Raw genomic sequence first — 104809 nt, 5'->3', positions numbered from 1 at the left:
GCGATCTTAGAAAGCTTCGAGCGTAACAAGCATCGCTACGGCTACCGACGAGTGCTACTTGACCTGCGCAACCAGGGGTGGGTGGTCAATCACAAGCTCGTCTACAAGCTCATGCGCGAGATGGGGCTTCGAGCCAAGGTCCGCCGGCGCAGGCCATATGTTTCTTATAACGGGACGATCAGCCACATTGTCGACAACACGCTTGACCGCAAGTTCACTCCAGATAAGCCAAATACCGTCTTTGTTAGCGACGTCACCGAGTTCAGGGTCGCAGGCCGCAAGGTCTACCTGTCACCGGTGATGGATCTGTTCGACCGTTCAATCGTTGCCCACACCGTGGCTACATCGCCGTCGACAGCGTTTACCGCCGATTCTTTAACTAAGACGATTAAAACGTGTGCGCCTGAGCCTGGGTGGATGATGCATACCGATCAAGGTTTCCAGTACCAGCATTCGTCCTGGCGCAACCTGATTCATGACAACGGTGGTGTTCAGTCAATGTCGCGTAAAGCCAACTGTTACGACAACGCGGTCATGGAGAATTTCTTCGGGCACTTAAAAACCGAGATGTACCACGGAGAAGTCTTCGACACCGTCGCAGAGTTCAACCAGGCCATCGACGAGTACATCCAGTGGTACAACACCGAACGCATCCAACAACGACTCAAGGGCCTGACCCCGATGCAATATCGAAATCAGACCCTTGAAGCCCTAACCGCCTAGAATTAAACCAGTCCAACTTTCGGGGGCCAGTTCACACGCGTTGATGCGGGGTTCCTCTGTCGCTATAGGTGTCAGCGTTTCTTTATTCCGCTGCTTCCTCCGGCTTCGGCGGAATGCGGAGCAAATCATCACTCGGGGTAACCTGGCCGGCTTCACCGGAGACCGCGCCGAACTTGGTGGCGTTAGTGACCACAACCGGAGTAATCAGGTTATAGCCCTTGGAACGGATGAAGTCTGGGTCAAAGCTAATCAACTTATCGCCCGCGGCAATACGTTGCTTCTTTTCCACATGAACTTCGAAGCCTTCGCCGCCCAGTTCCACGGTATCGAGGCCCACGTGGATGAGCAGTTGCACGCCATTGTCGAGGCTAAGGCCTACCGCATGGCCGGATTTTTGAACGGTGAGCACCTTGCCGTCGGCAGGCGCATAGACGGTAGTGCCAGTTGGCTGGACTGCCATGCCAGGCCCCAGCTTCGCGCCTGCGAAGATAGGATCTGGGACCTCTGAGAGGTCCACTGCCTCGCCCTCTAGAGGGGAATCCAACACGATGGCGTCCTTGCCAGCCTGCTTGGCGGCTACACCAGTAGCAGCAGCGCCCGCAGCGCTGGCAGCAACGGCGCCACCCGCATTCGGGGACTCTCCCTTGTCGGCCTTGGCGGGCTTAAACTCCGAACGAGCAGCTACGTCATCCACAGATTCGCCCTGTTCGCGGGCGATGCGCTCCAAGTCTGCCTGCTTTTCTTCTGCTGTGCGGTAACCGAAGAACAGGGTCAGGAAGAAAGAGGTAAGGAATGCAGCCGTGATACCAAGGACGTAGCCCAGCTGCGGCGTCATAGCGCCGGTGGTCAATGCAGAGGTAAAGACGAAGGCCTCAGCGCGGACATCAAAGATACCGATGATTGCGCCGCCTACCGCACAACCTGGCAGCAACCGGTAGTAGCTGCGGCGGAAGCGCAACAAGATGCCATAGAGGGAAGGCTCCGACACGCCACCAAGCATGCCCGCGGCGAAGGCACCAATAGAGACCTGGCGCATGGCATTGTTCTTCTCCCTGAAGGAGATAACCATGACCGCGCCCACGACGCCGAAGCAGGCGAAATTCCATGCGCCCATCGGACCTTGGATGAAGTCGTAGCCGTAGGTTGCGATGTTCTGAATCATGATGACATTCAGCGGCCAGTGCAGGCCCATCGGAACGAGGAACGGGTACAGCAGCGGAATAACGATAGCCAGGATGAACGGCGAGAAATCATTGATCTGGTAAAGCACCCAAGAAATGCCATTGCCTACGCCAATGCCGAACGGGCCGAGCAGGAAGGCCGTTGCCGGAATCATGATGAGCAAGGAGAAAAACGGCACGAAGACCATATGAACTGCACTCGGGATGATCTTCTTTAGGCCCTTTTCCACCCAGTACAGGCCGATTGCGGCCAAAATGGGCGGGAATACCTGGGAGCCGTAGGAGTTGATGACCAACGGCAGGCCAAACACGTTGACGGTATCGCCTTGCTCACCCAGCGACATAAATTCGGGGGTCAAAAGTGCTGCGGGAATAGCCGCGGAGACCCACATATTCGCACCTAGCTTCTGGGCCGCGGTGGCACCGACCATTACCGGCAGGAAGTAAAAGACCGACTGGTACATGGCGTGAGCCAAACGGAAGCCTTCCGGCTGCTCCTCCAGCGGTGCACGGAAATCCTGGATGTGTGCCGTGTCCGCCAGGATGAGCAGCATGATGATGAGCGAGGCGCCGAGCAATGCCCACAGGACGGGGCGGAAAGTATCAGAAAGAAACTCGAAGCAGTAATCTACCCAGTCATACTTACCGCGAACACCGTCATACTCCTTCTTGGAGGACGCCTCCTTGTCACCAGAAGCATGCACACCGGGTTGCTTGATGATCTCGTTGTAGTAGTCAGCGACGCCGCCGCCCATGACTACCTGGTAGCCGTGAGCGCCCTGGGGCACGGTACCAAGCACCGCTGGGTCGCTATCGAGCTTTTCTTGGTCAACTTTCCCCGCATCGGCAAGTTGGAAGCGCAGGCGCGTCGCGCAGTGCGTCAGCGACGTGATGTTGTCGGCGCCGCCGATACTCTCAACGATGTGGGTGGAAGTGTCCTTAATAGATGCCACTTCTTACTCCTCAGTTCAAATACCACTTATAACCAGTACTGCACTGGCTATAACGTCAGGTTTGAGTATAAGAGGATTCCCACATGAACAAAAGCCCGTTTTGTGGACTTGCCAGGGATTTTTTCCACTTGTCACTGCTTGTCCGCTGGTCAACCACCTAAAGGCGACGAACATCCCGGCAAACGATTGCACAAACTGTCTAAAAGATCACAAAAGCCGCGCCCACCCCATCTAGGTGATGAAGTGGGCGCGGCCGTAAGCCAAGCCCTCAGGCTTAGCGGAAACTAAGCGGAAGCTTTAGTTGCCAGCGAGCTTGTCGCGCAGTGCAGCGAGCTGCTCGTCGGAAGCCAGGGAGCCGCCAACCTCTGCCTGAGTCTCGGATGCCGGAGCTGCATCGGAGGAATCAGAGGAGTAGTTGGAGGACTCTGCAGACTCAGCAGCCTCAGCGGCTGCAGCGCGGTTGCGCTCGATCTGAGCGGTGTGCAAGTTGAAGCGACGCTCGGACTCTGCGTAGCGTGCCTCCCAAGCCTGACGCTGCTCGTCGAAGCCTTCCTTCCACTCGTTGGTCTCAGGGTCGAAGCCCTCAGGGAAGACGTAGTTGCCCTGCTCGTCGTAGGAGTCAGCCATGCCGTACTTGGACGGATCGAACTCTTCGGTGTAGTCCTCGTCTGCCTGCTTAACGGACAGGGAGATACGACGACGCTCGAGATCGATGTCGATGACCTTGACCATAACTTCCTGGCCAACGGTGACAACCTGGTCCGGAACCTCGACGTGGCGCTGAGCCAGCTCGGAGATGTGAACCAGGCCCTCGATACCCTCCTCGACGCGAACGAAGGCGCCGAACGGAACGAGCTTGGTGACCTTGCCCGGAACGATCTGGCCCACAGCGTGGGTGCGGGCGAATACGCGCCACGGATCTTCCTGGGTAGCCTTCAGGGACAGGGAAACGCGCTCGCGGTCCAGATCAACGTCCAGAACCTCAACGGTTACCTCGTCACCAACGGTGACAACCTCGGATGGGTGGTCGATGTGCTTCCAGGACAGCTCGGAAACGTGAACCAGGCCGTCGACACCGCCGAGATCGACGAAGGCGCCGAAGTTGACGATGGAGGAAACAACGCCCTTGCGGACCTGGCCCTTCTGCAGCTGGTGCAGGAACTCGGAGCGAACCTCGGACTGGGTCTGCTCGAGGTATGCACGGCGGGACAGGACAACGTTGTTGCGCTGCTTGTCCAGCTCGATGATCTTTGCTTCCAGCTCCTGGCCGATGTACGGCTCCAGGTCACGGACGCGACGCATCTCAACGAGGGATGCAGGCAGGAAGCCACGCAGGCCGATATCCAGGATGAGGCCGCCCTTGACAACCTCGATAACGGTACCGGTAACAGGCTCTTCCTTGGCCTGCAGCTCCTCGATGGCGCCCCATGCGCGCTCGTACTGTGCACGCTTCTTGGACAGGATCAGGCGACCTTCCTTGTCCTCCTTGGTGAGAACAAGTGCGTCAACCTCATCGCCGACCTCAACAACCTCGTCCGGGTTGACGTCGTGCTTGATGGACAGCTCGCGGGAAGGGATAACGCCTTCGGTCTTGTATCCAATGTCCAGCAGTACCTCGTCGTGGTCAACCTTGACGACGGTACCCTCGACAATGTCACCATCGTTGAAGTACTTGATGGTGGCGTCTACAGCTGCGAGGAAGTCCTCTGCGGTTCCGATATCGTTAATCGCAACCTGCGGGGTGTTAGAAGATGGCATATTGAAAAAATGCTCCGAATAAATGTAGGAAATCGAAATTGGACAACTGCGCGTCTCTCGAAAAAAGCTTGCTAAGCTGCGCAAATGCAGCTAAAACGAGAAATATTCGATCCCGCCTCGTGATTACTTAAAGCCTTCCTACAGGGACTTAGAACAACCCGTGGCATAGACACGCCCGTCCAACACTACATCTGTCCAGCTTAAAGGGCAAATACACGGACCAACTATTTCGCAAAGGAATTTCTCCCACCGTGACTTCCCCCTCGCACGCGAACCAAGCCTACTGGGATAGCGACGCCACCAACTACCACGCCGAGCACCCCGACTACCTTTCCTCCTTTTATTGGTGCCCAGAAATGCTCCACGAGGACCAAGCACACTTGCTAGGCGACGTCTCGGCTTCTTCCGTCCTCGAAATTGGCTGCGGCTCCGCCCCGTGTACCCAATGGCTCCAGACACGCGCGCACTTCGCCACCGGCTTCGATATCTCCCGCGGCATGCTCAACCACGCTGCACCCGGACTCCCCTTAACCCAAGCCGATGCGCTTTCACTCCCCTACGCCACCGACTCCTTCGACGCCGCATTCTCGGCTTTCGGCGCCTTTCCCTTCCTTGCCAACCTTGACTTAGCCCTAAGCGAAGTCTCCCGCGTTCTTAAACCAACTGGTCGCTTTGTCCTTTCGGCCAACCACCCGATGCGCTGGATATTCCCTGATGACCCCGCCGATCTGACGGCCGATATCAGCTATTTCGATCGTGCTTATCTGGAGCAAGACCACGATGGCAACCTGACCTATGCGGAGTTCCACCGCACTATCGCCGATTGGTTTCAGGCTTTACAGGGCGAAGGCCCGTTCCTAATCGAGGACATTATCGAGCCCGAATGGCCTAAGGATCTCACCACCACTTGGGGCCAATGGTCGCCAAAGCGAGGCGAAATCTTCCCCGGCACGATTATTTTCGTCTGCCAGAATTGCCGCTAACCTATGGGCATGTTTCTGGATCGAATTGGCCTACTTTTGCGCCGTGGCCTCGCATGGTGGATCGACGCCTTCCTGGCAGCGGCCGTCATCGTTGTGGCGCGCTGGGCAATCAATGCACTTGCCGACGCCCCCTTAACCGGCCACACCCTCGAGATTTACAACGCTGTGGCCCTCGCCCTAGTCTTCTACGCCTACCGCGTATGGGCCGAGGCCACGAAGACAACCTCGCTGGGAAAATGGTCACTCAAGCTGGAGATCCTCGCTACCCACCCCGGATGGCGCGCAGCCTGCCTCCGCAATTCCTGGCTGTTACTTTCTATGCTCACGCTGACGGGAGTACCGTTTATTGTGCCGTTGCTACTCGGCGTCCTAAGCGTGAGTGTCCTCGCCTTCGGCCAAACCCCTTTTGACATGCTGGCCAATTGCCTAGTCGAGCGCCGGCCTCAGATGGACACGCCTTCTTTTCGCGGCACCAAATAATACAGGAGCGCAAGGACTACCAGGACAGCGAACATCCAGGAAGATGGGAAAAGGAATGCTAGTGCCGTAGCTACCACCATCACCGCGGCGGCCGTTAGTCTTCTGACCTTCGGGTTGGCTGCCACGCGGGCGATGGTCATGGCGGCCACAACATAAGACACCGCAATAATTCCGTACCCAATGGCATAGGCCTTATGTTCTGCAAGAAACCGTTCAAGCCCGAGGCCAGCAATATCGATGGCTAGAAAGTTTACCTGAATGGCCCAAAGGCTTTCAAAGACGCGGAGGATCCACTTATTCGTCTTCTCTTCTAACGTCACTGCTCGGCAATTCCCTTCTTGACTTTTCGACTTACACTCATAACTTTTTCCGCACAGAAAAGGCTACCTAAAAACTTAGTGCGCATCGCGCGACAACTTTTGAACTTTCCGTATTGCATAGCCGGGCATGCCCAAGTCCTCAATGGCTTGCTTATTCCACGTCCCACGAACCTGTCCATCCACCACGATGGCGCGGCGAAATACTCCACGATTTCCCGGTACCAGTACTTCATGGACCTCGTTTGTCATCGCAAATAGACGGTCTTGATAACCCAAGATGTACTCGTCAAATGCTCCCAGCAGCAATACCGATTGCTTCTTTCGCGCTTCGGCCATTCCCACTATCTCAGCCGAAACAAGGTCCTGGGAATCATCGCCGCAGCGCACGATGTCCGGCGGGAGGCATTCGGCTGCGGGCCGTATCAGTTTTTGTGGGAGCTTTGCCCACCAGGCAAAGTCCCGCAACGTTGCGGGACCGTGAGTGCGGAAGTACCGAGTCATCAGCTCCGCAGTCGCCGCAACTTTATCACCGTTGAAGGTCTCCTCTAGCCCCGGCAGATCCACCGGCGAGATGAGCTGTTCCGCTCCGGAATAGACGGCGTGACCGCCTTCCATTGCTACACGCACAACATGCCAAAAGGGTACGTCGGGCAACGCTGTTGCAGCCCGGTCCTTGAGTTCGGCGCGCGAAAGCGGACGATCAATGAGCTTGTTTACCTCTGCCCGCAGCTCGGTATCACCCTTGCGCCCTTTGGCGCAGAGTTCAGTTATCCAGCCTATGTCCTTGATAGAAGCCGCGAAAAGCGTATTCCGCATGGGATACCCACGCACAATGTTTCCAGCATCCGAATGGTCTTTCGCCCGCAAAGCCAGTGACCGGCGAACCGAATGCAGGTCCTGGCCTTGCATGACACCGAAGGCGCGGGCCGCCTCCTCAACACTCTCCCACCGCCGCATGGTTAGGCCTTGCGAGGCGAGCCTCAGGCGCGCCTTTTCCCGGCGAGAGAAAGTAACCGAGCTAGTGGGCTGCGGCATCCCAATCCTTGCCAGCACCGGCGGAGACCTCCAGCGGCACGTTCAGCTCAATCGCTGAGTCCATCTCGCGCTCGAGAATCTCTCGAACTTTGTCCGCCTCACCGGAGGCGACTTCAACTACCAATTCATCGTGCACCTGAAGCAGCACACGGGACTTCAACCCTTGCAGTGCGCGGTCCACGCGAATCATCGCCACCTTAATAATGTCAGCGGCAGTGCCCTGAATCGGCGCATTAAGTGCTGCGCGCTCCGCGTTCTCGCGTGCTAGGCGGTTATCGGAGTTGAGCTCTGGCAAGTAGCGGCGACGGCCAAAGAGCGTTGCCGTGTAGCCATCCCTGCGGGCTTGGACCACGACTTCATCGAGGTACTTCTTCACGCCGCCAAAGCGCTCAAAGTAGCTTTCCATGATGGACTTTGCCTCGCCCGCCGGAATGCCCAATTGCTGGGATAGACCGAAAGCGGAAAGACCGTAAACCAACCCATAGGACATGGCCTTGACCCGGCGGCGCAGCTCGGGTGTCACCTGGTCAACTGGAACGTCAAAGACTCGAGAGCCAACATAGTTGTGCAGGTCTTCGCCTTCCTTGTAGGCCTCGATGAGGCCCGGGTCAGCGGAGAGGTGCGCCATGACACGCATCTCAATCTGGGAGTAGTCCGCAGTCATGAGTTCATCGAAGCCATCGCCCACGATGAAGGCAGAACGAATCTGGCGGCCTGCTTCGGTGCGCACGGGGATGTTTTGCAGGTTGGGTTCGGTGGATGACAAGCGGCCAGTAGAGGCCACGGTTTGGTTAAACGTGGTGTGAATGCGGCCGTCAGGCTGCACGGTTTTGATGAGACCTTCCAAGGTGGTCTTCATCTTCTGGTACTCGCGGTGTGCCAAGAGATGATCGAGGAAAGGGTGAGGGTTCTTAGCCGCGAGCTGTTCAATCTCCTTGGCCGCGGTGGAATAGCCCGTCTTCGTCTTCTTGGTCTTGGGCAGCTCAAATGTCTCAAAGAGCACGGTTTGCAACTGCTTTGGCGAGTTGAGGTTGAGCTTGTCATCGCCGGCAAGCTCGCGGGCGGCGCGCTCTTGTTCGGCAACCTGCTCTACAAAGGCGTCCTTTTGCGTTTCGAGAATGTCAACGTCAACGGCAATTCCGGTAGCCTCCATGCGCGCCAGAATGGTTACCAGCGGCAGCTCCAGGTCGGTATAGAGCTCGAAAGAGTCAATCTCCTGCAGCTCCGCAGTGAGCCGTTCTGCCAGCTCCATAATTGCCGCGGCCTGGTCCACTAGAGAGGAATTATCCAAAAGGGACAGCTGCTCCGTGGCGGCGCCGAGGGTCTTTTGGAGGTGGCGCTGGTAGACGTCGGCAAGCGCATAAGTGCGCTGACCAGGGCGAAGCAGGTAGGCAGCAAGGGCCGTGTCATGAGCGATGCCGGCAAGCTCAATACCGCGGCCGGCAAGCATATGGAAAGCGGCCTTCGCTTCGTGGAAATACTTCGGCGCATCGGAGGCCAACCACTGTGCAAGGGCCTTATCGTCCTCGGCAGTAAGATCGCCCAGCTCCACTTGCAGGCCGTGGCGTTCTTGGTCCACGAAAGCAATCGCCGAAGCATCACCCTGCCCCGGGTTTCCCTCGCCTTGGACATAAACTGCAACGTGCTTACGGCCAGGCAGCCACTGAGACAATGGCTCATCGTCGATGACTGTTTCTAGCTCTTGGACTTCCTCGGCTTGCTGCGCTGCCTCAGCACCATCATTGGGAATGGCGGCGAGTACGCGATCGCGCAGGTTGGTACCGAACTCTAGGTCATCGAACTTGGCGGCAACGTCGGCGACCTTGGCTTCCTTAAACGCCAAATCGTCGGGACCGACTTCTAAGTCCATGTCCGTGATCATCTGGGTTAGTTTCCGGTTCATCTGCACCTGCTCGATGCGCTCGCGGAAGTTATTGCCCACCACGCCCTTAATTTCCTCGGCGTGCTCTACCAAGGATGCCAAGTCTCCATACTTGACTATCCACTTGGTGGCAGTCTTCTCGCCCACCTTTGGGATGCCCGGCAAATTATCGGAAGGATCGCCACGCAGCGCGGCAAAGTCTGGGTACTGCGCGGGGGTGAGACCGTACTTTTCTTCTACCGCGGATGGGGTAAAGCGGTGGAGCGTGGATACGCCCTTCATGGGATAGAGCACCGTCGTGGACTCATTAACCAACTGCAGGTAGTCACGGTCTCCGGTGACGATGAGAGTCTCATAGTCCTGTGCCTCGGTTGCGAGAGTAGCCAAAATGTCATCGGCCTCGTAGTTCTCACGAGAGAGGGTGGTAATTCCCAGTACCTCGAGCACCTCGCGAATGAGGTCTACCTGACCCTTGAATTCCTCCGGTGCAGCCTCGCGCTGGGCCTTATAGTCCGGAAACATCTCGGTGCGGAAGGTTTTGCGCCCCACGTCGAATGCCACCGCAATGGCGTCGGGGGCCTCTTCCGCCACGATATTAGAGAGCATCGATAAGAAGCCATACACGGCATTAGTGTGCTGACCTCCTGAGGTGGAGAAATTATCCACCGGCAGGGCATAGAAGGCACGAAAGGCCATAGAGTGGCCGTCAATGAGCAGAAGTCGAGGCTGATTAGTAGTCACCTGCCCCATCCTAGAGAAGCGCACGGACATCCGAACACCCCGGTGCAGATTTTGTGGATGACGTGCGCATTCCCCCGCTGCCCCTACCCAATTAGGAATTCGCCTAGTGCCTGCGCTACTATTTTCACAGTCAAAGGCAATCCGCCTTTACACTGTGCGCCCCTGTAGCCCAATTGGCAGAGGCAACGGATTCAAAACCCGTCCAGTGTGAGTTCGAGTCTCACCAGGGGCACATTTCGTAACAACCCTCTGACCGGGAACTTCCTGGTAGGGGGTTGTTTTTCATGTTACGAAACAGGATGCATTGCGATCATTACGAGCATTACGAGCAGAAAATGTTGTCAATTGTTGTCACGGAATTAGGCCCACAAATCCGCCATTTTCGCAGACACAGACCCCAGATCATCGTCAAAGAGGTCGGCATACGTGTTTAGTGTCATGGCGGCGTCCTCGTGCCCCAGCTGCCTGCTCACCACCAGAACGGTTGCCCCAGCACTGATCAGCAGAGACGCCGCGGTGTGCCGGAGTCCGTGTGGGGTGATGTGCGGGAATGTGGGGTCTTCGGACTGTAGACGCGCCACAGCTTCTGTGAACCACGATCCCGAGCTGGGCAAACGCATAGGGGTAGTTGGGTCTCCGGGGCTGTGGAATAGGTATTCTCCTGGCCCTACTGCTGCTACACGTGCTTGAAGATCGTCAGCCACAACGTCAGAGAACGCTACTGTTCTGGTTTTGCGTGTTTTGGTGGGCCTACGACGATTTTCCCACCCACGGTAGTGGCAGAACGCCGTACGACAAGACGTCGGGTGGAAAAACTAACATCCTCGGGGGTAAGGCCAGCCAGCTCCCCGAAACGCAACCCTGTGGTCGCCAGTACCCGCACCGCGTCCCCATGCCGAGAACACTCGTCAGCGAGGCGTCTAACCTGGTCAACAGTCAAATACACTTTTCGGGGAGGGTTTTTCTTGGGAAGCACAATCCCCTGACACGGTAATTTAGGGATTTACCACACTGACACACCCTCACCACGTAAGCTATGACTATGGGAAAGCTGATTGGGGAGCGACATGTTTCCGTCATCCTTTTTGAAGGATTCGAGGTGTTAGACGTCTTTGGGCCGGTGGAGCTTTTGAGTCAGGTTCCGGACATACGTATAAGTTTTTTAGGAAAGGAAAAAGAGCCCGTCCAGAGCACCCAGGGCGTACGTGTCTTGACAGATCTGCCTTACACAAACCTCGAGAATCCGGATATTCTCCTAATCCCCGGGGGTGCGGGGACGCGAACCCTAGTTCAAGACACCGCCTTCCTGTCCTGGTTAAAGGAAACGGGACAGCGCGCCGAGATAGTGGCATCGGTCTGTACTGGTTCAGCCCTACTGGCAGCCGCGGGTCTCCTTAAAGGGCGCCGAGCAACGAGCAACAAGAGGGCATTCGGTTGGGTTTCTTCCTTGGATGATGATGTTGAATGGCAATCTCAAGCCCGCTGGGTGGAGGATGGAAAAATATGGACATCCTCGGGCGTTGCGGCGGGTTTGGACATGACTGCCTCGCTGATCCAGCACCTCTTCGGCGCAGAAGCTTTTGAAGAAGCGACCACGCTAGCGGAATATCAGCCACAAACAGACAGCACTGTCGACCCCTTCGCCCATATTTATGGCCTCATCTAGTTCACCTTATAAAAAGCCCCAGCTGGTCTACCCGACCCCCGCAGACGCACCTCATCCCAAACCAGACAGTCGACGACACCCAAGATAGACCACGGACTACGGGCAGTTGCACGAAAAACGCCCGGGCAGTGGTGTTGTTGTGCATCGTGGGAGTCATCGGTGCCGCCATCGACTTCGGCACCATGCACTTCCTTGAAACCTCCGGGGCAAACGCCCTGATCAGCCGGGCAAACAGTTACATCCTGGGCAGCCTGTTCGCCTACTACGCCAATAGCGTTGTCACTTTCTCCGGCAACCGGTCCACCACCGAGAAGCTGAGGGCCTTCATCGTCTACACCGCGTGTTTGATCAAGGCGGTGCTGGGCAACAAGCTCGCCCGTATCCCGCTGGCGGATTTCGAACACACGGTTTTACTCTCGTGGGTGATTTCGCAGGCAACAGCCACCACCCTCAACTTCATCCTGCAGAGCAAGTGGGTGTTCACCAGCGAAAACACCTCGCGGTGAGCGCATTCCGCTCCGCCAAGCCCCTGCCGAGTAAGCGATAACCCGGCAATCAACCCTCATCCTGCCCAGCAGGGCAAGGTGGGAGAAGGACTGTCGGGTTAGACGTCCATCTCGATCGAGGTGGGAGTTCCATCCCTCTTCGTCTTCACCGTCACGGGGTGCCCACCGAACATGTACCCGTCGTCGAACTCGACGCCAATGTTTCCCCTGTGGGGAATGTTCACCGCAGTCGGAGTCAGCTTGGCGTAGACGTCCTCCACCCCAAGCTTCGGGGCGGGTGTCGGCCTCCCTTCCGCCTCGGCCACATCGTGGCGCCACCGGTTCGCGGCCGGAAGGGTGTTGTTGCAAAGTTCGGGCGACAGGAAGACCTGCGCGAAATAATCACAGCCATGGGTATCTTCTCTGGTCGTCATTTCCCCCGTGACATCATTCTGTCGGCAGTGCGGTGGTACTGCCGCTACGGGGTGAGCTACCGCGATCTGGAGGAAATGATGATCGAGCGGGGCGTGCCAGTCGATCACACCACGATCTACCGCTGGGTCCAGAAATACGCCCCTGAGCTGGACAAGCAGACCCGGTGGTACCGACAAGTCCCGGATTGGCAGGCCCGGTCCTGGCGGGTGGACGAGACCTATATCCGGGTCGGCGGCAGGTGGTGCTACCTCTATCGGGCGATCACCGCCGGTGGCCAGACCCTGGACTTTTACCTCTCTTCGAAGCGGAACGTGGCGGCAGCGAAGCGTTTCCTGGCCAAGACCCTCAGATCCAATGCATCAGCCGGGTATCCCAAAGTGATCAACACCGATAAAGCACCCTCCCTAGCCAGGGCAATCGCCGAGTTGAAGTCAGAGGGAATCTGCCCGCCAACAGTGGAACACCGGCAGGTAAAATACCTCAACAACATCCTGGAAGGCGACCATGGTCGGCTGAAGCAGATCCTCGGGCCGAAAGGCGCGTTTAAGAACCGGACATCTACATATCGGACGTTGAAAGGGATGGAAGCGATGCACTCATTACGGAAAGGACAAGGCACGATGTATGCCTACGAGCAACCGAACCCGGACGCGGTGATCGTCAGCCGGGTGTTCGAGGCTGCCTGAGAACGCCGACCCGCAGCGAGCATCAGAGGATGAAGACTGGGTCGTCACGGCTCTCCGCCTGAAGTTTGCAACAACACCATGCGGGTTAGGTACCCACACACAAACCATCAGACACTCTCATCATAGTTGTCAAATCGTTGTCACAAACCGGGTCATCGTAAATTATCCCCTGGTCAGACTATTAAGTTACGACAGGCCGTGTGAGTTCGAGTCTCACAAGGGGCACAACGAGATAAGACCTCGGTTTCCACTAAGTCAGGGAAACCGAGGTCTTTGCTTTAGCCCAGTTCAGGCAGAGTTGGCAGGTGGTACTTGCGCAGGAGCGCGTTTATCTGCGGGATCGAGGCCTTCAGTTGCGGCAAGGCTAGGCCGATAAGTCCGGCCACGCCTGCGATACCGAGGATTGCTCCCAAGATGGCGGGCTTCGAGCTCGTACTGGAGCTCAACTCGGAGCTACCCGCGGCCGGCTGCGTAGTATCGACCGGTTTGCCGTCCCCGTGTGCACGGGCGGTAAGCCATTCCTCCTTGCCCAGAACACCCTGGGTCAGGCGGGTCTCGCCGATCCAGCCGTACCACGGGTCCTGCGGGCGCTGGTTATCAAAACCACCGCCCATAACCCACTGCAGGTCACGCGGGAGAAGACCTTCGGCACCTACCGCGTTGCGCAAGATAGGCGCACCGTTGATGAACATCTCCACGCTATCGCGCTCCGGATCATTGACCACGGCAATGTGCATCCACTCATCCTTGGGCACTTCGTGGGACCATACGGTAGAACCGCTTCCCTGCTTCGGCTCCGCCCACCAGCGCAGCTCGCGGAGATTGGAGATACCAAACATGACGGTGGGGTCCGTGTCATCAGAGCCGTCCACCAGCTTATTAATGGCAGAGTCGCGGCTGAGCGCGCTTCCCCAACCATGCTGGGCACCATTGAAGTCCTTCGGAATCTTGACGAAGGATTCGAAGGTGTACCCCTTGGTAGTATCCACGCTATTGGCCGGCGCGCCCTTGTCGGTGCGGAACTCGGCGTTGCCGACCTTGCCGGCAGGGTCGGACCAGAAGAGGGAGCCAGAATCAGAAGACAGCGGGTGGTGATCGGAGCTATAGGTCACCCGATCACCTAGCATGACGCCAGAGCGATGCAGGTCGCTGCCGGAATCGCTGGAAACGTCGGGGATGGTGGTGCCACGGCCGGCAGGGGCGCCGTCGGCAAGCGCATGCCCGTCCTTGTCTTGGGCCTGGCCCGGACGCCAGTGGAATACGGTGTGGTCGTTCTTGGCAAAGTCATCCGCACCCTTGGGCAGCTCATCCTCCGCGATGGTATAGGGCCTATAGCCTTCCGCGGCGATGTCGCGCGCACGCTGTGCCAGGTCCGGCTGGTGGCCCTCGCCCACGGTGAAATCCGGGGAAAAGGAGGAAAAGCGCTGCTCAAAGTCGAACGGGATGGCGTAGCTATCGCCCTTGTCATCTAGGGTGAGCTTGTCGAACTGCGTCAGTTCCTCGTGCGGCTTCTGCGCCACCCACGGCGAGAGCGCGGTCATCTCCAGCTGCTTGCCAGAAAGGTCGAACTCGAGCACGCCCAGCAGACCATTTCCGCCCTGGTAGGCCATCTGATAGTCCTGCAAAATGGAAACGACGTCGTGCCCGGCATCGTTCTTATCCACTCGGTAGCCCGCACCGTGGTGGTGGCCACCCATCACCAGGAAGATCTGGTCGTTGCTCTTGATGAACGTATCCCACAGGCCCTTGCCATAGTCATCGGAATAGAAAACGTTGCCCTCCCCGTCGATGTTGAGGGCCTCATGGGTGGTCACAATGACCGGAAGGTCTGGATGCTGATCAATGATGCCTTGCGCCCATGCAATGGCCTTCTCGTCGGCGCGCCACCCCAAGGCTAGGTTCAGGTATTTCTGGCCTTCTGCTTCAAAGATGTGGGCCTCGGAGTCATTATTGATGGCCGAGTAGCGCTCTTGGAAGGTCTCCGGATTAGCGCTCTTGGCACGATCGATACCAAACCACTTGTCATATGGGTGAGCCGACGCGCCCTCCACGTCCATGTCGTGATTGCCGGGCAGAATGGAGTAGTTCAGGTCCGAATCGTCGAGGACCTGCATAGCCTTATCAGCTACCTGCCATTCGCCTTCCACGTTCCACTGGTCGACGACATCGCCTAAGTGGGTGACAAAGTCCATGTTCAGCTCGTCTTGGTGGTCTACCAACCATTGAGTTTGGGCCAAGTAGGGTTCGCTTCCGTAGCGAGCTTGGGCCAAATTGCCGGTCTCCGGGGTGGAATAGCGCGAATAGAACTGGGTATCCGGTAGGACGCCGATGCTAAAGCGAGAACCCTCGCTGGGCGACGCCCCCTCAGCCCCAACCTCCGCAGCGCCTGCTGCCGGTACAACAACGAGGTTGCCCACCACCGCGGTTGCAGTTAGCGCTGGCAGGACAAATCGATTTTTCATAGAGAGTCCTTTAAGACTGGAAAGGAATGCTTGCACAGGGGAAATGGCGGGAATACGCGAGGGATTCTAGGGGGCGAACCTTTCAGTTAGTTGACACCCGCGTAAACAGGAGACTGAATAATGGGAAACTTATGGTTGCCTCTGAAAAAGACATCTTCTCGTGTGAGATTCCGTATAACCTGCCCCAAACTGCATAGTTGCATTGGGGTGCATTAAACTGACAGAATATTCATGAATACGGTTTTACCTCTACGGTTAGGGAGAAGATCTTCCCCTTCCGCGGTAGGTAGTCCACCGCCCTCTAATGAAAGATATGCATTACGCTTCACGGCGGTTCGCCTAGCCTCTCCCTTCGGCACTTTTCTCCCGGCTCGCTAGGCCAGTCGCCCTCCGCACCAGTCCCCTCCCAGGTAGATTTTTAATTTATGCAATACATTTTGAACGCAATCCGCGGCGCCCTCATCGGCATGGCCGAGCTTGTACCGGGCATCTCCGGTGGCACCGTGGCGCTCATCGTGGGCATTTATGAACGCGCAGTCCACAACGCCAACGATCTCATCTCCGGCCGCTTCAAAAAGGTCGAATGGAGCTTCCTCATCTCCGTAGCAATCGGCATGTTCATCGCCGTCTTCGGAATGTCCACCGTGCTATCTAACTTCGTAGATAATCACGTATCGGCGTCCGGGGCGCTCTTTTTGGGCATGGTGGCTGTGTCCATTTTTGTACCGCTATCCATGCTCTCCAAGCAGGAACGGCTACGCCCCTCGTCCATCATCGCGTTCGTCGTTGCCACGATTGCCATCTTCTTTATCACCGGATTCACCTCCGAACCGCACGAGAACCCCAGCCTCATCGTGGTCTTCTTCGCCGCCGCCATCGCGGTATGCGCACTTATCCTGCCTGGCATCTCCGGTTCGCTCATCCTGCTGACCATGGGCCTCTACCAGCCCATCATCGGCGCCGTTTCGGATCGTGACCTGGGCACTATCGCCGTCTTCGCGCTGGGTGCCCTGTGCGGTCTTGCGGCATTTATCAAGGTGTTGAACTTCCTGCTGGATCACCACCGTGCCCCCACGCTGATGGCCATGGCAGGCTTCATGCTCGGTTCTCTGCGCGCACTGTGGCCCTGGGGAGCTGACCAGGATGCCTCTAGCGGCATCATCATCGGCATGTTCATCCTCGGTGCGCTTATCGTCTCCGCGTTCATCTTCGTAGATATGAAGAAAGCCCGCGCTATAGATGAAAGGACGGCGCAAAAATAATGCCGCGCTCGTTTTCTCGCCGCGCAACTATCGCCGCGGTCCTCGTCCCCACGCTGAGCCTGGGCGCCTGCGTCACCAACGAGGAAGATTCCACACCGGACGGCTGGGAAGAACCCCATTCCGCAATGGTGCCGGAAATTGCCGCCATGTATAACGACAACGATGGCGTCCTCACTGCCGGAACTAACCCACCCTATGCCCCATTTCAGCTTAAGGATTCCCACGGCGCACTCCAAGGCGTCGAACTCGATCTTGCTCGCGCCGTTGCCGGCGTCTTAGGACTTGATTTCCAGCCCGTGGAACAGGACTTCTCCATGATCCTGCCCGCCGTGCAATCGGGCCAGATTGATATGGGCGCATCCGGGTTCACGGATAACCCCGAGCGCCGCAATGAATTCGACTTTGTAGATCACCTCTACGCTGGCATCCAGTGGGCCGAGCGAGTAGATGGCCCCAAGAAGGTTGACCCGGATAATCCTTGCGGCTTGACCGTTGCGGTGCAGCGCACCACGGTATCTGAAACCGACGATGTGCGCCCTAAGAAGGATGCGTGCAACGGCGATCTCACAGTCTTGTCTTATGACACCGGTGACAACGCCGCGCTGGCGGTCCTCATGGGACGCGCAGATGCCCTGTCCGCAGACTCCCCAGTAACGGCGTGGGCTGTCAATCGCTCCGAAGGAAAGATGCGGCAGGTAGGCGATATGTTCCAAGCATCGCCCTATGGCTTTGCTGTACCCAAGGATTCCGATTTGGGCAAGGCCTCGGCTGCAGCACTGCAACACCTCATCGAGACCGGAGAGTATGCAGAAATTTTGTCCCGTTGGGGCATCGAGGATGGCTTAATAGACCAGGCAATGATTAATGAAAGGCCGATCAATGGTTAATGAAAATGCGGCGACGCCAGCTACGGCAGAGCCTAAGGAAAAGCCCGCCAAGATCGAGGCGCGACCTCTACGCCACCCGTGGCGCTGGGTATTCGCCGGCCTGCTTATCGTGCTCGCCGTGTGGTTCATCATCGCCTCCGCCCGCAACGAGGCTTTTGGCTGGGACACCTACTTCCAGTATCTCTTTGATAAGCGCATTGCGCTTGCCTCCCTGCACACCATTGCCATCACCATTTTGTCAATGATCATCGGCGTTGTGGGTGGTGCCATCCTTGCGGTTATGCGCATGTCCCCCAACCCGGTGCTGCGCAGCGTCTCCTGGATATTCCTCTGGGTCTTCCGCGGAACACCGATCTATGTGCAGCTGGTGTTCTGGGGACTGCTCTCCGCCATCTACCAATCCATCAACTTGGGCTTTACCGAGGTGTCTTTGCAGACGATCCTCACCAACGCCTTCTTCCTTGCGGTGATGGGACTGGGCCTTAATGAAGCTGCCTATATGGCCGAGATCGTGCGCTCCGGTATCACCTCCGTTCCCGAGGGCCAGAAGGAAGCTTCCAAGGCACTGGGCATGTCCTGGTGGATGACCATGCGCCGCACCGTCCTTCCGCAGGCCATGCGCATTATCATTCCGCCCACAGGCAATGAGTTCATTTCTCTGCTCAAGACCTCTTCCCTCGTGGTGGCCATTCCTTATACCGAGGAAATCTTCGGCCGTTCCACGGATATTTCCGCCGCCCTCTTCCAGCCCATCCCGCTGTTGCTGGTCGCAGCGTCCTGGTACCTCGTAGTTACGTCCCTGCTGATGGTGGGTCAGTACTTCCTGGAGCGCCGCTTTGAGCGCGGTGCGACCCGCGAACTTACTGGCCGCCAACTTGCTGCGCTGGCAGACGCTGAAGGCACTATTCCCCGCAACGTATCCGTGATTTCGGAGGCTAAAAACTAATGGCTACTCCCATGATTTCCGCCCAGAACGTCCATAAGTCCTTCGGACAACTCGAGGTCCTCAAAGGCATTGACCTTGAGGTCCAGCCCGGCGAAGTGGCCTGCCTGTTGGGCCCCTCGGGCTCCGGCAAGTCCACCTTCCTGCGCTGCGTCAACCACCTTGATAAGGCAACTGCGGGCCGACTCTACGTCGACGGCGAGCTGATTGGCTACCGCGAAAAGAACGGCACCCTTTATGAGATCAGCGAAAAGGAAGCCGCAGAGCAGCGCTCCGATATCGGCATGGTCTTTCAGTCTTTCAACCTCTTCCCCCACCGCACGGTGATTGAAAACATCATCGAGGCACCGGTGCAGGTGAAAAAGATTCCGGAAGAAACCGCCCGCGCCCGCGCTATGGAGCTGCTGGAAGACGTTGGCTTGGCGTCCAAGGCCAATAACTACCCGGTGCAGCTCTCTGGCGGCCAGCAACAGCGCGTTGCCATCGCTCGTGCGGTGGCCATGGACCCTAAGCTCATGCTTTTCGACGAACCTACGTCCGCCCTCGATCCAGAGCTCGTCGGCGAAGTGCTGCGCGTTATGAAGGACCTCGCGGCCGAAGGCATGACCATGCTCGTAGTCACCCACGAGATGGGTTTTGCGCGCGAGGTAGCCGACAAGGTCTTCTTCATGGACGGCGGCGTGGTCATTGAGTCCGGCAGCCCAGCTGAAGTTTTGGATAACCCGCAACAACCACGCACCAAGGACTTTTTGGCTTCGTTGCTATAACCCCCACTACACTCCAAAGAGTACCTTCAGCCCGCCCGTCTTCCGCGAAGAGGACCGGCGGGCTTTGCCGTGGCTCACTCGCCTACGAAAGCGTCAAAATGCCCCGAATCAGTGCGCTGGCCGCGCCCAACCCGGCAACGCTGAGCGAGAGCACGCGGGCCTTTTCTCGTGGAACACGCCGAGCAATGCGGGTGCCGGCCCAAATGCCGACGAACATACCTAAGACTCCGGCGGGCCACATCACCCAAGGCAGACCATCAAAGTGGGCCGCACCAGTTAGCGTCTTGGTCATCACGGAAAAGAATCCGCCTACGACAAAAATCGGCTGCAGCGTAGCTGCGTAGACATGTTGGGGCCACTTTGCCGCCTGGGCGTAGACGGTAATAACCGGGCCGGCCACGCCCGCCAAGGTATTGGTAAAGCCGCCGAGAATACCCGCGGAGATGGCAGGGCCTTTGCCCTCCATCGGCGGGACAAACTTCTTTCCAAATGTCACTACGGCTAATGCAGCCAGAAGCGCAGCGCCCACCACGATCATGAGCCCTGCCGTGTCCATGCGCCTAATGAGCAGCGCCGCGGCCAAGGAGCCAATCACCATAACTGGGGCGATCAGGCCGAACTTTTTCCAGCTCACATTTTCACGCACGGAATAGGTGGTCAGAATCGCATTTATACAGGCCAGAACGTTGATCACCAGGATACCTTCGACCGGCCCCATAATGAGCATGAGGATGGGACCGCCGATGAGACCGAGCCCCATTCCGGATACCCGTTGCAGAGTCGAACCAACGACAACGACGAGGAAAATAATCAGCGCGAGGCTCACTGACGGTATTTCTCCTTTACGGCACGACCTACAGGCTCGGGGAACATCCCCGTCACGTCGCCGCCAAACTTGGCTACCTGCTTACACAGCGAAGAGCTGATATAGCCGTACTTCTCGTCCGTGAGTAGGAAGACAGTATCGATACCGGAAAGGCGCCGGTTCATCTGCGCCATGGGCAGCTCATATTCATAATCCAGTGAGCTACGCAGTCCCTTCACTAGGACGTCTGCCCCATGCTTCGTGGTGTAATCCACCAACAGCCCGGAACAATAATCCACTTTGATGGAAGAATCCACGCTCTGGCGGATAAGTTCCATACGCTCCTCCACGCTAAAGAGTCCTGAGGGCTTGTCGGGATTACCGGTTACCAACACGGTGACCTCATCAAACATCTGGTTAGCGCGATTGATGATATCGACGTGACCTAAGGTGACGGGGTCGAAGGATCCAGGGCAGACGGCCTTAGTCATGCTACTTTCGCTTTCTTTTCAGGGGTTTAGCTTTCGGCGTCTTCGCTGCCGGGACGGGTATAAACCGCCATATCCATGCGTGCGATGCCAAAGGTGCGCTTCTTAAGCTTTTGGCCGGTGGGCTCAAACCCGGCAGGCCACACAGTATCCGCGGAATCAACGTGGCGCTCAATTACTACCATTGCGCGGTCAGTAAGCACCGGTTCGATGGCAGCAATGAGTTCATCCACCTCATCAAAGGCATAGGGCGGGTCCGCCAGCACCAGATCGAAGTGCTTGCGCGGGGCACTGGCCAGGTAGGTGCCTACCTTCATCTCTTGTACTCGAACGCCGGGATGCTTGACGACGCCCATGTTATGCCGGATGATCTTTACCGCATCGGCCGAAGATTCCACCAGTACTGCTTCCTCTGCCCCTCGGCTCGCCGCCTCTAGGCCTAGGGCACCAGAGCCGGCAAAAAGGTCGAGCACCGAAGATCCAGCAAAGCCCCACCGTGCAGTGAGGGATGAAAACAGCCCTTCGCGGGCGCGATCTGCGGTAGGCCGAGTTCCTTCTGCGGGCACTTTAATGGTGCGGCCGCGGGCTTCGCCGGCAATAATGCGCGTCATTTATGCTTCTCCAATCTCCATCAAAAGGTCTCCGCCCACCACATCACTAAAGTCAGAGACCACAATACGGTGGACCTTTCCTGGTCCCGGGCTTTCTACGGGAGCCTCGAGCTTCGTGGCTTCGACAGTCGCAAGCGGGACTCCGGTATCAACAGTGTCTCCCACATTCACATGGCAGCGGACGATGCCCGCGAAGGGGGCGTAAATTTTCATGCTTCTAGGTTAACCCGTCTTAGTTCTTCTCCAAGTATTCCTGTTCGCTTTCGCTCAAATTGCGCGTGAGTTCCTCAGCCAACTCGGGATTGCGCATCACCATGGCACGCGCATCCGTGTGGGTGCGCTCCACAATGTCTTGGTCATCCGCCAAGTTCAGTAGCCGCAATGTGCGGTGCGTTCCGGACTGCATGGTGCCCAAAATGTCTCCCTCCTGGCGCTGGCGCAAGTCAAGCTCGGCTAGCTCAAAACCAGAGGAGGTTTGGGCAATTTGATTGATGCGGCGGAAAGACGGAGTGTTATCGGCTGCCGTGGTGTGCAAAAGGCAGATGGAGGCATTGCCGCCTCGTCCCACGCGCCCGCGCAACTGGTGCAACTGGGAAACGCCGAAATGCTCGGACTCGCGGATAAGCATCACCGTGGCATTGGGAACATCTACGCCCACCTCGATGACCGTGGTAGAGACCAAGATATCGATCTCTCCCCTGGCAAATGACGTCATTACCTCGTCTTTGTTGGGCATCTTTCCATGCAAGATGGCTACCCGCAGTCCCTTGAAGGGACCGTTTTCTAGCTGCTGTGCAAGCTCTAGCACTCCGCCTTTGCCTTCAATGCGCGGGCAGACGATATAGGCCTGATGGCCGTGGGCAACCTCCTCGCGTATCCGCTCGAGTGCGCGAAGCACCCAGGTCGGCCGCCACTCGGCCACCACTGCTGACTGAATAGGTTTGCGACCACCGGGCAGCTCTGTCAGCGTTGATACGGCGAGGTCACCAAAGACGGTCATCGCAATGGTGCGCGGAATCGGTGTTGCTGTCATCACCAGCACGTGGGGGCTGAGGCCTTCACGTGCCTTTAACCGCAGGCTATCGCGCTGCTCTACACCGAACCGGTGTTGCTCATCTACGACGACCAATCCAAGGTTAAAGAACTCCACGGTGTCTTGGATAATCGCATGGGTTCCAATGATGATGTCCGCGTCACCGGAGACAATATCCAATAAAGCCTGCCGCTTGTCCGCCGTTCGCATGGAGCCGGTCAGGAGTACGACCTTGACGCCTTCGGGAACCGAGGTCCCAATGGAGGCAGCGTGTTGGGAGGCGAGTACTTCCGTCGGCGCCAGCAGTGCTGCCTGCGTTCCTGCGTCGACAGCCTGCAGCATAGCGCAGGTAGCCACCATGGTTTTGCCTGAGCCAACCTCGCCTTGCAGCAACCTCATCATGGGCAGCGGACGAGCCAGATCGTCTTCGATCTCGCTAATGACGCGACGCTGCCCTTCGGTCAGATCAAAGGGCAGATGGCTCAGCAATTCTTCGCGATAGCCGCCTAGGGTGGCCGGCATGGTAGAAGCGGTCCGGGCTTCGGCATCTCGCTGGCGCAATGCCATCACCAAACCTATGGACAGCGCCTCGTTGTATTTTAGCCGCTGAATCGCACGGTACGGGCCCGCTTTCCCGGGCTCGTGGATTTCCCGCACTGCCTTATCGAGGCTGATGATCATCTGATAATCCAGCGGTTCCGCAATCGGCGGAGTCTTAGATAGGACGTAGTGGATGGCGCCCATGATGTACCACGAGGTCACCTTGGACGTGGCCGGGTACACCGGTATCCATTCACGTTCCAAGAGGAGCTGGTCGAGCCTGCCAAACTGCGACAGGTTCCGCAGCGAGCCGGTGGCTTTTGGGCGTTGCTTCTTGCCGGATTCGGCCGCTGGCTGGCGGTAATCATCCAGTTCGCCATCGGGGCGGCCAAACGCATCGATCTCTACAAAGTCCGGCTGCTGCAACTGCGGCTGGTTGCGAAAGAACTTAAGCTTGCCGCTCATCATGACGCGCTGTCCGCGGTGCAACATCCGCATCACGTAATTGGCATTGAAAAAAGTCGCAACGATGCTGCCATCGAGCTGCACATTGATGATGGTGGTCTTGCCCGAGTCATGGCGGGTGAATCCGGTAATGGTTCCGGTAACCGTGACGATATCGCCCTCCGCAGCGTCTCCTAGGCCGACGTCCTTGTTGTGGCGGATATAGTCTCGGGGATAGTGAGCTAAGAGCTCGCCGCAGGTCTCATACCCCAGCGCTTTGGTAATCTTCGCGGCGTCCTTCGCCGCAAGCACCTCTGTCAAAGGGCGGTTGTCCTGCCAGCCGAGCATTGCTATTCCACTCCGATTTCGGTTGCGATATCCGGTACTTTCAGTGCCATAACGTCCACGCGAAGCTGTTGAGCTAGGTCCTCCTGGTCCAGGTCAAGGGCGCTTAAGACTGTGACCTGCTCACCGCCTTCTGCTAAGAGATCGCGGCAGGTGGTAATGATTGACTGCGGGGTTTCCTGGCTTGGGTAAGCCACTCGCATGGACTTGGCAGCATCACGCATGGCAGCAACGACGGCACCAGTATCTGGGTTATCCGGTTCATAGACGGAAATCGCAGCCAGAGCTGCAGCCAAAGACTGCGCGGGCACTACTCGCCCGGCGCTGGTCTCCGAACTCAAACCGGTAGCAAGGACGATGTCCTCCTCTTCCGCCGCAATGGGATCATCCGGTGACACAACGCTCACCCCCGCAGATGCCAGAAGATCGCTGATAGGCCCGGCCGGTGCGGCAGCAATTACCCGGCGAGCGATCGGTGCTTCGGAGGCAGATTCGGTGTGAGCAGGCAACACCTCAAGGTGCAGGTTGGATACCTTTCCTATACCAAAGGCGGTTTCAATGACCCTGCCTGCCCGCCAGGAGTGGATATGTACATTAGCGCTGTCCTCGGTGGCCCGAGCGATAACGAGGCTGTCTCCCAACGGTTCAATTGCTACCTGCAGCGTGTCTAAATCTCCCTCGAAGAAAAAGACCACTTCCAGTTCAGTTTCCGGCTCCGTTTCGGGCAGGCCTGTGTGCCCGGTGGATCCTTCGATTTCTGCGAGCAGAGACTCTAAGAGGATAACGAGACCAGCGCCGCCAGCATCCACCACTCCTGCCTCGCGCAGGGCTGGCAATTGCGAAGGAGTGCGCTCGAGGGCCGTTTCCGCGGCAGCGATTGCGGCGCTGACAATACTGTGCAAGGTTGCGCCTGATTGCGCTGCAGCGTCGTCGGCAGCCTCGGCTGCTGCCTTCAAGACCGTAATAACTGTGCCTTCCACCGGCTCGGCGATAGCCTGGTCCACCAGCTCCACGGCATGCTGCAGGGAGCGGGCAAAGACAGCACCGTCGATAACTGAGTCCACAGTTGACTCGGCAATGCCGCGCAGAACCTGAGACAGCACCATTCCCGAGTTCCCGCGGGCACCACGCACCGCCCCGATCGCAAGGGAGTCAGCGACATCGCCGCCATTGTCGAGCTCCGCTACCGCTGCCTCCATCGTATGCGCCATATTTGAGCCCGTATCGGAATCCGGTACGGGAAAGACATTGAGCGCGTTGATCTCATCGCGGCGGTGGGCTAATTCCCCCACGGCGCGGGTGGCCCAATTGCGCATTCCGTGGGAATCCAGCGTGCTGGGGTAGGACATGCGCAATAGTTTACAAGCGCCAGTCTATTTCCTGTGCGCCTTGGTCCCGCAAAAGGGCGTTTGCCCGGGAAAAGGGCTGAGAACCAAAGAAGCCGCGGCTGGCAGAAAGCGGTGAGGGGTGTGGGGACTTGATACAGGGGACGTCGGGAAGAAAGCGCTCACACGCTTGCGCATCCCGGCCCCAGAGAATCGCGACCATGGGGCTGCGGTTGAGTGCGCGAATGGCAGCCTCTGTGATCTCTTCCCAACCGATGCGGCGGTGCGAACCGGCTTGGCCTGGGGCTACGGTAAGCACCCTGTTAAGCAGCAGCACTCCCTGGTCCGCCCAGGCGCTCAGGTCACCATCCTCCCGGCCGTTGATACCCAGATCATCGTGCAGCTCGCGGTAAATATTGACCAAGGAACGCGGTGGTTTCACGCCTGGGCGGGTGGAAAAGGCCATGCCCATGGCGTGTCCTGGGGTGGGATAAGGGTCTTGGCCGACGATGAGCACGCGGACATCGTCCAGCGGCATCTGCAACGCGCGGCAGACGTCCTCGGCCGGGGGCAAGTAGTCCTGCCCCTCAAGAGCGTGAGAAATCTGTGGCCATTGCTTTTCAACAACCGGCGCCAGCACCGGTTCCCAGGAAGGGTGGTAAGTGGGATGCATGGTTAAAAACTCAGCCAGCCTTTCTGATAGCTCGGTGTGGTGCCTCCCAGCGTAACTCCGCAGCCGCGGGTTACGGTGCCAATCTTTCGGAATCCGGAGGGGGCTTCCTTTGCGGTCGTGCCGATGAGGGTGTGGTCTTCGCCGCCGCTGAGTACCCATTCCCAGGGATCGCAGCCGAGTAGATCCGCGGCCTGGCACAGCAATTCTTCCGGTTGCAAGGCCTGCGGATCCAGGTCCATGTGCACACAGGAGTGCTCGGCCATCGTAGTGCAGTCTTGAATCAGCCCGTCTGAGTTATCGGTCATTGCGGTCACCCCCGCGGCACGGGCAATGACGCCGCGGCCGGGGTTGAGCCAGGGGGCACAGTGGGCGTCGATAAGCGGCTGCAGGTGCTCATGCCCTGCAGGCAAGTTCCGGCCGAAGCGCTCCAACAAGGCCAAGCCGGCGGCCGAGTGGCCGATCTTGCCGTGCGCTACTACCTGCTGGCCTGCCCGCGCCCCGTCCAAGGTCAAGGCAGGAAGGCTGCCACCGAGGAAGCCTACGGCCGTGATATTGATGACCAAGAGATCGGACTTCGTAAGGTCGCCGCCTACCAACTCGGCGTTATAGAAAGAGCTATGCTCCGCGATTCCCTCGGCAATGCCGCGCACGAAGGGCACCGGGGTATCACCTGGCGCGGCGATAGCAAGGAGGGCGGCCACCGGGCGAGCACCCATAGCTTCCACATCGGCAAAATTGCGCAAGATGGCCTTCTTGCCAATCTCGCGCGGGGTAGACCACTCGCGCAGGAAATGACGTCCCTCCACCATCAAATCAGTGGCCGTCACGGTGCGGGAATTCGGCGGCGCACTGGGCAGAACCGCGGCATCGTCTCCATTGAGCCCACTGGAGGCCACGGAGGTGATTTCCCGGATGGCGGCGCGTTCTCCCACATCTGCGAGAGTCTGAGTTAAGTTCACCAGCTTCCTTTCGATACTATGAACCCTTATGACATCCCAATTTAACCGCACCGCGATCTTCATTTCACTTGGGTTGTCCATAGTGATGGTTCTGGCGGTCCTTTTCGGCGCAAAATACGTATTCAATAACGTCGCCAAAGCCCCCGTGGCGGTCTCCCCCGTGGAGTCTAAGGAGGCAGACTCGCAAGCCTGCCGCAGCTTTATCGACGCCCTTCCGGATCAGGTCATGGATAAGCCACGTGCCGATATTGCCGAGCCCGTACCTTCCGGTGTCGCGGCTTGGGCCGCTACCTCAGACGATAAGGTCACCGTGCGCTGTGGCGTGGATATGCCTTTCCAGTACACCGAGTACTCCCAGACCCAGGACGTAGAGGGCGAACAGTGGTTCCAGGTGCACGATGCCACCCCTGGCTCCAACCTCACCACTTGGTATGCGCCGCAGCGCTTCCCCGTTGTCGCGGTCACTGCCTCCACTGACGCAGAGCCGGGCGAGCTTAACGACGCCCTCTCGTCCCTCGAAGAAAAGCCTGCCACCGCCCACGAGGCGCCGCTCAAGGCGCTCAAGGCGGGCAATGACCAGATGTGCGCAGAAGTAGACAAGGCCTTGCCCGATTCGGTGGCCGAGGGATACAGCCGCCGCAAGGTAGAGGAAAAGAATACCTACGTGTGGAGCGCCGAAGGCCGCGAAGACATCGTCGCGCGATGCGGCGTAGCCAAGCCGGAGAACTATCGCGCCGGAGTCAAGCTCCAGCAGGTTAACGATATTCCGTGGTTCGAGGACACCACCTTAGCCCACGGCACGACCGCAGGCACGTGGTTTGCCCTCGGCCGCGAGGACTACCTTGCGCTACACGCCCCACAAGATGCCGCGCAGGCGGCACTGGTGGAAATCGGCGATGTGCTCGCAGAGCACACGGCCGAGAAGTAGGCAGCACTTGGGCCTATTTGGCCAAGGCCTGCTCGATAAGCGCCTCGAGCAGCGCCGGGTACTCAACGCCCGAGGCCGCGAGCACCTGCGGGTACATGGAGATCGGGGTAAAGCCCGGCAGGGTATTGATCTCGTTGATGTACACGGAGTCCTCGGTGACGAAGAAGTCGACTCGGGACAGGCCCTCACAGTTGAGGGCCTCGAAGGCGCGGATCGCCATGCCTCGTAGTTTCTCGGTCAGCTCAGGTGCGAAAGGTGCAGGGATTTCGGCGGTGACCACATTGTCGAGGTACTTGGTGTCGAAGCCATAAAAGCCCTCATCGGAATCATCGATACCGGCGAGCAGCGCTGGGACGGAGGCCAGCAAGGTGCCATCGGCATAGTGAAGTACGCCGATTTCTACCTCTTTGCCTACGATTTCCGGCTCCACCAGGATCTTTTCGTCATCCTCGAGCGCCAAGTCGACGGCGGCGGGGAACTCCTCCCAGCTATTGACCTTGGATACGCCGATCGATGATCCGCCCCGGGCGGGCTTTACAAAGACGGGCAGGCCTAGTCGCTGCTTTTCGTCCTCGCTTAGCTCGGTGCGGCCTTTGAGGATAACCTCGGGTGCTACTGGCAGGTCTGCGGCCGCCAGCACCTTCTTGGTAAATTCCTTGTCCATACCCACCGAGGAAGCCAATACCCCTGGGCCTACATAGGGCAAGCCGGAAAGCTCAAAGAGTCCTTGGACCGTGCCGTCCTCACCAAAGGGGCCATGCAGAATGGGAAATACCACGTCGACCTCTGCGAAGAGCGTGCCGTCGGTGACGTTGTGGAATTGTCCCCTGGCATTGGGATCAAGAGAAAGGGTCAGTTCTACACCTGGGCTGACCTCCGGCATGACACCATCGACAATTTCTAACCCCTCAGTGGTGCCGGGCGTCCACGTGCCCTCACGGGTAATGCCGATGGGCACCACCTCGAATTTCTCTGGGTCGAGGTGGTTCATGATCGCGCCTGCGGATACGCAGGATACGGAGTGCTCGGTGCTACGGCCGCCATAGATAACGGCCACGCGGGTCTTTTCAGTCATGCCCGCAGATTTTACCCTCGACCTACTCCGACTTCTTGGACCGACCCATCAAAGCGATGATCATATCTTCCACCGCCATACCCTCGTAGCACACGCCATAAACCGCGTGCGTGATAGGCATCTCAACTCCGGCCTGCTGGGCGAGGCGATAGATGGAGTCACAGGAGTAGACGCCCTCCGCGACCTGGCCATTGGTCGCAGCCTTGGCCTCTTCAATCGTGCCGCCTTGACCCAAGCGGTAGCCAAAGGTGCGGTTGCGCGAGAGTGTCGAGGTGCATGTTGCCACCAAGTCGCCCATGCCTGCGAGGCCGGAGAAAGTAAATGGATCCGCCCCCAACTCCACGCCCAGGCGGGTAATTTCCGCCAAACCGCGGGTGATGATGGTGGCCATGGTGTTATTGCCCAGCCCTTTGCCGGAGGCGATACCACAGGCTAAGGCGATGACATTTTTACAGGCGCCACCGATTTCTGCGCCGATGACGTCGGTATTGGTGTAGGGCCGCAGGTACGGCGCGGCGACCGCTGCTTGCACGCGCTGAGCGCGGTCTTCATCGGAGCAGGCAATCACCGTTGCGGCCACTTGGCCGGCAGCAATCTCCTTGGCCAGGTTCGGGCCAGACAGTACCGCCACGCGGTCTTCTGGCACGCCCGCCGCATCCATAATGACCTCGCTCATGCGCTTGAGCGTGGCGGTCTCCACGCCTTTCGAGATAGACACCAGGGTCGCGTCCTCTGGCAGGTGCGGCGCCCACTTTTCCACGTTGGCGCGCAAGGTTTGGGAGGGAACGCCGAACACGACGACGTCGGCAAGCGCAAGCGCTTCCGCATCATTGTGGGTGGCCCGCACCGCGGCCGGCAGCCGGGTATCCGGCAAATAGTCCGGATTGATGTGCGTCTCGTTGATGGCCTGCACCAATTCCGTGCGGCGCGCCCACAAGCGAACGTCATTTCCGGCGTCCGCAAAGACCTTGGCCAAGGTAGTGCCCCAAGAACCAGCACCCATCACGGCAACATTAACCATGGTGTCTCCTCCAAACGTGCAAATCTATAACCCCAACCTTAAAGCATGCCCGACCCCCGTGGGGCGAGGATGCACAACGCGCCTTACCCGTGGGACAATGGGCGCTTAGACGTTGTTTTCAAACACCCAATTTCTGTGGAAAGGCCCCGTGGAGGCAGACGATGCCCAATATTAAAAAGATGCACGAAACCGACAAGGATCAGCAGCACGAGGAATTTATTTCCGGCCGCCATCAGGAAATCCCGGTGGACCCCGCCAAAGAATTCCACCGCACTACCCTTGCTGCCGGCGCCGTGATCTGGCGCGGCTCCCCGCAGGACCCAGAAATCGCGCTCATCCACCGCCCCCATTACGATGATTGGTCCCTGCCCAAGGGCAAGGTTGATCCGGGCGAGTCCCTACCTACCACCGCAGCCCGGGAAATCCTGGAGGAAACCGGCTTTAACGTGCGTCTAGGCAAGCTCATCGGCAAGGTAACGTACCCAGTCCAGGGCCGCACTAAGGTGGTCTACTACTGGGTAGCCAAGTACCTGAGCGGAACCTATTCCGCCAATAGTGAAACCGATGAGCTACGGTGGCTGCCCATCGACGAGGCGCAGGACCTCCTGTCCTACGACGTTGATACCGCGGTAGTGGCCAAGGCGGCTAAGCGCCTACGCATCGCGCCCGCTACCCGCGTGCTCTATGTGCGCCACGCACGCGCGCATGACAGCGGTAGCTGGGAAGGCGATGACAACCTTCGCCCACTGGATAAAAAGGGCCGCCGCCAAGCAGAGATGCTGGTGCCAATGCTGAGTGCCTTCCACCCCACCGCCATTTACTCGGCCTTGCCCCAACGCTGCCAGCAGACTGCTGCCCCGCTTGCCGACGAACTAGGCAAGGACATTTCCATCAACAGAAACTTTGGTGACGAGGCTTGGGAGAACGACCCAGAAGCAGCCAAGAAAGCTTTCCGCCGCGTGGTCAACGAAGGCGGCGTTCCCGTCATCGTAAGCCAGGGCGCCACCATTCCCGGCATCATTGAGGATCTTGCCCCGAAGTTCCTCAAGAAGCCCGTGGACAAGCTGAAGTTTAAGAAGGCTTCTGTATGGGTCTTGTCCTTTAACAACGGCGAGCTGACCGGCGCCGATTACCTGGCTAGCCCACTGCCGGTGCGCTAGTTTCCTAGTTCCTCCCCGACCAACAATTAAGGCCCTGCCTTCCATCTCATGCGGCGGACGAGCAGGGCCTTACTTGCGCAACTATCGTGCGGCTGCGGGGTTTTCTAACCGCGCAAGCCGAGCGTGCGACGGACGAAGAGGACCAAAATGAGGGTGTTCAGTGCTGGGTACACAAACATGCCGACTAGGGTAAAGCTCAACACTGCGTACAGGACGACACTCAGGACGACTACCAAGATGGTCACTCCGACATTCTTCTTCGCTACCTCGATGGAAGCCCCAAAGGTCTCGCCAACGGATAGCTCAGGACGTACGGCCTTAACAGCCGGCATCCAAGTAAAGAAGAAGGCGGCGAAGAGTCCCGGAATAATCAGGAGAACGAAGCCCAGGGAAATAACCAGCCACGAAAGCACATTCACCGCCATGAGACCGGCGACATTTTTAAAGCTCAGAAAGTCCTTTATCTCCAGCATCCCGGTATCAACCTGTTTATTAGCAGCCTTGTACCAGGTGCTAATGGACCAAATAAACACTAGGAACATGGCGATAATAGCTAAGAACATTACCGCAATTAACCCACCAGTAAGTGCGGCATCGGAACCCGAGCCACTATTGGCTAGGGCATCAATGGATGTACCGCTGCCTGCTAGGACGAGGGTCAACAGCAAATAGAGAATGGAGACAATTACGATCTGCACCAGTGGACCGAAAATCCACTGCGCCCAACCGCGGCCGAAGTAGCGGAAGCTATCCGCGAGTACCTGAATGGCGTCTACGTCGCGCCCAAACAGGGAATCGTCTCCCGGATACGAGCTTCCGGCATATCCGGGTTGGCCGTATTGCTGCTGTCCATACTGTTGCTGGCCAAACTGCTGTTGACCAAAGTGCTGTTGGCCGTAGCCAGGCTGACCATTCGCATCGTGCCCATGAGAAGCAGACTCATTGCCGGCTCCGGGATACTCTGCCCCGTTGTTTCCTGAATTGAAGGCATCATTATTCGAATAGGGATTGCTCATAAGTCTAAAGCTAGGGGGATACTTTGTTGCAGGAAACTGGAGCAAGCAATTGTTACCTATACGTTACGGAGTTGTACCCCCACCTCTACCCCAAGGCGGAAGCTTGAGGTTCACGTATGAACGCACGGCGCCCCTACAGCCGCTTCGCGTAGCAGGACTGTAGGGGCGCTGCTGACCCACCGATTTCAAGCGGTTTTTCTGTTATTGAGCGTGAACAGCGGGCTTGAAACTGGGGCGGCGCGATTCGTATGCAGCGATTGCATCTTCATTCCGGAGGGTAATGCCGATGTCATCCAGCCCTTCCATCAACCGCCAACGGGTGTAGTCATCAATATCGAAACGGTAAGTATTTTCTTCTACCGTGACCGTTCGAGCCTCCAGGTCCACGGTGACCTGAGTTTCTCCAGATTCGAGCTGCTTCCAGATGAGCTCGATATCTTCTTGCTCCATCAACCCAGTAAGCAGTCCAGACTTTCCAGCGTTACCGCGGAAAATATCTGCAAAGCGGGAAGAAAACACGGCGCGGAAGCCGTATTCACTCAACGCCCACACTGCGTGCTCACGGGAGGATCCGGTGCCAAAATCACTACCCGCAAAAAGCACCGAGCCATCCTTGAATTGCGCCTGGTTGAGCACAAAATTGTCATCGGAGCGCCAATTGGAAAATAGGCCTTCAGAAAAACCGGTCCGCTTAACCGACTTCAAGTAGCGCGCGGGGATGATCTGATCAGTATCCACATTGGAAGCGCGCAGGGGCACGCCCGTTCCCGTATGGGTAATAAATTTCTCCATTGTCAATGCCTTTCTAAGCCCTTAATCCAGGTCTGCAGGGCTAGACAGGTAGCCGGTCACGGCAGTTGCGGCAGCCACCTGCGGGGAGACAAGGTGCGTGCGCCCACCAGGACCTTGACGGCCCTCGAAGTTGCGGTTGGAGGTGGAGGCGGATCGCTCGCCCGGAGCCAATTGATCTGGGTTCATACCCAAGCACATCGAGCAGCCGGCGGTACGCCACTCCGCGCCGAACTCTCGGAAGACCTCGTCGAGGCCTTCCTCCTCCGCTTGGGCTTTGACCACGGCAGAGGACGGCACGACCATCATCCGCGTATCGGCAGCGATGGTGCGTCCCTTCACCACGTCGGCCGCAGCGCGCAGGTCTTCGATGCGGGCATTGGTACAGGACCCGACGAAGACGGTATCGATCTTGATATCACGCAGTGGAGTACCTGGCTGCAGGTCCATATACTGCAAGGCCTTTTCCACAGTGGCCTTTTCATTATCGTCACCACAGTCTTCCGGATCTGGGACCTTCTCCCCTAACGGAAGGCCCTGCCCAGGATTGGTTCCCCAGGTAACAAATGGGGTCAGCGAGGAGCCATCAATTTCCACGACGGTATCGAATTCTGCGCCTTCGTCCGTGGGAAGCGTCTTCCAATACTCAACTGCAGCATCCCAGTCTGCTCCTGTGGGAGCAAACTCGCGACCCTTGACATACTCGAAAGTCGTCTCATCGGGAGCGACCATCCCAGCGCGGGCCCCTGCCTCAATAGACATATTGCACATCGTCATACGCGCTTCCATGGACATCTTGCGAATGGCCTCACCGCGGTATTCAATGATGTGGCCTTGCCCGCCACCGGTACCGATTTTGGCGATAATGGCCAAAATGAGGTCCTTGGCAGATACGCCCTCTTGCAGCTCTCCAGTCACCTCAATAGCCATGGTCTTGAATGGCTTTAAAGAAAGCGTCTGCGTAGCCATGACGTGTTCTACCTCAGAGGTGCCAATACCCATGGCGATAGATCCAAAGGCGCCGTGCGTGGAAGTATGCGAGTCGCCACACACGATTGTCATACCTGGCTGGGTGATGCCCAGCTGCGGGCCAACCGTGTGCACGATGCCCTGCTGGGCATCACCCATCGAGTGCAAGCGCACTCCAAATTCCTCGCAGTTCTTGCGCAGGGTCGATACCTGGGTGCGTGAAACCTCATCCTTGATTTCCAAGAGGTTGCCGGACTTGATGCCTTGCGTGGGAACGTTATGGTCTTCGGTGGCCAAGTGCAGCTCAGGGTGACGCAACGTGCGGCCGGCCAGCCGCAGGCCATCAAATGCCTGCGGACTGGTAACTTCATGTAGTAGCTGAAAGTCAATAAAGATGAGGTCTGGTGCCCCAGCATCGCCGTGTTGGACGACGTGATCGCGCCACACTTTTTCTGCCAATGTCAGCTTCTGGTTCATAAACATCTCTCCACACTTGAAATCTCATGAGTTGGGACGTAGATTTCATTGTATGGGAGAGTATAGCGCAGTTTCCGGAATTAAGGTGTTGGATCGAGCAATGGCCATTATGATGGCCGCCGCCAACCACCCCTCCACCCTCAATGAATTATGCGAAACCACGGGGCTACCTCGGGCGACGGCACATAGATTGGCCACCGCGCTCGAGGCACACCGCATCCTCGTTCGCACCCCCGATGGAAAGTGGAAGGCCGGCCCTGCCCTTCCCGGCAACCGCGATCACCTCCTCGAGGCAGCGGGACCAATCATGGAGAAACTGCGCGAACACACCGGAGAATCCATCCAGCTCTACGAAGTCACTGGAAATACCCGCACCTGCATTGCCACTAAGGAGCCGGAATCCGGCCTCCACAACGTCGTACCAGTCGGGCGCCAGCTACCGCTTAGCTCCGGCTCTGCCGCGCGCATCATTGCCGCATTTGTAGACATTAATACCGATAACGCCTCGTTTACCCAAGCAGACATTGAGGCGGCCAGAAACCAAGGTTATTCCGAGTCTATTGAGGAACGCGAAGCCGGCTTAGCCTCCATCTCCGCGCCGGTTTTCGATGGTTCCGGCACCTTCCTCGCAGTATTGTCGATTTCCGGATCTGCCGAGCGCTTCCAACCTTCCCCGGCCCAGAAATACGCCGACATTCTCACTTCCGCCGCACGCGAATTGAGCAATCTCCTTTAAGGCCCTCCCTAGCTTTACGACGCCCGCCTCCACCTAACCCCAAGGAGGCGGGCCGATTTATTTCCCAAACCAGAAAAATCAGAGAAACGCGCCCACGCCTATTGAAACCGAAATGAAAATGCGGTTTAATGAAAACACACTGAAAACAACGGGGCTTCCCCCCACCAGAGAGGATCAGACATCATGACCCACACCACCCACGAAGACCATACCCACACCCATGGCGCCGATTGCGGCCACGTTTCCTTCCCACACGGCGACCACACCGACTACCTCCACGAAGGCCACATTCACCGTGAGCATGATGGCCACTGGGACGAGTGCGAGACCACCGAGCACGTTGAAGCCGAGGCGCACGCCGACCACACCCATGGTGAAGGCTGCGGCCACGTAGCGATCCCGCACGGCGACCACGTGGACTACCTGCACGACGGCCACCGCCACGCCGCCCACGGCGATCACTACGACGAGCACTAAGCGCTTATCGAGGCATAGCCCCATACCGCTTGCCGCCTGGACCCCTTCAACTGTGGGCCCAGGCGGCCTTCTCTATGCCCACCCCCTACTGCTGAAATCCTCCCCGAAATTCACACCAGAAACATATCTGCAAGCTCGGCGGGACGCGCTCTCTCATTTCTGTTTAAAATGACAGTCAGACTATTAGTTCTTTCCGGTTGGGTGCTACGGTTTTTCGAGTGATTACTAGTTGGAAGATTTTTCTTCAAGATTTTGTCCGCTTGTGGCGGACCCCGCAGGTCTGGGTGATCCTCATTGGTTTGATGATCACCCCAGCCCTGTATTCTTGGGTAAACATCTCCGGTTTCTGGGACCCATACGGAAACACAGAACACCTCAAGGTCGCCGTAGTTAATGAGGACAAAGGCGCATCCTCGGAGATGACTGGCCACTTAGACGTTGGCGGGCAGATGATTGACAAGCTGCATGACAATGACGAGCTGGGCTGGCAGTTCATGGACAGGCAGGAAGCCGAAGACGCCGTTAAGAAGGGTGACGTCTTCGCCTCGGTGATTGTCCCCGAAGACTTCTCGGCCGATTTCGTGAACCTTTTTAAAGGTACCTATTCTCAGCCCACGCTGGAATATCACGTCAATGAGAAGCTCAACGCCATTGCACCGAAGATTACTGATACTGGCGCTTCGACACTAGACACCACCATCAGCTCGACCTTCAAGGAGCAGGTAGCGGATTCGGTGGCTACGGAGCTAAAGAACTCCGGTGGCGATTTGAGCCAGAAGATTAACAGTACCGCAAGCAAGACCGCGGATTCTTTTTCAGAGACCGCAGATACGGTAGCTAACTCCCGCAGCCAACTTGCTGACGTGCATTCCACCATCGAGGATGCGCGCCCAACTATCGCGCAAGCCCGCGAGTCTTTGGGCACGGTGCAAAAGACCCTCGACGATGCCCAGACCGCCTTGGATGAGCTGAACGCTATAACCGCAGAGGTCCAGCGGGAAGTCACTTCTTTCTCGGACGATGCCACCGCTGCCTACGTAGAAGGCACGACCGCTATGGCGGACGGCACCGCCTCCGCCAATGCCACCGTGGGCTCGGTCTCCGGCAAACTGCGCGGCGCCCTCAACCGCGTTGCTGCCGCATCCGCTGGCGCGTCTGGAATCGTCGGTGAAGCTGATCGGGCTATCGATCAGCTCGATAAGCTTGCGGCTTCACCGGCCCTGCCCCCGCAGGTTTCCCAACAGATTAAGGATCAGGTAGGAGAACTCCGCGAACGCAATGACCAAAATAAGGCCGTTCTCGGTGACTTAGATACTCTCAACGGCGATACGAACGACACCATCGATTCGCTCAATAAGACCACGGGCATGTTGGAAAAGATGGCCGCCCAAACGCGCGATGATTCCCACGCGCTGCGCGATAATGTAGCCGAAGGCCTACCCAAGCTCAACGCTGCGCTTTCCGCCGTCACCGCTACCACCGGCAAGCTATCCGCCTCACTCGAAAGCCAGCAGGCACTGGTCGGGCAAACCGATGGGCTCTTGGGCGGCGTCGACGAGCAGCTAAGCCAGGCCCAGCAAGTAGTTGAGCGTTTTTCTGTGGACCTCGACGGTATTGAGGAGGGGCTTCGTGCCTCCCGCAGCGACGTGATTGCGCTGAGCAATACTGCCAATAACAATTCCATTTTGCAGTCTGTCAAGGGCCTTAACACCGATGAGGTGTCTTCCTTCCTTGCCTCCCCTGCGGAGATGGAAAGCCACGCCGTATTCCCTGTAAAGCACTATGGTTCCGGCATGTCCTCGCTCTTTATCAACCTCACGCTGTGGATCGGCGCGTTCATGCTGCTCATCATCTTCCGTGCTGAGGTAGACCCGCAGGGCCGCAAGGACCTCACCATTACCAAGGCTTACCTTGCCCGCTTCCTTTTGCTTTCCTTCTTTGCCATTGCCCAGGCACTCATCGTGTCCATCGGCAACCTGGCCATTGGTGTTGAACATGCCAATGCATTGGCCTACGTCGCTACCGCGGTCATCGTGGGCCTGTGCTACCTGAGCATTACCTATAGCTTGGTTTCTACGTTTGGACACGTAGGCCGCGGCATCGCGGTGGTCTTCGCCTTCATCCAGATTCCGGGCGCATCCGGCCTCTACCCCATTGAGATGACGCCGGACTTCTTCCGCGCGGTGCATCCATTCCTGCCCTTTACCTACGGCATCGATGCCATGCGCGAGACCGTCGGTGGTTTCTACGGCAACCACTATGCGCGCGACCTTGCCGCGCTCATCGGCATGGCCGCGATCGCTTACCTCATCGGTACTGTGATGCGCCGCGGCCTGTCCAACGTCAACATGCTGGTCAATGACGAACTGCATAAGGGCGGTCTCGTTATCAATGAGCAGGTCCACCTGGTCGGCAGCCGGTACCGCTTTACCGACCTCCTCTATGCCTTGAATGACCGCGAGGCGTACCAACAAAGCTTGGAGGATAAGTGGAGCATGGCCCGCAGGAATTACTCCCAGCTGATGAAGATTACCGTCGCGGTAGGCCTAGCGTTAGTCGTCGCTTTGGGCATCTACTCACGCATTAACCCTGAAGAAAAGGCCATCATCTTCGGCCTGGCCTGCCTGGTGACGCTCATTGCGGTGGGCGTTATCTGCTCCCTTGAGTACGTCAAGCAGAGCATCGCGCACGATAGCCGCCTGGCGGATCTCAGTGATGAGGAAATCCAGGAGCACCTCGAGCACCGACAGGAACACCCAAACCGCTACCTCCTAGAGGACTTAGACGAGGAATCCACATTTTCTAATGCCAGCGAGACCAAGGAAATGCCCGCCGTTGATGGCGATGGCTCCGGAAAGGGAGGCGAGTAAGTCATGAAAAACATCCTGACCATTCTCCGCGATGACCTCCACGCCATTCGCACCAATGTAATGACCGCGGTCATCATCTTTGGCCTTGCCATCATCCCGTTGCTTTTCACCTCCTTCAACGTGTTGGCCAGCTGGGATCCCTTTTCTAATACCGACCAACTCAAGATCGCTGTGGCCAGCGAGGATGAAGGCCACGAAAGCGACCTCGCCTCCCTGAAACTGAATTTGGGCGATAAGGTGCTCTCACAGCTCAGCCGCAATCAAGATATCGATTGGGTCATTACTGATAGCGCCGATGCCGTCGAAGGAACGAAGTCTGGCGAATACTATGCCGGCATTGTTCTGCCCAAGGACTTCAGCGCGGATTTGCTCACGTTTTATGTAGAAGGAACCGAGCCAAGCAAGCTCAACCTCTATACCAATGAGAAGAAGAATGCGCTGTCTACCATCATCACGCAAAAGAGTGCGGACGGCGTCATCCAGAAAATCAACGAGTCCTTCACCCGCGTGGTATCCAATGTCGGCCTTGGCGTCGTCTCGGATTTTGATAAATACCTTAATGAGGACGATACCCAGACTGCACTCAATAACCTGCACAACCGCGTCAATAACGTCAGCACTCGCCTCGATGCTGCGGCTGGCACCGTAGGTGCACTAAGCAATCTGGTCGACTCCACCCTGCCGCTTACGCAGGCTGCGGACAATATCCTCGCCGAGGCTGGCCGCCAGGCTACGGAGACCGACAATGACCAAGGCGAAAACCCCATCGACGTTCTGCGCTCTACCCTCAATGACTCGGCTGGCTCACTCGACGCTTCCTTGGCGGCTACAACGCAAAGCTACGATGCGCTCTCTGCCCAGGTTGATGAGTTGCTCGATAATGCAAGCACCACCAGCGCACAAACGGCGCAGACCTACCGCACCGCAGCTGAGCGTGTAGACGAGCAGACAAAGGCCTTTGAGGGAGTTCGCGCTTCCCTCAAGGACCAAGCCGATAAGGTAGCTCTACCAGCTCCAGTCGCGGGTGGATATAAGGCGATGATGGGCCAGATTGATGCCTCCATTGCGCAGAGCAACGCGCTGCATGATTCGCTGGTATCTACCGCCGATGACCTTGAGCAAGGCCGTGGCACGTCCCAAGACTCCCGACAGCGCACCAAGGGTGCCATCGCCAATGCCAAGCAGGCTGCTGAAAAGGCACGCAATTCCTATAACGAGAACCTCAAGCCGCAGCTAGACCAGCTCAACCAGAGCGTCTCGGTGGTCGCGGACGATATTGATGCTGTCAAGCAGGACATCGCAGGCATTCGCTCTTCGGTCTCCCAGAAGGAGGGGTCGCCACAGCAAAGCCTGGCGCGCGCCCGCGATACCACCGCCAGCCTTGCCAGCACCCTGCGGGAGCAAAGCGGCCGTTTTGCTGACATGGGCCGAAAAATCGACGAGGTGCGCCGTGGCGGCGATTTAGACAAGCTAGCGGATATCGTCGGCAACGATCCAGAACTGCTCGCCTCCCGCATTGCCGCTCCCGTGGCTGTAGACCGCCAGCCGGTCTACCCTGTCGCTGCCTTTGGCGTGGGTATGACGCCGTTCTACCTCGCTTTGTCGCTGTGGGTAGGGGCCCTTCTGGCATGCGTGCTGGTGCATACCAACGCCGAGCGTAAATACTTGCGCAAGGACGAGAACGGCAATTACGACGAGAGCGAATTCACCCGTGGTCAAGCGTTCTTCGGTCGCTTTGCCACACTCGGCCTAGTTGGCCTCGCGCAGGCCACCTTGGTGGTTCTCAGCCTTATCTTCTTCGTCCAGATCGAGCCCGCGCACCCATTCATGCTCATGTTCGCCGCATGGATAGTCTCCCTGGTGTTTATGTTGATCATCTATTCACTTGTCATCACACTCGATAGTGCCGGCAAGGCCTTGGCGGTGTTGTTGCTCGTGATACAAGTCTCTGGCTCCGGCGGCGCGTACCCGCTGCCCCTGCTGCCTGAGTGGTTCCAGAACGTGAGCCCGTGGCTGCCAGCGACGTACGCTATTGATGCTTTCCGCAGCGCCATTGCGGGCATCTACCACGGCGATATATGGCGCGAGTTGGGCATGCTACTGTTATTTACCATCCCCGCACTCATCGTCGGCCTCATTCTCCGCCGCGCTATGGATGCCTATCACAAGCGCCTCAAGAAGGCGATTAAGAAGACGAAGGTCATGGCGTAGCCGCGCTGGGCGACGTCTCCCCTTCCGCACTTCCTACACCGCCCACCAAGCCCTTTTCACGGCTTGGTGGGCTTCTTTCATGCCTTGGGTCAAAAGCTCACACTCCGAAGTCACTGTAGTGTGTGAGAGAGCCGTGTGCGCTTCAGCTAAGGAGGCGTGGTGATTGCTCTGCCCCTAACGATTGCTGCTGTGCTCGGCTTAAGCGTGGTCACAAATACCGCCGATACTGCGTCCATAGGATTCGTCCTCACAGCAACTCTCCTATCACTGGGACTAGCCCCCTTTGTGGGCGATTCCTTAGAGCGCTACATCCCAGCTGCAGCATGGCATCGTGTCTCCCTCTCACCTACCGCATACCGCCGGTTGGGAGCTCCCTTATATAATTCCGTGCTCTCGGCCTCAGGCTGGAATCGGCTCATCTACGACATTCGGGCGCGCGAACGTTCTACAGCATCCGGAAACACTTCTAAGCGACCGCTACGAGCATCAGCAGTAGGTCATACTTGGGGGCTTCTACTACACGGTGCCACAGCGGGGTGGTCCGCTGCATCCGGAGATTGGCAGGTGCCCTTAGCGCTCGTAGCCATAGGGGTGTTGGTACGTCTCTACCCAATTTTGATTCAGCTCTATGTACTGACCGCTAGGCGAAATTCCTAGCCTGCGGTTTCGAGCTGGCTCTACATAACGCCAGACCGAACGCCCTGCCTGAGGCAGGCAAAGAAAAAGCTGCGAACCAAGTGGTTCGCAGCTTTCCGTTGGTACCCCGTACGGGATTTGAACCCGTGTTACCGGCGTGAGAGGCCGGCGTCCTAGGCCGCTAGACGAACGGGGCGCGTTCGCAGCAATCGCATGCTGTGCGTTGCGGACTTGTTAAGAGTAAACGATGGGTTAATTCAGCACAAATCGCGCGGTCAACGACGGTTTTGAGGGCAGGCGAAGGGAAACGCAAAAATTCCCGAGTCCGGTACTGCAGTGAGGGTTCTTCGTGGCCGAGGTGCGGATCGAATCAGTGGTTATTCCGCAAGCAATCTGTGGATAGTCCGTGGCCGAGAACGCTGTGCTAGTAGGACTCGGGATGGCGCTGTGCGTCGAAGAGCATATGCAGCAGGCTCCTATACTTCGTACAAACGTTGGTGGGAAGGAAGTTGTGGATTATAGCGTTACTACCTGGCTATGCTTTCGGGCTGTGCGCCTTGGCTGTGGTGCGTTTCGCTTTCTGTCACCCGCTCTCCTTTCTGTTTGTTTTCTGCTGTACTTGCAGTTTATGCCTGCACGTGCAGGACAGGAAGGTTTTTGCACAACTTCGCGGTGGTCTTAACCCTGGTTTCATTGGCAGAACGCTGCTAACTGCGCGGACGAGCCCAATGGTCTGGGGGTAGGTTATAACCAGTTTTATTTGCGCCGTGGTCGCACCCCACGCTGGCGCTAGAAAAAGACATTTCCCCGGATATGAAAAATCCTCCAACCTAAAGGTTGGAGGTCTTTGTACCCCGTACGGGATTTGAACCCGTGTTACCGGCGTGAGAGGCCGGCGTCCTAGGCCGCTAGACGAACGGGGCATAGAACTAGTGAGCCTGCCGTTTAATGCATTTTCACTGCTGGCCTACCAGGACTCGAACCTAGAATGGCGGTACCAGAAACCGCTGTGTTGCCAATTACACCATAGGCCATTTGCTAACTTGCGTTGGAAGCTTAACGCCTTCCGGCTGTTCTCCCTTGCTCGCTGCAACGTGTAATAACTATAATGATCATCGCGTAAACTGCCAAATCGCCAGCACACAACGCATTTTCAGGCCAGTAGAATGGTTAATAAAAATGCGGCGAATGACAGCGCTGTAGTTCAGCTGTCATTCGCCGCATCGAAGGGCGGGGTTAGATATCTATCGCCGCCTTGCTGGAGGCACTCCTCCTACTGTGCTTCCGACACGTAGGGAGTCACTTCGCGCGCCGCACGAAGGCGGGCCAGGGTGGACTCCTTCCCCAGCAGCTCCATGGACTCAAAGAGCGGTGGGGAAACCTGGGCGCCGGAAATGGCTACGCGCAGTGCGCCATAGGCCTTACGGGGCTTCAGTTCAAGGTCTTCAATAAGGGCCTTGGATAGCGCCGCCTCAATATTCTCAGTCTTCCACTCCGCAATACCCTCGAGGGTCTCAATACCCACCTCGAGCGGCTGAATGGCCTCTTCCTTGAGATTCTTCTTCGCCGCCTTCTCATCGAGCTTTAGTTCGGCATCCGGGGTCACCAAAAAGCTCATGAGGCCATAGGCATCAGACAGAGTCTTGATACGGGTTTGGACAAGGTCTGCAGCGAAGGCGAACTTCTCGCCGTCATAGTCGGCCGGGAAGTCCGTGTACTCGGTCAAGTAGTTACGCAGACGGAAGGCAAACTCTTCTGGGTCCAGCTGGCGGATGTGATCCGCGTTGATGGCCTCGAGCTTCTTCTGGTCAAAGCGTGCTGGGTTACCCAACACGTCGTGGACGTCGAAGTTTTCTACCAAGTCATCCATGCTGAAGATGTCCTGGTCCGCGGACAGCGACCAACCCAGCAGGGACAGGTAGTTGAGCATGCCCTCAGGGATGATGCCGTTATCGCGGTGATTAAACAAGTTGGACTGCGGATCGCGCTTAGACAGCTTCTTATTACCCTCGCCCATCACGAAGGGTAGGTGGCCAAACTCTGGGGTGAACTCGGCAACGCCGATCTTCTTAAGGGCGTCGTAAAGCGCGAGCTGACGCGGAGTAGAAGAAAGCAGGTCCTCACCACGCAACACGTGGGTGATGCGCATCAGGGCGTCATCAACCGGGTTAACCAGGGTGTAGAGGGGCGCACCATTGGAGCGAGCCACCACATAGTCCGGCTGGGTCTCAGGCTTGAAGGTCATCTCCCCGCGCACCAGGTCGGTCCAGGTCCAATCCTGCTCCGGCATGCGCAGGCGCCAGACCGGCTTGCGGCCCTCAGCCTCGAAAGCGTCGATCTGCTCCTGGGTGAGATCACGGTCGAAGTTGTCATAGCCGAGCTTCGGGTCACGGCCAGCAGCCTTGTGGCGCTCCTCCACCTCTTCGGCGGTGGAGTATGCCGGGTAGACAAATCCGCCGTCGATAAGCTTGTCTAGGACCTCTTTGTAGATGTCCATGCGCTGGGACTGACGGTAAGGCTCGTGCGGGCCGCCAACATTGATGCCTTCATCCCAGCCCAGGCCAAGCCAGGTCAGGGAATCAATGATGGCCTGGTAGGACTCCTCGGAGTCACGGGCGGCATCGGTGTCTTCGATGCGGAATACCAGCTTGCCGCCGGTATGGCGGGCGTAGGCCCAGTTGAACAACGCGGTGCGCACCATGCCGACGTGCGGCGTACCGGTTGGGGACGGACAGAATCTAACGCGTACTTCAGTCATGCCCACCATCGTAGTGGAGGTCGCAACGCCAGTCCGCACCAGCCCAAAGCGGCCCCAGACCACCCCGGCGAGCGGGACTACTTTCCGTGTGCACCTACACACAAATAGGGGTAGATGGAAACGGGTTTCAGCAGAAATACACAGGTCAGTGAAAACCGCTTCCATTACCACTAACAGTTTATGAAATTCATTTTCTATAGTTTCTGGTGGACTTATGAGAACTGTAGAAAGGCCTCCCCAACAGTGGCTTCCCCACGTATCCGCTTCCTTGCCGCGCTCAGCACGCTAGCGCTTATCACGCCCGCCACGGCCGTCGCCGGCCCCGATGATGGCAAGCACATTGCCACCGATACCCACGTTGACTCCCCTAAGTCTTTCTGGGAGAACAACGACTTCGTGCTGAAGTCTGAATTTGGCGGCCAGGAACCGCCGATCGCAGACACCGTAGCCTGGGTGGGCAGGGGCTACAGCGCTATGGACGGACACAATCAGTACCTCTATACGCTGCCGGAGAATGGCACTCAGGACTATATTGGGGCGCCCGGAACCACGTACTACACCGCGCCGCACCAAGTGTCCGGCAATACTTCACCCATCTGGTTAGGCTTTGGCGCCGATACCTCCCTGCCCACTGACAAATTCCGGGATGGCATAGCCTTCCTTGACTTGCTCAGCGTCGATGGCCCCGGCGAGGTCGAGCTTTTCACCAATAAAGATGATGAGGACGGCACCCAGCTGCACCGTATGCTCGGCTCCTTCCCTGATTCACCGCATTCGGCCTATCTCGTTGCCGGCACGCACACCCACAACTACACGCTGTTTACCAAGCCCGGCCGTTACCGCCTGACCTACCGCACCAGTGCGCGCGGCAAGGACGGCCGGCTTATTGCCAATGAACCACAGACCACAACGATTCAAGTAGGCGGCCACAAGCCCAAAAACGAGAAGACTCCAAGCCTCAAGGAACGCTTTGCCCAGTCCGCGACTGGTGACGCCGCCGCTGCCGGCTACAGCCTGCGCATGGCCCCTAAGCACAATCCCGAAAAAGACGGCGATGACAAGCTCACCACTATTTCCTTCGACGCTAAAAATAAGGCGCAGGGTACCCTGACGCTGCTTATCGACGGCTACTTCCTCACCGACCTCCCCGTTAAGAATGGCCGCGCGCAGTGGGACGAGTACATGGGGCCAGAGCCTTCCCAGGTACAGGCTGTGTTTACCCCAGAGGGTGATGCCCCGCGCTGGATTTCTAATCCCCTTGATGTCCAGCCCGGCGCGTCCGTGCAGACAGATTCTTCTTCTGCCGCCGAGACGTGGCAGGAAGCCTCCCACCCGCGCCAGCTTGCCCCCACCCAGGAAACCGAGTTGCAGGAGCTGGGCTATACCATCCGCATGCGCAAGCAGGGCAAGGGCGGTACCAAAATCGTGGTCGATACCGAGGATAAAAGCTTCAACGGTCTTCTCACCGGCGGTCTTTATGATGCCAAGGAGTCCAAGTACCCCACCGTGGATCTTGAAACCCCCATTACCAATGGCCACGGCGAGGTTGCCTTTGACGAGGGCGAATACTTCACCGGCTCTTATGCAAAGGTCAATCTCTTTCCTCATTCCACCGTGAAGGCCGGGCATGCAAGCAGCGTGATTACGGAGTCCTTTGCCTTCGGCGAAAACTACGAAACCACGGGGCGGTTCTCCACTTCCAACGAGGAACCGGACACCACTCCCGGCAAGGAAGACTCGCCTTCCCAAGCGCCGAAGCCAGGCGCAAATGAAGCGGAAGCCGACACGCACCAGTGCAGCGAGAAATACCTACTGGACCGTGGGCACGTGGACATCAAGGCTCAACCTGCCGAGGGCGGCTTTACTACCGTTCTGCGCGATGACACGGCACAGGTGGATAAGAAGTCTGTCGACCGCAAACTTGATGACGTGGTGCTCGGCGTACACGATAATGCGCTCACCCGGCGCAACGAGAAGCTTGCGGGCAAGGAGTTCGACTTCCTCGGAAATCCCGGTGAGCGCTTCTATCACCTACCGCAGACACAGAATCAACACATTATCTGGCCCGGTTATAACACTCAGGACTTGGATTATTCCGCGACCAAAGACAATGCCGTCAACCTCAACCTGAAGCCCACCTCCACCCCAGACGGGGCCGAGTGGGGCGCCTTTATCGACGCCTCCCATGGCAAGGGCTTTTCGGTCTTGGCGAACTCCGCGGCCAAGGACTACACCATCGAGACCAACTTTCCGGCCCACACCCACACGCACTGGGCCTTTTCCAAGCCCGGTGTCTATACCTTCGAGGCCACCTATACGGCCACGGGGAAGGACGGCAAGGAACTTAAGTCCGAGCCGCAAACTCTGACCTTTGCCGTGGGCGATAAAACCCTAGATTCTTGTTCCTCCCGCAAGCCGAGCGACTCCGAGGGCGAGACACCCAGCGAAAAGCCGACCGAGAAGCCGGACGATGCCGCTAGGCCAGAAGAGCCAACGGGCTCCTCGTTTAGCCCGTGGAGCTTAGTCCTCCCAGCGGTCCTCGTGGTGGTCTTCAAGGCCTTCTATAACTTCTTCCGCGATAACGAAGACCTCATCCGCCGGCGCTTCGGCCTCAATTTCTAACCCACACCAGCCCACCTAACTAGACGGGACACCACAATGCATCAATCCCACTCTCCTGCCACCCGGCGCGCCCCACAGAGGCGCCGGTTCATGTCGGTACTTGCTGCCGTCTTTGCCGCAGTCTTAGCGTTCTTCTCCCCCGGCGCAGCGTTGGCCTTCGATGAGGTCTTTGATTCCGGGCACGTCGACGCCTTCTACGTCACGGCCCCTGATGGCACGCTGCACCTTTCGATGAAAGAAGACATCACTGGGTCAGCAGTTCCGCGCTCTGGCGATGATGTAGCGCTCAAGGTCGTTGAAGATGCCTGGTCCGATGCCACCGAAGCTGTGCCAGAAATCGGCCAACCCACCTACTTCTTGCCGCAGACCCAAGACCAGCGCATCATTTGGCCGGGCTGGGATACTCAACCCGCCCGCGATGGCGGTTTCGAAAGCGTTGATTTGGAGTTTGCTGAGGTCTCCGGCCCCGGTTCTGTGTATGTCTTTGAAACCAGCGGCTTTGGCGACGTCAAGGCTGTGACCGATTCTGGTTCCATGGAGCTCACCAGCGGTGAGGTCATCAATCAGCCCAATCCTGCCCACCGGCACGTCAATTGGGCTTTTAGTGAGGCCGGCACCTACACCATGACGGTGCGCGCCCATTCCAATGGTGAATCCAGCAATGCGGTGACCTACACCTGGGAGGTGGGCGACGGCGGCGATGCCTCCACCGCGGATCGCGCGGCTGATTCCGGCGACGCCACCACTGACCAGGAAGCTGCAAGCACAAAGCGACCTGCAGGCAAGAGCGACGCGGCAGGCTCGGAGACGTCCGGCGCCGCAACAGGCGAAGAATGCACCCCGGGCATGACCCCGCAAATCAAAGACGATACGGTCTCGCCCTCCGAGTGGCGCGATGCCGATGGTGCCACCTTCTACCTCTCCGATAAATCCAGCGTGGATCTCCCCCAAGAAGTAGGACCAGTGCCAGCAGGAAAGGCCTGGATGATTGGTTCTACCCAGGTCGAGGGTGTTCCGTGGTTAGGTGCGAATACCCAAAGCCCGTCGATGCGTGAAAATATCCCCGGCGATGTCACCTGGGAATTAGTGGGCTTCAAGGGCCCCGGCCCGATGATGGTCTACTCCCAGGGCGGGCTGGGCAAGGTCGTCGGCGAGGAGTGGTTCCGCGGCAACGCAGATGCAGCAGAAGGCACCCATTCCATCGCCCCGAATACTCACGTGCACCCCAACTGGGTCTTTGGCGCCCAGGGAACCTATGACGTCACCATCCGCCAAGTAGCTCAAACTGGTGAGGGAAAGCAAGTTGCCGGTGAGGCAACGCTCCATTTCGTCATCGGCGGGGATGCACCGGCCAAGGCATTTGACAACGGACACTTCGACTTGGGAGCTGCCGTGAATCCAGACGGCGGCGACTGTGGGAATGGCGCGGCGGCAGGTGGGGCGTCGGCAAGCTCAAGCAGCTCTGCCGCACCCACCGGATCGGGCAACGGGCAGTCGGTGCAGGCACAAGGCACGAGCGGTTCTTTAGCCAATACTGGGACCCCCATCGTGCCACTCGGCATCGGGGTATTGGGCCTGGGAATGCTCTTCCTCGGCCTGGGCATTGCGCGGCTGGCCGTAGCTAAGGCAGCGGACTAATGGGGCGTTCATTTTCCCACAATCGCCGGCGCCTTACCGTAGGGGCAATTCTGGGCTGTTGCCTGCTCACCGCTGGTTGTGCGTCCTCGGCCGCACATGATGCTGGGACCGGAGAAGGATTCAGCGTGGTGGCCACCACCCCAATCCTGGCAGACCTAGCGCGCAACGTGGCAGGTGAGGATGCCCAGGTCAAAAGCCTCATCCCCAGCGGCAAGGATCCGCATACCTTCGAGCCAACGCTGCGCACGGTGCGCGATATTGCCAATGCCAACCTGGCGCTAAGCAACGGTTACCTGCTGGAGCCGCAAGCTCTTATCGATACGCTGCACGAGTCCACCGACGCTCCCGTAGTGGAGGTCGCCGACGCTGCCTCCACCCGCGGTGCCACCCTGGTGCCGCTGGTCGAAGATGTCTCCTTGGATGCCATTTGGCTAGGACTGCGCATCAGCGGCGCCGCGCAACACTCCTCCGGAGTGGACTTTCGCATGGTCTCGGCCGACGGACCGGGCGACGTGGCGGCCTACGTGGTCTCCGCCTTCGGTACCCCGGAGGTCCTCTTTAACTCGGCCGATGGCGTCGATGGCAAGGAAGATGCAGTAACCCTTCCTGCCAACGCCCACACCCACGTCTCTTGGGGCTTTTCCCAACCTGGGATCTACCGCCTTGGGTTTCAGGCCGACGGGACCGAAGTCCAGCACCTCACTGTAGCCGTGGGCGTCAACCCACCCGCTGGAATGCGGGCCATTGATTCCGGGCACCTGGATATTGAGGCAAACCTGGCGCAGCACCGCATTGACCTGCGCGACCAAGACAAGCGCTTTGACCCTGCCACCACCGCGGTATCTATCCCCTCGTCAGTGCTGCAGCCCATTCCGCCGGATCCGGCCTACCGCTTCCTCGGCGCGCCGGGCTCGGATACCTACCTCTTGCCGCAGGCCGTGCTGGGCAAGCACATCCATGGCGAGGTGGATCCGCACTTGTGGCACAACGTAGACAACGCTATCGCCTACGTGGATGTCATTGCGGAGGAGATGGCGCAAGCAGATCCCTCCCACGGTGCCGCCTACCGGCAGCGGGCAGCGGCCTATACCAAGCGCCTGCGGGACACGGATGACTATGTAAGCCGCGCCATTGCCTCTATCCCTGCTGAAAACCGGCACCTAGTGACCACGCACCATGGCTACGCCTACCTCGAGCAGGGCTATGACATTTCGGTGGCGGGTTTTGTTACGCCCAACCCGGCCATCGAGCCTTCCCCGCGGGAGGTTATAGCCTTGCGCCGCACACTGGAGAACCTGCATCTACCGGCCGTCTTTGTCGAGCCCGTGCAACAGGCCAGCGCTGAGACCCTTACCCAGGCTGCCGCGGAACAAGGCGTGGCACTGTGCCCCATCTATGGCGACACGCTGGACGGCACTGTCGGCTCCTATATCGACCTCATGAAGTTCAACGCTGATTCACTCCAGCGTTGCCTGAACCCCAATTCCACTGATGGAGAAAACAATGCTTAAATTCGCTACCCGTACCGCTATCCGCACCGCCGCCTGCGCCCTTACTGCCGGCCTTGCTTTTTCTACGAGCCCTGCCTGGGCCGGCGACCTCGCACAAGTCGTCGGCGCCGAGGAACAGATCGCCCCACAGGGCGAGGACAAGGTCATCGACACCGGCCACGTTGACGTTGGCGCTTTGCTCGACGGCACCGATTCCGAACTCATGGCCCGCGATGATGCCGGCGACAAGCCCGTCTGGCGCCACCTAGATGATCTTGTCTTTGCCGTGGGCGATAAGGCGCAGCAAACCCTGCCGGAGACCGATGACTTTGGCTTTGTTGGCGCCGATTCCGGCGAAAAGGTCTGGGTAGTTCCCCAAACCGAGCAGGTCGGGGTTCCCTGGCTGGGTTGGAATACCCAGGCGCCCTCGCTTGTCGACGCCGCCGATCGCGGAGTCACCATGGAATTCCTCGGCCACTCCGGTCCTGGCGATTTCTCCCTTTTCCTGCAAAACGGCGGCTTTGAAGCACCACAGCTGCTGTGGTCTACCGCGCAAAAAAGCGACGAAGACTTCTGGGTGGACCTCAATACCCACACCCATGCCAATTGGACGTTTACAGAGCCAGGCACCCATCAGGTAGGCATCAGGGTCAAAGGTAAGACCAAGGATGGCGCCGATTTCAGCACCGATGGCGTGCTCACCTTTGCCGTGGGCGACGATGCCGACGTCCAAGCGGCCCAAGATACTACTTGGAATCCAGACGATGCCCAGACCGCAGGCTCTTCCATCCCCACTTGGATCTTTATCCTCGCGGGCGTGGGCGCCGTCGTACTCCTGCTGGCCCTTGGCCTAGTGCTGCGCTCTTCCAAGCGAGGCGATAGCCGTGGCTAAACCGCTCATTTCCGTTGCCGACTTGGAAGTATCGCTATCCCACCGGCGCGTAATCACCGGTGCGAGTCTAGAGGTCCACCCGGGCGAATTCATTGGGCTTCTCGGACCCAATGGCGCGGGCAAGACCACGCTCATGCGCGCCATTTTAGGACTCATCCCCTCCTCCGGTACCCGAGAGATCGGGGGAATCGTAGGCTACGTGCCCCAGCGGCACGAGGTGGAATGGGGCTTTCCCATCAATGTCTACCGCACCGTACTCAGCGGGCGCACCGGCATCATTGGCTGGCTCAAACGGCCACGCGCCGCGGACCACGCCGCGGCGGCAGAAGCTCTTCGCTTGGTAAACATGGAAGATTTTTCCACCCGCCCCATCGAAGAGCTCTCCGGCGGTCAGCGCCAACGCGTCCTCATCGCCCGAGCGCTCGCCACGCAACCAGACGTGCTGCTGCTCGACGAGCCCTTCACCGGCCTAGACGCCCCCAATACCGAATCACTGCTCGAACTATTCGAAGAGCTTTCCCAGCGCGGCAAGGCCATCCTCATGTCCACCCACAACTTGTCTGAAGCGGCGCACTCCTGCCACCGCTTGGTCCTCTTTAACGGCACCGTAGTGGCCGATGACTCCGCTCCGCGCCTACTTCACCAGACTGCTCCGTGGACGCAAACCTTTGGCGTACGCGCCGGCTCTCCCCTGCTTTCTGCCATTGGAGTCTCCGCATGATAGAAATTTCCTTCCTCGATTTCCTCCGCGACCTTGCTAACCCCCACCTCGACTTCCTTGCCCGCGCGGTAGGTATTTCTGTGCTTGCGGCCATCGTCTGCGGCGTCGTCGGCTGCTACGTGGTGCTGCGCGGCATGGCCTTTATCGGTGACGCCGTCTCCCACGCGGTTTTTCCCGGCTTGGCCATAGCCTTCGCTTTGCAAGCCTCCGTGCTCGTCGGTGGCGCGGTGGCCGGAGCGGTTGTGGCGTTGCTCATCGCCGCCTTTTCGCAGCGCCGCCACGTACGGGCAGATTCCATCATCGGCATTTTCTTCGCCGCTGCCTTTGCCTTAGGCATGGTGATCATCTCGCGCACCGATGGCTATAGTGCTTCGCTGACCAGCTTTCTCTTCGGCTCGCTCACCGGCGTATCCCGCAGCGATATCATCGTCGCGGCCAGCGTGTGCGCTTTGGTTATTGCCGTCGTCGTAGCTTTTGGCCCCCAGCTCAACGCCACCTGCTTGGACCGGGAAACCGCCCGCGCCATGGGGCTTCCCGTTGTTGTGCTCGACATCATGTTGTACCTGTGTGTCACCGCTGCCGTGGTCATTTCTGTGAGCACCATTGGCAATATTTTGGTCCTCGCGCTTCTCATCACCCCGGCCGCGACGGCACGCCTGCTTACCACACATCTTGCGACCATGATGTGGCTTTCCGCCCTCATCGGCGCGCTGTCCAGCTTCCTCGGCATCTACCTGGCATGGGCCATTGATCTTCCGGCCGGCGCCACCATCGTGCTCACGCTCACCGTTATTTTCTTAAGCGTTTGGGCCATCCATCCACTCCTCGGCGCCCGCAAGCACGCCGGTGCCTCGCTTTCCGACGCCCCACGTCCCGACACCCCACGAAAGGAATCCGTTACCTCATGAAACCAGTCTGCCGCACCACGGTGGCCCTAGGCGCTGCCAGTCTCATCGGCCTCGGCTCACTTTCAGGGACGGGCGTAGCCGGCATAGCCCCCACCTCCGCCCACGCAGAAGAGTCCGCCACGGCCTGCTCCGCCAGCGACTTCGATCTCATTACCAAGGGCCACCAAGACATGGCACTTAGCGGCGATTCCGGCAACCTCAGCTTCACGGTCAAAGACGATGCCAAAGGCATCAAGCATGACTCTGAGACCTTTGCTATTGAGGTTTCCGATGGCTTGAAACAGCCACTATCTGGGCTCGGCGATAGTTCCCTTCCTGAAGAAGGCTGGGTGCTGCCTCAAACCCAAGACCCCACCGCCCCCTGGCTGGGCTTTAACACCCAGGAGCTATCCCAAGACCTACTCGCCGCTGATGACACCGCAACCTTGAGCATGGCGATCGCACAGGGCCCGGAAGATGGGCGCATTGTGGCCTACCAGGCGGAGCTAGGCGCACCCACGGTACTCATGGACACTGAAGATGGCTCTGCCTGGGATTACCCAGGCAATTCACATTCCCACCCAGCATTTGCGTTTACCAAGCCCGGAACCTACGCGGTGAGCTTTACCTTTGAGCTTCCCGATGGCTCCCGCCACCACCTCCATGCCGGCTTCCTCGTAGGAAAGCAAGCTGAGGCGAAGGACCTGTGCGGCGTGGACTATTCCGAAGCGGATGCGGCCACTGGTTCTGGCAACAGCGCGGATAGCCGCCCCAAGCAACTGGAAAAGGACATCAAAGATGTAGACAAATCCATTGCCGGGTTGGACAAGGAACTGGAGAAGACCCTGCAGGAAGGCCAAAAATTCCTTGACGGCGGCGCACCTGACGATGCAGAAAAGGGCAAGCACTCAACACCCAAGAAGCCAGCGAATACTGAAAAGTCTGGAGCGCCACAAAAGTCCCACGCTCCGACATCAACCCGATCCACTGCCCCTGCGCAAAAGTCCAGTTCTGGTTCACGAACTACGACCCACCACTCGGCTAGCCGTGTCAACGACTCTGCCTCCACCGCAAAATCAGGCAAGAGCACGTCATCTGGCTCGCACTCCTCGGCTTCCACCAGCGGTTCTTCCCGCTCGACTGCCAAGAAGTCCGCCAAAAGGAAGGACACAAAACCCTCCTCCCGTACGAAAGCAAAGTCCGCCGACGCCCGCAGTGCACAGCATGTTCCAGATGCAACCGACACAGAGGACAAGGACAGCAAAAATGTGCTGACCGATGCCGCTGCCTATACCTCTACCCTCGCAAAAAGCAGCTTCTGGGCGGGGATCCTGGCCGGACTGGGCGCATTCGCCTTAGCACTCGGCATCGGGTTGTTGGTCTATGTCCAGTTCTTCCGCAAAAAGAAGACACCACACCAGCACCAGGCCAGTGATGCCACGGCGAACTTACCGGGCGTCGATTAGCGCAGGTCCGGCTTAAGAAAGCACAAAGCCCAGAGGATCTCTCCTCTGGGCTTTAGCGGTGGCTAAGAGCTACTGCTTTTATACCCGGGTCTTGGACGATAGGAAGTCCCAGACCACGTTCGGCGTATCTGGCTGCCAGAACCAGGTGTGGTCTTGCGGAACCTTTACCAGTTGCACATCCTTGTGGCAGCCGTTAAAGCTCAGGCGTTCCGAGCCGCCGGCTTCCGGAGTGGATTGGAAGGTCATATCGCAGCGATTGCGCTTCAGGTAGCCGCCGAGCACGGTGCGCACTGGCAAGTAACCAGCTTCGTGCCGGTCACCGCCTTCATAGGTCATCATCTTGTCATTGACACCATGCATGATGAGGGTATTCATCGGCGCATCGGCACAGTTGACCTCAACTGGGTTGTAGAAGGCACCCGAGACCATGGCTACAGCGGCGAAGGTATCTTGGGCGTGGCAGCCCAGCACAGAGGTAAACCCGCCGCCGTTGGACATGCCCATGGCATACACGCGGTTTCGATCAACGTGGTAGTCCTTGTCTACCGAATCAAGAATGCGCTTGATAAAACGGATATCCTCCCCATCGCGCGTCTTAGCATAAGGCGCCGCCTCCCAAGCGCGCTCAAATCCCTCTGGATAGACGATGATGGCCTCGTTATTGGCCTCAGTCGTCTGCATACGTGCGTAGTTGGAATAGTTCTCTGGGGAATCTCCCCAACCACCAAAGCCGAAGAGAACGGGCGCCGCCTTTTCGGGCGAGTAGTGGTTTGGAACACGCAACAAGTACCTGCGAGTCTTACCCTCATGCTCCATCTCTAGGGACTGCATGGAACCCGGCGCAAACGGCGGGTTCGGATTGATGCTGGTATCAACCATTGCCGGCCGCGGCGCTGGCTCGGGAAGAGATGATCCCTCCGGAACTGGCGCTGCACTGTTATCGCTGCTGCCATTTTCTGCTGGCGCCGGGGTGGACTCCTTAACACCTTCTGGAACTAGGTGGGACCCATCGGGCTGCGGAGTAACGGGCTTTGCGTTTTCGGGAGCAGGTACTGGAGCTGGGGCCGGTGCAGGAGCAGGGGTTGGCCCTTCTTGTGCATGGGCAGGCGCAGCACACACAAGCGCAGCGCTAGCCAGCGCAGCAGCGAGGATTAAGTAAAGGGAACGATAAAGAAACTTAGTAACATTAGCCACAAGGTTAAAATTAACCACATCATTCACTTGATTCACTGTTTACACGCCCAGTGCACACTCAATTCTGTAAGAAAAGCCCAAGGCACTAAGCTAGATCCCCATGCACGAAGACAGACCAAGCACCGCCCCCGATTTTTTGCTTTCGCGAGCAACGGGGTCTGTCCGTACCCAAGGTGCGCGCCACACTTTCAATGACACCGACGCGGCGATTTCTGCCCTGCGCAGCAAGGATGTTGACATGGTCGTCGGTGCGATTCCGTTCGACTCTGACACGCCCGCCGCGCTAACGGTGCCGGAGGCCATCATCCGCGAAGAGGGTCCGCTGGAACCGCACGCCTACTACCGCAATAAGAGTTTGAGCTCCCGCGTGGTTGGCTTCGATCCAGAGCCCGAGGAGCACCTGCGCCGAGTTGAAGCGGCCATCGGCACGATCGAAACCTCCAAACTGGAAAAGGTGGTTTTGGCCCGCGCCGTAGATATCGAATTCCCTGAGGCTATTGATCCGCGCCTCGTGGCGGCTCGCCTTATCGACCTTTCCGCCAACCGCGATGGCTTCATTGCCGATCTCTCCCCCGCTGGGCGGCCGAGCGCGATGCTGGTTGGTTCTTCTCCAGAAGTTTTGGTCAAGCGTCAGGGCTCGACCGTTTCTGCTTTCCCCTTGGCCGGATCGTCACCGCGCCGCAGCGCAGCGGCCGAGGATCACATCGCAGGACAAGATCTCTTGCATTCCGCCAAGGATCTCCATGAGCATTCCTTCGTAGTGGAACACCTGCGCCGGGTCCTGAGCCCACTGTGCGAAAGGCTAGACATTCCGGATACCCCGCAACTTATTAGCACCAATGAGATGTGGCACCTTGGCACGCCGATTTCCGGAACGCTCAAGGATAAAGGCTTGACCGCTCTTGAGCTTGCCCTGGCGACACACCCCACACCGGCCATCTGTGGCACCCCTGCAGAGGCCGCCCAAGCCCTCATCGAGACTGCAGAAACCGACCGTGGATTCTACGCCGGAGCGGTCGGTTGGTGTGATAGCTCCGGCGACGGCGAGTACATGGTCGCCATCCGCTGCGCAGAAGTGGCCGGCGATGGTCTTTCCGCGCGCGCGTGGGCGGGCGGCGGCATCGTAGGCGATTCCGACGCCCAGGCTGAACTGGAAGAAACCACGGCCAAGCTGCGCACCATTTTGAAGGCGCTTAGCCTCTAAGCTGCACACTTGGCGACGAGCACAACATCGCTTTGGTGGTGCGCCCCCGCGCCTTCAGTCAAGTGGCGTTCACGACGAGTTAGCTCGACCGTTTCCAGCTCGCGCAGGTTTTCCGCGAGCCATTCCGGCATCGCTGCCTCTGCCGACTCCATATCGTGATGGACATAGAGCAGTGTTCCGCCTGGAGCCACCAATCGCTCTAGCTTTTCCACCTCTTCTGGCGTGGCGCGTACCCCGCCATAGTGGACGCTGACCAAGTCAAAGGGCTCATGGCTAAAGTCACTAAACGTTGCGACCTGCGCCGCGACACCGCGGGCCCTAGTGCGTGCGACGGCAGTCGGGGCGAAATCAATGCCCAACACATCCCAGCCGTGGTTCTTTAGCCAGAGCGCATCCGCGCCTTCTCCACACCCGATATCAAGGGCAGTACCAGGGGTCAGCTTCGCAGCATAATCAACAAGGGTCTCATTGGGATTGCCCGACCACACCCGTTCAGAACTCTGGTAGCGTTCCTCCATTTCCTCGGAGGTGGGTACGCAGGCGCGGTGTTCTTGGTGGCTCGGGTTATGCACGGTGGATGGTATTGCGCAGGGTGCCGAGGCCCGGGATCTCGATTTCGATGGTGTCACCTGGGACCATAGGAGCGGTGCCAGCCGGGGAGCCGGTGGTGATGACATCGCCGGGCAGCAAGGTATAGGCAGCGGAGATCTCCTCCAAAATGCCGCCCATCTTCACAATCATCTGGTCAGTATTGGAATCCTGCTTTTGCTCGCGAGAACCCTCGTGCGTCAGATAAGCATTAATCTTCTGATCGTCTAGATTCAAGCTGTCCAGATCGGTTTCGATCCACGGGCCGAGCGGGCAGAAGGTGTCAATACCCTTGGCCCGAGCCCATTGACCATCCTTAAACTGCAGGTCGCGGGAGGAAACGTCGTTACAGATGGTGTATCCCAGCACGTGGTCTTTCCAGTTCTCGGCCTTGATGTTTTTCGACGGCTTAGAAATGACCACGGCAAGCTCGCCTTCAAACTCGACGTTGGTGGCGTAGTCCGGAATCTTGATTGCAGCATCCGGGCCAATGACCGCGGTAGATGGCTTGATGAAGATGGTGGGAGGAAGGCTATCAGCAGACTTTTTGAAAACCTCGGCAACGTGGTCCGCATAGTTGCGTCCAAGCGCTACCACCTTGGTGGGAAGGGTCGGCGCCAAGAGGCGAACCTCGTTAAGCTTCCACTCGCGGCCGGTTGGCTCCGGTGGGGTGAAGGGCGTGCCGGCAATTTCCTTTGCTACGAGCTCTTCCATTGGGGCAGCTTTTGGCCCATCGATAATGGCGAAACAGATTCCTTCGGGGTGTGCAATTCGTCCTAAACGCATAGCGGTAATCCTACTCAATAGCCACCTTCACATGTGTGCAAAGGATACGGTGTTAATTAGTTAATTTGAGTAAATTTCCTTTGCCCTTTACTCACCGTTACTAACCCCGGTGCCGACTACGCCAGGAAACGCTGGGCACTTGGGGCGTCGGCAAGCGCCCAGCGCAAGAAGCCCGCTCTATTCGACGAGAAGCTGGGCGATTCGGTCACCGACTTCGACGGTCTTTACCGGCCCGTCGCCGCGGTGCGCAACATCTTGTGCCACAGCATCCTCAATCCGCCGGGCGTTGGACTCATCTCCCACGTGGCGAAGCAGCATGGCGGCGGACAAGATTGCCGCTGTTGGGTCCGCAATCCCCTTACCCGCAATATCCGGCGCAGAACCATGCACCGGCTCAAACATCGAGGGATTCGCGCCAGAGGCATCGATGTTTCCGGAGGCAGCAAGGCCAATGCCGCCAGTTACCGCGCCCGCCAAATCGGTGAGAATGTCTCCAAAAAGGTTATCGGTGACAATGACGTCATAGCGCGCCGGATCGGTCACCATATAAATGGTCGCTGCATCAATATGCTGGTAATCTACACGAACCTCTGGAAACTCGGCGGCGACTTCATCAACAGTGCGTTGCCACAACCCACCAGCATTGACCAAGACATTAGTCTTGTGCACCAAGGTTAGAAGCTTGCGGCGCTGCGCTGCCCGCGCAAACGCATCGCGCACCACACGCTCCACACCGAAACGAGTATTTTGCGATACCTCGCTGGCCACCTCGTGCTCAGTTCCCTCTCGCAAGGTACCGCCGTTTCCGCAGTACAACCCCTCGGTACCTTCGCGCACCACAACGAAATCGATATCGCCCGGTTCAGCGAGCGGCGAGGAAGCGGTGGGATAGAGCTTGGACGGGCGCAGGTTCACGTGATGATCCAGCGCAAACCGCATCTTAAGCAACAGCCCTCGCTCCAGCACGCCTGGTGGCACCTCACCTGGGGCGCCGATCGCCCCCAACAGGATCGCATCGTGTTCGCGCAGACTCTTCAAGTCAGCGTCCGTGAGAAGCTCCCCATTGCGCAGATAACGGCGCGCGCCGAGATCATAATCAGTGGTCTCGATATCGGAGCGAACGGCTCGCAGCACCTTGAGCGCCTCGGCCGTCACTTCTGGCCCAATTCCGTCGCCGCCAATCACCGCAAGTTTCATTATGTAGGATTCCTTTCTCACAGAGTGGATATGGACTTACCCTACCAAAAGAAACCCGCGCGGCGCAGGAAGTTACCTAGCACCACGCGGGTTGAGACTCTGTTGCAGTCCGCAGCCTTATGCTTCCATGTCCAGCTGTTCGCATTCAGCTCCCAAGGCCGCATTAATGTCGGCGATGAGATGCTCTGGCACCTCGGCCTCCACGCGCAGAATCAGCACAGCATCAGATTCCTGTTTACCGTGCGTAAGAGCGGCTGCCACGATGTTGATTCCCGCAGCGCCCAACTTGGTACCTACCGTTCCCAGTGCACCAGGGGCGTCCGCGTAGCGGAAGAAGAGGTTGCGGCCGGCAGCACGCATATCTACGCCACGACCGTTGATGCGAATGAACTTTTCGGTTCCATCGATGCCGATAAGTGCGCCGGTAAGCGAGGACGTCTCGCCATCGGCACCGATAACCTTTACCCGCAGGGAAGAGCGGTGCCCCTTGGACTCCGTATCAGTAGATACCTCCACCTCTACGCCACGACTATTCGCGATCTGCATTGCATTGACAAAGGTCACCGGTTCCGAAGTCACAGCGCTAAACAGTCCCCGGACGGCAGAAAGTCCTAGCACTTCCACGTCTTCGGTAGACAACTCGCCACAGGCCTCCACCTCGACGGCAACGGGGGCTTGTCCCAAAAGGCGGCCAGCAGTGAGTCCTAGCTTGCGGGCGAGGTCCAACCAACCAGCAACCTCTTCTCTCACTGGCCCGCCGGAGACGTTGACCGCATCCGGGACGAACTCTCCTTCGAGCGCCTTCAAGACAGACTCCGCGACATCGGTTCCCGCACGGTCCTGGGCCTCTACAGTGGAGGCGCCTAGGTGCGGGGACACGGTGACTTGCGGCAGCTTAAAGAGCGGAGAATCAGTGCACGGTTCCGTGGCATAAACGTCAAAGCCCGCACCTCGATGATGTCCCGACTCGATAGACTCAGCCAGAGCCGCTTCATCTACCAAACCGCCTCGCGCTGCGTTAATGAGAATCTGTCCTGGCTTCGCCTTGGCCAAAAGTTCCCTATCAAACATTCCGACTGTCTCCGGAGTCTTTGGCAGGTGAATGGTCACGAAATCCGAACGCGACATCAGCTCTTCCAGCTCAACTAGTTCCACCCCCAACGCTGCCGCGCGAGCCGGGTTGGCGTACGGATCGTGCGCGATAATGGTCGTCTCAAAGGACTTCAGACGCTGGGCAAAGAGCTGGCCAATGTGCCCAAAGCCAACAATGCCGACGGTCTTTCCGTAGACCTCTACGCCCTTGAAAGAAGAGCGCTTCCACTCCCCTTCGCGCAGGGACTGGTCGGCCGCTGGTATCTGGCGCGCTGTCGCTAAGAGCAGTGCAATTGCCTGTTCACACGCAGAGTGGATATTGGATGTTGGCGCATTGACCACCATGACACCCTTGTCTGTGGCCGCCGGAATATCGACATTGTCCAGTCCCACCCCGGCACGGCCCACAACCTTGAGCTTTGTGGCCGCTTCCAATACCTCTGCGTCAACGGTTGTGGCAGAGCGCACGAGCAAAGCCTCTGCCTCCGGAACCGCGGCGAGGAGCTCGGCACGATTCGGCCCATCCACCCAACGGACCTCAACAGAGTCCCCCAAGGCCGTAACCGTGGACTGGGCCAATTTATCGGCAATAAGGACTACCGGCTTCGACATATCTTCCTTCGCTTAAATAAAATGCGGTGCACGCGGGTTGCCCGCGTGTCAAGGAAGTGTAGTTCAGTCAGGAGTGCCCTGCTTGATTTTTGCCTTAAATTCTTTCACTCGACCGAATTCCGGCCCCAAAGCTACTAAGGCGCCGTCCTCAAGGCCCGCAACAGCAGCCATGCTGTGCTTATCCGCTAGCGGATCGGCAGTCGGCATCACCAAAACCCTTCCACCGTAGGCCGCCGCCGTAATGACGTTCGCGATGGGACTATCCTTAGTGGCAACGATATTTGGCGCCATCTGGCCGTCCCTGCGGGACTGTGCTGGGATGGGTTGGCTCTTTTCCTCTCCGGCATCAAGTTCGCCTTCATACGGCACCCAGGCAGGACGCAGCTCCATATGGGGAGTCTTATCCAGCCGTGCAATATCCTTTACCATCTGCTCCGGCGAGGCTACCACCTTGGAACCATATTGGAATGCCGTGAACTCCCCCAGTGCTTTATGCGTTCCTGGATCCTTGATCACGCTGAATTCACCAGAGGTTTTCGTCCACGGCACGTCACCTACTACCACCAAGCGACTTACTCCCAAGTCCGTGAGCAACTTATGGATCTCCAAACGCCTAGCATCGTCATACTGCACCGCTGGCAAATGCTGGTTTACCGCCAAGGTTGCTGCACGAAGAATAGACTTATCGTCCGGGGCAAAAAGGACAAGCGAATCCGAATCTTCAAAAAATAGTCGGCTGGCTTCAATTCCAATGGGGTCATTAACAATGACCAACTTGCCATCAAATTTCGGATCAATAAGACGGTTTTGGTTTTCCGCCTTGGCCTTGCTGAGATCGATTTCGGACTCATCCAGATCGGACAGACCACGCCTGACCAGCTTGGATTCTGTGACCGGAGTGCCACAGGCTGCTAGCGCAAGAGAAGCAACAAGCACTGTAGCAGCCAAGCGCACAGATTTAGCGATCAAAAGCTTGCGGACCTTCCTCTCCACCACAAAGGTTTGCTTCATCCACATCGCGGATAACGGGTTTACCTAAAGCATATTCCACAATGCCCAAGAATCGGTGACGGCGGTCCGCAAGGAATTCACGCGGCTGCGATGCGCGCAGATATTCCAGGTTCATTTCGTGGGATGCTAGCACCTCATCAAATTGCGCATCTTCCATGATGGACTTGGACTGAACGCGAGGTAGGTAGCGGTTGGGAGCGAAACCGTCGAGCACTACCTCGGTTCGTTTGCCCATCGGGGTGTAGTTCATCACCGACTCAGCCAAGACGGGATCAACTCCGTGACGCTTGCACCAATTTAGCGGGAACACAGGGAAAAAGCCTGGCTTGAGCTCTTCAAAGGTATGCCGAGTGAAGGCCTTTCCAGTGCGCCAGTCCTTCGCGCCGCGCGCCATAAGGAGGGCATAGAGTCCGTGCCATACGCCATCTTTGCCATCTACGGAAAGCAGCCGGGATTCACGGAAGGTGGCATCAGCGACGGTCTTCGGCGTCTCGTCCGTTGCACCGGCTACCCATTCGGTGACCTCATCTACGTCGCGAGCTGCACGCAGCTGCACTGCAGAAGAGCCGTAGAGCTCGCCAAAGACGCCACACCAGAACCATTGGTTGATACGGTTCCAGGACTGCTCGGTAGAAAGCGCTCCCCCGCGCTTGGCCAGGCGGGCGATAATGACTGCCAGGGGAACAATCTGCTCATTAAACGGAACCTGATCCATGCTGAGGATGCACCGCTCCGCCAAGAACTCTGATACCTCACGGAAGGTAATGCGCAGATCGTTGGCTGCCGACTTGTACTCCGCCAATGACAACTTCAAAATATCCTCGCGCTGGCCACCTGCACAGCCCTTTTCACCGGAGACCAGAAGCGATACTGCAGAGAGGAACTCGGTGCGCCCAATTCCATCCAAGGCTGGGGACTTACGCAGGTCCTTTTCCACTTCTTGCCAATCAGCGGCCAAGTGGAAGCTGGGGTCCTCAGAGGCAAAGACGGCAGTGAGCAGATCGAACACGTCCATCTGCAGGCCGGCCGAGTTCGCTTGGGCAAAAATCGAGCCGATGCCGGCTCGCTCCGTCTCGCGGGAAAGTCGAATCATTGGCAGGTCATAACCGGACAATGGCCGAATGATGCGATTGTTAAAGGCGGCCAGTTCCGCGCTGTATTCCTGCTTATTCGCCGCAAGTTCAAAAAGCATGCCGACGCCGTCTTCACTCAGCAGAGAGGCCACGGGAATGCACATATTCTCTAGCGCATCTTCGCGCGTTAGGATTTCGCTCTCAATTGCCGGTGCGAAGTGCGAGCAAATCTTGCCGTCTTGATTGACCGCGAAGATGGCGTCATCCGGCATAAGATTGCCGCGTACGGCTGCGCGAATATCGATAAAGAAGCGGCGGTGAATCTTCTTTTTGCGGAAGTCAGTGGTATCTACAAAGCCCTCGCCGTTGAAGCAGTGATACAGGGTGGTCAGGCGCTGCTGCCCGTCTAAAAGGAGCAAGCCGGGGTCGACGCCAGTGTCAGGTGCGCCCGCAAGGGCACGGGGACGAAAGCGCATCTTTTCGTTTCGGGTGTCAAGAGCCATGAGCGCGCCGATGGGATAACCGCGCAGCACGGAAACAATAAGAGATCGAATACGATCTTCATCCCAGGCATAGCTGCGCTGGAAGTCAGGTAACTGGATATCCCCGCGATCAATTCGTGCAAAAAGGTCTTTGAGATCATAGCTTGGCGTCGTAAAACCCATGGCCCTCATCCTACTCCCCGCACCGGAGTTTTACCTGACACAAATAAGGCAAAACCCACGGTAAACATGCCTGTTCACCGTGGGTGTGCGCTACAGACGCCGCCTTTTATTCCTAGGCAGTAGCATCCAGCGGGTTCTTGACCCAGCTCATCAAATCGCGCAGCTTGGTGCCGGTCTTTTCAATTTCGTGCTGCGCAAATTCCTCACGCAGACTCTCCAGCTCCTTGTTGCCGCCTTCAATATTGGCAAGTAGGCGCTTGGTGAAGGTGCCATCCTGGATATCGGACAAGATATCCTTCATGCGCTGCTTTGCATCGGCATCGATTACGCGAGGGCCAGAAATGTAGCCGCCAAACTCGGCGGTATCAGATACCGAGTAGTTCATGTTGGCGATGCCGCCCTCAAACATCAGGTCCACGATGAGCTTCATCTCGTGCAGCACCTCAAAGTAGGCCATTTCTGGCTCGTAGCCAGCCTCAGTCAGGACCTCGAAGCCGGTGCGAATCAGGAACTCTACGCCACCACACAGGACAGCCTGCTCACCAAAGAGGTCAGTAACCGTCTCTGCTTCGAAGGTCGTCGGGATAACGCCGGCACGCGCACCACCGATGGCTGCGGCATAAGACAGAGTCAGATCGTGGCCTTCGCCCTTAGGATCCTGTTCGGTCGCAATCAGACACGGAACACCCTTGCCATCAACGAACTGACGGCGAACCAGATGGCCAGGCCCCTTTGGTGCAACCATGCCAACGGTGACATTGGCTTGCGGTTCAATCAGCTTAAAGTGGATATTCAAGCCGTGCCCAAACAGCAGCGCATTGCCGTCTTCCAAGTTGGGGGCAATTTCATCTTCAAAGATCTGCTTCTGAGAGGTATCTGGTGCCAACAGCATGATTACATCCGCCCACTTGGCAGCCTCTGCAACGGTCTTGACCGCAAAGCCTGCCTCCTCAGCCTTTTCGGCCGACTTGGAGCCTTCACGCAGGCCGATTACAACCTCGACGCCGGAATCGCGCAGGTTCTGCGAGTGCGCGTGCCCCTGGGAGCCGTAGCCAATAACGGCTACCTTGCGACCCTGAATGATAGACAGATCTGCATCATCGTCGTAGAAAGTTTCAATAGCCATGTCGTAGTCCTCAATTCTGTAGTGATTGTAAGTTCAATGAATCAACGTCCCACCTAACACTGTACCACCCTATGAGACGCTATGCCCATATTATGGGATTTAATTTCGTGGAGGAGCCATCGCCTTGGGACCACGCCCCAAGGCCACGTCACCAGACTGCACCAGCTCGAGCACACCGAATGGCTCCAGGACATCGAGAAGCGCCGCTAGCTTTCCAGGGGTGCCAGTAGCCTCCACCACCACTGATTCTTGTGCCACGTCTACCACGCGGGCACGGAAGATATTGACGGCATCGACCACCTGCGGCCGGTTGGCATTATTTGCAGCCACCTTAACCAGCATCAGGGCTCGCGCCACGGTCGAATCCGCTTCGAGCTCCACCACCTTGATGACCGGCACGATCTTGTTGAGCTGCTTGGTCACTTGCTCCATAATCCTTTCGGAAGCATCGACCACGATGGTCAGCCGGTTAATCCCCGGATTTTCCGTTTGGGCAGAAACCAGCGAAATGATGCTGTACCCACGCCGGGAAAACATGCCGGTCACGCGCGACAAAATTCCCTCTACGTCTTCTACCAGGACCGACAGGGTATGCCGGGAAACGTCACTGGGGGCCATGCCTATACCTCCTGGATAGTCTCGTCGATATCGGCAGGAGTTTCTGCTGCCGATTCATTTTCATCAAACAGCGGGCGCAAGCCGCGGGCATATTGAATTTCTTCGTTAGACGCCCCACCGCCGATCATGGGCCAGACTTGAGCATCCTCACCAACAATGAAGTCAATGACCACGGGGCGGTCAGTGATTGCGCGGGCCCGTTCAATGGCCGGCACCACTTCTTCCTCACAGGTGACACGGATGGCCTCGCATCCTAGCGCCTCTGCCAAGCGGACAAAGTCCGGGGTATAGACATCTCGTTCTCGCAGCTTGGTATTGGAATAGTTCTCGTTAAAGAACAGTGTCTGCCACTGACGGACCATGCCGAGGTTGCCGTTATTAATGACAGCAACCTTAAACGGAAAGCCCTCCAATGCCGCAGTGGTGAGCTCCTGGTTGGTCATCTGGAAGCAACCGTCACCGTCAATCGCCCACACCTCCTTATCCGGGCATGCTGCCTTGGCACCGAGGGCCGCCGGGACGGCATAGCCCATAGTTCCGGCACCACCGGAGTTGATCCAGGAGCGTGGGTGTTCAAAGTTAATGAACTGTGCCGACCACATCTGGTGCTGACCCACACCGGCACAGTAGATAGCCTCAGGACCGACGGTTTCACTCAGCTTTTCCAACACAAATTGGGGATTGAGCTGCCCATCCGGAGTGGGATCATAGCCACGAGGGAACCGTTCCTTAAGCCCATCGAGGTAGTCCCGCCATGGGCCTACTTCCGGAGAATTCACCGCAGAGTTCTTGCGGTACTCCTTTAAGAGGCCTGCCAATACCTTGCGCGCATCACCCACGATTGGCACGGCAACCTCGCGGATTTTCCCAATCTCAGCCGGGTCAATATCAGCATGAATTACCTGAGCCTCAGGGGCAAAGGTGGAGGTATCACCGGTTACTCGATCATCAAATCGCGCACCGATAGTAATCAGCAGGTCAGCTCGCTGCATGGCCGCAACCGCAGGGACGGTGCCATGCATGCCCGGCATGCCCATATGCAGCGGATGAGATTCCGGAAAGGCCCCCAAAGCCATGAGCGTAGTCACGACGGGGATTCCGGTACATTCCGCAAACTCGCGCAGTTCCTTTGCCGCCTCCGCCTTGATGACACCACCGCCGGCATAGATGACTGGCTTTTCTGCCTGCACAATGAGCTCAATCGCTTGCGCGATCTGGCGATGGTGGGGCTTGGTCGTCGGTTTATATCCAGGCAGATCAAACGTAGACGGGAAGGAATATTCCAATTCACCGTTTTGCACGTCCTTTGGGATATCCACCAAGACCGGGCCCGGACGGCCCGTAGAAGCCAGATGGAATGCGGCTGCAATGGCAGCTGGAATCTGGCTCGGCTCCGTCACGATGTAGTTGTGCTTGGTAATCGGCATCGTCACGCCGCGGATATCGGCCTCTTGGAAGGCATCGGTTCCCAAGAGATTGCTGCCCACCTGGCCGGTGATGGCAACGATGGGAACGGAGTCCAGGTTGGCGTCGGCTAGCGCTGTCACTAAGTTGGTCGCACCCGGCCCGGAGGTGGCAATGCATACGCCCACCTTGCCGGAAGCTTGGGCGTAGCCTTCGGCGGCGTGACCGGCACCCTGTTCATGGCGGGTGAGCACATGGCGCAGCTTGGTCGAGGTGTGCAAAGCATCGTAGAGAGGAAGCACAGCACCGCCTGGAATGCCGAAGACGAGATCGGTTCCCAAGTCTTCGAGAGTGCGGACAATGGCGTGGGCACCACTCATCCGCTCCGGAGCGTGGGCGCGTGAGGCTGCAGCCACCGAAGCGGGCGTGGGCGAAGTTGTCGTAACCACGGTTAATGTGCTCCTTGGAATGGTCTATTACGGGTCCTGATCATCATTGGCACCGGCTCCAGATATGAACAAAGCCCCCGCGGGCTTGTCTGTCTGCGGGGGCGAAATGCGTCGACGTCATCGGTCGTCGCGGTCACCACCGCGTTGGTACTACCTGAAGTCGAATAATGATCATGGGCATGACTATACACTGATAGGTATTGCGCACGTGCCGATTACCCCCTTTTGGGATCACATTCCCATGTGATGGGACACGCCTGAAAAATAGGTTCGCCCTTGCCCGCCTAAGTGAATTAGGCTTGCACACTATGACTCCACCACCTAAGGACAACAAACCTCGTCAGTCCACCACCCAGGCAGAGGTTTTCAAGCCATCCCGCGACCACATCTTGGGCATCCTCATCCTGTCCGCCATTGCTCTGCTCAGCATCGGATCGGCCCCCAAATACCTCGCATGGCTGTTCATTATCCCCATCCTCGGATTGTGGTGGGTCATAAAATCCCACACCAAAGTCTCCGAATCTGGAATCGCTATCTCTTACGCATTCCGGAAAAATATCCAGATCGCATGGGACGATTTTGCCGGAGTCGGCTTCCAACACGCCCGCGCCTTCGCTCGCACCACGGCCGGCGCGGAGCACAGCTTGCCCGGCGTTACCTTTAACTCGCTCCCGCGACTTTCGGAGGCCTCCCGCGGCCGCATCCCTGATGCCCTTACCCAGGGCCGTGAAGCGGCAGATGACAAGGTGGTCATTGTCCACCGTGACGGCCAACAAGTCCTCCTCAGCAAAGAAGAGTATGCGGACTACCTCGAGCGCCACCCCGAGCTCAAGCCTTCGGCCGAAAACTAAATACGCCGCCTACACTCTCCCACATCCCTTGAAGGAATGGTGACTGAAAACCATGTTCCCGCTGCGTTCAAAAGTAACTACCGTCGGCCGCCAAGCCTCTGGCGCCCGCGCCCTCTGGCGGGCCACCGGCACCAAGGAAAATGACTTTGGCAAACCGATCGTCGCCATCGCCAACTCCTACACCCAATTCGTCCCCGGCCACGTACACCTTAAAAACGTTGGCGATATCGTCGCCGACGCCGTGCGCGCGGCCGGCGGCGTACCCAAGGAATTCAATACCATCGCCGTCGATGATGGCATCGCCATGGGACACAGCGGCATGCTCTACTCGCTGCCTTCGCGCGAAATCATCTCCGATTCCATCGAGTACATGGCCAATGCCCACACTGCCGACGCCCTGGTATGTATCTCTAATTGCGATAAAATCACCCCGGGCATGCTCAATGCGGCGCTGCGCCTGAACATTCCCACTATCTTCGTCTCTGGTGGACCGATGGAGGCCGGCAAAGCCGTCGTGGTTGATGGCGTCGCCCACGCCCCCACCGACCTCATCACCGCCATTACCGCCTCGGCCAACGACGCGGTATCTGATGAAGACTTAACCCAGGTAGAGGAATCCGCCTGCCCCACCTGCGGCTCCTGTTCTGGCATGTTTACCGCCAATTCCATGAACTGCCTGACCGAGGCACTCGGCTTGGCACTGCCTGGCAACGGCACCACCCTGGCTACCCACACGGCCCGCCGCAGCCTATTTGAAAAGGCTGGCTCCACCATCGTCGATATGTGCCGCCGCTATTACGGCGAGGAGGACGAATCCGTTCTCCCCCGCAATATCGCCACCAAGGAAGCCTTCACCAACGCCATGGCGCTAGACATGGCCATGGGCGGATCCACCAACACCATCCTGCATACGCTCGCAGCCGCACAGGAGGGCGAGGTGGATTTCACCCTCGATGATATTAATGACATCTCCTACCGCGTGCCCTGCCTGTCCAAGGTCGCACCCAATGGCACCTACCACATTGAGGATGTCCACCGGGCCGGCGGTATCCCCGCTATCTTAGGAGAGCTTCGCCGCGCCGGGCACTTGAACCTGAAGGTGCATACGGCGCTATATGACAACGCCGAGCAGTGGCTCGATGACTGGGATATCCGCAACCCGCACGCCACCGATGAGGCTCGCGAACTGTACTACGCCGCGCCGGGCGGTGTGCGCACTACCGAACCATTTTCCCAATCCAACCGCTGGGACGAGCTCGATACTGACGCCGCTAATGGCTGCATTCACGACGCCGATCACGCCTTTTCTTCCGATGGCGGCCTGGTTGTCCTACGCGGAAACCTGGCCCCCGACGGGGCCATCGTGAAGGCAGCGGGCGTTGAAGAAGAGCTGTGGACCTTCTCTGGACCCGCCCGTGTGGTCGAATCCCAGGAGGAAGCCGTATCGATAATCCTGAATAAGGAAGTCCAACCCGGCGACGTAGTGGTCATTCGCTATGAGGGCCCGTCCGGCGGCCCGGGCATGCAGGAAATGCTCCACCCAACCTCCTTCCTGAAAGGCGCCGGATTGGGCAAGGCATGCGCCTTGATTACCGACGGCCGCTTTTCCGGCGGCACCTCCGGCCTTTCCATCGGCCACATCTCCCCCGAGGCGGCCCACCAGGGCCTTATCGGGCTCATCGAAAATGGCGACACCATCACCATCGACATCCACGAGCGCCAACTCACCCTGGATGTGGACGAGGACGTGCTGAAGCGCCGCCGCGCCGCCCAGGAACAGCGCGAGCAACCGTGGACTCCAGTGAACCGCAACCGCCCCATCACCAAGGCACTGCGTGCGTATGCAGCCATGGCCACCTCTGCCGATCGCGGCGCGGTGCGCGTGGTCGATGGCCATGTGAATTAGCCAGGATTAACTGCTAAATCCCTGTGAGCCTCGGTGGGGTGCACGCCCGTTTACCTGCAGATCGCATAAAGTGTACTGCGATGAAACTCGCGCGCACCCCATTTTTCCGTTATGCCTTAGCTCTGCTGGGCCTCATTTTTGGCGCCTGGAAGATTGTCCAAGACACCCGCATCACGGACTTTCCTATCGACATGGTGGTCTACCGCGAGGGTGTCAAGGCCTTCCTTGAACACCGATCCGTCTATAGCGAGCCCATGCTCGCCGGCGATATTGAACTTCCCTTCATTTATCCGCCCTTTGGCGCGCTGGTCATGGTTCCGCTCACGGCCTTTGACGGCATTGACCACGATTTGGCGGGCGACATCATGGTCGTCCTGTCCGATCTGCTCCTGCTCGTCTGCCTCTACTTTGTCTTCAAGGCGGTGCTGAAGAAGCCGGATTTTCTCTTGCCCATTACCGCCATTGCCTGGGCCATTGCCTTGCGCTTCGAGCCGGTTGACCTCAATAACGGCTTTGCACAGATAAATATCGTGGTCATGACGCTGGTTACCCTCGACCTCGTCCCACGCAAGCGCTTCCTGCCCCAAGGCATCTTGATTGGCCTGGCCGCGGCCATCAAAATTACTCCGCTAGCAATGCTGCTTTACTTCCTCGTGCGCAAGGAATGGAAACAGATTGCCACGGCTTTCCTCTCCGCAGTCGCTGCCACTCTCCTCGCCGCGGCCTTCCGCTGGGACGCGTTCGTGGAGTTCTTCAGCTCTAAATTGCTCGATATGGGCTCTGGCGGCGACTTCGGCGTGGCAACCGACTACCAGTCCAATAGTTCCATCAAGGGCGCTATTCAGCGCATGTATTCCTCTACGGAAGCCATGGACGCCAATGGACTGACCATCAACCTTGCGTGGCTCGCAGCTTCCCTAGTGGTTATTGCCTTTGCTGCGTGGCTTATCAAGCGACTGTGCGAGGAGCATCTGCTTGTCGACGCCCAATTGGTCACCGCCCTCACCCTCCTACTCATCTCCCCTGTTTCCTGGTCGCACCACTGGGTCTGGCTCACGCTCATCATCCCGGTCTTTGTCTACCGCGCCTGGACCTGGCTGCCGTCAGGTTGGGCCGCGGGCAGCCTCCTGACCGTCCTTATCGCCTGGGCAGCCATGCTACTGACAGTTCCACCTAAGTGGTGGTGGGGCGATCAAGTCGATGTCCACGCCATGGAGCGCTACCAGAAGTTCTGGGTGGATGACTTTGTCTGGCTCACCGTGCTTACCGTCGCACTGTACGCGGCCGCGTTCTACGCCGTCCAGCGCAACCGCCCTCCGAGTACCGCTACTCCTGCCCCGCTAGCGTCTTAAGCGCTGCAAGGTGCGAATCGAATGCGGCCTTACCTTTAGCCGTGAGCATCACCCATACCGTGTCCTTGCCACGCGAGGATCCATACTCACGAAAGCGGCTGATATACCCCTCTTTTTCCAGTGCGCTTAGCTGCTTAGACAGCGTGGCATCGGATTGATTCACTTTGTCCCGAATCGCGGCAAAGCGCATCTCTTTGTTGATGGCGCCTTCCACTGCCCCAGCCGCGTTGAGCACCGCACAAATTTTAAACCGATTTAGCGGGTGGATTACCGGATCAAGCTCACTCATCACCGCTCGCCTGCTTGCCACTTGCGTTGTCCCGTGTGGACAGATCCATCGCACCGGAATTGAAAACCCAAAATACAGCGATGCCCCACAGCGTGAATACCACGGCCGCAGTGACCAGGCGTCCTTCGAGGAAGGTTTGAAAGAACGGAGGGCAAAAGATCAGAATGTTTCCGAAATAGTATTTCTTATCCGGCTGCGGCTGGGCGAAGGGATCCTGCCTATAACCTGCGCGCACGTTGCGCTTCTGAGCGCTAACCCAGAGAGCTACTCCCCCGCAGACCACCACTAAACCAAGGGACAACCACCACGGTATGCCCTTCCCCCATTGGCTCAAGATAAACCAAGTTACTGCCAACGCTGCAGCAAACAAGGCATTAAGCGCAGTCTTCCGTCCGTCGCTTTGTTCCTTCTCCACTTCCTCGTTGAAGGACAGTGCCTCGTGCACGCTTTCATCCATGATCGCCGTTCCTTTCGCCTTCGACTTTTCGTTGTTTTCCACTTTAGAAAGTATCATACTTTCCGCCATGGAAAGCAAGAGCAAAAGAAAATCCGCCGCAATTGCGACGGACAGCTTTTGGCGATTAGTTCAACGGATTAACGCCTGCGCCAAAGAACCAGAGGGCGGCGAGGATGGCGATGCCGATGAGAACAAAGGCCCAGGAAGTACCCAGCGGGCGGCGCGCCCAGGAGCGCTTGAAGTCTAGGGAGATAAAGCCTGGGCCGGTAAACTGCAGGCCCACTGCGATGACAAAGAGGACCAAGGAAAGCCATACGGATTCCGGCCAGCTAAAGACGTCCAGGCCGGCATCGGTCTGGGCGAGCTCGTGGACGGCGGTAAAGCCGGTCACTACCAGACCAATCATGGCCGCCAACGGAGTAATGAGACCGAGCAGCAAGAACACACCAGCGATAAGCTGCATGGTTGGCACCGCGATAGACAGTGCGGTATCCCATGCATAGTTGGCAAAATCGCCTTCCAGGCCGGACAAACCCTCACTATCGCCAAGCGTGAAGAAAGTCTTTGCTCCCGCGACGATGAGGTAAGCGCTCAGCGCCAATCGGATGAAAAGCAGGCCGAAGTCGATGGTGCCGCGGCGACCATAGCGTTGGTAGCCTTCCTTTTCTTCTTGTTCCGCTTGTAGGCGTGCCTCGCGCTCCTCTGCGGTTTCGGTGCTGAGGGTGCTCTCCACGGGGGCGTCGGCAGTAGCAAGTTCCGTCTCCTGCTCCCCGCTAGCCGGCGTGGTGGACTCCGGTTGCGCGAAGGCTACGGTCTCCTCGCCGGCACCACTGTGCTGACGTGCGGCTTCATTTGCACTGGAATAGGACAGTACCTCGGTTTCCGGGTGGTCCTGCTGCGCCTGGGAAGGCTTGATCTCCTGCGGCTCGGCGCGGCCGGCGCGCTCGAAAAGGCCGGGCTTCGACTTTTTCTGGCCGGAGACAGAATCCTTACTAGCGGGCTTCGCGTTGTAGGTAGGCACGTCCATATCCTCATCAAACGGGGTGGCTTTATCCGGTTGCTGCTTATCGCTCATAGCTCCAACTTAGGGCACGTGCCTGCACTTTTGTGGTACCCACCACGGCGCGCCGCACGAGCTTGCGCGCTATGTGGCCACCAAGTCGCTCGCAGCTTCGATGACCGAACGCGTAAGTTCACCCAATACCTCCGATTCCAATCGCCAACGCTGCCAGTAAAGGTCGATATCGAGCGGGGAGTCGTCGAGAAGCACCAGCTCTTTTGCCGCCAGTAGGGGCAGCGCTTGAGCTTGGGGCAGCAATCCCCACCCCAGGCCAACGCGAACGGCCTCGAGGTAGCCCTCGGACGAAGGGATCTGTGACACCCGGGCACGCACCACGGACGAATCAATGAAGCGCTCCCGCATCGCATCGTCCAAAACCTGGTCGTTAGGCCCATATCCCACCAGCGGCATGGTTTCCCAGGTCAAGCAGCCACTATGAAAGCTTTCTGCAATATGCGGCGCCGCGACTGGGAAGTAACGCATCGTACCCAAAAAGCTAGACTCACACCCTGAGACCGGTGTGGCTTCCCTCGTTACCGCGCCAAGCACATCTCCACGCCGCAGCATGGCTAAGGTACGGGCCTCATCCTCAATCCGGATGCGCAGGGCGACATCACCCCGCCGCGCGGTATCGCTAAGCACCCTGCGGAACCATGTCGCAAGGGAGTCCGAGTTCACTGCAACAGAGAGCGGGACCCGGGCCAGGCGGTGGCCTAGGCGGGCATCCGTCTCTGCCTGTACCAACGCCATGCGGCGTGCGGATTGCACCAAGATCTCCCCCGCTTCTGTCGCGGTTACCGGGGTAGCACGGCGAAGGAGCACTCGACCGGTGCTCGACTCTAGGGCCTTAATTCTTTGGCTTACCGCAGACGGCGATATACCGAGTACGGCAGCGGCAACATCGAAGCTGCCTTCGTCCACGATGGCAAGCAAAGTTTCTAAGTGCACCGGGTTCATGAAGCTATTCTAAACCAACTGTAGATTCATTAACTGGACTAATTCAGGCCAGGAATTCACACTGGAAGGCATGTCCATCGTGCTTGCTGGTTTCTTCCTGGGATTATCACTCATCGTGGCCGTCGGCCCGCAAAATGCCATGCTGCTCAAGTACGGCATTCGCCGCGACCACATTGGCCTCATCATTGTCGTCTGCGCGCTTTCCGACGTCATCCTGATCACCTCCGGCACGGCCGGCGTGGGCTACTTGGTAGAAAAATTCCCCAACGCCCTGCAGGTTCTTAAATATGTTGGCGCCGCTTACCTGGCGTACTTCACCTTCACCTGCTTCCGCGATGCATTCAAAACCAAAGGCGAGGCCATCGAGGTGGAATCCACGCAGCCAAAGGTCCCGCAGGAAGTCGCTTCCTTCGATGGCTCTCGGGCGCGCAGCACGACCAAGACTGCAACTCGCGTCGAGATCAAGCGCTCCCCTTCATGGGTTAAGCCGCTATTGACCGCCCTGGCCTTAACATGGCTCAACCCAGGCGCCTACGTAGACGTAGTGGTCATGCTCGGCAGCATTGCTAATCAATATGGTGAATCGGGGCGCTGGCTTTTCGCCGTGGGTGCAATCTGCGCCAGCTTCACCTGGTTCCCCTTCATCGGCTTTGGCGCGGCGCGCTTCTCCCACGTGCTGTCCCGACCCACAGTGTGGCGCTGGATCAACTTCGGCATCGGCGTCCTCATGATTGGCCTAACGCTCAAGTTGCTCCTGCTCTAGGGCCGGGGTTCAGCCCGCCTAGTTTCCTCGCACGCGCGACGCAGTGGCGCCGGCCCAACGGTTGATGCCGGCGTCATGGGCGGCGTCGTCAATCGCAGCCAGCTCCTCCGCGCTGAAGTCAAGCTTGTCCAGCGCGCCCAGGTTGTGCTCGAGCTGATCCACCGAAGAAGCACCCAACAGCGCCGAGGTAAGCGTGCGATCGCCCTGATCACGCAGCACCCACGAGATGGCCATCTGAGCCAGAGACTGCCCGCGCTTGCCTGCAATATCGTTGAGCGAGCGGATCATGGAGAGGTTTTCTTCATTGAGCCAGTCCTTTTCCAGGGTCTTATTCTTCGCCGCGCGCGAATCTGCGGGGATGCCGTCGATATACCGGTCCGTCAGCATGCCCTGCGCCAACGGGCCGAAGCCGATGACGCCTAGGCCGCTGCGCGCTGTGACATCAAGCAGCGACTCACCGTCTTCGCCCGGGCGCTCAATCCAGCGGTTCAAAATGGAATAGCTGGGCTGATGAATCAGCAGCGGGCAGCCTTCATCTTCCATAAACTCCACGGCCTCTGCGGTGAGCTCCGGACCATAAGAGGAAATGCCCACATACAGGGCCTTGCCGGAGGCTACGATATCGCGCAGTGCATACAGGGTCTCCTCCAGCGGGGTATCCGGGTCCGGACGGTGGTGGTAGAAGATGTCCACATAGTCCAAGCCCATACGCTTCAGGGAAGCGTCCAAGGAGCTCACCAGGTACTTGCGGGAGCCACCGAAACCGTAGGGTGAATCATTCATTACCCAACCCGCCTTGGAAGAAATGATCATTTCATCGCGGAAGGGGCGGAAATCGCGGGCAAAGATGCGGCCGAAGTTGTCCTCCGCGGCGCCTGGTTCAGGGCCATAGTTATTGGCCAAATCGAAATGAGTAATCCCCCGGTCATACGCCGCGCGCAGGATTTCGCGCTGCGTGGCCAGGGGACGGTCGTCGCCGAAGTTCTGCCATAGGCCAAGGGAAATGGCCGGCAGCTTCAGCCCAGAGTTGCCTACTCGGCGGTACTCCATCGAATCATAACGGTCAGATGGGGGTGCATAGATACTCATGGCACCCATTGTCCGCTTAATTCTTGGAATTGTCAGCCTTTGGCAGCTCCTCATCTTCTTCAGGGTCGCCGGATGCGCCGGTTTCTTCGACCCACTTTTCAATTTCTTCCGGGGTGCGGTCAGTTTCTACCGCATCACGCTCGGTGTAGTAGGAGTAATCGTGGCGCTTTTCTTCGTACTTTTCCTTGTCAAAGTCCACGTCGTCGTCACCATCGAGCTCTTCGGTGACTTCCTCCACCAGCTCATCGTAGAGGGCCTCATTGTCCATATTGGAGTCCTCGATGTGCTGGCCAATTTCATCGTCATAGCGCTCAGCATCATATGCCTTGTCCGGGTGCAGCTTCAGGTGCATGAGGGCACGTACACGCTCACGGCGCACAGCCTCATCCTGGATCTGAGACTGGCTGCGGAACCAAGCAAAGACCAAAATGGCCACCATCAAGATGCCCATGTAGCCAATAATTGGGTAGATGTAGTTCATCAGGGTCTTGAAGCCGGCGAAGGACACGGCGAAACCAGCCAAGCAGCCAATAACGAAGATAACCGGGAACCGCTTCTCATGACCGGCAGACAGGCGCTTGCCCAAAGCGTAGAACATGCCGATAGCAGTATTGAAGATCATCAAGTAGATGATGACCGCCATGATGGAGCCGAGCGTCGGGTTAACGCTATCTACCAGAGACAGCATCGGAATATCGGAGCCCTGTGCCTTGTCCGAGTTCATCAGCAAGGAGAATCCGGCAAGGCCCATCATGATGGAGTAGATGACGCCGCCTACAACGCCGCCCCAACCGGCCTCGCGTGGGCTGATATTGTCGCCGCCGATAACCAGGGACATGGACACGGCGAGCATCAGGGCAAGACCGTTGTAGTTGAGCGCGGAAATGAGCCAGTTACCAATCGGGGTGTCGATCTGGCTGGAGGCGTCCATAGCGGCACCGATGTCATCCGGCATATTGAGGCCGGTATAGATGGCTACGCCAATGACCGCAATGATAATGGTCGGTGTTACAGCACCGATGACCTTGGATACCTTATCCACGTCGAGCATGCCCACGATAAGCACCATTACCAGCATGACCGTGGAGCCAATCCAAGTCTTCCAACCAAACTGCTGCTCCATATTGGAACCCGCGCCGGCCAACATCACAAAGCCAATAGCAAAAAGGGTGATGATGACCGCGACGTCCAGCAACTTGGAGACGATCGGGTGGGTGACATTGCGGAATACGGTGTTGTGCTCAGAAGCGTGGAAGTAGCTGCCCAGCTGCAAGAACACGGTACCCGCAAGGGTCATGACGAGTGCGGCGATAATGATGCCGGGAATGCCCCAGGAACCAAAGGCGGTGAAGTACTGCACCACCTCTTGGCCCGTAGCAAAGCCGGCGCCGACCAGCAAGCCCACGAAGGACATAGCGATGGCGATAATGTTTTTAGAAGACACTGTTGCCTAACTTTTGTAGCGAATATCTCTCGCATACTAGTGTGCGCGGCCCCTTGTCCCCCACTCCCCCAGCACGTGGGCAACACAACACCGATATGCGTTCCTTAAGGAATGGTACGTAAGTGACCCGTTAAACACCTACTGGCACATACCGATGTTGTGATAAATCACATTTGGGGATGCATCGAAATCAACCTAACGCTTTAGTCGTCGAAGGTCGCGGTATCAATCACGAAGCGGAACTTTACATCGCCTTCCACCACGCGCTCATAGGCGTCATCAACATCGTTAACGCCGATCTTTTCAATAACGGCGCCGATACCGTGCTCGGCACAGAAGTCCAGCATCTCCTGGGTCTCTGCAATGCCGCCGATGTTATTACCGGTTAGCACCTTGCCGCCGCCGACAAGGCTGCTCATGTGTACTCCCAGCTCCTCCGGTGGAAGACCGACAACGGACATGATGCCGCGCGGCTTCAGCAGCTGCAGGTAGTCATTGAGGGAGTACTGGGCAGAAATGGTGGACAAGATGACGTCGAATTCACCACGGTGGTTGTCAAAGAAGTCTTCGTCCTCACCGGTGGCCAAAATGTGCTTAGCACCCAGCTCATAAGCTTCCTTTTCCTTGCGCAGGGAGCGGGAAATCACGGTTACTTCCGCGCCCTTTGCCGCAGCGATCTGCACACCCATGTGGCCCAAGCCGCCAAGGCCTACTACGGCAACCTTATCGCCTTCCTTGACCTGCCAGCGGGCCAGCGGCGAATAGGTGGTGATTCCGGCGCACAGCAGCGGGGCTGCGACGTCAAAGTCGATGCCCTCCGGGATGGTGCACACAAAGTTTTCGTTGACTACTACCTTCTGAGCATAGCCGCCTTGAGTAATGGTGCCGTCTACATCTTCGGAGTTATAGGTGCCCACATTGCCATTCAGGCAGTTCTGCTCCTGACCGTTGCGGCACTGTTCGCACTCGCCACAGGAGTTCACCAGGCAGCCCACGCCAACGCGGTCGCCCACCTTGAACTTGGTGACCTTATCGCCCACGGCTTCCACGACGCCGGCGATCTCATGGCCCACCGTTAGCGGGAAGTGGGCCTGGCCCCATTCGTTGCGGATCGTGTGTATATCGGAGTGGCAGATGCCTGCAGCCTTGATATCAATGACCACGTCGTCTTCTCGCGGATCGCGGCGCTCGATTTCTACGACCTTGAATGGTGCTTCAGGGCTTTCCTTTTGCAATACTTTGCTCTTAATTGTCATGCCCACGACCCTACGCGTAACCCCACTGACCTCGCCTAACGAAAATAGTCACCAACTCTAACGGGGAAGGAAAACCAAAAAAGCCAGCCACGCCCCTCTCGTTGAGGAGGAAAACGCGGCTGGCTATGTGGGGGTCTTAGTTCAGCTTCTCTGCGATGAGCTTATTGACCTGGCCCGGATCGGCCTTGCCCTGGGTGGCCTTCATGACCGCACCCACGATGGCACCGGTGACCTTCTTATTGCCGGCACGGTACTTTTCCACAATGTCCGGGTTGGCGGCCAGCGCGTCATCTACGGCCTTCTCGATGGCGCCATCATCGCGTACGACCTCCAAGCCGCGCTTCTCGACGACCTCGTCGACGTCACCCTCGCCCGCCAACACACCATCGACGGCCTTGCGTGCGAGCTTGGTGGTCAGCTTGCCCTCGTTGACGAGTGCAATAACGCGCGCCACGTGCTGCGGGGTAATGGACAGGCCAGCAAGATCGGTGTCCTGCTCGTTGGCCTTGCCGGCCAGGTAAGAAACCCACCAGGAGCGTGCCTCGTCCGGCTTCGCACCGGCCTCGACGGTATCCACGATGAGGTCGAGGGCACCGGCGTTGACCAAGTCGCGCATCTCTTCATCCTTGATGCCCCACTCTTCCTGGATGCGCGCACGGCGAACCCATGGCAGCTCCGGAAGGGTCTGGCGCAGCTCTTCTACCCACTCGCGCGGAGCGATGACCGGCGGCAGGTCCGGATCATTGAAGTAACGGTAGTCCTCGGCGGTTTCCTTCGGACGGCCCTTGGAGGTGGTGCCATCGGCCTCTTGATAGTGGCGGGTTTCCTGATCAATGGTGCCGCCATCTTCGAGCACCTGTGCCTGGCGCTGCATCTCGAAGCGAACCGCCTGCTCCACGGAACGCAGGGAGTTAATGTTCTTGGTCTCGGTACGGGTACCAAACTCTTCCTGGCCCACCGGGCGCAGGGATAGGTTGGAGTCCACACGCATGGAGCCTTGATCCATGCGGGCGTCGGAAACGCCCAAGGCTGCAACGAGCTCGCGCAGGGCGGAAACGTAGGCCTTTGCCACCTCCGGCGCGCGCTCACCGGCGCCAATGATCGGCTTGGTAACGATCTCAATGAGAGGAATGCCCGCACGGTTGCAATCCACCAGGGACGCCGTGGCGCCGTGAATACGGCCATCCGCACCACCGAGGTGGGTCAGCTTGCCGGTGTCTTCCTCCATGTGGGCACGCTCGATTTCCACGCGCCACTCGGTGCCGTCTTCCAGCACAACGTCCAGGTAACCGTCATAGGCAATCGGCTCATCGTACTGAGAAATCTGGTAGTTCTTCGGCTGGTCCGGGTAAAAGTAGTTCTTGCGGGCAAAGCGAGAGGACTCCGCAATGGAGCAATTAAGCGCCAGGCCAATCTTGATGGCGCCCTCCACGCCCTTGGAGTTAACTACCGGCAGCGCACCGGGCAGGCCCAGGGAGACCGGGTCAACGTTGGAATTAGGCGCTGCGTTGAAGTTCGTAGGAGAGGTAGAAAACATCTTGGTTTCCGTATCCAGCTCTACGTGGACTTCCATGCCCATTACCGGTTCGAACTTTTCTAGGACCTCATCGAAGTCCATCAGGTCATACATCGCAGCAGTCATGCGTGCCATCTTAATACGTCCATGCGCCCGCGCGCTCACGCCCCTAAGCTGAATATTATGACTACACCACATAGCGTTGATGCCGCGCTTATCGATGCCCCGTTGATCAACATCGCAGTCTTCCGCACTGCCCCTACCCCTGAAGAGGTAAGCGAGCGCCTGACCACCACTTTTGGTGATCGCTTGGGAGATATCACGCCGGGCAAGAATCCGGGAAGCATCATGGTCGAGCTGGATGATTCCTTCTTATTGCACTACCAAGCCGTTGATACTCCTCCCACCCGCGATAGCTATGGCCTCCACCCCATTTTGAGCGCGGATGCCCGCGGCCTCGATTCTGCCACCGCACAAATCCTCGTGTCCGTGCTTCCCCGTGAGACCGAACATGAACGCGCAAAGCAATTCCGCGAGGCCCGCCGTGATCACCTTGAACTACTCTCCAAGGCCACTGCCGTGGTAGCCGAGCACCCCGACTGCCTGATAGTCCATAACCCGCGCGGCAACGTTTCTATCGCGCCGAATACGTTCCTCGAGGCCGTTCGGGACAACCTTGCCCCAATGCACATCGCTCCGGTGTGGCTTACCCAAAAAGAAAACAAAATCTTGGGTTATACCGTTGGGCTGGTCCAAGCCGGACACCCGGAAGTCCAGGCGGCCACCGAATCCATGGATCCCACCGATCTCTATTACAAGCTGGCCAATATCGCAGACCATGTTCTGCAAGGCGCCACCATCAAAGACGGCGACACCCTATCTTTCGAGCAAGACCAGCCCCCACTGACCGTGCAGAAAGAACCCTGGTTTGTAGACGAGTCCTATCCTGCGGTCACGATCAATTTTTAGCGGGTTTCCCGGTCCTACTTCCGGGAATCCGAATAGCGGCAGATGGCTGCCAGCACCGCACCAGAAAGGTTGTGCCACACCGAAAAGACGGCTCCTGGCAGGGCGGCCAATGGGTTCATATAAGTAGATGCCAGGGATGTGGCCAAGCCAGAATTTTGCATGCCCACCTCGACGGCCATGGTGCGCCGTGCAGCGACCGGCTGCTTGGCCAACTTTCCGGCTAGGTAGCCCAAGCCATAGCCGCAGGCGTTATGGATTACCACGGCGGCAAAGACGAGTGCGCCGGCGGTAGCGATGGTGTCGTGCGCGCCGCCGACCACGATGCATACAATGGCGGAAATGGCCGCAACCGAGATCCACGGCAATGCCGCGTTAATCTTTGCCACCACGCGCGGAACCAGCATGCCGATGAGAATGCCGGTAACAACCGGAATGAGCACGACCTTCACAATGGACCCCGCCATCGCGGAGGCGGAGACCGGCATGTACTCCCCTGCCAGCCACAAGGTCAGCAATGGGGTAAGGACCGGCGCCAACAAGGTGGAAATGGACGTCATGGTCACCGACAGAGCCACATCACCGCGCGCAAGATAAGACACCACGTTGGAACTCGTGCCGCCGGGCGCGCAGCCCACCAAGATAACGCCGGCCGCTACAGCATCAGGAAGATCCATCACCGCGACCACCAACAGCGCCACTAGCGGCATGATGACAAACTGCGCTACTACTCCGATGAGAACGGGCAGTGGACGGCGAGCTACCAGGGCAAAATCCACCGGCTTGAGGGTTAGGCCCATACCGAACATGACAATACCCAGCAGCGGGGTGACCTGCGGGGCGAAGGAAGCTGCGGTCTCTGGCGCGAGGTATCCCATCACCCCACCGATAATCACGAGCACGGGAAAGCCTAGCGCTGCAATGAGCGCTTGACGGTCTTGCGCTGAGGAAGGCGCAGAGGGCACCTTCACCCGATTATCTGTCATGCTATCGATACTCATGGACAAAAGAATACGCTCCCACCCAGTGGGAGCGCTATCTTAATATTCGGAACGCAGAATGCCCCTAGCCAAAGAGCGCCTGGGCGTTGCGGTAACGCGATTCCGGCACCGTCTTCAGCGTACCCACTGCATCTTCCAACGGGACGAGGTCAATATCCTCGCCATGGAGGGCAACGCACATGCCAGATTTTCCTTCGTGGATGGCGCGCGCTGCATGCACGCCGTAGCGAGTAGCAAGCACGCGGTCATATGCCGTCGGCGTGCCGCCGCGCTGGATATGCCCCAGCACGGTCGTACGTACGTCATACCCGGTGCGTGCCTTGATTTCATCGCCGATTACCTGGCCGATGCCATTAAAGGTCTGGTGACCGAACTGATCGACGCCACCGGCCTCGAAGTCCATCGTTCCTTCCTTCGGCAGGGCACCTTCTGCCACGCAAATAATGCCGTACTTTTCACCCATCTGGAAGCGGCGTTCCATCGCCTTCGTAATCTCCGCAATATCGAAGGGCTCCTCCGGTACCACGGTGTAGTGCGCGCCGCCGGCCATGCCCGCGTGCAGGGCAATCCATCCCACGTGGCGGCCCATAACCTCCACGATCAGGATGCGGTTATGGGACTCTGCGGTGGTGTGCAGACGGTCGATAGCATCGGTGGCCACAGAAACGGCGGTATCGAAACCAAAGGTGTAGTCGGTGGCGTTAACGTCATTATCAATGGTCTTCGGCACGCCCACTACCGGCACGCCGTTATCAGAAAGCCACTTTGCGCCCTTGAGGGTACCTTCACCACCGATGGCGACAAGGGCATCCACCCCGGCATCCGCCATGTTGGACTTAATCTGGTCAAGGCCGGCCTTGAACTTATCCGGATGCAGGCGGCCGGTGCCCAGGATGGTGCCGCCGCGCAACAGAATACGATCGATTTCCGCATCGTCATAAAGATCACGCCGGCGGTCTTCCATCAGGCCCACCCAGCCGTCTTCATAACCTACAACGGTATCTCCAAATTCATTGGATGCGGTACGCACTACCGCACGGATTACAGCATTGAGGCCGGGGCAATCGCCGCCGGACGTTAAAACACCTAGACGCATATCTACCAATCTAGCGCGCGATTTTTAGGCCTGCAGAGTGTCCCTAAAACCTAGGGCAGAAACCAGGCCCACCACCAGCGCAGCCACGATGACGAGCAGCGAATTAATAATTGCTGTCTCTGGGCTACCTGTTTGCATAACTGCGGAAACTAGGGCAACTCCCACCACGGAACCCACCTGGCGGGAGGTGTTGTACACACCGGAGGCAGCGCCCATGAGCTCCGGCGAGATATCGCGCAAGGTGGTGGCTGCGTTGGAACCCCAAATGAAGGACTGTCCCACGCCGAGCCCGGCAATGGGCAGACCGAGTACCCACGGAAGGGCGTCGACCTGCATGACCCACCATGCCGCAAGGAGCGAAAGTATCAGGATGGAAAATCCCAGCACCCCCAGGATCCGCGGGTTAACATAATCCGCCATGATGCCAGCCAGCGGAGATATCAAGAGAGACACCAGCGCCATGGGAGCCACGATGATGCCGGCTTCGCCCGCAGGCACTCCCTGCATGGTCTGCAGCCACAGCATGATGGGGAGCATCACCGCGGCCGCCATAAATCCCATTGCGATGATGCCTACCGAGCCCGCCAGGTAGTTTCGGTCACGAAATAGCGCCAGCGGCACCAGCGGATTCGACCCGCGGGCCTGGGCAGTTGCCTGCAATCGAATAAACCAGACGCTAGCGGCAACTCCGGCGAGCAGGATCAGCCAAATGGTCCATCCCCAGCCAAGCACCGGGCCCTGCTGAATACCAAAGACGATTGCCGCCAAGGCGATGAGCGACACGATGGCCGAGGGCGCATCGATAGACTGCGCGGTCGTGGGTAGCTCAGGCACCCACAGCAGCGCGAAGACAATGGCTAGCACCACGAAGGGAACGTGTACCCAAAAGGCGGCCTGCCACCCAAAGTGCCCGACCAGAAAGCCACCGGCGAGTGGACCGGCAAGTGCCGCTACCGAGCCGATCACACCCCACACGCCCAGTGCGCGCCCACGGCGCTCACGCGCGAAGATGCGATTGATAACGGACATGGTCTGTGGCATCTGGAGGGACGCACCCACGCCTTGCACGGTACGCGCCGCAATGAGCACTTCCACTGTGGGAGCCACGGCACACGCCACTGCACCCAGCCCGAAAATGCCCACACCCAGACAAAACATCCGGCTCTGGCCTAAAACATCGCCCAAGCGGCCGGTAAAGAGCAGCGGCACCACCACAGCCAACAAATAGGCCGCGGATACCCACATGGTGTGGTTTACCCCTGCGTTCAGCTCGCGTTGCAGGTCAGGCAGCGCCACCGCCACCATGGATTGGTCCAGCAGAGATACAAAGAATCCGAGGGACAGTGCAAACATGGCGCGCCATGCTTGGCGCTCGGGCGGCAGATGCGTCTCCACAGTCATGGCCTTAGAGTCTAGCGGGCCGAGAAATGTCGACCTAGACTGGCTGCATGTCCATGATCGATATTAAAAAGCCCCAAGACGTTTCTACCGCCACCACTGTCACCCTCGGCCTCATCGGTGGCTGGGTCACGGCCCGCGAGACCGGCATTCGCCCGCTGGGTGGCGTGATCCTCGCCGCTGCCGGTGTATGGGCGGGTCGCTCTTGGGCCAAGAAAACCACCCCGGCTACCACCGCTGGCCTGTGCGCGCTCTACGTGGGTGCATTCGGCGCCTCCCACCCGCTGGCCAAGAAGATCGGAGCGTGGCCGGCAGTACTCAGCGTCACCGCGGCTTCGGCGGGCGCGGCTTATGCGCTTTCCGACGCCAAATAGTCCCCACCCACACAAATGCGCACCACGTCCCTAGACATGGTGCGCATACTTTTATCCTGCGTGTCGCTATTTTCTACTTGGCCACCGTGAACTCAACCGCAGCATTCTCGCTACCCAAGGCAACGGTGCCGCCGGGGAGGTTATAGAAGGAGGGGTTGGATTCGAGGAGGCCACGGAGGGCGTCGGAAAGCTGCTGCGTATGCTCGTCGCAGGCCGCGCGGGTGGAATTGAACTCGCCCACGCTGATGGTGCCATCCTTGGCCACCTCGTAGGTGGTGGTGTAGGTATTGCAGCCATCATTGACCACCAAGGTGCGGTCCTTAGCAAAGGAGACGCTCAGCTTACCGTCTTCCTTAACGGAGTGGAGCTCACCGGTGATGGTCTGGCCTTCAATTTGAGGCTCCAGCTTCTCCGCGCCCTCCGGCAGCTGAGAAATCAGGTCGGTCTGAGTCGGCGCGGTCATGCTAAACCCTGGATCGATGTCGGGGACCTGCGCAGCGTTGGCGGCTCCAGCGCCTATCAGCGCAGCGGCGGACAGCGAAAATAGTGCGGTCTTCTTGAAATGCATACCCAATAATTTACCCCCGCCGGATATAAATTCAACGGGGGTAAAGAAACCCTTATGGAATCGTCAGGGACTCCACAGGCGGCAATTTACTTATCGCGGCCAGCCTCATAGGCAGCGCCCACCTTATAGAGGCGATCATCCTCAAAAGCCGGCGCCATGATCTGCAGGCCAGTCGGCAGGTTGGTATCGCTAGCCAAACCAGACGGCACGGACATGCCACACAGGCCGGCCAGGTTCAGCGGCAGGGTGCACAGGTCAAAGTTGTACATCGCCATGGGATCCTCGGCCTTCTCCCCCAGCTTGAATGCGGTGGTCGGGGTAGTCGGGGAAACGAGCACGTCAACCTGCTCGAAGGCACGGGCAAAGTCCTGCGCAATGAGGGTACGCACGCGCTGTGCCTGCAGGTAGTAGGCGTCGTAGTAGCCCACGGACAGCGCATAGGTTCCCAGCATGATGCGGCGCTTTACCTCGGGGCCAAAGCCCTCCGCACGAGACTGGGACATGACCTGCTCGGCGGAGTGGGAGCCATCATCGCCCGCGCGCAGGCCATAGCGCATACCATCGAAACGTGCCAGGTTGGACGAGACCTCGCACGGCATAATCAGGTAGTACGCTGCCAAGGCGTCATCGAAGTGTGGACAATCTACCTCGATGATCTCCGCACCCTGCTCGCGCAGCTGCTCAACGGCGGCGTGGTAGTTCTCCATCACGCCTTCCTGCCAGCCATCGCGCTCAAACTGCTTAATAAGACCGACCTTGACACCAGAAAGGTCACCCTTGGCACCTTCGCGGGCGGCGGCGACAACCGGTGCAACCGGCTTATCCACGGAGGTCGCATCGAAGGCATCGTGGCCCGCGATGACCTCGTGCAGCAACGCGGTATCCAGAACGGTGCGGCCACAGGGGCCGGCCTGATCCAGGGAAGATGCAGCAGCAATAAGGCCGTAGCGGGACACGGTGCCGTAGGTTGGCTTAACACCCACAGTATTGGTCAGCGCGGCTGGCTGGCGGATAGAGCCGCCGGTATCGGTACCGATGCCAAGCGGCGCCTGGCCGGAAGCAAGTGCAGCGGCGGTACCGCCGCCTGAGCCGCCCGGGGTGCGCTTCGTGTCATAAGGGTTATGCGCTGGGCCATAGGCGGAGTTCTCATTGGAAGAACCCATGGCAAACTCATCCAGGTTGGTCTTGCCCAGGATGGGAATTCCGGCCTCGCGCAGACGCTTGGTCACGGTGGCGTCATACGGAGAAACGTAGCCTTCCAGCATCTTGGACGCCGCGGTGGTCGGCGCATCGGTGGTAACGAGCAAATCCTTCAGCGCCAGCGGCACGCCGGCCAGCCCGGAAGCAGGCTCTTCGCCGGCATCGAGGGCCTTATCCACGGCGTCGGCAGCCGCGAGGGCTTCTTCCGCACCCACGTGCAGGAAGGAGTTAAGCTCCTCATTGGTCTCTGCGATGCGATCCAGGAAGGCCTGGGTAACCTCGCGGGAGGTAATTTCACGGGAGTGAATCTTTTCCGCCAGCTCGGCGGCAGTCAGGGAGGTCAAGCCCTCCGCAGGAACGGTCAGGTTAGACATTTATTCTCCTCCCAAAATCTGTGGCACGACGAAGCGCTCATCTTCTACGGCCGGCGCCTGGTCCAAGGCCTGTTCTGCAGTAAGGGTGCGCACAATAACGTCCTCGCGCATCGGGGCGTCCACGGAGTGCGGGTGACTCATCGGCTCCACACCCTCGGTATCCACGTTTCCTACCGCGGAAACGGAATCAACAATTTCATCAATCTGCGTTGCAAACTGGGCTAGCTCTTCCTCGCTGAGGGCCAGGCGGGAAAGCTTGGCGAGGTGGGCTACCTCATCACGCGAAATCTCAGACACGCGAACTCCATCCTTTATCTGCATAATCGACATGCCCGTGAAAAATATTCACACTAAGCATGTACTATGTGAATTGCTAACGACCCATGGTACTGCACCTACCGCGACGGCTGCCGCGTCACCCCAAATTTGCGTTGCTTGAAGCCGCCATTGTGACGCACGTATCATGTTCGGGACTACAAACAACCGAAAGCGTGCGAGACCATGTCCTTTTTGATCCGTGTACTGCTCCCCGATTCCCCTGGCAGCTTAGGCCAGCTTGCCGACGCCTTTGGACTCGTCGACGGCAATATCCAGTCAGTCGACATCGTAGAAAACTTCCCCGACGGAACGGTCATGGATGACATCGTCATTGAGCTACCCCAAGGCGCCATGGCCGATGTCCTTATCACCGCCGCCTCTTCCGTGGACGGCGTGGAAATTGACTCCATCCGCCCGTTTAGCGGCCGAGTAGACCGCCGCGGCCAGATTGAGCTGCTCGCGCGCGTAGCTCATGCCACCAATGTCACTGCGGCCATGGAAGAAGTAGTTGCTGCGATCCCAAGGGCGCTGACCTCGACATGGGCAATCGTCATCGATAATAACGAGCCCATCCACCGAGTTGCATCCTCCAACGCCGCCCCCGAAGATGATGGAACCGTGCCGCACGATATCGAGGTTGAAAGCGCGCGCGTGCTCAGCCCCGAGCGCGATGCATGGATTCCGGAAAGTTGGTCGCTTCTCGATTCCGCCCTGGCCGCTGCCCCATTGGGCGATACCGGCCTAGTTATCGCCATGGGCCGCACCGGTGGCCCTGATTACCTCGCCTCCGAGGTGGAGCACTTGGGCCACATCGGCACTATCTTGGGCAGCTTTCTGAAGTAACTGAAGCGAATTAGACTTCGCCGGTTTCTAGTAGTTGCTGGAATTGCGCCTCGTTGAGGATCGGGATTTCTAGCTCGCGAGCCTTATCCTCCTTCGAGCCAGCATTTTCGCCAGCAACGAGGTACGAGGTTTTCTTCGACACCGAACCGGTGGCCTTGCCGCCGCGAGAAACAATAGCCTCTTTCGCGGAATCCCTGGTGAAGTTCTCCAAGCTGCCGGTAACCACAATGGTCAAGCCCTCGAGAGTCTGCTCCTTGTGGTCCTCGGCCGCTACCTCCATGGCCACGCCCGCAGCAGCCCATTTGTCCACAATCATGCGATGCCAATCCACTTCGAACCAATCGTGGAAGGATTGCGCGATGGTCATGCCCACGCCATCGACCTCAGCGAGCTCGTCTGTCTTTGCGGCGCGCAGCTTGTCCATGGATCCATAGCGGGAAGCAAGCGCCCGAGCCGCAATCGGGCCCACGTGACGTATAGACAGCGAGACCAAGACGCGCCAAAAGTCGCGACCCTTGACCTCCTCCAAGTTGTTTAGCAAGTTCTGGCCTGCCGTGTTGACCTTGACGTTGCCCTCCCTCTTAGAGCGCTTGTCTTTGGTGTCCTTCTTTGCGGTATAGACATCTGAGGACAAAAGCTTTTCCGCAGTGAGCTCAAAAAGCTCCGATTCATCGACGAGAATGCCGTTGTCGATCAGATCCATCGCACCCTTCTCGCCCAAGGCCTCAATATCCAGCGCCTTGCGGGAAGCCAGATACTCCAATCGTGCCGAGAGCTGCGCCGGGCAGGACTGCGTATTGGGGCAACGCCAATCGGCATCGCCGTCCTTCTGTGGGGCCAGTTTCGTGCCGCACGCAGGACAGTTCTCTGGGAAGGTCCACTCATGCTCGCTACCATCGCGCTGCTCGCGCACCGGCCCAAGGACCTCCGGAATAATTTCGCCCGCCTTGCGAATAATGACGGTATCCCCAATGAGCACGCCCTTGCGCTTGACCTCGGATTGGTTGTGCAGGGTAGCCATTTCCACCGTAGATCCGGAAACGAAGACTGGCTCCATCACTGCGTACGGGGTTACTCGCCCGGTACGGCCTACCCCCACCTCAATGTTCTTGAGCTTCGTGGTCACTTCCTCCGGCGGATACTTATAGGCAATGGCCCAGCGCGGCGCGCGGGAGGTCGAACCAAGTGCGCGCTGTGAAGCCAAGTCATCGACCTTGACCACCAGTCCGTCCATCTCAAAAATGGCATCGTGGCGATGCTCTGCCCAATACGCGACTTCGTCTTGGACTTCCTTGGCCGAGTGCACCTGCTTGGTATACGGGGACACGGGCAGGCCCCACGCCGCAATCGCTTTATAGGCATCGTGCTGTGAGGTCGGCGAAAATCCCTCGCGCGCACCCAAGCCGTGGCACACCATTTTCAGGCGGCGTTTTTTCACTTCGGCGGGATCCTTCATACGCAGTCCACCTGCCGCGGCGTTGCGCGGGTTAGCAAATTTTGCTTTACCGTCAGCCGCGCGCTCCTCGTTGATCTCCGCGAAGTCCCCGGGGCGCATGTATACCTCACCGCGAATCTCAATAAGCTCAGGAACCGGATATTCAGCAGTACCAGTCAACTCGTGCGGAATATCCTCGATAACACGAGCATTAGCAGTGATTTCCTCGCCCACCGTGCCGTCGCCACGAGTAGCAGCGGTAGCCAAGTGCCCATCGCGATAGACCAAGTCGATAGACAAGCCATCAATCTTGAGCTCGGTGAGATAGGTCTTAGCCGGGGTTCTATCCAGCCAATCCTGCATCTCGCCAGCACTAAAGACATTGTCCAGGCTCATCATGCGCTCAAGGTGCTCAATATCCTCGCCGGCGCTCGGGGCAGCACCAACCTGCTGGGTGGGTGAATCGGGCACGGCAAGCTCTGGGTGCTCTTCTTCTAGCGCAAGAAGGCGCTGGAAGAGGGCATCAAAGTCGGCGTCGGGAATAGCCGGCTCACCGTTGTAGTACAGGTTGCGGTGGCGGCGGACTTCCTGCGCGAGGTCATTCCATTCACGGTGCAGATCAACTGGATTAGTCACGCTGCCCAAGTGTAGCTATCCCTCGTGTCGGGGCTAGCTACTAAGGTATGGATCATGAATTTCGACGCCTCCCGCATGCTCGCCTTCGACCTTGAGACCACCTCGGCCAACCCTAAAGAAGCCCGCATTGTTACCTCTGCCCTAGTCCGCATTGACGGCCGCGATGTGCAAAAAGTAGAGCACCTTGCCGATCCCGGAATCGAAATTCCGCAGGAAGCGACCAATGTCCACGGAATCACTACGGAAAAGGCTCGCGCCGAGGGTCGCCCGCACGAGGAGGTTCTAAAAGATACGGTCGACGCAATCAAGGCCGCCTGGGAGGATGGCCTCACGCTGATCGTCTACAACGCAGCATTTGATCTCACCGTATTGCGCAGCCTGACCGGAGATTTTACGGTGACCGGCCCGGTCTATGACCCCTACGTGATTGACCGTGTCAGCGATAAATGGCGCAAGGGCAAGCGCACCCTCGGCGCCGTGTGCGAGCACTATGGCGTTGAGCTTGGCAATGCCCACGAAGCTACTGCCGACGCCCTCGCCGCCGCCCGCGTGGCGTGGAAGCAGGTTCGCCAGCACTACCCCAACCTGGCGCAGATGGAGGAAAACGAACTCATGGAGTTCCAGGCCGTCAAGTGGTACGAGGACCGTGTCGCTTTTAAAAAATACCTCGAGGGAAAGGGCCGCGATGCCTCGGATGTCTCGACGGCGTGGCCGCTGATTTCTTAAACCCGTTGCCAAAGTTCTAGAGTTTTGGAATTCTAGAACCATGGAATCTATAGAATCCCGAGTTTTAGCCCTCGAGAAGCGCGTCGCCAAGCTCGAACAACCCATACCGGCCCCAGTAGAAGCTTCCGCAGGCGAGTCCACGATGTGGCTTGCGGACGCCCTCGAGCCTTCTGAAGAGCTTCCTGAAGGGTCCGTAATCTTTGGCGGCAACCTCACTATCGGCGAGAGCTCTTATTCCTACCAATGGCAACGGCCAACAGGGGCAGTAGCCAATGGAGACTGGTCCGAAAACCTCGATCGCCTCGCTGCACTGGCCCACCCCATTCGTGGCGAGATCCTGCGCCGACTCCTCACCGCACCGGCCAGCGCCACAGAACTTGTCGAAGAAGAAATCGTCACCTCTACCGGCACGGCCTACCACCACCTCAGCGCACTTACTAGTGCCGGATGGACCACCAAGACAGGCGGAAAATACACACTTCGCCCTGCCCGAGTGGTTCCCCTCCTGACCATCATTACCGCAAGCGAGGCTCACTAATGCGCAAACTAGCCCTCGCCGCCGTCGTAGCCGTGGTATCGGCCGCCTTCTTACTCATTGTTGGACCCCAGCGAATCTCGATGGCCGATACCGCAACTGGAGATCCAGAACTCTCCACGCACCTACGGGAACACCCGGAAGCTGGTTTCAACAACCTCACCGCCTTCACACTTGATCAGGGAAAGGCCACCTTCGCCGGACTCGGCGCCAATGAACACACCGAGGTAGAAATAGGTTCTGTAACCAAGATGTTCACCGGTGAAATTGCCCACCAACTAGTAGAAGAGGGAAAAGTTCGCCTCGACACCACGATGGGTCAAGTCCTCGAGGTCGGTGACTCACCAGTCTCCGACGTAACAATTCGGGAGCTACTCGATCACACCTCAGGATTGCCCAGGCAGGCGAAAGCCATGACTTTCTCCTCTGCCGTCTCTAGCATCACCGGTTCCAACCCGTACGCAGGTGTATCCACACAAGACATCGTAGATTCAGCAACCGAATCGGAGCTTGCAGATCGTGGCACAGAATCCTATTCCAATTTGGGCTACGCACTGCTCGGCCACGCCTTAGAAACCGCTGCCGATACGCCATACGAACAATTGCTCCACGAGAGAATCCTTAAGCCCGCCGGAATGAAGGAAACCTACCTCATGACACCAGGTTCCGTCCCCGACGATGCCCCTCGCGGACTCACAGCCGCAGGCCGAGAAGCTGAACCTTGGGAAATGGAAGGTTGCTCCGCCGCAGCGGGAGCTCTTCGGTCCACCGCTCATGACATGGCAGCTTTCGCTACATGGATTATGGAAAATGGCGACACTAGCTATGGATGGCAAGAGAATGATGACGGCAAGAGTTTTTGGCACAACGGCGGCACCTACGGCTACTCCACAATGCTCATCATTGACCCGAAGGAAAATCGCGCAGCCTTCGCAAATAATGACTCGCCGGCGGGAACTGAAGACCTCACAGAAGCGCTTTTCGAGAGGATTTAGGAAACCACAATGCTCCTCACGTTAATCCCTGCCGCTATCACCGCGTTCGAGCTTTGGTCTGCATGGAAGACCCTCAGGAAGCCAGTTTCCTGCCCTATGCTGGTTATAGACGCAATCTTCACAATCGCCATCATTACGCTCGTCGGCATTGCAATGCCGTGGTACAGAGCAGTAGATTTTGGATGGTGGTACGCATTTGTAGCCGCTGGCTCTCTCCATATCGGTGCCATCGCCTGGGGCCTAAGCTCTCTCCACACCAGGAAACTTACAAAGTCTCCCAAATCTCCACTTCGAGCCGAAAGTCTCCCAAATCTCCGACAAGACCGGTTACACTAGCCGCATGGACAATCCATTCCGCCCGACATTCGGCGCCCCTCCCCTGTTCTGGGTCGGCCGCGGCGTCGTGCTCGATAGTTTCCGCACCGCCCTGGATGGCTCGGCAGGCAATGCCTCCCGCTCCATGGTGCTAAGCGGCGCTAGGGGCATCGGCAAAACGGTCCTCATCAACGAGTTGGAAGACATTGCTGAAGCGCGCGGTTGGGTAACGCTACGTGCCTCCGGGCGCTCCACCATGGTGGAGGAACTGGTCAACACCACGATTCCGAGGCTTCTCGAGCGGCTCTCACCCAGCGATAAGAAGAAGGTCAGCCGCATCGGCATCGGCGGCGTAGGATCGATTGGCTTCGACCACCAGAAGGAAGACCGCTTCACCCCCACGTTGAATACCCGTCTACGCGAGCTTTCCGCCGAGCTGAACGGCACCGGCATCCTCCTTACCATCGATGAGGTCCAAGACGCCGACGTCGAAGAGCTCACCACCATCGCCGTGGCCTACCAAGACTTGGTGCGCGATGAAATCGACATCGCCTTGGTAGCCGCTGGCCTGCCGCAGGGGGTCAACCACTTGCTGGACCTGCCCGGGGTAACCTTCCTGCGCCGAGCCCAGAAATTCGTGCTCGGCCCCTTGTCGCCGGCCAATGCAGAGCAGGCGCTCGAACATACAGCCTCGGGCTCAGGGCTGGAGTTTAGCCACGAAGCGATTACGGACGCCGCCGCGCTCACCCGCGGCTACCCCTACCTCGTGCAATTAGTCGGCTCACTGGCATGGGAGCGCAGTCGCCGGAACCAAGAAAGCGGCATTTCCCAGCAGACAATCGCCACAATCGCCCCTGATGCAATATCAATCATGGGCGCGCAGGTGCACCAACCTGCGACGCTAGCCCTGCCGCCGGCGCAGCGGGAGTTCCTGGAAGCGATGGCCGCAGTCGAAGTCGATGGCATCGCCACCATCGCAGACATCGCGGGCCACATGGACCGCACGGTGCGCTCCTTGTCGGCCACCCGCCAGCGGCTTATCGACGCCGACCTCATCGAACCCACCGCGCATGGCAAGCTGCGCTACGTCATCCCCTATATGGGCGAATTCTTCACCACCACGGATAGCCGCGGTCGCGTCGATTAAAGATCGCCGGCGTCGCGGATGAGGATTCCCGCCACCTCAGCAGCAAAAGAATAGCTGTGCGCGGCCTTTTCCACCGGCCACGGGAAGATATCAACCTGCCCTGGAATTCGCTCCCGCGATAACCCCATGCGGTCGAAATGCTGCGCAATAGAAATAGCCTCCGTGCGAGCATCTTGCCCTGCCACGCCGAGACCAACGCGACCGCCGCCATCAATCCACTGCCCCAAGCCATCGAGATGCTCTGGAGAAGCCAGACCGGCAAAATCGAGCAGCACCGTCTTCGCCGCCACTTCCCAAAGTGGCTCGCGAAGCCGTAGGTAGTCCGCGCCAAACTCCGCCAGTGTCGCATTGACCTGGTCCGCGGGAAAAGCCCTAATCGTATCGAAGTCGGTGGTACCTGGAAGGGTGCCCGAAAGGACGTCGGCAAGCAGGGGCTCGTCCAGCTGCACTCGCACTTTTGCCCCAAAGCGCTGTGCCACCTGCGCCGTGTGTTCCTGAATTCCGGCCAATAAAGCACCACATAGGTCCCGGAACGCACCCGAATCAGTAATCGCGCGGTGCCCGTTTCCTAACTCCACAGCGGCCGCCAAACTCCACGGGCCTACCGCTTGGACCTTGACACGCGGAACTGACTCGCCCCACACCTCCTGAATCTCGTCTAGGTCCCGGCACATCTGGTCACCAATCCGATGGGAGATGAGCTGCGGCCGATCACTGAGCACCCACGAGCGCGGTCCGCGGTCAATGGAGACTGCTTCCAATAAGCCCGCTGTGCGCCCAATGGCCCCAGCTTGAATCCCGCGGTCCGGCAACTGCGGAAGGTGCGGGAAACCACCCGTCTCGCCCATCACGATGTCTGCCGCCTCACTCATGGAGTATCCCGGCATAGGGCCTAAGCCAAAAGCGTCCATATTCACCTCGGCGCTAGTATTATTTCTCAGAATTATCTATTCGATACGCGACGTATCACTTGGAAAGGAACCTTACTATGGGCGTGGAAAAATACTCCGGCTGGACCTTCTACAACGAGTGCGACATCCCTCAGGACATCTCCACTGTCTTGGCTGAACAGGAATATCCTGTCTGCGCCTTCAAGACCGTCCGCGATGCCGCCGTATTTACCAATAGGCGCCTCATCATCCGCGATGCGCAAGGCCTGACAGGCAAAAAGGTAGAGATGTATTCCCTGCCTTATTCCTCCATCAACATGTGGTCCACGGAAAACGCGGGAAAGCTCCTTGACGTCAATGCCGAACTGCAGCTGTGGACCAAGGCCGGCGAATTCAAAATCAACATTGGCCCCAATATCGATGTCCGAGCGCTAGATCGGCTCATCGCCAACTGCGTGCTTATTTAGTTCCGCAGATGGTGCCGGAGCCGATGACGATGTCTCCCAACTCGTCCGGCGAAGGCAAATACAGCACCGCCGCTTGGCCGCGGGCGACACCAGATAACGGCTCCTTGAGTTCGAGGCGCATCTCGTCCGCCTCGCGGTCAACATGGGCGATACAGGGCACTACGGAACCGTGCGCGCGCACCTGAACCTCGCACTCGAAATCCCCATCCATGCCCGGGTGGAGGTACTTCAGGCGATCGGCCTGAATCGAGGTTACGGCTAAGTCCTCGCGGGTGCCGACGGTAACCGTGCCGGTAGCAGCATCAATATCGGTGACGTAGCGGGGGCGGCCGTCGGCAGCCGGCGCCTTAATGTCCAGGCCCTTGCGCTGGCCGATGGTGTAGTTCCACGCGCCATCGTGCTCCTTGAGCTCCGTGCCTTCTTGATCCACGATCATGCCGGGGCGTAGCCCAATGCGGGCACCCAAAAAGGCCTGCGTATTACCGTCTGGAATAAAGCAGATGTCGTAGGAATCTGGCTTTTTCGCGGTGGAAAAGCCATGCGCCGCTGCCTCTTCGCGGATCTGTGGCTTAGGGGTGTCGCCGATGGGGAAAAAGCAATGCTCCAACTCTTCGGCAGAAATCACGCCGAGCACATAAGACTGATCCTTATTCTCGTCCAAGGACCGGCGCATATAGCCGTCCTCATCGAGGGTGGCGTAGTGCCCCGTCGCAACCGCATCGAAGCCAAGCGCCATGCCCTTTTGCAGCAGCGCCCGGAACTTAATCTTCTCGTTGCAGCGCAGGCAGGGATTCGGCGTCTCGCCGCGGGCGTAGGAATCCACGAAGTCCGTAATGACCTCTTCTTTGAATTCCTCCGAAAAGTCCCACACATAAAAGGGAATGCCCAGCTTATCGCAGATGCGACGGGCGTCGGCCGAATCCTCCAACGAGCAGCAACCGCGGGCCTTCTCCCTGGTCTGCTGCGCGTCTTTGTGCAGCGCGAGGTGAACGCCAATCACCTCGTGGCCGGCTTCTACTGCGCGGGCGGCGGCAACCGATGAGTCCACGCCGCCGGACATGGCAACCAATACTCGCATTGTGCTCCCCATTTCACCTTGACTACAGGCCCGAAAGTCTACTCCCTAGCCCCAACGCGGCTTAAATCGAATCCATTCCCTAAGCTTGGGTGACATGGGCAGAAAGCGAGCTTCCACCGACCCGGGAATCACCGGCACCTACAACATTTCTACCGGCACGGCCGAAGTGGTGCCGGATGAGTTTCGCGACGGTGCCTATATTCTCAACGTTAATGGCGTGCCAAGCAGCCATATTGTGCTCGGCGAGCCAGAAGAGCTGGAGTTTGAGTACATGCGCTGGATTGCGGCGGCGGTTGAGCACCTCAATACTCGGCCCGCGAATAAGCTCCGCGTCACCCACTTGGGCGGAGCGGGCTGCTCCCTTCCTCGCTACTTCGCAAGCAAGCTCCCGGGCAGCCGCCACACAGTGGTGGAGCTGGACGCCAAGCTGGGCGAATTGGTGCGTACGCTTTTCGACGTCCCCCGTTCCCCCACCGTCAAAATCCGTGCCGGCGAGGCCCGCAAAGAAACCGAGGGGTTCCTTCCGTCCAGCCGCGACATCATCATCCGCGATGTCTTTGCCGGCGACAAGACACCAGCCAACCTCACCACCGTGGAGTTCTTTCAGGCTGCTAAGCAGTCGCTGGCGCCGGGTGGCCTCTACGTAGCCAACTGCGGCGACCATTCCGATCTACAGCTGGCAAAGAGCGAGCTGGCGGGCCTAGATAAAGTATTTGACCACCTCTCCGTCATCGCGGACCCACCGATGCTCAAGGGCCGGCGCTACGGAAACATCATCCTGGTGGCCTCAGATACAGAAATGCCAGCCGAGGGCTCCATGGAAGCCGCCCAGCTGGCAAAGGCACTCCTTGGCGGGGCCGTGCCCGCCCATTACAAAGACGAGTCCTGGACCCGCGCGTTTTTCACCGGTGCTACTGCAGCACGCGATTAATCAGCGTAGCTACCTGACCCGCATCGAAATCGGGAACGTCAGCGCCGGCGTTCTTGGCGGCATTCTTAGCTTCCGATACCTCCGACTCGGAGACGTTGCCTGACTTAACGTTGTTCACGTGACCGGCATTGTCCAGCAGGATAGCTAGGTCACTGACAGAGAAGTTGCCCTTGGCCATATCGCCTAGGTCCTCCACTGGGAGGGCATCCTTGTCCTGCAAGGTCTTTACGAAGCCAGCCAGGCCCTCCGCCGCTTGGGGATCGAGGCCGGACTTTTGGGCGGCGTCGGCAAGCTGCGGAATCGCAATCAGCCCCGCCGCCAGGGCCAAAATAGCGCCGATGAGCGGCGTACTATCGGAGCTCAAGTCAAGCCCATCGCTCACAACCAGCTGCTCTAGCGCGCCGCCGACGTCAACGTAATTGCCGTCGCTGAAGGACTGCAGTTGCTGCTTGGAACCATTAAACAGGTTCATGTCGACATCGGTAGAAATGCCTGCTACCTTGCCAGAACCAGAACGCTGCCAGAAGGAAAGTTCCTTCCATCCGCCCACCGCTTCAGGCGCCTGGTCCTGATAGGCCGCGAGCCACAGCGGCATATCCGAGAACTTCTGGGAGTTATTCATTTGCCCCATCCAGAAGTACTTGTAGGTGTAGATCATGGGCGTGCGGCCGGTAAGACGCTTGAGCTCGTTAGTAAATTCTTCAATCCACTGCTCCAGCTGTGCCGCGGACTTTCCTTCCGCCACCTCTATATCAAGTGCAGGAGGCAATGTCTGATCCGGGGCAAGGGCGATCTGCGCTGCAAAATTGGCCGCTTGAGTCTTGGCATCGCCAGCCGGACGTGCATAGTGGTACGCACCGGTCTTGAATCCAGCAGCATTAGCCGCCTGAATATCCTGTACATAGTGGGGGTTTACCCAGTCCCCACCTTCGGTAGCCTTCACAAATGCAAAGGACTGGCCGTCGGACCGCACTTTAGACCAATCAATGGGCGTACCGCCCGGATGCTGGTGCGCCGCCACGTCAACGCCCTTAGGTGCACCAAAGCTCACCGCCTGGGCAACGGCGGTACCACTTACAGCTAGTGCAGCCACGGTGACTACCGTAGTAATGCTCTTTCGGAGTGCCTTCTTTGAAGTCATGCGCGTGAGTCTAGCAACGTCTTCACTCCTGTCACATCTTTAACACGCACCACTGGAGATAATTTTCTTTACTTCCATATCGCCCCCTCTTGGAATACCTCCCTTTAGAACATATTTTTGCCCATACCCCTTGCGAAGGAGCGGGGCACGGCTTAAAATGAACACCATGAAGCTACGTACACTAGTTCTACTAATCGGGGGATTTAATCTTGGAAGCCTACTACATAGTCAATGACCCCAACGATCCCATAGCAGTTAAAGCCACAGAAATCAGAAAGCAAGATTACCTATTCTGGAGAGAGGTCAAGCCAGATCTAGAAGACGATTTCGATATCTCCTGCCACACACTTTCTACTCGGACGGGCTTAAGCGAGCGGCGCACGCGAGACATAACAATGGCCCTTTATCGACTCGCAGAGCTACCACTGACAAAGGCGCTCCAGGACACCTATTACTTCCTGGATTTCTCTCGTCTTATTACTATCGACGCCGTGCTTAGCAAGCTGGGCGACATCCCGACCGAAATTCTCGAGCGGATAGACCAAGAGCTTGCGCGTTACCTGACCCCCACGAAGCCCGGCCAGGTACTGCCTTCGAATACCAATTTGCGGCGAAAACTAAATGGCCTCATCGCTGTGGAGGCCCCACACCCCAATGAAGATAAAGAGCCTGATGCAGGGAACGACTCCTATTTCACCTACCACAGTTTCGGCGGAAAGGCCGGACTAGCAGTCGAATTCGATGAAGCAACCATGATAGCTATCGATGAACACGTCAGTAAGGCTGCCGAAGAACATAATCTCACCAAAGCTGAAGCCCTAGCCAAGCTGATTCTGGGCGAAATAGAGTCGAGGACGAAAGTGGTTCTTCACATGTACCGAGCCCACGACCAGGAGGCGGCTCCCGCATTTATCCGGGGATTCGGATGGGTAAGCCCTGAGACCGCTGACAGTCTGCGTCCCACCCAGACGCGGGATATGGACCTTGCAAAAAGGATGGAGAGCGAAAGCTACGTTACTCCCCCGCTCGTTGGCGCCTACGTGGAAGGCCGCGATGGCGTGTGCCGCTGGCCAGGTTGTAATCGCCCCGCAGAGAACTGCCAAAAGGACCACCGGATTGACCATGCACAGGGAGGAAAAACGGCGGGGAGCAACTTGGCATCACTCTGTCAGCATCACCACAACATCAAGACCGATGGTGGTGCCTTCTACATCATGGATCCGCATACTGGGGACATAGTGTGGCTCTTTGACAATGGCCGCTGGGAATACGATGAGCCCCAAGGACCGCTAGCACCCAAGAACAAGAACTGGGCGCTAACGGTAGGCCAAGCTATCGCCGCCCGGAGGGCAGCGGCGAAGGAAAGGAATGATATCTAGACGGAACGGGCTCGGGAAATGATCTCCGGAAGATGAGCCAAGACGTAGTCAACATCCTCTTCCGAAGTAAGCCTGCCGAGAGTAAAGCGCAAGGAACCGATTCCTTCCGCCTCACTTACACCCATTGCCTCGAGGACATGAGACATGCGGTTTACCCCTGCGCTGCAAGCACTGCCGGTAGAGGCCTCGATCTGCAATGAATCCAGCAACATGATGAGGCTATCTCCATCAGCACCGGGAAATGAGACGTGCAGGTGGGAAGGCAAGCACGGCTCAGCAGAGTTGATCACTACGTCATCAATGGTGGCGAGAATTCCGTCGCGCAGCTTATTGCGGAGAGCAGCTATTCGCTCACCCTGGGCAGTGATTTCGGAGACTGATTCCTCCAACGCCGCAGCTAGACCGGAAGCGCCCGCGACGTCCACGGTGCCAGGGCGAATACCTCGCTCTTGGCCGCCGCCGTAAGCAATCGGCTGGGGAGCAGGACTGCGCTTGGCCAAAAGCAGACCGATGCCGCGGGGGCCGCCGAACTTGTGGGCGCTGGCGGCGAGGCTGGTGATCCCTAAATCAGAAAAATTGATGGGAACTTTGCCCACAGCCTGCACCGCATCCACGTGCACGGGTGTGCCTGTCGCATTCGCACGTGTGGCTATCTCTTCGATGGGCTGAATGGCCCCGGTCTCGTTGTTGGCCCACATGCAGGTAGCGACGTCGGCAAGCGTGTCTAGGGCCGATAGATCTGCAATGTGCCCGGAACGGTCGACGGGAAGGATATCGACAGCTGCTCCGGTTTTCTCCAGCTTAGAGACGGTATCGCGCACGGCCGGGTGCTCAATATCGGTAGAAATAATGCGGTTTGTTTGCCCAGCCGCGTAGAGCCCCTGAATGGCGATATTGTCCGCCTCGGTGCCAGAAGAGGTGAAAATGACTTCGATGGGCTCGCAGCCGAGGAGGGAAGCGACCTTTTCGCGGGCATCATCCAGTACGGACCGAGCCTTGCGGCCGGAACCATACTGCGCGCCGGAATTCAGGGAGCCGGCCGCCGCCACCCACGCGTCAATCGCGCTCTGGCGCATCGGCTGGGTAGCGGCATAGTCGAAGTAGTGCGGCATTACTGGCGCGCCTTCAGTTCCTCGGTCAGGGCCGGTGCGATTTCATGCAGGTCGCCCACGACGCCGAGATCAGCGATCTGGAAAAACGGCTCATCCTGGTCTTGGTTGACCACCACAATGGTGCCGGAAGTCTGCATGCCAGAGGTGTGCTGGATAGCGCCAGAGATGCCCAAGCCGATGTAGAGGTCAGGCGAGACGGTAACACCGGTCTGGCCGATCTGATAGGCGGCGTCATAAAAGCCTTCATCGACGGCGTCGCGGGTGGCGCCGACTGCGGCCCCGAGGGCGTCGGCAAGCGGCTCGACGACGGCCCCGAACTCGTCGCCCACGCCACGGCCGCCGGCGACGACTGCCTTGGCCTCGGTAATTTCCGGTCGTGCGGACTTCTGAGCCGGAGTAAAGGAAGTTACCTTGACGTCTTTAGCCGTGGCGGCCGGCAACGGCATCGGCGCCGGCTGTGCCTCCACCTGCTGTGGCGCAGCCTCAACCGCACCCGGGCGAAGGGTGTAGATCGGGCACTGACCAGCGGCGGTAGAGGTGGTCTCATAGGAACCACCGAAAATGCTCATCTGGGCGGAGCCATCGGCGGCAATGCCATTGACATTGACCAGTGCGCCAGAGGCGAGGCGAGCCGCGAGGCGGCCGGCAATCTCGTTATTGGCCGGAGTTGCGGCCAGCACGATGGGCGCTGGGTTCGCAGCGCCAAGCGCATGCAGGGCATCGACCTCCGGGGTAAGGAAACGCTGTTCATAATCCTCGGCCGTTGCCTGAACTACCTGTGCGGCGCCGAGGGCGGCAAGGTCGGCATCAAATTTATCGGCCTGCTTGCCGACGACCACTGCGGACACCGTACCCAATTCCCGCGCGGCCGTAATCAGCTCGCCGGTAACGGGAAGGAGGTTGTCCGCGTCGTGCTCAACTAGTACGTAAACGTGCGACATATCTACTCCTAAATCAAGTTCTTTGCGGACAGGAAATCAGCGATCTTCTTCGCTGCATCTTGCGGGTTGGGCTCCGAAATAACTTCGCCGGCGGTGCGCGGTGGGCGCTTCTCAGCAGCCGAGACAGCGGTCGTCGGCGCGATGGCCTCGATGCCCAGGTCAGCCAGGGTGAAGGTGGTGATTTCCGCCTTCTTAGCTGCCATCAGGCCCTTGAAATTGGGGAATCGTGGCTTGTCACTCTTATCGTTCACCGTAACGATCGCCGGCAGTGGCGCCTCGAGTTCCCAGGTGCCGCGCGCGTCATCACGGGTGCCCTGCACGGTGCCGTCAGCTAGCTCTACTTTGTGCAAGCCGGTAAGGGCCGGCAGCTGGCGGTATTCGGCAAGAAGGCCGGCAAGCAGGCCGGTGGAGGCATCGGATGCCTCGGTGCCGGCGGTGATCAGCTGGACGTCGTCAAGCTTATTGAGCGCGGCGTTGAGGGTCCACGCGGTCGATAGCGCGTCCGCTCCGGCCAAGGAATCATCAGAGACGAGCACGGCATCGTCGGCGCCCATAGCCAAAGCCTTACGCAGTGCCTCGTCGGCCTGGGCCGGCCCCATCGTCAGTGCTACGACTTTGTAGCCCGCATCGGGGTTATTGTCGCGCAGTCGCAGGGCTTGTTCCACGGAGTACTCATTAACCTCATCAATGACGTTATCCACGGAGGTGCGATCCAGGGTGTGGTCATCGTTCAAAGACTTGGTAGACCACGTATCCGGCACGTGTTTGACCAGAGCCACAATAGTTGGCATTGGGCACTCACCTTTCCGATATATTTATGTTGCGTAATTATCCTCGGACGATGATACTCGGGGTTGACACAGCAAGGCGATTCCCTGTGAGCCAATTCGCGTAATGATGACCGCAAAAGGTTTCGATCCCTTCAGCTTCATCTTCTTCCGTAGCTGGTCAGGGTCCACCTCTACCCCGCGTACAAGGATTTCTAGGCTTCCCGCGTCATAGGATTTAAGTACGGATTTTAATCTTTTTAGGGGTACTTCTTCTATGAAAGGAAATCCCGAAGTTCCCTCCGGAATCCTCTCTCCTGTCAGGTATGCGATGCGCGGATCGATTTGATGCAACCCTTCCCTGGCCGCGTAGTGCTGGACCAACCCCGCTCGAACGATGGCCCCATCCGGGTCGATGAGATAACTGCCAATGCCTCCAGCATCGGGTAGGTCGTCTGCGTGGTCATCGAGGACATCCAGCTTGTTTCCTCGAATCATTACCGCTCTTCGGCCAGTGCCAAGGCCTGGGGTATAAAGGCAGGCTTCTTTTACCCCGCCATCGACGCTCGCGACGGTGACGAGGCCGTCCCACTCGCTGAAATCAAGGCCAGGCGCGCACTTGATGGCCAGTTCCTTATCGCGATGCTTATCGACGACCTCCGGGAGCGGTGGCACCAAATCCTCCGGCCGCGTGATTCGCCTGCCACCGGCGCGGCGGGCCGGGTCTGCAAGGAGAACATCGGCAGTGGTAGTAGTCGTCAGCGCATCCGCGCGGAAAATCTTGGCGGAGGAGAGATTGTGCCTCGCCATTCTTACCCGTGATTCATCCAGGTCAGAGCCACAATAGTCGAGCGGAGACTTATAGCCTTCCGTGCCGATGGAACAGGTGACGTCGTGGACGCTGCGCACTCCCTGCTCGGCGAGGAAATTCGTCCGATACGCCGCCACTTCAATGGGGGTTGCTTGCTGGGCGGAGTCGGCGTCCATAAGCCAATCGTGCGGGAGCTTGCCGGAACTGCGGGCGGTTACCAGCTCCATGACCGCGCGGCCATACTCACCGAACTTAGCTTTGAGGATTTCAGTGTCTTTGAGCCGAGAAGCCTTGGTTAAGGTGAGGTCGAGGTGTGCTATTTCCTCTTGATGTTCGGCAAGGAAGTCGACTTCTGCGGGGGTATAACTCATATTCGGTCTAAAGGGGTGGTGGAAAAGAATTCGCGGTAACGGGGGTCTTCGCGTGGATCCCCAATGACGGGGCGCAGGTCCGAAAAGGACGCATCCTCTAGGACCTCTTGGACGGAGGAATACTTGCTCAGCCTTTGCATCTGTGCCCACGTGGGGATGGCAAGGCGCACCAGCCCGGCGCGCCAGCCGTCCAGGATGAGCTGCGGGGGGAACCATCCGGCATCGTCTGCTTCATCGGTATCCCCATCTGGTTCTTGGCCGGAGGGCAACACCCCAACGAAGAAGAAGGTGTCGAACCAATGGCTTTTCCCCTTTCCTACCCAGCGCGCCCAAGGAAGGAGCATATCGGCGTCGACCCGCATTCCGTTATTGCTGAGGAATTCGGTAAAGGAAATGGTGTGGTTTTCGAGGAGTTTTCGCTCTTTGTGATAGCGCCGCGCATTGGAGACGATACCGTCCTCGCGGATGGCGAAAAGGGTGCCGGCCTCTTCGAAGAGCTCGCGGGCAGCGGCGAAAACGAGAGCGTGGGCTTTGTACTTGGTCACGCCCATCCGGCGGGCCATGGAGATGACAGACTTCCCGGCCCACAGCTCGCCCGAGTCCCAGGCACGCGGCGGAAAGTCACGTGGGTCTACACCGCCGCCCGGAAATACTGAATGCCCCGGGTAGTTATGCATGGTGTGGACGCGCTCTTGTACCCACACTTCAAGACCGTCAGCGCCGTCCCGCAAGAGCAGGACGGTTGCCGCCAAGCGCCCACCGTGGAAGCCGGTGGTATCGCTGGCGTCAATGGCATCGAGACGGTCATGAAAAGGATTGGTCATAGAGAAGCTCGGCGGGCAAAGTATCGCTGTCCAATGCGGTCCACCTGAATGGGCTGGTGGAAGGCGCGAGTCAGATTTTCGGAGGTGAGGACGGAATTAATCAGCCCTTTTGCCACAACTTTACCCTCATCCAATAGCATGGCGTGGGTGAAGCCATAGGGAATCTCCTCCACGTGGTGGGTGATCATGACAATCGCTGGGGCATCGGGATCCATAGCTAGATTTCCAAGGTAGCCCACGAGGTCTTCGCGGCCTCCCAGGTCCATGCCTGCGGACGGCTCATCGAGGATGAGCAACTCCGGGTTAGACATGAGAGCGCGAGCGAGGACGACGCGCTTCTTTTCACCCTCAGACAGGGTTCCCCAGGTGCGCTCTTTGAGGTGGGTGGCGCCGACTTGGGCCAAGATGTCATCCGCGCGGGAAAAATCCATGTCCTGGTATTCTTCCCGCCAGCGGCCTAGCACTGCGTAACCGGCGGAGACAACTAGATCGTCTACCCG

Annotated in this window: 93 protein-coding genes, 4 tRNA genes and 1 pseudogene (1 of these 98 running past the window's edge); 39 read left to right on the top strand and 59 right to left on the bottom strand. The window is 58.3% G+C overall.

What is annotated here, in order from left to right; all coding sequences use genetic code 11:
* Window positions 1-723: IS3 family transposase (locus QP965_RS03860; RefSeq protein ID WP_284843953.1), on the top strand; the 723-nt coding region annotated here is incomplete at its 5' end.
* Window positions 724-805: 82 nt separating this feature from the next.
* Here QP965_RS03860 and QP965_RS03855 read toward each other — a convergent pair.
* A complete protein-coding gene (locus QP965_RS03855; protein WP_284843954.1) occupies window positions 806-2857 on the bottom strand; it encodes a glucose PTS transporter subunit IIA in 2052 nt (683 codons plus the stop codon).
* A gap of 297 nt (window positions 2858-3154) precedes the next feature.
* Window positions 3155-4615: a 30S ribosomal protein S1 gene (gene rpsA / locus QP965_RS03850; protein ID WP_023021654.1), complete on the bottom strand. Its 1461-nt coding sequence runs from the start codon at window positions 4613-4615 to the stop codon at window positions 3155-3157.
* Between the two features lie 251 nt (window positions 4616-4866).
* Between rpsA and QP965_RS03845 the strand changes: the two genes are divergently transcribed.
* Window positions 4867-5598: a class I SAM-dependent methyltransferase gene (locus QP965_RS03845; RefSeq protein WP_284843955.1), complete on the top strand. Its 732-nt coding sequence runs from the start codon at window positions 4867-4869 to the stop codon at window positions 5596-5598.
* Window positions 5599-5607: 9 nt separating this feature from the next.
* Complete coding sequence (locus tag QP965_RS03840) at window positions 5608-6078, top strand: RDD family protein (RefSeq protein WP_284843956.1); 471 nt, start codon at window positions 5608-5610, stop codon at window positions 6076-6078.
* Here the strand turns inward: QP965_RS03840 and QP965_RS03835 are convergent.
* The 3 genes from QP965_RS03835 to polA form a co-directional block, all read right to left on the bottom strand.
* Window positions 6042-6398 (bottom strand): hypothetical protein, encoded by a 357-nt coding sequence (locus QP965_RS03835; protein ID WP_284843957.1) that lies wholly within the window; start codon window positions 6396-6398, stop codon window positions 6042-6044. The genes QP965_RS03840 and QP965_RS03835 overlap by 37 nt on opposite strands.
* Before the next feature lie 75 nt (window positions 6399-6473).
* Window positions 6474-7355: a DNA glycosylase AlkZ-like family protein gene (locus QP965_RS03830; protein WP_284843958.1), complete on the bottom strand. Its 882-nt coding sequence runs from the start codon at window positions 7353-7355 to the stop codon at window positions 6474-6476.
* Between the two features lie 61 nt (window positions 7356-7416).
* Window positions 7417-10065: a DNA polymerase I gene (gene polA / locus QP965_RS03825; RefSeq protein WP_284844145.1), complete on the bottom strand. Its 2649-nt coding sequence runs from the start codon at window positions 10063-10065 to the stop codon at window positions 7417-7419.
* A gap of 149 nt (window positions 10066-10214) precedes the next feature.
* On the opposite strand from polA, the gene QP965_RS03820 reads away from it, so the two are divergent.
* Window positions 10215-10288: transfer RNA gene (locus QP965_RS03820), tRNA-Leu, on the top strand.
* Between the two features lie 127 nt (window positions 10289-10415).
* Here the strand turns inward: QP965_RS03820 and QP965_RS03815 are convergent.
* Window positions 10416-10793 (bottom strand): annotated as a pseudogene (locus QP965_RS03815) (tyrosine-type recombinase/integrase); the annotation flags it as partial.
* Between the two features lie 305 nt (window positions 10794-11098).
* Here QP965_RS03815 and QP965_RS03810 point away from each other — a divergent pair.
* Both QP965_RS03810 and QP965_RS03805 read left to right on the top strand, forming a co-directional pair.
* A complete protein-coding gene (locus QP965_RS03810) occupies window positions 11099-11722 on the top strand; it encodes a DJ-1/PfpI family protein (RefSeq protein WP_284843959.1) in 624 nt (207 codons plus the stop codon).
* Window positions 11723-11868: 146 nt separating this feature from the next.
* A complete protein-coding gene (locus QP965_RS03805; RefSeq protein WP_284843960.1) occupies window positions 11869-12228 on the top strand; it encodes a GtrA family protein in 360 nt (119 codons plus the stop codon).
* A gap of 98 nt (window positions 12229-12326) precedes the next feature.
* On the opposite strand, the gene QP965_RS03800 is transcribed toward QP965_RS03805, so the two are convergent.
* Entirely contained in the window at window positions 12327-12641 is a 315-nt protein-coding gene (locus QP965_RS03800; RefSeq protein WP_284843961.1) for a DUF2262 domain-containing protein, read from the bottom strand.
* Between QP965_RS03800 and QP965_RS03795 the strand changes: the two genes are divergently transcribed.
* Window positions 12618-13328, top strand: a complete 711-nt coding sequence (locus tag QP965_RS03795) for an IS6 family transposase (protein WP_284843962.1) — start codon at window positions 12618-12620, stop codon at window positions 13326-13328. The two genes, QP965_RS03800 and QP965_RS03795, sit on opposite strands and share 24 nt — an antisense overlap.
* Window positions 13329-13606: 278 nt before the next feature.
* Here QP965_RS03795 and QP965_RS03790 read toward each other — a convergent pair whose 3' ends face one another.
* Window positions 13607-15790, bottom strand: coding sequence for a LamG-like jellyroll fold domain-containing protein (locus tag QP965_RS03790; protein ID WP_284843963.1), 2184 nt, complete (start codon window positions 15788-15790; stop codon window positions 13607-13609).
* 425 nt (window positions 15791-16215) lie between these two features.
* On the opposite strand from QP965_RS03790, the gene QP965_RS03785 reads away from it, so the two are divergent.
* Genes QP965_RS03785 through QP965_RS03770 form a run of 4 tightly spaced genes read left to right on the top strand, consistent with a single transcriptional unit; the run spans window position 16216 to window position 19649 of the window.
* The gene (locus QP965_RS03785) at window positions 16216-17052 is read left to right on the top strand and encodes a DUF368 domain-containing protein (RefSeq protein ID WP_284820529.1); all 837 of its coding nucleotides are present in this window, start codon (window positions 16216-16218) and stop codon (window positions 17050-17052) included.
* Window positions 17052-17939 (top strand): ABC transporter substrate-binding protein, encoded by an 888-nt coding sequence (locus QP965_RS03780; RefSeq protein ID WP_284767376.1) that lies wholly within the window; start codon window positions 17052-17054, stop codon window positions 17937-17939. The genes QP965_RS03785 and QP965_RS03780 overlap by 1 nt, the downstream gene beginning before the upstream one ends.
* Window positions 17932-18885 carry an amino acid ABC transporter permease gene (locus QP965_RS03775; protein ID WP_005323288.1) on the top strand — a complete coding sequence of 318 codons (954 nt, stop codon included), beginning with the start codon at window positions 17932-17934 and terminating at the stop codon, window positions 18883-18885. The genes QP965_RS03780 and QP965_RS03775 overlap by 8 nt, the downstream gene beginning before the upstream one ends.
* Window positions 18885-19649, top strand: coding sequence for an amino acid ABC transporter ATP-binding protein (locus QP965_RS03770; protein ID WP_005323289.1), 765 nt, complete (start codon window positions 18885-18887; stop codon window positions 19647-19649). Before QP965_RS03775 ends, QP965_RS03770 begins: the two co-directional genes overlap by 1 nt.
* A gap of 82 nt (window positions 19650-19731) precedes the next feature.
* On the opposite strand, the gene QP965_RS03765 is transcribed toward QP965_RS03770, so the two are convergent.
* Genes QP965_RS03765 through QP965_RS03730 form a run of 8 tightly spaced genes read right to left on the bottom strand, consistent with a single transcriptional unit; the run spans window position 19732 to window position 26953 of the window.
* Entirely contained in the window at window positions 19732-20475 is a 744-nt protein-coding gene (locus tag QP965_RS03765) for a sulfite exporter TauE/SafE family protein (protein WP_239279352.1), read from the bottom strand.
* Complete coding sequence (gene coaD / locus QP965_RS03760; RefSeq protein WP_239279353.1) at window positions 20472-20945, bottom strand: pantetheine-phosphate adenylyltransferase; 474 nt, start codon at window positions 20943-20945, stop codon at window positions 20472-20474. The genes QP965_RS03765 and coaD overlap by 4 nt, the downstream gene beginning before the upstream one ends.
* Before the next feature lie 26 nt (window positions 20946-20971).
* Window positions 20972-21553 (bottom strand): 16S rRNA (guanine(966)-N(2))-methyltransferase RsmD, encoded by a 582-nt coding sequence (gene rsmD, locus QP965_RS03755; protein WP_239279354.1) that lies wholly within the window; start codon window positions 21551-21553, stop codon window positions 20972-20974.
* Complete coding sequence (locus QP965_RS03750) at window positions 21554-21766, bottom strand: biotin/lipoyl-containing protein (protein ID WP_005327804.1); 213 nt, start codon at window positions 21764-21766, stop codon at window positions 21554-21556.
* 19 nt (window positions 21767-21785) lie between these two features.
* Window positions 21786-23918: an ATP-dependent DNA helicase RecG gene (locus QP965_RS03745; RefSeq protein ID WP_239279355.1), complete on the bottom strand. Its 2133-nt coding sequence runs from the start codon at window positions 23916-23918 to the stop codon at window positions 21786-21788.
* A gap of 2 nt (window positions 23919-23920) precedes the next feature.
* Window positions 23921-25264, bottom strand: a complete 1344-nt coding sequence (locus tag QP965_RS03740) for a DAK2 domain-containing protein (protein ID WP_284843964.1) — start codon at window positions 25262-25264, stop codon at window positions 23921-23923.
* A gap of 10 nt (window positions 25265-25274) precedes the next feature.
* Window positions 25275-25913 (bottom strand): uracil-DNA glycosylase, encoded by a 639-nt coding sequence (locus tag QP965_RS03735; protein ID WP_284843965.1) that lies wholly within the window; start codon window positions 25911-25913, stop codon window positions 25275-25277.
* 2 nt (window positions 25914-25915) lie between these two features.
* Complete coding sequence (locus QP965_RS03730) at window positions 25916-26953, bottom strand: thiamine-phosphate kinase (RefSeq protein WP_284843966.1); 1038 nt, start codon at window positions 26951-26953, stop codon at window positions 25916-25918.
* Between QP965_RS03730 and QP965_RS03725 the strand changes: the two genes are divergently transcribed.
* Window positions 26901-27800 carry a DUF3515 domain-containing protein gene (locus tag QP965_RS03725; RefSeq protein WP_284843967.1) on the top strand — a complete coding sequence of 300 codons (900 nt, stop codon included), beginning with the start codon at window positions 26901-26903 and terminating at the stop codon, window positions 27798-27800. The two genes, QP965_RS03730 and QP965_RS03725, sit on opposite strands and share 53 nt — an antisense overlap.
* 13 nt (window positions 27801-27813) lie before the next feature.
* On the opposite strand, the gene QP965_RS03720 is transcribed toward QP965_RS03725, so the two are convergent.
* The gene (locus QP965_RS03720; RefSeq protein WP_284843968.1) at window positions 27814-28875 is read right to left on the bottom strand and encodes a D-alanine--D-alanine ligase family protein; all 1062 of its coding nucleotides are present in this window, start codon (window positions 28873-28875) and stop codon (window positions 27814-27816) included.
* Window positions 28876-28897: 22 nt separating this feature from the next.
* Window positions 28898-29896 carry an NAD(P)H-dependent glycerol-3-phosphate dehydrogenase gene (locus tag QP965_RS03715; protein ID WP_239279361.1) on the bottom strand — a complete coding sequence of 333 codons (999 nt, stop codon included), beginning with the start codon at window positions 29894-29896 and terminating at the stop codon, window positions 28898-28900.
* A gap of 161 nt (window positions 29897-30057) precedes the next feature.
* On the opposite strand from QP965_RS03715, the gene QP965_RS03710 reads away from it, so the two are divergent.
* Window positions 30058-31056, top strand: coding sequence for an NUDIX hydrolase (locus tag QP965_RS03710; RefSeq protein WP_284843969.1), 999 nt, complete (start codon window positions 30058-30060; stop codon window positions 31054-31056).
* 104 nt (window positions 31057-31160) lie between these two features.
* Here QP965_RS03710 and QP965_RS03705 read toward each other — a convergent pair whose 3' ends face one another.
* The 3 genes from QP965_RS03705 to leuC all read right to left on the bottom strand — a co-directional run bounded on the left by QP965_RS03705 (window position 31161) and on the right by leuC (window position 34307).
* Entirely contained in the window at window positions 31161-32072 is a 912-nt protein-coding gene (locus QP965_RS03705) for a hypothetical protein (protein ID WP_284766215.1), read from the bottom strand.
* Window positions 32073-32273: 201 nt separating this feature from the next.
* Window positions 32274-32864 carry a 3-isopropylmalate dehydratase small subunit gene (leuD, locus tag QP965_RS03700; protein WP_284766216.1) on the bottom strand — a complete coding sequence of 197 codons (591 nt, stop codon included), beginning with the start codon at window positions 32862-32864 and terminating at the stop codon, window positions 32274-32276.
* A 21-nt stretch (window positions 32865-32885) separates the two neighbouring features.
* A complete protein-coding gene (gene leuC / locus QP965_RS03695; protein WP_284843970.1) occupies window positions 32886-34307 on the bottom strand; it encodes a 3-isopropylmalate dehydratase large subunit in 1422 nt (473 codons plus the stop codon).
* Between the two features lie 52 nt (window positions 34308-34359).
* On the opposite strand from leuC, the gene QP965_RS03690 reads away from it, so the two are divergent.
* From QP965_RS03690 to QP965_RS03675, 4 genes are all read left to right on the top strand, one after another.
* Window positions 34360-35043, top strand: a complete 684-nt coding sequence (locus tag QP965_RS03690; RefSeq protein WP_239279382.1) for an IclR family transcriptional regulator — start codon at window positions 34360-34362, stop codon at window positions 35041-35043.
* A 183-nt stretch (window positions 35044-35226) separates the two neighbouring features.
* Entirely contained in the window at window positions 35227-35520 is a 294-nt protein-coding gene (locus tag QP965_RS03685) for a hypothetical protein (RefSeq protein WP_234447205.1), read from the top strand.
* Between the two features lie 218 nt (window positions 35521-35738).
* Entirely contained in the window at window positions 35739-38390 is a 2652-nt protein-coding gene (locus QP965_RS03680; RefSeq protein WP_239279383.1) for a YhgE/Pip domain-containing protein, read from the top strand.
* 3 nt (window positions 38391-38393) lie between these two features.
* Window positions 38394-40601, top strand: a complete 2208-nt coding sequence (locus tag QP965_RS03675) for a YhgE/Pip domain-containing protein (protein WP_239279384.1) — start codon at window positions 38394-38396, stop codon at window positions 40599-40601.
* A 756-nt stretch (window positions 40602-41357) separates the two neighbouring features.
* Here QP965_RS03675 and QP965_RS03670 read toward each other — a convergent pair.
* From QP965_RS03670 to gltX, 4 genes are all read right to left on the bottom strand, one after another.
* Window positions 41358-41433: transfer RNA gene (locus QP965_RS03670), tRNA-Glu, on the bottom strand.
* Between the two features lie 654 nt (window positions 41434-42087).
* Window positions 42088-42160: transfer RNA gene (locus QP965_RS03665), tRNA-Glu, on the bottom strand.
* Window positions 42161-42199: 39 nt separating this feature from the next.
* Window positions 42200-42271, bottom strand: a tRNA-Gln gene (locus tag QP965_RS03660).
* Between the two features lie 239 nt (window positions 42272-42510).
* The gene (gene gltX, locus QP965_RS03655; RefSeq protein WP_284844146.1) at window positions 42511-44004 is read right to left on the bottom strand and encodes a glutamate--tRNA ligase; all 1494 of its coding nucleotides are present in this window, start codon (window positions 44002-44004) and stop codon (window positions 42511-42513) included.
* A 234-nt stretch (window positions 44005-44238) separates the two neighbouring features.
* On the opposite strand from gltX, the gene QP965_RS03650 reads away from it, so the two are divergent.
* The 7 genes from QP965_RS03650 to QP965_RS03620 all read left to right on the top strand — a co-directional run bounded on the left by QP965_RS03650 (window position 44239) and on the right by QP965_RS03620 (window position 53711).
* On the top strand, window positions 44239-46617 hold the full coding sequence (locus QP965_RS03650; protein WP_284843971.1) for a choice-of-anchor M domain-containing protein: 2379 nt from the start codon (window positions 44239-44241) through the stop codon (window positions 46615-46617).
* Window positions 46618-46707: 90 nt separating this feature from the next.
* Window positions 46708-48255: a choice-of-anchor M domain-containing protein gene (locus QP965_RS03645; protein ID WP_284843972.1), complete on the top strand. Its 1548-nt coding sequence runs from the start codon at window positions 46708-46710 to the stop codon at window positions 48253-48255.
* Window positions 48255-49766 (top strand): anchored repeat ABC transporter, substrate-binding protein, encoded by a 1512-nt coding sequence (locus QP965_RS03640; protein WP_284843973.1) that lies wholly within the window; start codon window positions 48255-48257, stop codon window positions 49764-49766. The genes QP965_RS03645 and QP965_RS03640 overlap by 1 nt, the downstream gene beginning before the upstream one ends.
* Window positions 49759-50637, top strand: a complete 879-nt coding sequence (locus QP965_RS03635; protein ID WP_284843974.1) for a choice-of-anchor M domain-containing protein — start codon at window positions 49759-49761, stop codon at window positions 50635-50637. Before QP965_RS03640 ends, QP965_RS03635 begins: the two co-directional genes overlap by 8 nt.
* Window positions 50624-51358, top strand: coding sequence for an anchored repeat-type ABC transporter ATP-binding subunit (locus QP965_RS03630; protein ID WP_374048908.1), 735 nt, complete (start codon window positions 50624-50626; stop codon window positions 51356-51358). The genes QP965_RS03635 and QP965_RS03630 overlap by 14 nt, the downstream gene beginning before the upstream one ends.
* Complete coding sequence (locus tag QP965_RS03625; RefSeq protein ID WP_284767409.1) at window positions 51355-52266, top strand: anchored repeat-type ABC transporter permease subunit; 912 nt, start codon at window positions 51355-51357, stop codon at window positions 52264-52266. Before QP965_RS03630 ends, QP965_RS03625 begins: the two co-directional genes overlap by 4 nt.
* The gene (locus tag QP965_RS03620) at window positions 52263-53711 is read left to right on the top strand and encodes a choice-of-anchor M domain-containing protein (RefSeq protein WP_284843976.1); all 1449 of its coding nucleotides are present in this window, start codon (window positions 52263-52265) and stop codon (window positions 53709-53711) included. The genes QP965_RS03625 and QP965_RS03620 overlap by 4 nt, the downstream gene beginning before the upstream one ends.
* Window positions 53712-53789: 78 nt before the next feature.
* Here QP965_RS03620 and QP965_RS03615 read toward each other — a convergent pair whose 3' ends face one another.
* Window positions 53790-54905, bottom strand: coding sequence for a CE1 family esterase (locus QP965_RS03615; RefSeq protein ID WP_284843977.1), 1116 nt, complete (start codon window positions 54903-54905; stop codon window positions 53790-53792).
* Window positions 54906-55005: 100 nt separating this feature from the next.
* Here QP965_RS03615 and QP965_RS03610 point away from each other — a divergent pair, with 100 nt between their 5' ends.
* Window positions 55006-56109 (top strand): isochorismate synthase, encoded by a 1104-nt coding sequence (locus QP965_RS03610; RefSeq protein ID WP_239278014.1) that lies wholly within the window; start codon window positions 55006-55008, stop codon window positions 56107-56109.
* Here the strand turns inward: QP965_RS03610 and QP965_RS03605 are convergent.
* From QP965_RS03605 to QP965_RS03565, 9 genes are all read right to left on the bottom strand, one after another.
* Entirely contained in the window at window positions 56106-56627 is a 522-nt protein-coding gene (locus QP965_RS03605; protein WP_255717982.1) for a class I SAM-dependent methyltransferase, read from the bottom strand. The two genes, QP965_RS03610 and QP965_RS03605, sit on opposite strands and share 4 nt — an antisense overlap.
* Window positions 56628-56673: 46 nt before the next feature.
* Window positions 56674-57483 (bottom strand): fumarylacetoacetate hydrolase family protein, encoded by an 810-nt coding sequence (locus QP965_RS03600; RefSeq protein ID WP_284843978.1) that lies wholly within the window; start codon window positions 57481-57483, stop codon window positions 56674-56676.
* 177 nt (window positions 57484-57660) lie between these two features.
* Window positions 57661-58680 (bottom strand): 3-isopropylmalate dehydrogenase, encoded by a 1020-nt coding sequence (locus QP965_RS03595; protein ID WP_239278012.1) that lies wholly within the window; start codon window positions 58678-58680, stop codon window positions 57661-57663.
* A gap of 117 nt (window positions 58681-58797) precedes the next feature.
* Window positions 58798-60384: a phosphoglycerate dehydrogenase gene (gene serA, locus QP965_RS03590; RefSeq protein ID WP_284843979.1), complete on the bottom strand. Its 1587-nt coding sequence runs from the start codon at window positions 60382-60384 to the stop codon at window positions 58798-58800.
* Window positions 60385-60447: 63 nt separating this feature from the next.
* Window positions 60448-61353, bottom strand: a complete 906-nt coding sequence (locus QP965_RS03585; protein ID WP_284843980.1) for a hypothetical protein — start codon at window positions 61351-61353, stop codon at window positions 60448-60450.
* Window positions 61343-63133, bottom strand: coding sequence for a GmrSD restriction endonuclease domain-containing protein (locus QP965_RS03580; RefSeq protein ID WP_284843981.1), 1791 nt, complete (start codon window positions 63131-63133; stop codon window positions 61343-61345). Before QP965_RS03580 ends, QP965_RS03585 begins: the two co-directional genes overlap by 11 nt.
* A gap of 112 nt (window positions 63134-63245) precedes the next feature.
* Complete coding sequence (ilvC, locus tag QP965_RS03575) at window positions 63246-64259, bottom strand: ketol-acid reductoisomerase (RefSeq protein ID WP_239278007.1); 1014 nt, start codon at window positions 64257-64259, stop codon at window positions 63246-63248.
* A 99-nt stretch (window positions 64260-64358) separates the two neighbouring features.
* Window positions 64359-64877, bottom strand: a complete 519-nt coding sequence (ilvN, locus tag QP965_RS03570) for an acetolactate synthase small subunit (protein ID WP_005327728.1) — start codon at window positions 64875-64877, stop codon at window positions 64359-64361.
* 2 nt (window positions 64878-64879) lie between these two features.
* Window positions 64880-66730 carry an acetolactate synthase large subunit gene (locus tag QP965_RS03565; RefSeq protein WP_239278005.1) on the bottom strand — a complete coding sequence of 617 codons (1851 nt, stop codon included), beginning with the start codon at window positions 66728-66730 and terminating at the stop codon, window positions 64880-64882.
* Between the two features lie 308 nt (window positions 66731-67038).
* On the opposite strand from QP965_RS03565, the gene QP965_RS03560 reads away from it, so the two are divergent.
* The 3 genes from QP965_RS03560 (at window position 67039) to QP965_RS03550 (ending at window position 70839) form a co-directional block, all read left to right on the top strand.
* Window positions 67039-67581 (top strand): PH domain-containing protein, encoded by a 543-nt coding sequence (locus QP965_RS03560; RefSeq protein WP_284843982.1) that lies wholly within the window; start codon window positions 67039-67041, stop codon window positions 67579-67581.
* 52 nt (window positions 67582-67633) lie between these two features.
* The gene (ilvD, locus tag QP965_RS03555; RefSeq protein ID WP_239278004.1) at window positions 67634-69487 is read left to right on the top strand and encodes a dihydroxy-acid dehydratase; all 1854 of its coding nucleotides are present in this window, start codon (window positions 67634-67636) and stop codon (window positions 69485-69487) included.
* An 80-nt stretch (window positions 69488-69567) separates the two neighbouring features.
* Window positions 69568-70839, top strand: a complete 1272-nt coding sequence (locus QP965_RS03550; protein WP_284843983.1) for a glycosyltransferase family 87 protein — start codon at window positions 69568-69570, stop codon at window positions 70837-70839.
* Here QP965_RS03550 and QP965_RS03545 read toward each other — a convergent pair.
* The 4 genes from QP965_RS03545 to QP965_RS03530 all read right to left on the bottom strand — a co-directional run bounded on the left by QP965_RS03545 (window position 70814) and on the right by QP965_RS03530 (window position 73602).
* On the bottom strand, window positions 70814-71128 hold the full coding sequence (locus tag QP965_RS03545) for a transcriptional regulator (protein ID WP_239235847.1): 315 nt from the start codon (window positions 71126-71128) through the stop codon (window positions 70814-70816). The two genes, QP965_RS03550 and QP965_RS03545, sit on opposite strands and share 26 nt — an antisense overlap.
* Window positions 71121-71627, bottom strand: coding sequence for a hypothetical protein (locus QP965_RS03540; RefSeq protein WP_284843984.1), 507 nt, complete (start codon window positions 71625-71627; stop codon window positions 71121-71123). The genes QP965_RS03545 and QP965_RS03540 overlap by 8 nt, the downstream gene beginning before the upstream one ends.
* An 82-nt stretch (window positions 71628-71709) precedes the next feature.
* A complete protein-coding gene (locus QP965_RS03535; RefSeq protein ID WP_284843985.1) occupies window positions 71710-72660 on the bottom strand; it encodes a DoxX family protein in 951 nt (316 codons plus the stop codon).
* Between the two features lie 69 nt (window positions 72661-72729).
* On the bottom strand, window positions 72730-73602 hold the full coding sequence (locus QP965_RS03530) for a LysR family transcriptional regulator ArgP (RefSeq protein ID WP_284843986.1): 873 nt from the start codon (window positions 73600-73602) through the stop codon (window positions 72730-72732).
* A gap of 70 nt (window positions 73603-73672) precedes the next feature.
* Between QP965_RS03530 and QP965_RS03525 the strand changes: the two genes are divergently transcribed.
* Window positions 73673-74365 carry a LysE/ArgO family amino acid transporter gene (locus QP965_RS03525; protein ID WP_284843987.1) on the top strand — a complete coding sequence of 231 codons (693 nt, stop codon included), beginning with the start codon at window positions 73673-73675 and terminating at the stop codon, window positions 74363-74365.
* An 18-nt stretch (window positions 74366-74383) separates the two neighbouring features.
* Here QP965_RS03525 and QP965_RS03520 read toward each other — a convergent pair whose 3' ends face one another.
* The 4 genes from QP965_RS03520 to gatB form a co-directional block, all read right to left on the bottom strand.
* Window positions 74384-75454 (bottom strand): aldo/keto reductase, encoded by a 1071-nt coding sequence (locus QP965_RS03520; RefSeq protein ID WP_284843988.1) that lies wholly within the window; start codon window positions 75452-75454, stop codon window positions 74384-74386.
* A gap of 16 nt (window positions 75455-75470) precedes the next feature.
* Window positions 75471-76898 carry a YkvI family membrane protein gene (locus QP965_RS03515; protein WP_284843989.1) on the bottom strand — a complete coding sequence of 476 codons (1428 nt, stop codon included), beginning with the start codon at window positions 76896-76898 and terminating at the stop codon, window positions 75471-75473.
* A gap of 203 nt (window positions 76899-77101) precedes the next feature.
* Complete coding sequence (locus QP965_RS03510; protein ID WP_284843990.1) at window positions 77102-78154, bottom strand: NAD(P)-dependent alcohol dehydrogenase; 1053 nt, start codon at window positions 78152-78154, stop codon at window positions 77102-77104.
* 136 nt (window positions 78155-78290) lie between these two features.
* Window positions 78291-79796, bottom strand: a complete 1506-nt coding sequence (gatB, locus tag QP965_RS03505) for an Asp-tRNA(Asn)/Glu-tRNA(Gln) amidotransferase subunit GatB (protein WP_198492920.1) — start codon at window positions 79794-79796, stop codon at window positions 78291-78293.
* Window positions 79797-79853: 57 nt separating this feature from the next.
* Between gatB and QP965_RS03500 the strand changes: the two genes are divergently transcribed.
* Window positions 79854-80639, top strand: coding sequence for a DUF4261 domain-containing protein (locus QP965_RS03500; RefSeq protein ID WP_284843991.1), 786 nt, complete (start codon window positions 79854-79856; stop codon window positions 80637-80639).
* A gap of 14 nt (window positions 80640-80653) precedes the next feature.
* Here the strand turns inward: QP965_RS03500 and QP965_RS03495 are convergent, their stop codons facing one another.
* The 3 genes from QP965_RS03495 to QP965_RS03485 form a co-directional block, all read right to left on the bottom strand.
* On the bottom strand, window positions 80654-81637 hold the full coding sequence (locus QP965_RS03495) for a bile acid:sodium symporter family protein (protein ID WP_284843992.1): 984 nt from the start codon (window positions 81635-81637) through the stop codon (window positions 80654-80656).
* Between the two features lie 64 nt (window positions 81638-81701).
* Window positions 81702-82733, bottom strand: a complete 1032-nt coding sequence (locus QP965_RS03490; protein WP_005327686.1) for an ATP-dependent 6-phosphofructokinase — start codon at window positions 82731-82733, stop codon at window positions 81702-81704.
* 24 nt (window positions 82734-82757) lie between these two features.
* The gene (locus tag QP965_RS03485) at window positions 82758-84134 is read right to left on the bottom strand and encodes an MFS transporter (protein WP_284843993.1); all 1377 of its coding nucleotides are present in this window, start codon (window positions 84132-84134) and stop codon (window positions 82758-82760) included.
* A gap of 47 nt (window positions 84135-84181) precedes the next feature.
* Here QP965_RS03485 and QP965_RS03480 point away from each other — a divergent pair, with 47 nt between their 5' ends.
* Window positions 84182-84505: a hypothetical protein gene (locus QP965_RS03480; protein ID WP_005323344.1), complete on the top strand. Its 324-nt coding sequence runs from the start codon at window positions 84182-84184 to the stop codon at window positions 84503-84505.
* Window positions 84506-84578: 73 nt separating this feature from the next.
* Here QP965_RS03480 and QP965_RS03475 read toward each other — a convergent pair whose 3' ends face one another.
* The 3 genes from QP965_RS03475 to gatC all read right to left on the bottom strand — a co-directional run bounded on the left by QP965_RS03475 (window position 84579) and on the right by gatC (window position 86968).
* Window positions 84579-85073: an META domain-containing protein gene (locus tag QP965_RS03475; RefSeq protein ID WP_284843994.1), complete on the bottom strand. Its 495-nt coding sequence runs from the start codon at window positions 85071-85073 to the stop codon at window positions 84579-84581.
* 86 nt (window positions 85074-85159) lie between these two features.
* Window positions 85160-86647, bottom strand: a complete 1488-nt coding sequence (gatA, locus tag QP965_RS03470; protein ID WP_284843995.1) for an Asp-tRNA(Asn)/Glu-tRNA(Gln) amidotransferase subunit GatA — start codon at window positions 86645-86647, stop codon at window positions 85160-85162.
* Window positions 86648-86968 carry an Asp-tRNA(Asn)/Glu-tRNA(Gln) amidotransferase subunit GatC gene (gene gatC / locus QP965_RS03465; RefSeq protein ID WP_218840749.1) on the bottom strand — a complete coding sequence of 107 codons (321 nt, stop codon included), beginning with the start codon at window positions 86966-86968 and terminating at the stop codon, window positions 86648-86650.
* A 180-nt stretch (window positions 86969-87148) separates the two neighbouring features.
* Between gatC and QP965_RS03460 the strand changes: the two genes are divergently transcribed.
* Window positions 87149-87808 (top strand): ACT domain-containing protein, encoded by a 660-nt coding sequence (locus tag QP965_RS03460; protein ID WP_225747070.1) that lies wholly within the window; start codon window positions 87149-87151, stop codon window positions 87806-87808.
* Window positions 87809-87818: 10 nt separating this feature from the next.
* On the opposite strand, the gene ligA is transcribed toward QP965_RS03460, so the two are convergent.
* On the bottom strand, window positions 87819-89888 hold the full coding sequence (gene ligA, locus QP965_RS03455; protein ID WP_502869233.1) for an NAD-dependent DNA ligase LigA: 2070 nt from the start codon (window positions 89886-89888) through the stop codon (window positions 87819-87821).
* Between the two features lie 45 nt (window positions 89889-89933).
* Here ligA and QP965_RS03450 point away from each other — a divergent pair, with 45 nt between their 5' ends.
* From QP965_RS03450 to QP965_RS03435, 4 genes are all read left to right on the top strand, one after another.
* Entirely contained in the window at window positions 89934-90605 is a 672-nt protein-coding gene (locus tag QP965_RS03450) for a 3'-5' exonuclease (protein ID WP_284813953.1), read from the top strand.
* A 40-nt stretch (window positions 90606-90645) separates the two neighbouring features.
* Window positions 90646-91143 carry an ArsR/SmtB family transcription factor gene (locus QP965_RS03445; RefSeq protein WP_284843997.1) on the top strand — a complete coding sequence of 166 codons (498 nt, stop codon included), beginning with the start codon at window positions 90646-90648 and terminating at the stop codon, window positions 91141-91143.
* Window positions 91143-92135 (top strand): serine hydrolase domain-containing protein, encoded by a 993-nt coding sequence (locus QP965_RS03440; RefSeq protein ID WP_284843998.1) that lies wholly within the window; start codon window positions 91143-91145, stop codon window positions 92133-92135. Before QP965_RS03445 ends, QP965_RS03440 begins: the two co-directional genes overlap by 1 nt.
* A 340-nt stretch (window positions 92136-92475) precedes the next feature.
* Window positions 92476-93597 (top strand): DUF8462 domain-containing protein, encoded by a 1122-nt coding sequence (locus QP965_RS03435; protein ID WP_284843999.1) that lies wholly within the window; start codon window positions 92476-92478, stop codon window positions 93595-93597.
* On the opposite strand, the gene QP965_RS03430 is transcribed toward QP965_RS03435, so the two are convergent.
* A complete protein-coding gene (locus QP965_RS03430; protein ID WP_284844000.1) occupies window positions 93594-94508 on the bottom strand; it encodes a uroporphyrinogen decarboxylase/cobalamine-independent methonine synthase family protein in 915 nt (304 codons plus the stop codon). The genes QP965_RS03435 and QP965_RS03430 overlap by 4 nt on opposite strands.
* Before the next feature lie 77 nt (window positions 94509-94585).
* Here QP965_RS03430 and QP965_RS03425 point away from each other — a divergent pair, with 77 nt between their 5' ends.
* Window positions 94586-94954 (top strand): PH domain-containing protein, encoded by a 369-nt coding sequence (locus QP965_RS03425; protein ID WP_284844001.1) that lies wholly within the window; start codon window positions 94586-94588, stop codon window positions 94952-94954.
* Here the strand turns inward: QP965_RS03425 and mnmA are convergent.
* Window positions 94947-96032 (bottom strand): tRNA 2-thiouridine(34) synthase MnmA, encoded by a 1086-nt coding sequence (mnmA, locus tag QP965_RS03420; RefSeq protein WP_284844002.1) that lies wholly within the window; start codon window positions 96030-96032, stop codon window positions 94947-94949. The two genes, QP965_RS03425 and mnmA, sit on opposite strands and share 8 nt — an antisense overlap.
* Before the next feature lie 94 nt (window positions 96033-96126).
* Here mnmA and QP965_RS03415 point away from each other — a divergent pair, with 94 nt between their 5' ends.
* Entirely contained in the window at window positions 96127-96963 is an 837-nt protein-coding gene (locus QP965_RS03415) for a spermidine synthase (protein WP_284844003.1), read from the top strand.
* Here the strand turns inward: QP965_RS03415 and QP965_RS03410 are convergent.
* The gene (locus QP965_RS03410; RefSeq protein WP_284844004.1) at window positions 96944-98104 is read right to left on the bottom strand and encodes a glycoside hydrolase family 25 protein; all 1161 of its coding nucleotides are present in this window, start codon (window positions 98102-98104) and stop codon (window positions 96944-96946) included. The two genes, QP965_RS03415 and QP965_RS03410, sit on opposite strands and share 20 nt — an antisense overlap.
* 209 nt (window positions 98105-98313) lie before the next feature.
* Between QP965_RS03410 and QP965_RS03405 the strand changes: the two genes are divergently transcribed.
* A complete protein-coding gene (locus tag QP965_RS03405) occupies window positions 98314-99483 on the top strand; it encodes an HNH endonuclease signature motif containing protein (protein ID WP_284844005.1) in 1170 nt (389 codons plus the stop codon).
* Here QP965_RS03405 and QP965_RS03400 read toward each other — a convergent pair.
* The 6 genes in view from QP965_RS03400 to QP965_RS03375 are tightly spaced (at most 24 nt apart) and all read right to left on the bottom strand, a layout consistent with a single transcriptional unit that may run on beyond the window.
* Entirely contained in the window at window positions 99480-100595 is a 1116-nt protein-coding gene (locus QP965_RS03400) for a cysteine desulfurase family protein (protein WP_284844006.1), read from the bottom strand. The genes QP965_RS03405 and QP965_RS03400 overlap by 4 nt on opposite strands.
* A complete protein-coding gene (locus QP965_RS03395) occupies window positions 100595-101536 on the bottom strand; it encodes an electron transfer flavoprotein subunit alpha/FixB family protein (RefSeq protein ID WP_284813932.1) in 942 nt (313 codons plus the stop codon). Before QP965_RS03395 ends, QP965_RS03400 begins: the two co-directional genes overlap by 1 nt.
* A gap of 8 nt (window positions 101537-101544) precedes the next feature.
* Window positions 101545-102327: an electron transfer flavoprotein subunit beta/FixA family protein gene (locus QP965_RS03390; RefSeq protein ID WP_284844007.1), complete on the bottom strand. Its 783-nt coding sequence runs from the start codon at window positions 102325-102327 to the stop codon at window positions 101545-101547.
* 24 nt (window positions 102328-102351) lie between these two features.
* The gene (locus QP965_RS03385) at window positions 102352-103485 is read right to left on the bottom strand and encodes a THUMP-like domain-containing protein (protein ID WP_284844008.1); all 1134 of its coding nucleotides are present in this window, start codon (window positions 103483-103485) and stop codon (window positions 102352-102354) included.
* Window positions 103482-104309: an NUDIX hydrolase gene (locus QP965_RS03380; RefSeq protein WP_239277978.1), complete on the bottom strand. Its 828-nt coding sequence runs from the start codon at window positions 104307-104309 to the stop codon at window positions 103482-103484. Before QP965_RS03380 ends, QP965_RS03385 begins: the two co-directional genes overlap by 4 nt.
* On the bottom strand, window positions 104306-104809 hold the 3' portion of the coding sequence (locus tag QP965_RS03375; RefSeq protein WP_239277977.1) for an ABC transporter ATP-binding protein. 318 nt of this gene lie beyond the right edge of the window; 504 of the gene's 822 nt are visible here — the last part of the coding sequence; its start codon lies off the right edge, out of view; its stop codon occupies window positions 104306-104308. Before QP965_RS03375 ends, QP965_RS03380 begins: the two co-directional genes overlap by 4 nt.

This window comes from Corynebacterium sp. MSK074, assembly GCF_030229735.1.
In the GTDB taxonomy this organism is placed as follows: domain Bacteria; phylum Actinomycetota; class Actinomycetes; order Mycobacteriales; family Mycobacteriaceae; genus Corynebacterium.
The sequence above is the reverse complement of the archived record's forward strand: the minus strand, read 5'-3'. Positions and strand labels throughout refer to the sequence as shown.

Bases quoted from the DNA above. Each gene is read 5' to 3' on its own strand.
- QP965_RS03595 (WP_239278012.1), bottom strand. From the start codon at position 58,680: ATGAAACTTGCGGTGATTGGCGGCGACGGAATTGGGCCAGAAGTGACG.
- QP965_RS03610 (WP_239278014.1), top strand. From the start codon at position 55,006: ATGCACGAAGACAGACCAAGCACCGCCCCCGATTTTTTGCTTTCGCGA.
- QP965_RS03415 (WP_284844003.1), top strand. From the start codon at position 96,127: ATGGGCAGAAAGCGAGCTTCCACCGACCCGGGAATCACCGGCACCTAC.
- QP965_RS03380 (WP_239277978.1), bottom strand. From the start codon at position 104,309: ATGACCAATCCTTTTCATGACCGTCTCGATGCCATTGACGCCAGCGAT.
- QP965_RS03740 (WP_284843964.1), bottom strand. From the start codon at position 25,264: ATGTCCTACCCCAGCACGCTGGATTCCCACGGAATGCGCAATTGGGCC.
- QP965_RS03580 (WP_284843981.1), bottom strand. From the start codon at position 63,133: ATGGGTTTTACGACGCCAAGCTATGATCTCAAAGACCTTTTTGCACGA.
- QP965_RS03475 (WP_284843994.1), bottom strand. From the start codon at position 85,073: ATGCATTTCAAGAAGACCGCACTATTTTCGCTGTCCGCCGCTGCGCTG.
- mnmA (WP_284844002.1), bottom strand. From the start codon at position 96,032: ATGCGAGTATTGGTTGCCATGTCCGGCGGCGTGGACTCATCGGTTGCC.
- gatC (WP_218840749.1), bottom strand. From the start codon at position 86,968: ATGCAGATAAAGGATGGAGTTCGCGTGTCTGAGATTTCGCGTGATGAG.
- QP965_RS03390 (WP_284844007.1), bottom strand. From the start codon at position 102,327: ATGCCAACTATTGTGGCTCTGGTCAAACACGTGCCGGATACGTGGTCT.
- QP965_RS03785 (WP_284820529.1), top strand. From the start codon at position 16,216: ATGCAATACATTTTGAACGCAATCCGCGGCGCCCTCATCGGCATGGCC.
- QP965_RS03450 (WP_284813953.1), top strand. From the start codon at position 89,934: ATGAATTTCGACGCCTCCCGCATGCTCGCCTTCGACCTTGAGACCACC.
- QP965_RS03780 (WP_284767376.1), top strand. From the start codon at position 17,052: ATGCCGCGCTCGTTTTCTCGCCGCGCAACTATCGCCGCGGTCCTCGTC.
- gltX (WP_284844146.1), bottom strand. From the start codon at position 44,004: ATGGTGGGCATGACTGAAGTACGCGTTAGATTCTGTCCGTCCCCAACC.
- QP965_RS03550 (WP_284843983.1), top strand. From the start codon at position 69,568: ATGAAACTCGCGCGCACCCCATTTTTCCGTTATGCCTTAGCTCTGCTG.
- QP965_RS03410 (WP_284844004.1), bottom strand. From the start codon at position 98,104: ATGACTTCAAAGAAGGCACTCCGAAAGAGCATTACTACGGTAGTCACC.
- QP965_RS03725 (WP_284843967.1), top strand. From the start codon at position 26,901: ATGACATCCCAATTTAACCGCACCGCGATCTTCATTTCACTTGGGTTG.
- QP965_RS03495 (WP_284843992.1), bottom strand. From the start codon at position 81,637: ATGAGTATCGATAGCATGACAGATAATCGGGTGAAGGTGCCCTCTGCG.
- QP965_RS03520 (WP_284843988.1), bottom strand. From the start codon at position 75,454: ATGAGTATCTATGCACCCCCATCTGACCGTTATGATTCGATGGAGTAC.
- QP965_RS03770 (WP_005323289.1), top strand. From the start codon at position 18,885: ATGGCTACTCCCATGATTTCCGCCCAGAACGTCCATAAGTCCTTCGGA.
- polA (WP_284844145.1), bottom strand. From the start codon at position 10,065: ATGGGGCAGGTGACTACTAATCAGCCTCGACTTCTGCTCATTGACGGC.
- coaD (WP_239279353.1), bottom strand. From the start codon at position 20,945: ATGACTAAGGCCGTCTGCCCTGGATCCTTCGACCCCGTCACCTTAGGT.
- QP965_RS03625 (WP_284767409.1), top strand. From the start codon at position 51,355: ATGATAGAAATTTCCTTCCTCGATTTCCTCCGCGACCTTGCTAACCCC.
- QP965_RS03560 (WP_284843982.1), top strand. From the start codon at position 67,039: ATGACTCCACCACCTAAGGACAACAAACCTCGTCAGTCCACCACCCAG.
- QP965_RS03830 (WP_284843958.1), bottom strand. From the start codon at position 7,355: ATGCGGCGGTGGGAGAGTGTTGAGGAGGCGGCCCGCGCCTTCGGTGTC.
- QP965_RS03525 (WP_284843987.1), top strand. From the start codon at position 73,673: ATGTCCATCGTGCTTGCTGGTTTCTTCCTGGGATTATCACTCATCGTG.
- QP965_RS03795 (WP_284843962.1), top strand. From the start codon at position 12,618: ATGGGTATCTTCTCTGGTCGTCATTTCCCCCGTGACATCATTCTGTCG.
- QP965_RS03685 (WP_234447205.1), top strand. From the start codon at position 35,227: ATGACCCACACCACCCACGAAGACCATACCCACACCCATGGCGCCGAT.
- QP965_RS03840 (WP_284843956.1), top strand. From the start codon at position 5,608: ATGTTTCTGGATCGAATTGGCCTACTTTTGCGCCGTGGCCTCGCATGG.
- QP965_RS03620 (WP_284843976.1), top strand. From the start codon at position 52,263: ATGAAACCAGTCTGCCGCACCACGGTGGCCCTAGGCGCTGCCAGTCTC.
- QP965_RS03810 (WP_284843959.1), top strand. From the start codon at position 11,099: ATGGGAAAGCTGATTGGGGAGCGACATGTTTCCGTCATCCTTTTTGAA.
- QP965_RS03720 (WP_284843968.1), bottom strand. From the start codon at position 28,875: ATGACTGAAAAGACCCGCGTGGCCGTTATCTATGGCGGCCGTAGCACC.
- QP965_RS03490 (WP_005327686.1), bottom strand. From the start codon at position 82,733: ATGCGTCTAGGTGTTTTAACGTCCGGCGGCGATTGCCCCGGCCTCAAT.
- leuC (WP_284843970.1), bottom strand. From the start codon at position 34,307: ATGAACCAGAAGCTGACATTGGCAGAAAAAGTGTGGCGCGATCACGTC.
- QP965_RS03745 (WP_239279355.1), bottom strand. From the start codon at position 23,918: ATGCTCGGCTGGCAGGACAACCGCCCTTTGACAGAGGTGCTTGCGGCG.
- QP965_RS03715 (WP_239279361.1), bottom strand. From the start codon at position 29,896: ATGGTTAATGTTGCCGTGATGGGTGCTGGTTCTTGGGGCACTACCTTG.
- QP965_RS03635 (WP_284843974.1), top strand. From the start codon at position 49,759: ATGCTTAAATTCGCTACCCGTACCGCTATCCGCACCGCCGCCTGCGCC.
- ilvC (WP_239278007.1), bottom strand. From the start codon at position 64,259: ATGGCTATTGAAACTTTCTACGACGATGATGCAGATCTGTCTATCATT.
- QP965_RS03460 (WP_225747070.1), top strand. From the start codon at position 87,149: ATGTCCTTTTTGATCCGTGTACTGCTCCCCGATTCCCCTGGCAGCTTA.
- QP965_RS03425 (WP_284844001.1), top strand. From the start codon at position 94,586: ATGGGCGTGGAAAAATACTCCGGCTGGACCTTCTACAACGAGTGCGAC.
- serA (WP_284843979.1), bottom strand. From the start codon at position 60,384: ATGTCGAAGCCGGTAGTCCTTATTGCCGATAAATTGGCCCAGTCCACG.
- gatB (WP_198492920.1), bottom strand. From the start codon at position 79,796: ATGACTGCTGCGATGTATGACCTGATGGACTTCGATGAGGTCCTAGAA.
- rsmD (WP_239279354.1), bottom strand. From the start codon at position 21,553: ATGACGCGCATTATTGCCGGCGAAGCCCGCGGCCGCACCATTAAAGTG.
- ilvD (WP_239278004.1), top strand. From the start codon at position 67,634: ATGTTCCCGCTGCGTTCAAAAGTAACTACCGTCGGCCGCCAAGCCTCT.
- QP965_RS03545 (WP_239235847.1), bottom strand. From the start codon at position 71,128: ATGAGTGAGCTTGATCCGGTAATCCACCCGCTAAATCGGTTTAAAATT.
- QP965_RS03710 (WP_284843969.1), top strand. From the start codon at position 30,058: ATGCCCAATATTAAAAAGATGCACGAAACCGACAAGGATCAGCAGCAC.
- QP965_RS03500 (WP_284843991.1), top strand. From the start codon at position 79,854: ATGACTACACCACATAGCGTTGATGCCGCGCTTATCGATGCCCCGTTG.
- QP965_RS03535 (WP_284843985.1), bottom strand. From the start codon at position 72,660: ATGAGCGATAAGCAGCAACCGGATAAAGCCACCCCGTTTGATGAGGAT.
- QP965_RS03445 (WP_284843997.1), top strand. From the start codon at position 90,646: ATGGAATCTATAGAATCCCGAGTTTTAGCCCTCGAGAAGCGCGTCGCC.
- QP965_RS03435 (WP_284843999.1), top strand. From the start codon at position 92,476: ATGGACAATCCATTCCGCCCGACATTCGGCGCCCCTCCCCTGTTCTGG.
- QP965_RS03600 (WP_284843978.1), bottom strand. From the start codon at position 57,483: ATGCGTTTAGGACGAATTGCACACCCCGAAGGAATCTGTTTCGCCATT.
- QP965_RS03385 (WP_284844008.1), bottom strand. From the start codon at position 103,485: ATGAGTTATACCCCCGCAGAAGTCGACTTCCTTGCCGAACATCAAGAG.
- ilvN (WP_005327728.1), bottom strand. From the start codon at position 64,877: ATGGCCCCCAGTGACGTTTCCCGGCATACCCTGTCGGTCCTGGTAGAA.
- QP965_RS03605 (WP_255717982.1), bottom strand. From the start codon at position 56,627: ATGGAGGAACGCTACCAGAGTTCTGAACGGGTGTGGTCGGGCAATCCC.
- QP965_RS03645 (WP_284843972.1), top strand. From the start codon at position 46,708: ATGTCGGTACTTGCTGCCGTCTTTGCCGCAGTCTTAGCGTTCTTCTCC.
- QP965_RS03485 (WP_284843993.1), bottom strand. From the start codon at position 84,134: ATGACTGTGGAGACGCATCTGCCGCCCGAGCGCCAAGCATGGCGCGCC.
- QP965_RS03400 (WP_284844006.1), bottom strand. From the start codon at position 100,595: ATGCCGCACTACTTCGACTATGCCGCTACCCAGCCGATGCGCCAGAGC.
- QP965_RS03730 (WP_284843966.1), bottom strand. From the start codon at position 26,953: ATGGACAACCCAAGTGAAATGAAGATCGCGGTGCGGTTAAATTGGGAT.
- QP965_RS03790 (WP_284843963.1), bottom strand. From the start codon at position 15,790: ATGAAAAATCGATTTGTCCTGCCAGCGCTAACTGCAACCGCGGTGGTG.
- QP965_RS03775 (WP_005323288.1), top strand. From the start codon at position 17,932: ATGGTTAATGAAAATGCGGCGACGCCAGCTACGGCAGAGCCTAAGGAA.
- QP965_RS03440 (WP_284843998.1), top strand. From the start codon at position 91,143: ATGCGCAAACTAGCCCTCGCCGCCGTCGTAGCCGTGGTATCGGCCGCC.
- QP965_RS03640 (WP_284843973.1), top strand. From the start codon at position 48,255: ATGGGGCGTTCATTTTCCCACAATCGCCGGCGCCTTACCGTAGGGGCA.
- QP965_RS03705 (WP_284766215.1), bottom strand. From the start codon at position 32,072: ATGAGCAATCCCTATTCGAATAATGATGCCTTCAATTCAGGAAACAAC.
- QP965_RS03750 (WP_005327804.1), bottom strand. From the start codon at position 21,766: ATGAAAATTTACGCCCCCTTCGCGGGCATCGTCCGCTGCCATGTGAAT.
- QP965_RS03480 (WP_005323344.1), top strand. From the start codon at position 84,182: ATGTCCATGATCGATATTAAAAAGCCCCAAGACGTTTCTACCGCCACC.
- QP965_RS03510 (WP_284843990.1), bottom strand. From the start codon at position 78,154: ATGACAATTAAGAGCAAAGTATTGCAAAAGGAAAGCCCTGAAGCACCA.
- QP965_RS03800 (WP_284843961.1), bottom strand. From the start codon at position 12,641: ATGACGACCAGAGAAGATACCCATGGCTGTGATTATTTCGCGCAGGTC.
- QP965_RS03675 (WP_239279384.1), top strand. From the start codon at position 38,394: ATGAAAAACATCCTGACCATTCTCCGCGATGACCTCCACGCCATTCGC.
- gatA (WP_284843995.1), bottom strand. From the start codon at position 86,647: ATGTCTAACCTGACCGTTCCTGCGGAGGGCTTGACCTCCCTGACTGCC.
- leuD (WP_284766216.1), bottom strand. From the start codon at position 32,864: ATGGAGAAATTTATTACCCATACGGGAACGGGCGTGCCCCTGCGCGCT.
- QP965_RS03690 (WP_239279382.1), top strand. From the start codon at position 34,360: ATGGGAGAGTATAGCGCAGTTTCCGGAATTAAGGTGTTGGATCGAGCA.
- QP965_RS03430 (WP_284844000.1), bottom strand. From the start codon at position 94,508: ATGGACGCTTTTGGCTTAGGCCCTATGCCGGGATACTCCATGAGTGAG.
- QP965_RS03395 (WP_284813932.1), bottom strand. From the start codon at position 101,536: ATGTCGCACGTTTACGTACTAGTTGAGCACGACGCGGACAACCTCCTT.
- rpsA (WP_023021654.1), bottom strand. From the start codon at position 4,615: ATGCCATCTTCTAACACCCCGCAGGTTGCGATTAACGATATCGGAACC.
- QP965_RS03735 (WP_284843965.1), bottom strand. From the start codon at position 25,913: ATGCATCCCACTTACCACCCTTCCTGGGAACCGGTGCTGGCGCCGGTT.
- QP965_RS03530 (WP_284843986.1), bottom strand. From the start codon at position 73,602: ATGAACCCGGTGCACTTAGAAACTTTGCTTGCCATCGTGGACGAAGGC.